We start from the raw sequence: 109449 nt of genomic DNA on the forward strand, positions 1-109449 counted from the left end.
GGCATCCGGAACGGCGTCGCGAAGCCGATGACATAGTGGAGAAAGCCGACGCCGCCTGTATACTCGCCGGTGTTGTAGGCCGAGTACATCATGACCACGAGGATGATCGAGAGGCCTTTGGCCGTGTCCACCCACGGCACGCGCATTGGGCTGCTGTTCATGGCGGCGAATCCAAACCGGCCGGCCCGGCTGGCCAGCCATCATCCCGCGATGTCTAGCACCATCAAGCTTCCCAGATCGTAAACGCGGCTGTCTTGCGGTGAGGCTGGCAGCGTCCGCGGGCCGCCGTGTTGAAGCCGTTGGCAATCATCTGCCGTCCGCGCTGCCCCTCGCCTGCCTGCCGGCATCATCCCCGTAAACGGGGCGAGGGACGCCGTTCTCGCCGATTTCGCCAATCGCCGGCGTTGCAGAAAGAGCGTCGGCCTCGCGGGCAGCCCTCTCGCCCCCGTTTACGGGGAGAGATGTCCGGCAGGACAATGAGGGGCAGCGCCGACCGTGACCTCTATGCACAATGAACGATTACTTTCGGGACTTGGATTTGTTCAAAGCCACCGCCGCGCGTACCAGCGCCTTGAAGGCCTCCTGGTCGACCTCCTCGCCTTTCTGGAAATCGATGGCGCGCCGTGTGTTGCCTTCGAGGCTGGAATTGAACAGGCGCGAGGGATCGGGCAGCGCGGCACCCTTGGCGAAGGTCAGCTTGACGACGGCCTTGTAGGTCTCGCCGGTGCAGATCATGCCGGCATCCTCCCACACCGGCACGCCGCGCCATTTCCACGTCTCGACCACGTCGGGATCGGCTTGATGGATCAGCGCGCGCAGCCGCGCCAGCATCTCGCCGCGCCAGTCGCCCAATTCCTTGATCCTGCCGTCGATCAGCTCGGAGGGAGATTTGCTGTCCTGGGTGGTCGTCATGCCGTTTCTCCTTTGAATGCCAGATAGCGCATTCACATGCGCTCGCCAGGCAAGTGGCTGGCCTGCTTCACCCAGGCGCTGAACTGCGCTTCGTCGAACGCGTCGTCCTCATGAATGTCGAGGTAGCGCGTGTCCTGGCTCCTGGATTCGCCCGGCGGCACCGGATCCAGCGACATGCCGCGAAAGAAGGCCACCTTGATGTATCTGGTGAAGCAATGGAAGCTGAGGAACCAACCTTCGCCCTCGACGCCGTAGAAAGGCGAGTTCCATTTCACCGCCTTGTTCACCCCGGGCACGGCGCGCTCGATGAGCGCGTCGAGCCGCCCGCCCATCTCGCGCTTCCAGCCCGGCATTGCCGCGATATAGGCCTGCACCGGAGCGTCGCCATAATCCTTGGCGATCTGCGGGTTGCCGCCGGAAAGCAGCTTCGGCTCAGCCTTGGCCGGGTCGCCTTGGCCATGCGCTTTCCTCCTATCCATTGGCCCGCTGTGCGCTGCGTCCTTTCGCGACATAGGGCAGCACGAACATATAGAGGCCGCTGAACAGCATAAGGAAGAGCGGCGGCAGTGGCGAATAGACCACCCAGGCCGGCGGCTGTCCAAACGCCATGGTGACGAAATTGGCGACGACGGTCGCCGTGAAGATGATCGACAGCCAGCGATGCGCTTGCCGCATCCATTTGCTCCAGTCCAATTCTGCCTCCTCTTGCGCTATGCGTTGAAACCCGGCGCCCTACCAGCGCGCCAGTTCGGTGATCTGGATGAGATTGCCGCAGCCATCCTCCAACTTGGCGATGGTCGAGCCGGTCACGTCGGTAGGCGCCATGGCAAAGGCACCGCCCTTCGCCTTGATGCGCTCATGGTCGCCCTTGATGTCGTCGGTGAAGAGCATCAGCGCCGGCTGGCCCTGCTTGAAGATCGCCTGCTGGTAGGCCTTTGCCGCCGGGTTGTCGTTCAGCGCCAGCTGCAATTCGGTGCCGTCGGGCTCTTCGGCCGAGACGACCGTCAGCCAACGGAACGGCCCATTGCTGAAATCGGCTTTTTTGGTGAAGCCCAGCACGCCGGTGTAGAAGGCAAGCGCCTTTTCCTGATCGTCGACATAGATGCTGGTCAGTTTGATCTTCATCGCTTTTTCTCCATGATTTTGCCGGCGGGAAACCCGCCCTCTAATATTTCTGTGTGGCTTTCAGTTCGGCCGAGAGGCCTCAGTCCGTCCGCGCCAGAAGCTCTTCCAGCTTTTCCAGGAATTGCGGCCAACCCACCTTGGCGCCGCCATAGGCCCGCTTCTGGTCGGGCCGGAAACCGGCCTGCTCCATGCGCAAATGGGTTCCCGTTGGCGTCGGGGTGAGCGTGAAAGTCACCACGCTCCTGAGATCGAACGCCGGGTCCTGATGCGCGAGGTTCCAGCTGTAGGACAACCTCTTGTGCGGCTCGACGGCAAGCACCTCGCAGTCCAGCACGCCGCCCCAGTCGGCGCTGATGTTGAAGCGATGGCCGACGGCGGGTTTGAAATCGCTCTTCATCAGCCACTCCTCGATCAGATGCGGTTGCGTCAGCGCGCGCCAGAGTTTTTCGGGCGGATGGGAGATCTCCCGCTCGACGACGACAGTGCGGGTTTGCTGTGCACTATCGTTCACTGGTCCATCCTTTTGAGCAAATCCTCGAGGTCGTCGAACCGGCTTTCCCAGAACCCGGCCATATGGCGTGTCCAGTCCATCAGGGGCGCCAGCGCGGCAAGCTGCGCGCTGTAATGCGTCTGGCGGCCTTCGTGGCGGTCGCGCACCAGCCCGGCCTGCTTCAGCACGCCGAGATGCTTCGACACCGCCGGCTGCGAGACGCCGGACTGGCTGGTCAGCGCCCCGACCGTCTGCTCTCCCTGGCGGCACAGCCGCTCGAAGATCGCCCGCCTTGTCGGGTCGGCGAGCGTCCTGAAGAGCATGTCATGAGCGTCTGGCATGGCTGATCGATAACCCATTGGCTATTGGTTAACGTATAACCACAGGGATATATGTTCGTCAAGCGGAGATTGGAGTGTCCTGAATACGGTGGTGCTAGACGGCGACGTGGCCGCGACCGATCTCGCGCGCCACCAGTTCCTGCAGTTGCCACAGATTGCGGTCGCGTATGCCGCAGGCGTCGAGATGGCGGATGGTCTCGAACAGATATTGCGCGCCCGAGCCCCAATGGCCGACGGCGTTCGCCAGCGTCGCCGCGACCGCGGGCTTGTCCAGTTTGCCGGCATAGCGCGGGTTGGCGGGATCCACGACGAAGCCGAGCGCCAGGCACGGCCCGCTTTCGGTGCTGACCCGCAGCCAGCGCGGCACGTTGACGGCGGGCAGGATGGTCATTTCGCGGCGCAGCAGCGCTTCCAGATTGGCGGCTACCGGTTCGGCGATCTCGAACACCATGCCCTGGCACTGGCCGCCACGGTCGAGCGCCATCATCAAGCCGGGCTGCTCGAGCGTGCCGCGAAAGCGCTGCACCGTGAAGCAGAACGACCGGTGCCAGCCCCGCGCCGCCGCCCGCTCACCGCCCCTCACCTCGCCCGCCGGCTTCCACAACAGCGAGCCATAGGCGAACAGCCTCAGCGGCCCGGCCGGTGCCGAGGCCAGGATCTCGTCGCGAAACCGCGCATAGTCGTCATCGGTCATCGGGATCATGCCCGGCACCGGCCCGGCATCCTCGACCACGCGCAAGGTGCGCGCCACCAGCGCCTCGGTCAGCGCCATCGGCGACTTGCGTGGCGGTGATTTGCGCGGTGCGGCGGAAATCGGCTTGCTCATTGTCGTGCCTCGGCCATGGCAGCCATGTTGCTGAAGGCTAGGGGATTCTCAAGAGCCAGAACCGTTCGAAACCTGGAATCCATACCTGAGCCATCCCGTGCAGCAGCTTGATCGGATTCAACAAAATCGGGCGACGTTCGGCGTGCCTATGACACCAGCGGCATCGGCAGCTTGAGCCCGTCGATCAGCGCATCGCGGAACAGCGCGATGGGGCGCCCTAGCCGCCCGGCAGGCGGGCGGTGCAGCAGCCAGGCGCGGACTTGCGGCTTGAAGTCGGGGCAGTCGATCACCTCGACGGCATCGCGCCAGCGACTGTCGGCGAAGGCGCCCGGCGTGACGATGCCGATGCCATGGCCGCGCGCCACCAGCGACATTCTGAGATCGACGCTGAGCGCTTCGACGCCGACCTGGAAAGGCAGCCTCGCGGCCTCGAAGCTCTGACGGATGAAGGCGCGAAAACCGCAGCCGTTTTCGTTCATCACCCAGGCAAAGCGCGATAGATCGGCAAGCTTCGCCTGCTTCGGCACGCCAAGGCCGGGAGACGCGACCAGCAGCACCGATTGTACGCCGAGATCGTCGCAGACCAGTTCGTCCGGTGGCGCCAGGCCTTCGGCGAGGCACACCGCCACCGCGTCGACCTCGCTGCGCGCCACCTGCTCGACCAGCCTTGGCGACCAGCCCGACGTGATGCGCAGCGTCAATTGCGGGAAGGCGGCGCGCAGGCCATCGAGCGGCAGCGCCAGCGCCGCATCCGAGAGATAGGGCATGATGCCCAGGCGGAATTCGCCCCTGACCTCGCCTTGCGGCGACACGCCTGCCTTCAGGTCCTCCAGCGAACGCAGCACGCGCCGGCCATGCTCATAAGCTTCGCGTCCCGAGGCGGTCGGCTTCAGCGGCTTCGACTGGCGGTCGAGCAATGCTGTCGCCAACCCATCCTCGAGGTTCTGGATGCGGCGCGTGACCCCCGGCTGGGTGAGATTGAGCCTGGCCGAGGCGCCGACGATCGAGCCAGTTTCCACCACGGCGACGAAAGCTTCGAGATCGTGGATGTTCATGCATATCTCGCATAATCATTATCGATTAGATTGAATTGTAGCATGATAAAGCTTCGGCATAAAGTCCTTACAGGATATGCCACTTCATTGAGGACTTCATGCTCGATACCAATGACGGCCAACTGGCCGGACGGCTGCCGGCTCGAACCATCACCGGCCCGCAGACGCTGCTTTTTGCAGCCTCTACCGGCATTATCGTCACCAATCTGTTCGCGCCGCAGACACTGGTCGGCCTGATCGGCCCGTCGCTCGGCGCCGGCACAGCGAGCGTCGGTCTGGTCGCCATGGCGACGCTGCTCGGCTATGCCGCCGGCCTGTTCTTCTTGGTGCCGATGGCCGATCTCGGCGAAAACCGCACCCTGATCCTGCGCATGCTGGGCGCGGCGGCTCTTGCGGCCGGCATCGCCGCGCTGGCGCCCACCATCGCCTCGCTGCTGATCGTCCTGTTCGTGCTCGGCGCCGCCTGTTCGGCGATCCAGATACTGGTGCCAATCGCCGCCTCGATGGCGCCGCCCGGCGAGGCCGGCCGCGTCATCGGCGATGTGATGAGCGGACTGATGATCGGCATCCTGCTCGCACGGCCGCTGGCCAGCCTCGTCGCCGATGCCTGGGGCTGGCGCGCCTTCTACGGCCTCAGCGCCGCCGCCCTGACGCTGCTCGCCGTCGTGCTCGCCTTCACCCTGCCGCGACGGCGGCCGGAGGTGAAATCGTCCTATGGCGCGCTGATTGCTTCACTGTTCCATCTGCTGCGCCAAGAGCCGGTGCTGCGGCGCCGCGCCTTGACCGCGGCGTTGGTGATGGCGGCGTTCAGTCTGTTCTGGACGGCGGTGGCCCTGCGCCTGGCGCAGCCGCCTTTCGGCCTCGGGCAACGCGGCATCGCGCTTTTCGCGCTCGTCGGCGCCGGCGGTGCCGTGGTTACGCCGCTGTTCGGTCGCGCCGGCGACCGTGGCTGGACGCGGGCGGCGACGATCTTCTGCCATCTCCTGCTGATCGGCGCGCTGGCGCTCGCGGCCTGGGCCGGCTCCTTTCAGTCCGGCGCGTCATGGACACCGCTCGCGCTGATGGGCGTCAGCGCCGTGCTGCTCGACATCGGCGTCACCGGCGACCAGACGCTCGGCCGCCGCGCCATCAACCTGCTGCGTCCCGAGGCGCGCGGCCGCCTCAATGGCCTGTTCGTCGGCATCTTCTTCATCGGCGGCGCCATCGGCTCCTTGCTGGCCGGCATCGGCTGGACCCTGGGCGGCTGGCCCTGTCTCTGCGCCGTCGGCGCCGCCTTTGGTCTCGCTGCCCTGCTGGTCGACTGGACCGGCGGGCCCGAATGACCGCTGGCCGGAACGACATTGCCTCATAAGCGTTGTCGGCGGGGAGGAAGTCATGAACGATGCGCCGGCAACGCCCGTCGGCAGGCCGCTTTCGCCTGGCGAGCTGGTCACCGTGATGTCCCATTTCCATCGCGCCGAGATCGCCCGCATGGCGGGCTGGCGCGACCGCCTCGACCGCACCAGCAATTGGGCGATCACCGTTGTCGCGGCGATGCTGTCGGTGTCGCTGTCGACGGCCAGCGCCCATCACGGCGTGCTGCTATTCGCCATGCTGCTGGTGCTGCTTTTGTTGTGGATTGAGGCGCGCCGCTACCGCTTCTTCGATGTCTACCGCGCCCGCGTGCGCCAGTTCGAGCGCCATTATTTCGCGCAGATCTTCTCGCCGCAGCCCGACTTTGCCTCCGACTGGCTGCTGATCCTCGGCGAGAGCCTGCGCACGCCAAAATTCCTGGTCTCGCAGCGCGTGGCGCTGGCGCGCCGCTTGCGCCGCAACTACCTGCACATGATGCTGATCCTGCTGCTCGCCTGGATCCTCAAACTGTCGACCCCGAGCCTGATCGACCAAGGCGTGCCGGTCGGCTTTGTCGGCACGATGCGCGAAGCTGTCGGCGCCGCGGCGCTCGGTCCCATTCCGGGCGTAGTCATCGTCGCCGTGGTTGCCCTCCTCTATGCCGTCCTGGTGGCAGCCGCCTTCCTGACACCGGGCGACGACGGCGAACTCTCCTTCGGCGACGTCCACGTCTGAGTTCGATATCTCGCGACGATGGCTGCAACGCAAACCCCGGCCGCGCGTTGTGATGGTCAGTCCGCGGCGGCGTCTTGAAGGGACCCATGATCCACCCACTGGCAACAAGGTCGCACGGCACCGCGGCCGCCCTTTCGCTGGCCGTCGCCCTTTCGCTGGCGATTGTCGCCCTCGCCCCGGCAAGCCAGGCGCTGGCCGCGCAGCCGGCCGGCCACGCCTCGGGCATGGGCGGCTCGGCCGAAGGGCTGTTCGTCGCCGAGATCGTGCTTCTGCTTCTGGTCGGGCGTGGCCTGGGTGAGATCTTCCAGCGCTATGGCCAGCCGGCGATCATGGGCCAGCTGATCGGCGGCATCCTGCTCGGGCCGTCGCTGTTCGGCTGGCTCTGGCCCGGCGCCCAGCATCTGATCTTCTCCACCGATCCGGCGCAGAAAAGCATGATCGATGCCGTCTCGCAGCTCGGCATCCTGCTGCTCCTGCTGCTGACCGGCATGGAGACGGATCTGCGGCTCGTGCGGCGGGTGGGTGCGGCCTGTTTTTCGATCTCGATCACCGGCGTCGTCCTGCCCTTTGCCTGCGGTTTCGCGCTGGCGCAGGTCTTGCCGGATACGCTTCTGCCCGAGCCGAGCGAGCGCATCGTCGCCGGGCTGTTCCTCGGCACGGCGCTGTCGATCTCCTCGGTCAAGATCGTCGCCATGGTGGTGCGCGAAATGAATTTCATGCGCCGCAATCTCGGCCAGGTCATCGTCTCCTCGGCAATCATCGAGGACACGATCGGCTGGCTGATCATCGCCGTCACTTTCGGCATCGCCACCAATGGCAGCCTGCAGGTGCTGCCGCTGGTGCTGACGGTGGCCGAAGTGGCGCTGTTCATGGTGTTCTCCTTCACCATCGGCCGCCGCCTGGTGTTCACCCTGATCCGCTGGAGCAACGATTCCTTCCGCAGCGAATACGCCGTCATCACCGTTATCCTCATCATCATGGGCGTGATGGCGCTGATCACCAACCTGATCGGCGTCCACACCGTGCTCGGCGCCTTCGTCGCCGGCATACTGGTCGGGGAATCGCCGATCCTGTCAGACCACATCGAGGGCCAGTTGCGCGGCGTCATCACGGCGCTGTTCATGCCGGTGTTCTTCGGCATGGCCGGCCTGTCCGCGGACCTCACCGTGCTTGCCGACCCGACGCTGGCGCTGCTGACGCTGGCCCTGGTGGCGATCGCCAGCATCGGCAAGTTCTCGGGCGCCTTCCTCGGCGGCCGGCTGGCCGGCATGTCGCTGAAGGAGTCCACCGCCGTCGGCAGCGCCATGAACGCACGCGGCTCGACAGAGGTCATCGTCGCCTCGATCGGCCTGTCGATGAACATCCTCTCCCACAATCTGTTCACCATGATCGTCACCATGGCCGTCATCACCACGCTGGCCATGCCGCCAATGCTGCGCTGGGCGCTCGGCCGACTGCCGGTCGGCGACACCGAAAAGCAGCGCGTCGACCGCGAATTGCTCGACGAGCGCGGCTTCGTCTCCAAGCTGGAGCGGCTGCTGCTGCTCGTCGACGACAGCCCGGTCGGCAAGTTCACCGCCTACCTCGCCGGTCTCGTCGGCGGCGGCAGCGGCATGCCGACCACGCTGCTCCACCTCGAGGACGGCAAACTGCCCGGCCCTGTCCGCGACAAAGGTCCCGAGCGGGCCTCCAAGCAGGTCAAGAGGGGTGCGGCCAGAAGCGCCAAGGCTGTCAGGAAGGCCGAGGATACGCCCGTCGACAAGGTCCACCTGACGGCCCGCACCGAGCTTGAAGCCACCACCGAGACGATCGCCGCGGAAGCCCGCAAGGGCTACGGCCTGCTGCTGGTCGGGCTGGACAACGCGCTGGCCGAAGGCACCTTCAGCGGCACGCTGAACGCCATCACCAGCGGCTTCGACGGCCCGCTCTGCCTGGTGCTGAATGGCGCCAAGGCCGATGGCAAGATGCCGATGCTGCGCGCCGGCGCGACCATTCTGGTTCCCGTCAACGGCACCGAGGTGGCGCGGCGCGCGGCCGATTTCGCGCTCGCCTTGGCGCGGCCGCACCGGGCGCGCGTGAAAGTCCTTTATGTCTCGCAGGCCCGCAAGGGCAGCCGGCCGAGCTCGGTTTCGCACCGCCGCGAGGAGGCCGTGCTCAAGGATGTCGCCGATCTCGCCGACCGCTATGGCGTCGCCGTCGACACAGCGATCAGGACGCGCGCCACGCCCGACAGGGCGATCGCCAGGGAAGCAGCCAAGGGCGCCGCCATGGTGGTGATGGGCGTCACGCAGCGGCCAGGCGACGAGCTGTTCTTCGGCGACACGGCGAGCGCGGTTCTGGCCGCCGCCGCCTGCCCGGTCGTGCTTCTGGCCAGCGACCGCGTGCGGCGAACCGAAGCCACCGCCGAGGAGACGGCAGCCGAGACTGGGGCTTGATGCCTGCCGGCCTTGCCGGAGGACGCGATTCCCCCGGGGAAGCGCTACGCGCTGTTCCTGGAATTGCGCCTACAGGCCGAGGAATTGCCGCCCGATCATGTAGCCCAGCGCCGCCGCGACGAGCGGAAACAGCGCCGGCGCGACCTTGCCGAACAAGGAGACGCTTGTGTCCTTGGGCGGCACATAGCGTCCATTGCCAAGATTCTTGGTCATTGCGTACCCCACGCCACCGGATAATTAGCAGATGCTTATTGACGCATGGTCGCATTAACGGGTTGCAAAGAAATTCGATCGAAAGCCGGCCATTCGAGTAGATGACTGGCGAATGCGGCTTGGCTTGGCCTGGATCTCGGAAGCGGGTATGCCCGCGGCCTCGCGCAGCCGCCGGGCATCGGTCGTCGCGGCCGAGCGCTAAATCCGGCAGACCGCCATGACGAAGAACTCGCGGTAGCAGAAGTCGGGATCGTCGAGCAGGCGATCCGGCCGCTGCTTCAGCTCCCGCCAATAGGCCTGGTCGGCGTCAGGCAGGGCGTAGCCCGGCGCGACGCTGGCAAAATAGGCCAGCAGGTCGCGAACATAGTCGCGCGTGAAGCGAGGCGCCGGCGCCCAGCGCTCGACCAGCCAGCCCTTGCGGCTGACGACCTCCAGGCCCGCCTGCCGCAGGCGCGCCGGGAGCGTCGAACCGCAATCGGTGCCGAGCACGCCCCGGTCGCGAAACCCCTGCAGCCTGGCGGCCATGAAGCGCGCCAGCAGGGCCCGGTCCATGGGCAGGATCTGCAGGATGGTCGAATCGAAATCCTTGACCGCCAGGATGCCGCCCGGCTTCAGCACGCGCCTGGCCTCGCCGACGGCAAGCTCGAACTCGGCCGGCGTCAGATACTGCATGACATTGCCGGACCAGACGCAATCGAACGATGCGTCGGCGAAGGGCAGCGACAGGATGCTGCCGACACGCGTGGCAATTTCAGGCGGCTCGGGCAGCGTGCCCGCGAGCGCCTCCACCCGGGCGATGTTTTCGGGCGCGAGGTCGAGCGCGGCGATGAAGCCGGAGGAGCCGACGGCGCTCGCGATGAGCGGCAGGAAGCCGCCGCTGCCGCAACCGGCGTCGAGCACGCGCCAGCCCGGTCGGATGCCGGCGTCGAGCAAGGCCGCCTCGTATTCGGGCCGCGACGATTCGAAATGAAGATCGAGCCAGCCGGCCTCGCTCGCTTCGTGGCCGGTGGACGTTTGGTTCCTGCCAGACAAATGATGACCCCCCATGGCGCGGCAGGGATAGAAGCGCACCCAACGGCATCGCGCAATGCCCCGCGCGGCGCGGAACCGACGCCGGTCTACGCCGGCAGGGACGGCTCGGTATTGGGTTCCAGCGCCTCTTCCGCCTCATGGTCCTCCGGAAGCACGTCGCCATGCACCGCCAGCGGCCGGCCGATCCAGATGGGATCGACCAGATGGTCGCGCTTGGGATTGCTCGTGTTCGGGTGGACGAGAATGCTGAGGCCGCCATGGTTCAGCATCAGCCACGGAACCAGCGCGCCGAAGATCCCGGTCGCGAAGGAGACCTGGTACATGGCCTTGTCATGCGGCCCGACTTGCCTGTCGTGCCAATTGCCCAGGCGCACGCGGAATCGTTCCGCGATGCGCAGCCGCAGCCATTCGGCATGCTGCCGCTCGGCCTGCCCGTCGAAATAGACATGCGCGTGATAGCTGGCGATCTCGGAAAGTGGCCGTGGACTGTCTTGGCTCATCTCGATGCCCTCCTCGCGGCATGTCTAGCCATTCAGCCCGAGAGCGCGGTCTTAAGCAAGGTCACCGACTGCCGCTCGACCCGCTGGGACGGTCGGCACCGCTGGACGCCGTTCCCGCCTCCCAGGCATGCCGTCACGCCGCCGGCGCCGCGAGGCTTTCGGCCTCGCGCACATCGTGTAGACTGGTCGTCCCCTTGGAAAATGACAAGATGAACACCGCCGAAACCCTGCCCTATCTTTCATCCCGGCTGCTTGACCGCCTGGGGATTTCGACAGTCGACATGGTCGACGAGATCGAACGCCAGATCGTCGGCCAGCGGCGCGGCGAGGTGTGGTGCGCGCCGAAGGCGGTCGTGCTGCCGGGCGACGACCGCTACATCATGGCGACGCTGGGCGTCGCCTCCACGCCGCCCGTGCTGGCGACGAAATCGCTGGTCGTCAATCCGCGCAACGCCGGGCGCGGACTGCCGACGCTCAATTCGCTGATCACGCTGCTCGACGCCGAGACCGGCCTGCCGCTTGCGCTGGTCGACGGCAATTGGGTGACCGAGAAACGCACGGCCGCCTTGAGCGCCGTCGCCGCCAGGCGCATGGCCAGAAGCGATGCGTCATCCCTGGCCTTCATCGGCTGCGGGGTGCAAGCGCGCGGCCATCTCGAAGCCTTCGCCGCCCTCTTCCCCTTGCGCGAAATCCGCGCCTTCGGCCGCGGCACCGCCAACCGCGACGCGCTATGCCAAATGGCGCAATCGCGGGGTCTGCAAGCAATCCCATGCGACACGGCAAGGGAAGCGGTCGAAGGCGCTGACATGGTGGTGACGACGGTGACCCTGGTGCCCAAACCCGCGCCCTTCCTCGACGCGAACTGGCTGAAGCCGGGCAGCTTCACCGTGATGACCGACCAGGCCCTGCCCTGGCTGCCCGAAACGATGCCCCGCTTCGACCGCATCATCGTCGACGATCTGGAGCAGGAGAGAACCATGGCCAAGCTGATGGTCGACCCGGCGATGGTTGCCGGGGATTTGACGGGGCTGGTCTGCGGGGACTTTGCGGGGCGGGAGAGCGCAGGCGAGACGACGGCGTTTGTTTTTCGAGGGCTGGCCGTGGGGATCTGGCGGTGGCGGGGTTGGTGTATGGGCGGGCGAATGTGGGAGCGTAGGGAGCGCGAAGCGGTTGGGCGGGCATGATGCAGGAAGCGCCGGAGGCGAATTACGCTACAGGCCTAAGGTGATGGCCAAGCCACCTACTCGTCAGTCGCTGTCCTCGCCCCCAACGAACGCTCAATCCATCACACGCGTCCGCCCTTCTTCAGGACTTCAGTGGCATCAAACGCGCCTTGGGCGCCGGCCTCGTCTGCATGGAACATTATCACAGTCACACCGATATCGGCCGTCGGAGCATACATGGGCGTGCTGATGGTTGTTCCGCTATAAGTGCCGTAAGCCGTACTGCCCATGACTGTTGCATTTGCGTTCCCAAACGTATTGCTGGACATACCGACAAACCGAGAGCCGCTCGCAGTTGAGGTTTGGTCAAAACGAAAATGTGTATAGCCACGAGACAATGTTGCCTCAGCTGCCTTCTTCATCGTGATCGCGCCGGCAGATCCGGTGAAAAGAGCGCCGCTGGCGTGAGTATCCAGCCGGACTACATTTGGTGCCAGTGGCATTTCTGATGTGGTTGCGCAGCCAGCAAGCGCCAGCGCGGCGGTCAAAGCGACAGCCCGATACATTGTGCTTCCCCCCAGATTCGGGTGATTTAGAGCACAGATCTTCCAATGCGTCGAATTCCGGTGAACGAAGGCGCTGCCATTTTAAGGCACTGTCAGGGATCGCCAGCTACCACGCTCATATCCACTATGCCGGGCAGAGCGAGCCGCATCGAGCCGAATGGCTGGGCCCGCGCATCGCTGTCGCGCACGGGAGATCCTTGGCACGCACGACGCGTTGGCGGCCTCTGATTGCACGCACCAGAAGTCAGACCACCTATTGAACCTCGACGCGCAGCGATAGGAAGCCTACATGACCATGCGAACGAACAAAGAACAAACTCCTTGCAAAAGCTTCATGGAGCCCGCAGATTGGCCTCGGTTGGCGAGAATCACTGTAGCAAAGGTAGAGCAATGCATCGTCTTTACGCGCAGTGAGTTACAATGCAGCCAGCAGGGCTAGACGGGGGAGCTATACGGGTGATCTGGGCAAACCGACTGCTGTTCTTTTTCAACCTGCTGTTCTTCGTAGGGTTGGCAGCCTTTCTCCATTGGCACGCAAGCGGCCTGATTGTTCCCGGCGTTTGGGAATACAAAGATTTAGTCGCCGTACTTCTGACGACAGTGACCGTGGTCCTTGCGTTCATTGGTGTTATTGTCGCCGGAGCAGCAATTTGGGGATACCAGTCCATCAAATCTATTGCCGAAGAGAAGGCTGAAGCGACCTCCAAGGCCGGTTGCGACGACTATTTGAAATCCCCAGTGTTTCGAGAGCAGGTGGATCAAGCTATCAGGCAACGATTAGCTGCCGAAGCGAAAGAAGCTGTCCAGGATGCTCTGGGACCGGCGGTTCTGAAAGCGGACGACGCGCCAGAATTTCAAGAACCTGTGGATGCGGGTGCTCACGCAGGCAACGCTGAAGGAGACCAAAAGTGGCGCGATTAACACTGGCGGATGTCCCGCATTCGGCAGCAGAAATCATTGCGCGCCACCAAACTGAAGCCCCCGTCAGAGTTGGTGCAATTGCCGCCGATTTGGGGATTACTGTTTTGGTCAGCGATCTGCCGCTTTCCGTCTCAGGAATGTTGTCCAGAATTGAGCCAGGGAAGGACAAATGGTCGATCAAAGTCAATCGGCACGAACATAGAAACCGGCAACGCTTTACTATAGCACATGAGATCGCTCATTTTGTCCTTCATCGCGACGCAATTTCGGATGGCGTAATTGATGATACCTTTTATCGCAGCGGACTCTCAGAGCGTCGAGAATTCGAAGCGAACGCATTGGCTGCCGATATCCTAATGCCTTGGTCGTTGGTGAAGCACTTGATGTCGAAGCATGGTACATCGGTTCCTGCACTTGCAAATGCTTTAGAAGTTTCCGAAGCTGCGATGCATATACGACTCGGACTGCCAACATAATAAAGCAGGAACGCGATTGAACGGCAGTAAGACCTACTTCCCAGCGATTGCAACTCGACAGGCTGAGATGCGGGCGCTTGGCCGTCTGGCCGGTCCGACGAAAGACCTGTTGCTCCCATTGATCAAGCTCCAAGCTTGGCCGCGCATTAAGCAAAGCGACACTGGTTTCGTTTCGCGAAGCCTTAATGAGCTTTTTGAAGCTTTTGGCGCGAGAAGAGTAATTATCGATCTTGCTTCGCCGCGGTATGATCGTGAGAGCGAGGCGGTTTCTTGCGGTCGTGCAGAAATCTCGGCGCTACATGCTCCCATTGAGGGGTTCAGAGCATGGGTCGACCTCATGCGTTTGCATGCGCAGTTTATTCCCGTTGTGCAGTGGACGATCGATCAGGTGATTTTACGCCAGGAAGTTCAAGAGCTGTTGGCACTAGATCGCGGCCTCGTTTTCCGATTGAAGAGAGGTCAGAATTGGAACCTGGACGGTATCGACTTGCTTGGTGGCATCTCTTTTAGGGGGAGTAGAGTGTTGGTTATCGTCGATTGTGAGCAGATTGCGCTTCGAGACGATTTGACGCTCCTCGCAAGCGCTGCGCAACGCACTATCCTCTACGCGAAAAGTAAACTTGCAGCGCCGGACCTACATTTTGTGGTCATCGGCTCCAGTTTCCCAAGCAGTTTTTCAGATATCCATCCGACAACGGCAAAACTCGATATCCGGGAGCGGCAAATCTTCTCTCTGCTTAGAGAGAGTCCTCCTCTTCTCAGGCAGGGGATACAACTCCAGTACGGCGATCACGCTTCGGTCTACGCGGCAGAACGAACCCCGTCGTTCAGAGGCTCGCCAAGGGTAGACTATCCTGCGCCTCATCGTTGGATTTATCATCGTCGACCTGCATCCGAGGGGTTCGGGGTAGCTGCAAAAGCCATTACTGACGAGGACGATTGGGACAAAGCTCTTCTGTGTTGGGGCGCGCAAGAGATTAGGCGTGCAGCAGCCGGGGATGTAGCAGGCTTGAACTCGGCATCGCCGTGGACCGCCGTGCGGATCAATGTGCATCTGCATCAGCAGGCCCATTTCTCCGCTGGTGGGGCTTCTGTTATCGAAGAGGCCTGGACCGACTAGACCTTTGTGAAAGCTTTTATGATCTCGGGCGGGGCTTGGCCGAAGCTTTGCCCGACATACTGGAAAATCTCCCATTCCTGGGCTTCGTTATCATCAAGCGTCGAAGCTTCAATCCTGTGCAGCCGACGCAGACGCAACAAATCTTTGCATTTCACACTCCTTTGAGCACCCGAGGCAAAAGCCTTAGAGGAGACGCGATAGCGATCTCGAAGAAAGGCAATAACCGCTGCGCGCGCATCTTCAATCGACATGGCTTGCGCGTGTTGCATCAGGTCAGCCCGCTTTTTCGGCAGTCCTCGGCCGCCAAGGACGAGCCGGAGACGATCAGCCGGCAGCAGTTGCAGAAGGAATTCGACAGATAAATGAGAAGACGTGGACGCTTGCCGGTGGACAATAATCTCCGGGGCCTTCGGCGCTCCAGCAAGTTCCATTACTCCGACGAAATCGGGCACAAGAGCGCGCACCGCCGAGAGGTGCTTGCTCGCAGCCACTACCGTCGTCTCGTCGAAGCACCTTGTGAAGGTGTCGAGTTGCTTCGGGAGACGCACGAGAGTGTCGGCGTGAGTTTTAATTTCGAAGCAAGATAGGCGGTCGTTGGCGAGTACAATGTCAGCGCGATTGCTCTGTCCTCCGACCACCAGTTCGGACATAACCGTTGAGCGCGACAGCTTCCGAGCCATTTTAAGTGCGCTCAAGAGGGCCGCTTTGGCGGTAGGCTCTGCCTTTTCACTATTCATGTATGTTTTCACTTCAGAAGGTGGTTCTTCTCCGGCGGTGGTGGCAATACACGTCTAAGCTGGATCGGGCACGGATTTTGGATTTCAGTTTCGAAACATCTTAGCAAATTATCACCCAGACGTCCGAGATGAGGCGCAGCAGGGTTCGCCCATATTGGCGAACCCATCAATTGACGATCGAGACCGCAATGATCGTAGCCTTGGCGGCTGAAAAACGGCAGCCTTTGACATTCGAGCGATCTTCATTGATCGCAACAACGAGGCACAACCGCCGTCTCCGGAGTAGTCGCCGACAATGTCGGATTCCAGGACATCGGCAAGGCTGCTCCACTTCAAAGCGCCGTCAACACACCATCTCGCGAATGCTGTCACAGCTTGGAAGCCCCAGCCCCCTCACCCCCCAGCCAATCTCGGCAGCAAAAATATCTCCGCCCCCGGCGGCAGTTCCTTCGACCACGTATCCCGGTAAATCGTCCCGTCGATCGCCACGGCTATGCCTCGGTCGATCCATGGCTCAAACCCGGGATACTGTTCAGCCAGTTTCCTGAACAGCTCCCTGATGTCCTTGGCTTCGACCTCGACCTTGCTCTTGCCTCCGGCAAGCTGGCTGAGCGCCCCCCAGAGCGTGACCTCGACCATCTCGCACCGGGGTCCTAGCCTTCCCGTTCCGCCTCGATCGCCGCGAGAATCCGGGGCGGCGACATCGGGATGTGGGTCATGCGCACGCCGGCCGCGTTCGACACCGCGTTGGCGATCGCCGCCAGCGGCGGCACGATCGAGGTTTCGCCGACACCGCGCACGCCATAGGGGTGGTTGGGGTTGGGGATTTCCAGGATCTGCGTGTCGATCATCGGCAGGTCGGAGCACACCGGGATGCGGTAGTCGAGGAAGCCGGCGTTCTGCAGCCGGCCGTCCTTGCCGTAAATATACTCCTCGTTGAGCGCCCAGCCAATGCCTTGCGCCGCACCGCCCTGGTACTGGCCCTCGACATAGGTCGGGTGCACCGCCTTGCCGGCATCCTGCACCACCGTGTAGCGGATCACCTTGGTCGAACCCGTCTCGGGGTCGACCTCGACGTCGCATATATGGGTGGCGAAGGAGACGCCGGCGCCGTCGGCGACGAGCTCGCTATGGCCGGCGATCGGCCCGCCCGTGGTGCCCGATTTGGCCGCGATCTCCTTCAGCGACAGCTTGCCGAGATTGCCGTGCTTCTCGCCCTTGGCGACCGCGTGGCCCTGTTCCCAGATCACGTCGTCGACCGAGATGTCCCACATCTGCGCGGCGCGCTCGCGCAGGATCTTGATCGCATTGCGGGCGGCCGAGATGGTCGCCATCGAGGACGAGAAGGTGCCGCGGCTGCCGTCGGTCATGTCGTTGTAACCAAGGGACGAGGTGTCGGCGACCACCGCCTTGAGCTGGGAATAGTCGATGCCGAGCTCCTCCGCCGCGACCAGCGACAGCGACGCGCGCGAACCGCCGACATCGACGGTGCCGACGGCCAGCGACACCGAGCCGTCCATGCCGATGTTCAAGTCCACGCAGGTCTGGCCGCCGAAATTGAACCAGAAGCCGCAGGCCATGCCCCTGCCCTGGTTCTCCTTCAGCGGCGCCTTCATGTGCGCATGGCTCTTCACCGCTTCCAGCGTCGGGCCGATGCCGATCGGGCCGTAGACCGGGCCGTAGGAGGAGCGCGTGCCTTCCTGGGCGGCGTTCTTGATGCGGAACTCGACCGGATCCATGCCGAGCTCCTTGGCGAGCTCGTCGACGGCACTTTCCACCGCGAAGGCCGCCATCGGCGCCGACGGCGCGCGATAGGCGGCGGTCTTCGGCCGGTTGACCAGCACTTCGTAGCCCACCGTCTTGACGTTATCGAGACGATAGCAGGCGAACGCCGTCATGGCGCCGATCTCGGCCCAGGAGCCGGCATAGGGGCCGGCGCTGTAGCGCAGCGTCGCTTCCGCCGCCGTGATGGTGCCGTCCTTGCGGGCGCCGATCTTGACGTCGATCGAGGTGGCGCTGGTCGGACCCGAGGCGCGGAACACCTCGTCGCGGGTCATGACGAGCTTCACCGGGCGTCCGGCCTTGCGCGACAGAGCGAGCGCCACCGGCTCGGCCCAGACATGGGTCTTGCCGCCGAAACCGCCGCCGATCTCGGAGGAGGTGACGCGCAGCTTCGAGGCCTCCATGCCCAGCAGCTGGGCGCAATGCTGGCGATAGACGAAATGGCCCTGCGTGCAGACCCACAGGTCCGCCGTGCCGTCGGAGCTGACATTGGCCACGCAGGCATGCGGCTCGATATAGCCCTGGTGGGTCTGCTCGGTCTTGAACGAGCGCTCGACGATGAAGTCGGCCTGCCCGAAACCCTGATGGACGTCGCCATGGCCGAACTGCGAGCGCTTGGTGACGTTGGAGGGCTTGACCGGCTTTTCCTCCAGCCCCTCGGTGAAGATCGTGTCGTTGATCAGCGGCGCGTGGTGCGCCATCGCCTCGTCGACGTCGGTGACATGCGGCAGCACCTCGTAGTCGACCTCGATCAGCTTCAGCGCCTGCCTGGCCGTGCGGGCATCGATCGCGGCGACGGCGGCCACCGCATGGCCGTCATAGAGCGCCTTGGTGCGCGCCATGCAATTGTCGAGGATGTCGTACATGGCGGCATCGCCATCGGTGAGGTCAGGCAGGTCGGCGGCGGTGATCACCGCCTTGACGCCCGCAAGCGCTTCCGCCTTCGAAGTGTCGATCTTGCGGATCTTGGCATGCGCGTGCGGGCTGCGCAGCACGCGGCCGACCAGCTGGCCGGCCATGTTGAAGTCGGCGCCATAGCGGGCGCGGCCGGTCACCTTGTCGACACCGTCGGGGCGGATCGGGCGCGTGCCGACGGATGCGAATTTACGCCCCGAAAAACGCGGATCGAAATTCATCTCAGGCTCCCTTCATAACGATGGCCGCGTCCTGGACGGCGCGCACGATCTTGTCGTAGCCGGTGCAGCGGCAGAGATTGCCGGCCAGGCCGAAGCGGATTTCCTCCTCGGTCGGGTCGGGGTTCTTGGCCAAGAGATCCTTGGCCGCGATCAGGAAACCTGGCGTGCAGATGCCGCATTGCAATGCGGCGTGCTCCAGGAATTTCTGCTGCAGCGGGTGCAGCCTGTCGCCATGCGCCATGCCCTCGACGGTCTCGATGCGGCGGCCTTCCGCTTCCGCGCCAAGCACCAGACACGAACACACGAGCCGGTCGTCGACGATGACGCTGCAGGCGCCGCAATCGCCCGTGCCGCAGCCTTCCTTGGCGCCGGTCAGTCCGAGCCGGTCACGCAGCACGTCGAGCAGCGTCTCGTCGGGCTGGCAGAGATATTCGACATTGTCGCCATTGATCGTGGTTGAAACCGCTACGCCAGCCATCATTTGCCTCCTGCACGTGCATAGGCGGTCATTGCGGCCCGCCTGGCCAGCACGCCCGCAACCTTGCGCCTGAATTCGATTGTGCCTCTTTTGTCGTCGATCGGCCGGCAGGCGCCGGCGCAGACCTTGGCCAGCCGCTCCAGCGCTGCCTCGTCGAGCTTGCGGCCGATCAGGGCCTCGGCCCCTTCTTCCACCAGCAACACGGTCGGCGCCGCGGCGCCGATCGCCACCCGGGCCGCCGTCACGACGCCAGCACCGTCCAGCGTCAGGTTGACGCCGGCGCTGACCACGGCGATGTCCATCTCGGTGCGCGGAATGAACCTGAGATAGGCATCGGCCGAACGCGGCGCGGGCTTGCCGAGCAGGATCGCCTCGATGATCTCGCCCTTGGCGAGCGATGTCCGGCCCGGCGCGGTCGGCACGGTCTCGACGGCAATGGTGCGCTTGCCCGACGGGCCGACGACCACGGCCTTGGCGCCCGCCGCCACCAGCGCCGGAACGCTGTCGGCCGCCGGCGAGGCGTTGCACAGATTGCCGACAATGGTGCAGCGTCCCTGCACCTGCTTCGAACCAATCAGCTTGGCCGCCTCGACCACTCCAGGCCAGGCCTTCTTCAAGCCGGCGTTCTCGCCCAGCACGGCGCAGGGCACGGCGGCGCCGATGCTGAAGCCGTCGGCGGTTTCCCTGATGTCGCGCAGGCCGGCGATCGACTTGATGTCGATGATCAGTTCGGGTTCGACAAAGCCGCCCTTCATCCTCACCAGGAGGTCACTGCCACCGGCAAGGATGGCGGCCGGGCCGGCCGATCCGGCCAATTGGCCGACGGCGTCTTCGATTGAAAGCGGACGTATGTAGCGCATCGTCTCCCCTTGGTATCGCGATTTTCAGCGACCGTTATAAACAATCGTCTCATAATGACCATCCGTTTCCCGAGCCGAGGCGATTGGGCCAGGTGCGGCAAAATGCAGTCCACTCGACCTGGAACATGGCCGCGAAGCGTCAGCCAGCGGGCCGATTGGGGCTTGACCGCCCCCCCCCGTGCGTCAATCCTTCCCGGCCAAGGGAGGAGTTTCCATGCGATGTCTGTTGGCTGTGCTTTGCGCCGTGACGCTGGCCGCGCCGGCTGGCGCCGCGACGCTCTATTACGGCGCCCGGGTTGGAATGGAGCTTACCATCGTCAAAAAGTCGGGCATCGGCTCCACGCACGCCAGTATCCTGGCCAGGCACGACAGGCGGAAGGCCCGCCTCTACTGCCGCGAATATGGCCATGATTTCACCCAGGAGTGCATTGATGCGGAAATGAACGCGCCCCTGCATTTCGAAATCACCGCCAACTGCAAGACCGGCGAATTCACCACCTTCTATGGCGCCGCCATGCTGTTCCAGGGCCGCAACAAGGGCGCGGATGTGACGACGGATTACCGGATCACCGCCGTCGACGAAAAGGTGGTGCTGGATGGCTCCGGCGCCTCGGGCTACGATTATACGCTGGACCAGTTCAAGGCGCTCTGCCCCAACCGCGTGAAGTAGACCGGTCGCGAGGCCTGGCCCGCCAAAGCCCGGGACTTGGACTGTGGCAAGCACGGCCGTTTATCGTTAGCAGAGGACCGCAGTGGAGGCGAAAGACCATGACCCTGACCAATCGCGACATTGTCGAACTGACCGAATGGCGGCGCAAGCTGCACCGGCAGCCGGAAATCTCGAACGAAGAGGAGAAGACGGCGAAAGAGGTCGTCTCTTTCCTCGCCGACACCGGGCCGGACAAGGTGCTGACCGGCCTCGGCGGCAACGGCGTCGCGGCCATCTACGACAGCGGCAAAAACGGACCAACCGTCCTGTTTCGGTCCGAACTCGACGCGCTGCCCATCGAGGAACTGTCCGGCGTGCCGCATGCATCGCAAATTCCTGGCAAGTCGCATATGTGCGGCCATGACGGGCACACCGCTATCCTGGCCGCCCTTGGCCGCCAGTTCGGGCGCGAACGGCCCGCCAGCGGCCGCGTCGTGCTGATGTTCCAGCCGGCCGAGGAAACCGGCAATGGCGCGGCCGGCGTCGTCGCCGATCCGCGCTTTGGCGAGATCGCGCCGGATTTCGCCTTCTCGCTGCACAATCTGCCCGGCGTGCCGTTCGGCGAGGTCAGGCTCAAGCCCGGCGTGGTCAACTGCGCCTCGCGCGGCATGCGCATCGTGCTGGAGGGCAAGACCGCGCATTCCTCCATGCCCGAGACCGGAACCTCGCCCATGCCGGCGATCTCGGAGCTGATGCCGGCCCTGCCAGCGCTCGGCCGCGCGACTTTCGCCGACGATGATTTCTCCATGGTCACCGTCACCCATGCGCGGATGGGCGAAGCCGTATTCGGCATCGCGCCCGCCCACGCCGAGGTCTGGGCGACGCTGCGCACGCGCCGCGACGAGCGCATGGCCGACCTCTGCGCCGCCGCCGAAACCCTGGTCAAGGAGATTGCCGGCCGCCACGGCCTCTCCGCCAGCTGGGATTATCACGAGATCTTCGTCGCCAGCGTCAACGCGCCGGATGCTGTCGAGCACCTGCGGCGCGCCCTCGCTGAAGAGAGCGTCGCGCATGGCGAGGAAGCCTTGCCGATGCGCGCCTCGGAGGATTTCGGCCTGTTCGGCCACAGCGCCAGGTCGGCGATGTTCTTCCTCGGTGCGGGCGAGCGGCACCCTGCCCTGCACAATCCCGACTACGACTTTCCCGACGATTTGATCCCGATCGGCTCGAAGATCTTCATGAGGACCGCGCGCAACCTTCTCGGCTGATCTCAGCGGCACGCCGGCCAGCTCCGCCGCAAAGCTCTGTCGATTGGCCACCTGGATGCCTCGAACTGGATATTCCCAACGGGCCGGATTGTGTGGCATCTGTGAGGGCAACGCGAGGAGTTCGAAAATGTACACGCCGCCCGCCTTCCGCGACGACGACAAGGACAGCCTGATCGCGACGATCCGCGCCGCGCGGCTGGCCAATCTCGTCACCGCCACGGCGGACGGGCCGCTCGCCACCCCCCTGCCGCTTTTTCTCGACGAGACCGAGGGCGAGCACGGCGTCATCCATGGCCATCTGGCCAGGGCCAACCCGCAGTGGCGCGTTCCCGCGATCGGCGACGGGCTCGCCATCTTCATGGGCCCGGACGCCTATGTGACCCCGGCCTGGTACGCCACCAAGCAGGAAACCGGCAAGGTCGTGCCGACCTGGAACTACGCCGCGGTTCATGCCTACGGGCCGGTCGAGTTCTTCGAGGATGCGGACAGGCTGCTGGAAGTTGTCACCCGGCTGACCAACCTGCATGAGGGCGCGCGCGCCGCGCCCTGGGCCGTGTCGGACGCGCCGCCAGACTTCATCCAGTCGCAGCTTCGCGGCATTGTCGGCCTGCGCATGCCGGTCGTCAGGCTCGAAGGCAAGCGCAAGATGAGCCAGAACCGCAACGCCGCCGACCGCGCCGGCGTGGCCTCCGGGCTGGCCGCGAGCGAGCGTCCGTCCGACCGCGAGGTCGCCGCCCTCATCTCGTGAAGGCACGGCGCCTCACCTTGCCAGCACCAGGTCGGCGTCCTCGAGAACGTACCGGACATAACGGTAGTCGCGAATGAAGCTGATCCGGCCGTCGCGCCATTCCAGCCACATGAAATGACTGGGTTTCGCGTCGGCCCGGTCTTCGAACACCGCGATCACCTCGCGGCCCTCGACCCATGCCGGCCTGAGCCACAAGCCGTCGCTCCTGGCGTAGATGGTGAAGAACATGCCGACGTCGGCGATCCCCGCGCGCGGCTTGTGCGTGGACTGATGGAGCCTCACATCGTCGGCCAGCAGCGCGCGCAAGCCGTCCCAGTCGCGTCGGTTGAACAGATTGACGTAGCGCAGGATGGCCGCCGATGCGATGCGCGCATCGGGGAGCGGATTGGCCTCGGCGTTGATCCGCCGAAGCCGGGCGCGGCCGCGCGCCAGATGCGCCTTCACCGCATCGACCGTGATGCCGAGCAGGGCGGCGATGTCGGCCAGCGGCTCGTCGAGCACATCCCTGAGGACGACGACGCTGCGTTGCGTCACCGGAAGCTTGGCGAAGCGCGACACGGCGGTTTGCACGGCTTGCCTGCGCATCAGCACCTCCACCGGGTCGGCTTCGTCGGCGATCTCGAGCGCCGCCTCGATCGGCTCGGCAACGCGGATCGCGCGACTGCGCAACAGGTCAAGCGCGCGGTTGTGGGCGATCCGGAACAGCCAGGGCCTGAGCCGAGGCGCCTCACACAACTCCTCCAGGGCAACGACTGCGCGCGCGAACGTGTCCTGCACGACATCCTCGCCGTCGATGACCGAGCCCATCAGGCGCGAACAATAGCGGTGCAGCTCGGGCCGCAAGCCGGCGGCAAGGGCAAGCAGCCCTTCCTGCCGGTCGCGCTCCACCGCTGGCTTTCCGTCGCTCAAGGACCGGCGCCCTCCATGATCGTCACCCCGGCGTCGCCGCTGAGGCCGAAGACGACGCCCTCGCCATACTGCGGGTCTTCCAGCAGCGAGACCACCCTGTCGCCGAACGCCCGGGGCGGCATCGGCGCGCCGAAGCGGGTGACGAATTGTTCCGGCGTAATGCCCATCGAGCCGGCATAGGCGCTCGCCGCCGCATCGCCGATCCCGGTGGCGAGGATCATCTGCCGCGGCACGATCGCCTGGAAGCGTATGCCGAGGCCTTTCTCCTGCGCCACGCCATTGGCATATTTGGCCATGAACCAGAGCATCCGCTTGGCGCCGCCATAACCGCCCGACATCTGCGAGCCGGTGACGGCCGCACCGCTCGACCCGACCAGCACCCGGCTGCCCGGCCCGAGCGGCAGGTTCAGCGACGCCTGCAGCCAGTAGAGCCCGGCCTTGACATCGGTTTCCCATGCGATGGAGAAGTCCTCCCACTTCAACTGGTCCAGCCGCCCCATCCGGGGCGTGGCGCCGGCGTTGAGCACCAGTATGTCAGGGCGGACCTCGCCAAGAATGCGATAGGCGGCGTCCTCGTCCGTGACATCGGCGGCGATGGTAGCGACCCCAAGCCGGGCACCGACCGCCTGCAGCGCCTCGGTGCCCCGCGCGACCACGGTCACGCCGGCACCTTGCTCGACCAGCGCTTCGACCAATCCGAGGCCAAGCCCACGGCTGCCGCCGGTGACCACGATTTTCTTGTCCCTGAGGCTCATTTGACCCTGCTCCAGTGTTCACTGTAGCTAAGACGTTTGAGTATCCGGAAAAGAGTCAGCGGTGGGGGAGATTTGTCGTCAGCCAGAAGCCGGGTCGACAGTCCGCGCCGCTGCTCGCTATGGATCTTGACGAAAATTGGTGCGCCGGTTTGGACATTGGGGCGCGACATGTGCTCCATGGCAGGTGACGAAGCGGTGGGGAAGAAGTGAAGCGCGTTTTTCGATTGTTTGCGGCGGCCGTCATGGCGTCCGCGCTGAGCGGCTGCACCAGCGTTTCCTACTACGCGCAATCGCTGGAGGGCCATGTCCGGATCATGGCCGCGCGCCAGGACGTTGGAAAACTGATCCAGGCCCCTTCGACGCCGGAGGCATTGCGCGCCAAGCTGACGTCGGCGAGCGCCATAAGGCGGTTCGCGACGGATGAGCTGGCACTGCCCGACAACAGCAGCTACCGCAGCTATGTCGACATCCACCGGGACGCCGTGACCTGGGCCGTTTTTGCCGCCCCGCAATTCTCGCTCACGCCAAAAACGTGGTGCTTTCCTGTTTTCGGCTGCGTTCCATACCGGGGATACTTCGATCGGAAATCCGCGACCGAAAGCGCCGTGGCACTTCATCGACAGGGGCTGGACGTCTATGTCACCGGCATTACCGCCTATTCCACGCTGGGCTGGTCCAGCGATCCGCTGCTAAGCACCATGCTGCGTCAGGACGACACCTATCTGGCGAGCCTTGTCTTCCATGAACTGGCGCATCAGCGCCTCTATGTGAACGGCGATTCCGCATTCAATGAGGCTTTCGCGGTCGCCGTCGAAACCACCGGCACGAGAAAATGGCTCCGCGCCGCCGGCGATCGCGCCGGATTGCGCCGCTACGAGGCCGATCGCAAGCGCAGCGCTGATTTTCTCGCACTGGTGTCGAAAACGCGCGACGAGTTGCGGCAGGTCTATGAAAGCTCCCGCCCCCCCGACGGGATGGCGGCGGCCAAGGCAGCCACGCTCGACAGGTTGCGGACGCGCTACCGGCAAATGCGCGACAGAAGCTGGGCTGGATACCGGGGATACGACGCCTGGTTCAATACGCCGATCAACAACGCAAAGCTCGCCGCGACGTCTGTCTATGGCGAACAGGTTCCGGCGTTTATTCGCTTGTTCGATTTATGCTCCGGCGATTATCCAAGGTTCTACGCATCCGTTCGACGGATCGCTGATCTGCACGAACCGGCCCGTGCCGAAGCGCTCAAGACCGCGACCACGTGCGATTGACTTGCAGAGCACGGTGGCTTTTGGCGTGCTCCGATGACTCTAAGCCTGGTTCGCTAAGACCAACGGTCCTATGCGCGCGTCGAGCACAAAACGCTCGCAGTGCTCGCCGTCGGACTCGTCGATGAAGCTCTCGACATGTTTGAAGCCGAGCTTCGCCAGGATCCGCAGCGACGCTACATTGCGCGCCGCCGCCTCGGCCGTCACCTGTTCGAGCGCCAGGGTCTCGAAGGCGTAGCGAACCACCTCGCGTGCCGCCTCGGAGCCCAGCCCCTGCCCCCAATGCGCACGCCCCAGCACAAATCCCAACGCGGCTGCCTTAGCCTCGTTCGCGCCGAAGGACAGGGTTATCGTCCCGATCGCGTCCGCCACGCCTGTCTGGTCTATCGACCATTTGATCGCCCGGCCGTCGGCCAACCGCTGACGCGCAAGGGCGAGCCATCGCTCGCCCGCGCCGATGTCGTCGGCAACGGGATCGCCGGCAAGGGAGGCGGATTCGACATCGCTCGCCCGCGCGAACCACGCCGGGATATCCCGCTCGCCCGGCGCCCGAAGCACGAGCCTTGGTGTGGTGAGCCTGGGAACTGCGTCCATGGAGGGCATTTTCGCCCTGGGGCGGCACCAATGCAACGGCGCTGAGGGCCACGGCGGCTGACCGCCAGGACAGAACCCCAAGGTACGCCCAACCGCCTTCAGCCCCAGCGCCGGGCGCTTCAATCACTCCGGGGCCACCCGGCTGCCGCCGGTCATGGCGTGAGATTTGGCAGTGGCGCCAGCCCACCGTAGGGCGGGACTATGGCAACGCGCGTTGGGGATTCGCGATGAACGGCCGTTGTGGGGCCGAAAGCGGAACGGCGGCCTTCGAAAGGCGGAAGCGAGTAAGCAGCCGTTGCTGTCACTCTCCTTCAAACACATTCCTCGTGGTCATGCATATCGCCGGCGGTGGTTCGCCTCCACTTCCCGTTTTCGTGTCTGGTGTGCTGAATTTGTCTCATTGGCGCTCGGCCTGCGGCTCCACTCTTGTCCCGCCACATCCGCCTGGTCGGGCTTCTCCCAATCCAGCTTCTTACGATACCAGTGCTCACGGACGCCGGAGGAAAGCATCATCAAACAGGACCCGGAATTGATCAATCGCCTCCTCGAAGCGGTCGAACCCTTCCTGTCGAAGCTTAGCGGCAAATGCGATGCTCGGGTCGGTACCGACGATCGCGGACCAATAGTATTGAACCATTCCGCGGGCGTCGCGCTCATTCAGCCGCATGATAGTGTAGCGGATCCCTTTCCTCAGGCTGTCGGAGGCAATAGGCGATGCCAAAATCGGATCGAAGACGTTTTCATGAAGGAATGCGAGGATTTCTCGCTCCTTGCGCCCGTGTACCCTCGCCATGTCCGATGCCCCCAGCTTGGGGCAGAGAAGATCACGGTATTATTGGCGCGTCCACTTGTATCCTGTGCCTGACCAATGCGGAGAACGCCGCATGGAGGCTCATCGAGGCGGTTGAAGAGGGGGCCGTGTAATAGCGCTTCCCTCAAGCTTAGGGACGAACGACGACTATGTGAGCCACGTGACGTTTATCCGCGCCCTGCAGTTCGTGGACTACGTGATGACCAGCGTGCGGCCGAAGACCGACACGGTGCAGTGATTTGTGCTGGGGATACAAGCCACCGGCCCTTGTAAATGAGCATCCGATCTGATTTGTAGAATGTAGCTTGCGGATAGATTCTGCTGTTGTTGTTTCGGCGATAGTTGATATCAATGCAGGGCTTACTGCCTGACCATTCCTTACGGACTGACCATATTGTCCGCTGCCTTGGCAAAAGAGTATCCGCAAGCCTTTCATGTCAGAGTTAAGCAACCTCCGAGATGTCACAACGCTCCCCCAACTTGCCAGACTATTGGACTTTCCAGCCGAGAATCTCTCATTCGCGCTTTATTGGCATCGGCGCAGGCGACCCTATCATCACTTCACCATTGCGAAAAAAAACGGCGGTCGCCGTGTCATAGCAGCGCCGAATGGCAAGCTGAAGTTTGTCCAGGGCAGGCTTGCCGATCTCCTAGGCCGCATTGAGTCTGAAATGGAGCTAAAGCGCACCACGCGCTCCAGGGTCCTGTCGCATGGCTTCAAGAAAACCTTCTCCATCATTACCAACGCCAATCAGCACCGCAATCGCCGGTGGGTGTTCAACGCCGATATCAAGGACTTCTTTCCATCCATCAATTTCGGCCGCGTCTATGGCTTCTTCCTCAAGGACAATAATTTCGAGCTCCATCCAAAGATTGCGACAATCATCGCGCAAATCGCCTGCTATCAAAACCAACTTCCTCAGGGCAGCCCCTGTTCGCCGGTCATTTCGAACCTCATCACTCACATCCTCGACATCAAGCTGAACAGATTGGCGAACGATCTGCATTGCACCTACACGCGCTACGCTGACGACATAACGTTCTCAACTAATGAAAAAGAGTTCCCCGAGCGTATCGCCAGATTGGTCAGGGGCAGCGACGACAAATGGGTTGCCGGCGACGGCCTGCTCCACCTGCTTTACCGTGCTGGATTTCAGATAAATCACGATAAGACGCGCATGCAGCGCCGGGACTCTAGGCAGGACACCACAGGTCTTATAGTCAACCAGAAGCTGAATGTGCGGCATGAGTATTACAAGCAGGTGCGCGCAATGTGCCATCACCTGTTTAAAGAGGGCTTTGCGTACTCGGAGCCTAGCAGGATTCCAGTGAGCAACCACACCCTCGAAGGAATGCTGAGTTTTATCTACCAGATCCGGAGACTCAGGAGCCTCTCAATTGTTGTCGAAGACGAGATTGAGCGAAATACGTTCTTCAAGAGGGACCAACCGGGTTTTACTGAGCTTTATGGTCGGTTCCTCAACTATCGGTCGTTCTACGGCATGATTAAGCCCACCATCATTTGTGAGGGCAAGACGGACAACATCTACCTTCTGGCTGCGATCAAAAAGCTCGCCCCAAAATTCCTTAAGCTTATCGACCCCATTCAAAAGGTGCCGATGAAAGTACAATTTTTCAACTACTCCCACCAAAGCGCGCTGTTTCAGAGCCTTTCTGGAGGGGGCGATGAGATGTACAAGCTTATGAAGGAATTCAAGGAGCGCATAGAATTCTTCAAACATGGTCTGTCTCACCCCGTGATCATGGTTATCGACAACGACAAAGCGTCAAAAGGTATCTTCAGCTACATCGGCACAGTTCACGGGACTGGGCCAGTCAGCGGCCTTGACCCATTTTATTACGTTTATGAAAATCTCTACGTCGTTCCTGTACCGACAACGGCTGACGTTACCGCAATTATCGAGGATCTGTTCGACCCGTCGGTGAAAAGACCGATCAACGGCAGAACGTTTAGCGATAGCAACAAGAAATTCGATCTTACAAAACACTACGGCAAAAACGAATTTGCAACGACAATCGTTGCGCCCGAGCGTGACACCATCGATTTCACCAAGTTCGAACCGATGCTGCAGGCCATATGCGATGTCATGGATCATTTTGCGGCAATCCTCGCAGCTAAACCTGAGGCCGCAGTTCCGCCTTTGGCAGCTACTGGCACGTAAAAAAGCAGTCTCGAAGGCTACTCAGTGTACAAGTCCCATTTCACGCCCCCGGAAAATTCTAAGGAATTCCAACATCAGTTCGGGATGCAACGGTCTCCCTCTGCGGCCGTCAGCTACGTCTGCTTTGAGGAATCCGTGTGGCGGTTCCCCAACGACCAAGATAAGGCGCATTCCTGACGTAGCCAACCAACGTGCGTCTCGTATCACATCTTGCGGTTTAGCCACCGGTGGCAGCACGGCGGCCCAACCCGCCTGTCCTACACAAAGCTGTCACCAACCCGGCTTATCCGATCCTCGGGAATGAACCATCCACACGACACGCCTTGAAACCGCCCGGCCGGAGGGCGATCGGGACATGTGGAATGTTGTTTTCGGAGACGACCATGCTTGAACGGACGGACAGGGCAGCACCCCATCGGGATCAGCCGAAGAAACACGATCTGTGGTTGAGCGAATTCGAGATTGTGCTGCGCGACCGTGTCATTGCCAATGGCGCGGTCAGGATCGAAGACGGCCGGATCGCGGAGATCCGCGACCGGCCTGTCGAGAATGCCGACTTCGTCGGCGGCGGCCGCCTGCTGCTGCCTGGTTTCATCGACATGCACGGCGACATGGTGGAACGGGAAGTGGAGCCGCGCAGCGGGGTCCACGTGCCGATGGAAATCGGCATCGCCGAGCTCGACAAGCGGCTGGCCTCCTGCGGCGTGACCACCGCCTATGCCGCGCTCTCCTTCATCGGCAACAGCGCCACGGCCGCCTTGCTGCGCTCGGAAGAACACACATCGTCCATCATCGAGACCATCGCCGGGCTGAAAGACCACCTTCTGGTCGATCACCGCATCCATGCCCGCTTCGAGGTGACGTTCAGCGCGGCTGTCGGCGTGCTGGAAAGATTGATGGATGCCGGCAAGCTGCATTTGATTTCGCTGATGGATCACACGCCCGGCCAGGGACAATACCGCGACGTCGAACTGTATATCGCCCGCCTGGCCAAGGAGCGCGGCATGTCCATTGCCGACGTATCCGAGGTCGTCGGCAAGCGCATGGCCGATCGGAACGGGCATGGCGGTGTGCTCGGCACGCTGCAGGGCCTGTCGGCGTTTGCCCGCGCGCGCGGCATCGTGCTCGCCTCGCACGATGACGACACGCCGGAAAAGGTGGAATTCGTCCACGGCCTGGGAACCGTGCTCAGCGAATTCCCGGTGACGCTGGAGGCGGCGCGGGAAGCCCGCCGGCTGGGCATGTATACGGCCATGGGCGCGCCCAATGCGCTGCGCGGAGAATCCTATTCCGGCAATCTTTCCGCTCGCCAGGCCTATGAGGCCGGGTTGCTCGACATGCTGGCCAGCGACTATCACCCGGCCTCGATCCTGCCGGCCGTCCTCGGCCTGGCGAAACTGAGCGACGGTGGCCTGGCGAAGGCGGCGGCGCTGACGAGCGCCAACCCGGCCGCCGCACTCGGGCTCACCGATCGCGGAGCCATCGAAGCTGGGCTCCTGGCCGATCTCGTCGTGGCCGACCGCCAGCCGGTGCCACGTGTGCGAGCCACCTTCCGCGCCGGCCGCATGATCTACGGCGACGGTACGCTTGAACCGGCGCGGAACAGGGTGATCGAGGGAGGCCGCGACCGGCCGCTGCCGGCCGACCGAGGGCAATCCCAGGACTAGACACCTAGGCAACTAGGGCTTAGCGGTTCTCTGGGGAAAAGCGCGTGGCGCTTCCCCAGTAGTTGCTAAAGATCGAGCACCACCATCATCCCGCGCACCTCCGCCATTTCCAGCAGCAGATCCTGCAGGTTTTCGGTGGTCAGCGGCGCACCTGATATCGCCGGCAGTTCGGCGATACTCTCCCTCATCGAAATCACGGGGACCCCGGTTTTTTCAGAAAGCAGCCGCGCGATGGCTGCGCGGACAAGCGCAATCTGGTCAGGCATGATTCCCCTTTCATGCTACGATAACGGCACCATTTTCTTCATACTGTATGCCTTGCCGCAACTTATGCGAGCATTCATTCACGCTTGCAAGTCGTCTCGTTGATGTTCGTATGATCGACAGCCGCCCAACGGGGAGAGCGACGGCGTGCCGCTGTCGTCGCCTTCCATGGCGCGGAGCAGGGCAAGCGGCACTTCGTGCCGGCAGAGCCCGATCAAAATCCTGCCTTGCACCGTCACCGGCAATTCGGTGTATCTGTCGAAAATGGAATAGGTGCCTGTCGGCTCGTTCAAAATCTCGAAACGGTCCAATGCAAACCTCAACCTTCCCCGGAACGCAGCAACGCACGCGTCCATCGGAGGTTGCCTAAAAAAATCGATTTTTGCGGGGAGGCGCGAAAGAGTTCCAATTGGCTCTTGCCGAAGCCGGCGGCCTCGCTCATCCATGGCGTACAGACACTGGGGCCAATGATGACCGATACCAGCCTTCACCTCGTCGAAGCGTCGATCGACCAATTGCGCCAAGCGCTCGACAACGGCGCCATCACCAGCGTCGAACTGGTCGCGGCCTATGTCAGGCGGATCGCGTATTTCGACCGGCACGGCATCGCGCTGAACGCCGTGCCGGTGCTCAACCCTGAAATGTTCGAGGATGCCGCCGCTTCCGACGAGCGGCGCCGGCAAGGAAAGACGCTTGGCCCGCTCGACGGCATCCCCTACACCGCCAAGGACAGCTACAAGGTCAAAGGCCTGACGGTGGCTGCCGGCTCGCCCGCCTTCGAGCATCTCGTCGCCAATGAGGACGCCTTCACCATCGCCCGGCTGCGCGCCGGCGGCGCGGTGCTGATCGGCCTCACCAACATGCCGCCCATGGCCAATGGCGGCATGCAGCGCGGCGTCTATGGCCGCGCTGAAAGCCCCTACAATGGCGACTATCTGACCGCCGCCTTCGCGTCGGGCTCCTCCAACGGCTCGGGCACCGCGACGGCGGCCAGCTTCTGCGCCTTCGGGCTCGGCGAAGAGACGTGGTCGTCCGGCCGTGCGCCGGCCACCAACAACGCGCTGGTCGCCTACACGCCCTCGCGCGGCGTCATTTCGGTGCGCGGCAACTGGCCCTTGGTGCCGACCATGGATGTCGTGGTGCCGCACACGCGCAGCGTGCCCGACATGCTGGAACTGCTTGACGTCATCGTCGCCGACGATCCGGAAACGCGAGGCGATTTCTGGCGCGCCCAGCCTTGGGTGGCGCTGCCGAAAAGCTCCGGGATGCGGCCACGACGTTATACCGACCTGACGCTTGCGGGTTCGCTGAAGGGCAAGCGGCTCGGCGTACCCAGAATGTATATCGGCCGCGACGCAGAAATAGATCGCCCGATCGAAACCCGCGCCTCGGTACTTGATCTCTGGGAACAGGCGGCCGCGGATCTGCGGCGGCTCGGCGCCGAAGTGGTCGAGGTCGACTTTCCCGTCGTCTCCAACTATGAGCGCGACCGCCCAGGCGCGCGGACCATGGTCGAGCGTGGGCTGGTGCCCGGGGACTTCGCCGACCGCGAAATCTGGGATCTCTGCATCTGGGGCTGGGACGATTTCCTGCGCGCCAACGCCGACCCTGCTCTGCCCGATCTCGCCTCGGTCGACGGCCCAAAAATCTTCCCGCAGCCACCGGGCACGCTGCCCGACCGCTATGAAGGCGGCTTCGATCTGGCGCAGTATGTCGAGCGGGCAAAGCTCGGCGTCGCGCCCTTGACCCACATTCCCACGATCGCGGATGGCATCAAGGGACTCGAAGCAACAAGACGCATCGACTTCGAGGACTGGCTGGACGCACAAGGCCTCGATGCCGTGGTCCTGCCGGCCGCCGCCGATGTCGGCCCGGCCGACGCCGACGTCAACGAGGCGTCAGCCGATCTGGCCTGGCGCAACGGCACCTGGGTCGCCAACGGCAATCTGGTCTGGCGCCATTTCGGCATCCCGACCGTCACCGTGCCGATGGGCACAATGGCCGACATCGGCATGCCGGTCGGCCTGACCTTCGCAGGCAAGGCCTATGACGATGAAAGGCTGCTTTGCATGGCCGGCGATTTCGAGCGTTCCACGCAGCGCCGCACCCAGCCGCCGCGCACGCCTGAATTGCCTGATGATGTCTTTTCGGATCATCCCGGCCAAGCCGGCACAGGCAAGACGCCGGCGCCAACCATCAAGCTTGCGGTCGAGACGCGCGCTAACGGTGATCAGGATGAGATTGCCATCACGATCGAAATGGTTGGCGAGATACCTGAAACGGCCAGCATCAAGGTCCATGTCAACGGAGAGGCCGTTGAGATGCAGCGAACCGGCATGCGGTTCACCGGGCAGGCGCTCGTCCCTGCCGCCGAGCATCGGCGCCTGCACAGCGTCTGGCGCGGCTCCTACGGCTCCATCGTGACTGCTGTCTTGCGGCTTCAGGATGGGCGCACCGCCGGTGCATACGCGGTCACCGGCGGAATCGAGTGATGATGCGCCGTACGGGCCGCCTTACCATGCACAACGGGCCAAGCCACGGAACCCAGCCATGATCAAAGTCAAGCAACTCGCCCATGTCTGCATTTTCGCCAACGACCTGGAAGAAACACGGCGCTTCTACGAAAATGTCCTTGGCATGGATATCCAGTTCAATTTCCTGCGCGATGGCGCGGTTTTCGGTTTCTACCTCAATTGCGGCGGCCGCAGCCATGTCGAGGTCTTCCAGAAAGAGGGCGCGCGGTTCAGCGAGACGGATCAGATCAACCATTTCTGCCTGGAAGTCGAAGACATCGACGCCGCGATCGCGCACATCGCGTCCATGGGCGTGGACATCACCGCCAAAAAGCACGCCTGCGACGACACGTACCAGGCCTGGCTGCGCGACCCCAACGGGGTGAAGATCGAACTGTTCGAATACACCGGCAAAAGCGCGCAATTCACCGGCGGCGACCGCGTCGCGGACTGGTAGGCTAGTCGCGCGCGGCCCACAGCAAACCGCGCTCCATGATTAGCGCCATTTCCGGCACCGCGAACTCATCCGCCGTATGGCCAAGGGAACTGTAAAAAACCTTGCCCGCGCCATAGCGGCGCTTCCAGACGACCGGCATGACGACGCCGTCGATGCCGGGAAAATGCGCGTCGGTGAAGGTGGTTGTCGCCAGCACGTCGTTGCCCGGGTCGACATGCATGTAATATTGCTCCGACCGGTAGGCGAAATCGCTGACGCCTTTCGTGACCGGATCGTCCGGCCGGGTGATGACGACATGGTAGTCGATGATGTTGCCGGGATGCGCGACCCACTGGCCGCCGGTCATGAACTGGTAGTCGGGCTCCGCGCGAAAACTGTCGCCCATCGTGCCGTGAAAGCCGCCCAGCCCGCTCCCCAGGCGAACCGCCTGCGTCAGGTTGTTCAGCTCGACCTTTTCGATCGTCGACATGGTGATGACAGGCACGATGAGATCGAATGATGCAAGGTTCGGATCGGCGAACATCGCTGTCCCCTCGCCGAGCGTGACCGCGAAGCCGTTACGCTCCAGCATGTCGCGGATGATGTTGGCGCTGCGCTCTGGCGTGTGGCCTTCCCAGCCTCCCCAGGCAATCAGGGCTTTCCTGGACATGCGGCAACCTCCCTCGATCCATTAGACCGACGACCGCTCCCCGCACCGGTCAGCGCCAGCCTAGCGCCGGCGCGACATGGGTGAGGATCGCCTCGATGACATGGGCGTTGTAGTCGACGCCGAGCTGGTTGGGAACCGTGAGCAAAAGCGTGTCGGCCTCGGCGATCGCCTCGTCCTGCGCCAGCTCCTTGATCAGCACGTCCGGCTCGGCGGCGTAGCTGCGGCCGAAGATCGCCCTGGTATTTTCCTCGATAAAGCCGATCTGGTCGCGGCTCTCATTGCCGCGCCCGAAATAGGCGCGGTCGCGGTCGTCGACCAGCGCGAAGATGCTGCGGCTGACCGAGACGCGCGGTTCGCGTTCATGCCCGGCCGCCTTCCAGGCTTCGCGATAGATGCGGATCTGCTCGGCCTGCTGGACATGGAACGGCTTGCCGCTCTCGTCGAATTTCAGCGTCGAGCTCTGCAAATTCATGCCGAGCTTCGCCGCCCATTCAGAGGTGGCGTTGGTCGCCGCGCCCCACCAGATGCGCTCGCGCAAGCCCTCCGAATGCGGCTCGAGCCTGAGCAAGCCGGGCGGGTTGGGGAACATCGGCCGTGGATTGGGCTGCGCGAAGCCTTCGCCGCGCAGCGTATCGAGGAACACCTCGGCGTGATGCCGCGCCATGTCGGCGTCGCTTTTGCCTTCCTGCGGCACATAGCCGAAATAGCGCCAGCCATCGATCACCTGCTCGGGCGAGCCGCGGCTGATGCCGAGCTGCAGCCGGCCGCCGGCGATGATGTCGGCCGCGCCCGCATCCTCGGCCATGTAGAGCGGATTCTCGTAGCGCATGTCGATGACGGCCGTGCCGATCTCGATGCGGCTGGTCTTGGCGCCGACGGCCGCCAGCAGCGGGAATGGCGAGGCGAGCTGGCGGGCGAAGTGATGCACGCGGAAATAGGCTCCGTCGGCGCCGAGCTGCTCGGCGGCGACGGCGAGATCGATCGATTGCAACAGCGCGTCGGATGCCGAACGCACCTGCGATTGCGAAGAGGGCGACCAGTGCCCGAATGACAGGAAACCAATTTTTTTCATGGTTCTGAAGTATATGCGGGCGGCACATGCTTCAATGGCGAAAGAACAGGGTTACACACCGTCGCCCTCCGCAATAGCTTAAACGCGCAACACCAGAGAGGATGGATGCTCAGGGGAATCCGCATCGTCGAGATCGAGGCGCTGGGACCGGCGCCCTTCGCCGGCATGCTTTTCGCGGACCTCGGCGCCGATGTCATCGTCGTCCACCGCAGGGAGCCGTCCGTGCCGGGCGCGCCCCAGCGCTCGCTGCTCGATCGCGGCAAGCGCTCCATCGCGCTCGACCTGAAGAATTTGGATGACGTGGCCGTGCTGACGCGCCTCATCGCCACCGCCGACGGGCTGATCGAGGGTTTCCGGCCCGGCGTCATGGAGCGTCTCGGGCTTGGCCCGGAGGCCTGCCTCGCGGCCAATCCGCGCCTGGTCTACGGCCGCATGACCGGCTGGGGCCAGCACGGTCCGCTGGCCGCCACCGCCGGCCACGACATGAACTATATCGGCCTGTCCGGCGCGCTCTGGTACGGCTCCTTGCCGGGAGAGCCGCCCATGGCACCGCCGACGCTCGTCGGCGACGTAGGCGGCGGGGCGCTCTATCTGGTGATCGGCATGCTGGCCGCCATGATGAACGTGCGCGCCGGCGGCCAGGGCATCGTCGTCGACGCGGCGATCGTCGACGGCTCGGCCCATATGATGAACCTGCTGATGTCGCTCGCACAGTCCGGCGCGCTTGCCGCCGACCGCGGCCGCAGCCTTCTCGACGGACCGCATTGGTGCCGCGTCTACCGGACATCGGATGGCGGCTTCATCAGCGTCCAGTGCGTCGAACCTAAATTCTATACGCTCTTCCTCGACAGGCTTGGCTTGACCGCCGATCCGCAATTCGCCAACCAGTTCGATCGCGAACTCTGGCCGCAGCTGGGCGACCGGCTGGCGGCGATCTTCGCCACGCGACCTCGCGACGCATGGGTCAAGTTGTTCGCGGGCTCGGACGCCTGTGTCGGCCCAGTCTTCAGCCCCCATGAAGCGGCCCAGCATCCGCACATGGCCGCACGCGGCACATGGCTGACGGTGGACAGCATCCTGCAGGCGGCGGCCGCGCCGCGCTTTTCCGGATGGGAACAAAAGACACCGGCCAAGAGCCCCATGCGCGGCGAACATGACGCAGAAATCCGCGCAGGCTTGCCGAGTTGAGGCGAGGTCCATGACAGTTCGGTCGATCGTAAAATTCCCCAATCCCCTCCTTCGCGCCGTGGCCGAACCCGTGGAGCTGTTCGACGACGATCTGCAGGCCTTGGCCAGCGACCTCATCGACACCATGCGCGCGGCCCCCGGAATCGGTATCACCGCCCCGCACATCGGCATTCTGAAACGGCTGGTCGTCATCCAGCTCCCTTCCGCGGCAAAACCGGCGATCTATGTAAATCCGGCCGTCGTCCAGGCCTCGACCGAAATGATCCGTCATGAGGAAGGCAGCGTTTCGATGCCCGGTGTCACCGAGGACATCGAACGGCACGCCCGCATCCGCGTTCGCTATCAGGATCTGGATGGCGGTGAGCGGTTCGAGGACGCCGAGGGCCTGCTGGCGGTTTGCCATCAGCATGAGATCGATCAGCTCGACGGGCTGTTCTGGACGCACAGGCTGACCCGCCTCAAGCGCGACCGGCTGATCAAGCGCTATGGCAAGCTGATGCGAACCTCGTAGACGCCACGGGGCGGATCGCAATGTTACGCCGGGCGCGTGGCCGCGCCGGCGGACCGTGTCACGTTCGCAACGTGCTAACCTGATCGCGGACGAAACGTCCGCCGGTCATTTTCCGCAGTGGTGATCGTTGATCTTGTTTATCGCAAAACCGTCCGGACCAGTCCGGTGGTAGGAGCAGGCTCCAGCGGCCGTTGTGAACAACTGCTGGTCATAGTAGCGCGGGCCGCCGAAGAGGAAGTCGATGAGATCGTCATTGGCGGGAACGTAGCGCTCCTGTTCGTCCTGGTGATGACGGTGCTTGGCGCCCGCGAATGCCGACGAGGACATGCCGAAGCCCATCGCGAGAGCAAGAGCGCAGATCGCCAACCGTTTCGTCGTCATCGCAAACACCCTTCTGTTCGGGATTCGATCTTATATCGAAAAATCGCCAGATGACGAAAAGTTCCTGAACAAGGGCCTTGCTCCGGCCATGCGCGGCAGGCGGCGACGGGTCCGGACCGCGGGCGCCCTCACCTGAACATCGCCACGCCCTCAGTCCGTCTGGATCCAGACGGATTTGGTCTCCAGATACTCGTGCAGATGCTCGATGCCGCCCTCGCGGCCATGGCCGGACATCTTCATCCCGCCGAAAGGCACGGCCGGATCGATGGCGTGGTACATGTTGACCCAGACCGAGCCGGCCTTGATGCGGCGGGCTAGCTTGTGCGCGGTGCCGAGGTGAGTGGTGAAGACGCCGGCCGCAAGCCCGTAGGGCGTCGCGTTGGCGCGGGCGACGGCCTCGTCCAGCGTGTCGAACGGCATCGCCGAAATAACCGGTCCGAAAATCTCCTCCCGCGCGATGGTCATGGTGTCCGACACCGCGCCGAAAACGGTCGGAGCGATGAAGTTGCCGCCATCATAGAGTTCGCCTGTCAGCCGCGCCCCGCCGGCGACCAGTTGGGCGCCTTCGTCGCTGCCGGCCTTGATGTAGCCTTCCACCTTGCCGGCCTGCCTGGCATTGATGAGCGGGCCGATTTCGGTCTCCGCCTCGATGCCATGGCCGATGCGCAGTTTTCCGGCGAACTCCGCCAGCCGGCGCACGAATTCGTCATGGATCTCGCGCGCCACGAACAGGCGCGAGCCGGCAATGCAGATCTGGCCCGAATGCACGAACACCGCCATCGCCGCGATTGGGACAGCCTTGTCGATGTCGGCGTCGCGGCAGACAATGATCGGTGACTTGCCGCCGAGCTCAAGCGAGACGCGCTTGAGGTTGGTGACAGCAGCCCGCGCGATCGCTTGACCTGTCAGCGTCGAGCCGGTGAAGACGATCTTGTTGACGTCGGGATGTTCGGCGAGCCGCGCGCCCGCTTCGGCCCCGGTACCGGTGACGATGTTGACGACGCCGTCGGGCACGCCGGCTTCCTGCATCAGCCCGGCGATCAGCAGCGGCGTCAGCGATGCCTCCTCGGACGGTTTCAGCACGATGGTGCAGCCCGTGGCGAGCGCCGGCGCGATCTTCCAGATCGAGGCCGCGGTCGGCGCGTTCCAGGGAATGATCGCGCCAACGACGCCAACCGGCTCGCGCCTTGTGAAGGTGACGATCTCGCCGGGGATCGAATTGTCGATCGCCTCGCCATGCAGCGCCGTCGCCATGCCTGCATAGAAGCGCAGCATGCCGATGACACGGCGCCGGTTGGCCAGCGTGCGTGTGATCGGCAGGCCCATGTCGAGCGTGTCGGAAACGCTGAGCTCTTCCCAATGTGTTTCGAACAGGTCGGCGATCCTGAGCAGCACGCATTGCCGCTCATAGGGCGAGAATTTCGACCAGGGTCCTTCGAAAGCCGCGCCCGCCGCCGCGACCGACGCATCGACATCGGCGGCTCCGCCACGCGGCACCGTCGCCAGCACCTCGCCGGTCGCCGGATTCAGCGCCTGCATCACCTCGCCGGACTGCGCGGTGACCCACTTGCCGCCGATGAACATCGGCCGGAATTCGCCGTGGTAGAGCGACGTGGCCTTCGCCCTCGGGTCGAAATTCACCGTCATCCCTTCCTCCTCGCGAATTCCCGGGCGACTATTACTCCCGGCGCGGGCGACCTCAACAAGGAAAGCTGAAGGGCGTTCGGATAATCGGACCGCTGGCGTCCGCGCCCGCGTTCACAGAAAGGCGCAACAGCAGGTCCGTGCGGGTTTAAAGATGCCTAGCCCCCGCCGCCCGGCGTGCGTTCCGACAGGAATCGCGTCAGCGCGCCTGGCTTCCCGTTGCGGATCTCGACGTCGTTCCGGCGCGCGATCGCGGCGCGCACAAGCTTGGCGCCGAGATAGCGGAACGGTTCCGGCGGCATCGTCTTGCGCCGATCGATCCCCACCAGCCCGCTGCCGCTCCAGCGATCCTTCCGTTCCAGAACAAGGCTGGCGAGGACGCGGCCGCCGATTGGTGTCTGGGCAATGCCGGTCCCGTTGTAGCCCATGCCAAAGAAAATGTTGGGATGCCCCTTCAAGTGGTCAAAGACGGGGACGTGCTCCGGCACGCAGTCGATCGGGCCCGCCCAATCATAGTCGATCGGCACTCCTCGCAGTTCGGGGTAGACGCGGCCCAGTTCGCGGATATTGTCCCGTCCGTGTTCGGGGCTGCGGTTGAAGCTTTGGCCGAAATTGCCCGCATAGGCGATGTTGCCGCTGCCACGGCCGAAGACCACCCGGCCTTTCGGAGTGCGCTGGTAGTAGAGGACCTGGCGCTGCGCGTCGCAGATGGAGGCTCCGTCGCGCCAGCCGATCCGGTCGAGCAAGTCAGGGATTTCCGCGGTCGCGACCACCTGGCTCGCGACCACGTAGAGATGCCGTCGCAGTTCGGGCAGCGCCGACAGCCAGGCATTGGCCGCCAGCACCACCTTCTCGGCCCGCGCCTCGCCCTGCGCGGTCCGGACCAGGCAGGTCCTGCCGGGCACGATTTCGGTGACGGGACTGCGCTCATGGACGACGACGCCGCGAGCGATCGCCAGATCGCGCAGGCCGGTGGCCAGCTTGGCTGGATGCACGGTTCCGGCATTCGCCTCGACGACGCCGGCATAGGAGGCGGAAGACCCGGTCCGCTGCTTGATCTCCTCGCCGGTCAGCTGCCGGAAGCGGTTGGCCCCGGCTGCCTCGGTCATCGCGACAGCGCGGTTCCAGGCTCCCTCCTGGGCGGTGGAACTGGCCGTCCACAGCCAGCCGTCGAGACGAAGATCCATATCGATCGTGCCGTCGCGCTGAAGTTTCTTCAGCTCTGCGATGGCATCGACGCTATCGGCGCAAAGCGCCCGCCCCTCCTCCTCGCCGACGACGGCGCTGATCTGATCGAGCTCGGCGAACCAGGAATGCACCTGTCCACCATTGCGCCCCGAAGCGCCGGAGCCGCACTGATCGGCCTCGAGCACCATGACGCGGGTTTCGGGAGCCAGGTCGCGGATCCGCAACGCCGTCCACAGCCCGGTGTAGCCGCCGCCGACGATTACCACGTCGGCCTGCTCGCCGCCGACCAAGGGTTGGGTCGCCGGGGCAGCGGCAATGTCCTGCAGCCAGAACGACCGATCGGCTGTCGCCGCGACCGCCGGCTGTCTCATCCGTAAAGTGGCCATGTCAGACCCTCGTCTCGCGATTGATCACGTCGGCATATTTCAGCGGCAGCCAGTCGGGGATAGGGCGCGGTTCCTGCGGGAAGCCGCCGAGATGCGTGCAGGTCCTGCTGGCATGGAGAGAGGCTTTTCGCATGGCATCGTCGGCGTCGAGACCCGCGAAGCAGAACGCGGTGATGAAGGTGGCGATAAAGCTGTCTCCCGCACCGCACGTGTCCACGACGGCGGTCGGCGACGCCTCGACATGGCGAACGCCTTGGCTGTCGCGGAAATAGGCGCCGCGGCTGCCGCAGGTGAGCACGACCTGGCGCGCCCCGGCCGACCGCAGCGCGGCCATGAGGGGCTCGACTGGCACGCTCGGCTCGTCTGGACCGGACGCGAAGACCAGAGGCACGCCCTCCAGCGGCAAGGCCAGATGCGCGGTCGAGACGTCGAGACTGAACGGCACGCGCTCGCGAACCAGGCGGCGCACGAGGTCCTCGTTGGCATTGGTGCCCAGATGCACCCAGTCGGCTTTCGAAATGACCTGCCAGTTGCGCGGCGCGGGCATGTAATTCTCGCCGACGCCGAAGGATTCGAACAGGAAAGTACGGTCGCCCGACTGATCGCGCAGCAAGGTCACCGCAGTATCGCCGGAGATCATCTCGACATCGTTGCGGGACAGCCCGGCGGTCTCGATCTCGCGGAGCGTTATCTCACCTTCAGGATCATCGCCAACGGCGCCGAAATAGCGTGCGCTCCAGCCATTGCGGCGCCATTGAACGGCAACGTTGAGGGCGTTCCCGCCGACGGTCAGGAGGTCCTTGTTGAGATAGACGTCGAGGCAGTTGTCACCGACGGCGACCAGATTGGGCGATGCTCCTCCGGTCATGCTGCTGTCGGCGCCCGCGTCATGTGGGGCTCGATCGCCTTGAGATTGCGTGTCCACGCCGCGACCGGGTCCAGAGCATAGGAGCCATTTCCGAACGGCTCGAAGGTCAGTTTCCCCCGATAGCCCGACGCGGCGAGGTCGTCGAGATACTGGCCGATCGGAAGCTTGCCGTCGCCCCAGACAAGATGCCCCGCCGGCAGCCCGTCGACGATCTGGACATGCGCGAGGCGCGGCCCGAACAGCCTGACATAGTCGGCCACGGTATCGCCGGCAGTGGCCATGCCGACCGTGTCCAGGACCACATCAACAGTGTCGGCGCCGATCTCATCGAGCATTTCGCGCAGGCCCGCCGCATTGGTGACGACGTTGGTTTCGACGCGTTGCAGCGGCTCGAGCAGGCAGCGCACGCCGACCGAGGACGCATGGGCGGCGATCTCCGCGAGCGACTGGGCCGACCGTGCCCACGCCTCTTGCGGCGGGTCGTGTTCATATCCACGCCCGGACGTCAGGAACAAATATCGGGCGCCCAGTTCGGCGCATATGTCCGCCGCGCGGCAGAACCGCCTGACGCTGTCGCGGCGGTATGCGCCGTCGCCCGACGCGATGTTGATCGGATAGATCACCTGCTCGGGCGTGAAGCACCAGACCGTCAGGCCGTTCTGCGCAAGTATCTCGCGAACCGATCGAACATGCGCGTCTGTCGCATGAAACAGGTCGAGATGCGGCGCGATGCCCCAAAGCTCGATCTCCTTGAAGCCGAAGCCGCGAAGGATCTCGGCAACGCGCTCGAATGCGTAATGCTGGAAGGCGAAGTTGGCCCCAATCAGCTGGTCGACCTTGAATTGCGGCATGGATGTCCTTCCCGGTGATTTATTTGCCGATGCCTTCGGAGAGGCCGCGGATGAAGTACCGCTGTGCGGCGAAGAAAAGCAGGACGATCGGCAGGGCCGAGATCGTCATCGCCGCGAAGACGACGCCGTAATTGGTGCCGTTCTTGGACATCAGCGATGTCAGGCCGACGGGCAGCGTCTGCACCGCCGATCCATTGGTGAAGACCATCGCGAACAAATACTCGTTCCAGGCAAACAGCACGTGCAGGATGATGCAGGAGATGATGATCGGCTGGCACAGCGGCAGGATGATGCGCCAGAAGATCTGCCCCTCGCTGGCGCCGTCGATCCGGGCCGCCTCGTCGAGATCCTTCGGCAGCCCAAGCATGTAGGCGCGGATCAGGAAGGTGCTGAACGGAATCCGGAACGCCGTGTAGAGGATGATCAGCGCCCAGTAGGTGTTGTAGAGGCCGATGGCCTGCAGCATCCGGACCAGCGGAATCAGCGCCACGGTCGGACTGAGCATGAGGCCGCCAAGGACCAGGCCGACGATAAGCGGCTTGCCGGGCATTGGCGTTCGCGTCAGCCCGTAGGCGGTCCAGGCGCTGATCAGCACCGTGCAGATCGCTGAAGCGACGGTCACCAGCAGGCTCGAGACCAGATAGTCGCGGACGCCCCGGTTCCAGGCCTGGACATAATTGCCCCAGGTCCACCGCGACGGCAGCGCGAACGGGTCGCCGAAGATCTGCCCATTATCCTTGAAGCCGTTGAGCGCCATCCAGACCAGCGGATAAAGCACGACGATGCCGAGACAGATCAGGAACGAGTATAGAAAGGCTTTCGCAAGAGCGCTCCCGAAGGTCGGGCGCGCGGTCCGCCCGCTGGCCGCCATCACCGTCACAGCTCGACCCTCCGGCGCCTGGTGTACCAAAGCTGGGCCGCTCCGGTGATCATTGTCACGGCGAAGATCACGGCGGCGATCGCGGCGCCGTAGCCGAAATTGTTCTGGATGAAGCCCTGCTGGTAGAGCCACGTGCCAAGCACCTGGCTGCGGTTGTTGGGGCCGCCGGCGGTCATGACCATGACCTCGTTGAACACCTGGAACGCGCCGGTGATGGTGACGATGATCATCAGGCCGGTCATCTCGCGGGTCAGCGGCAGCGTCACGCTCCACAGCCTGCGCAGCGGTCCGGCTCCGTCCATGACGGCGGCATCATAGAGATCGCGCGGAATCTTCTGGATCGCGATCGCGAACAGGAGCGTCGAATAGCCGAAGCCCTGCCACTGGCTCATCGCGATGATCGCGTAGATCGCCGTGTGCTCGCCGCCGAGCCAGGGCTGGATGAGTTGTTCCAGGCCAATGCGCCTAAGCCCGGCGTTCAAGAGCCCGATATCCGGCTGGTAGATGAAATAAAACAGCAGGCCGGTCACGGTGATCGAGATCGCGGACGGAATGAAATAAATCGCCCGCCAGAAGCGCCTTTGCCGCTCGCTGCCCAGCCCCTCGATCAGCGCCGCCAGCACGAAGGCGCCGCCGACCTGGAAGACGATGGAGATCAACGCGTAGAGCGTGTTGTTCCACAACGCCACCCAGACGACCGGGTCGTGCAGCAGCCGCTCATAATTGGCGAGGCCGATATTCGTGGTCTCGCCGGTAAAAATATCCTCGTCGGTGGTGCTGACGATAAAGTTGTCGACGATCGGGTAATACACGAACCAGCCGACCAGGATCACGGCGACGGCGACCCACCGGAGCGAGCCCCAGTGGCGGAACCGGCGGCCGGCTTTCGCCGCCGGCTCGCCCTTGGCGTTGCTCAAGGCAGCGCCTTCCATTCTGGCCAGACCGGGATTCGCCATTGGCCTATTTCGATGCCGCGGCCGCCTGCTTGACCTGCTCCATGACCTGTTCCGGCGTCATCGAGCCGCCGGTGAGGGCCTGGAGGCTGGACAGCCAGGCGGAGGCCACGCGCGGCGGGTTCACCGTGTCCAGCCACGGCATCAGGTAGGAAGCGGAGGCGATCTCCTTGAGGCCGGCCACGACGGAAGGGTTCATGTTGGCTTCCGACGCCCCGCCGATGGTCGCGCTGGGCTGCCCGTAGGGCGGAGCCGAGAGCGCCTGGCCATTCTGCTTGGACGTGACGAATTTCATGAAGTCGATCGCCAGCGGGATGTTGGTGGAGGCGGAACTGATCATGTAGCCTTCCGGCGCGCCTTCGATCGCTTTCGCGTCGCCCTTCGCGCCGTTCGGCACAGGCAGGGTAAAGAAGCCCAGATCGGATACTTTCAAAGCGGAATCCGCCGACGCGCTCTGATCGAACTCGATGATTTCCTGGTAATACATGGCCGATTTCGTGTTGCTGAAGGTCTGGATGGCCGACGAATAGGAAGTGCCGTTCACCGAGGCGCCGCCATCCGTGCAACTGTCGATGAGCTGCTTGTATTGGGTGAGCGCGGCGACATAGCCCGGGTCGCTATAGTCCGCCGTGCCGGGGTCGAAATCCTTCTCGAGTACCGCCTGCGGAACGTCGTAGGCGAGCAGCTGCCCCACATAGTGGATTGCCGGCCAGGCTTCCTTGTTGCCGAAAGAGATCGGCGTCATGCCCGATTTCCGGATCGTCTCGCACGACGACAGGAGCTCCTCGAAGGTCTTGGGCGCGCTCAGGCCGAGTTTGGAGAACGCCTGCTTGTTGTAGCCCATGAATTTTGCGTCGAGATAGAGCGGAATGCCGTAGTATTTGCCATTGTACATGAAGGCCTGAACGGCCGCCGGGGTCAGTGTCTTGCCCCACTCGGTATCGGGCCCGATGACCGGGGTCAGGTCGACGGCGCGATGGCCGCGCACGAAGTTTCCGCCCCAGCTGCCGGTCCAGGAAAAGTAGATGTCCGGGAGCGAGTTCGACGCGACCAGCGTTTTGGTCTTATCCTTGACGCTGTCGTCGCTTTCCTGGATGAGTTCGACTTTCACGCCGGGATGAAGCTTCTCATAGTCCTGGGCGACGCCGACGAAGTAGGGCGCCAGCTGCTGCGCGCCGAATTTCGTCAGGACCGACAGCGTTCCCTGGTAATCGACCTTAGCGTTCGGATCGGCCTGGACCGCCTCGGCGCCGATACCTTGTCCCATTGTCAGGCCCAGTGCCGATGCCGCGGCAAGCGCGGCGATTGCCGCCTGTGTTGAATATCTCATGATCAGTTCCCTTCTTCGTTTTTATGAGGTGAGGTGATCAGTATTCGACGCGCTTGTAGTAGCGGCGCGTCGTCAGCGGGTGATTGCGCAACACTTCCAGATGCGCGCTTACGCGTTCCAGCAACGTCGCCAGCACGATCGGCGAGATCAGCTTGCGGACAGCAGGCGAGATACCGGGCAGTTCGACCGACGCGGCATCGAGAACGTGCACCTTGTCGGTGTATCGCCTGATGAAATTTTCGACGCGATCACCCAGCGGACGGCTGGCATCTTCCCCCTTGAAGAGGAATACGCTCACACCCGGTTCGACCAGCTCCAGCGTGCCGTGGAAGAAATCGGCGGCATGGACCGGTCTGGTCCTGATCCACTGCATCTCTTCCAGAATGCACATGCCGTAATAGTAGGCTTGCGGCCAGACGGAGCCGGCGCCGGTGAAAATGTGATAGGTTTCGTTCTTGATCGTGTCGGCGAGTTTCGCCGCGCTGTTTTCGTAGGCCGCCTTTGCCCCAACCAGCAGTTCGGGCAATCTCTTGAGTTCGGCCACGGTGGCGTCGAAGTCCTCGTACTCGCCACGCTCGGCCAGCAGTGCCAGCACAATCAGCAGCGACTGCAGATAGAAGGATTCCGAAGAGGTGTCGTCCTCCGCGAAGTTCGTGAAGGTGAAATCGGCTTCCCTGGCAAGTGGCGTGTCGGAATGGCCGGTGAGCGAGAGCGTGCGCACGCCTTTCTCCTTCAGGAAGGAAAGCAGCTGCACGCTTTCCCTGGTCGTGCCCGACAGCGACGGGATGACCACGAGCGACTTCCGGTCCAGCCCGGCGGGCGGATCAAGCACGACCTGCGCCGGATATTCTCCCCGCACCGGGAAGCTCGTACGGCGCTCGGCCAGCTCGATGGCCGGAAGGGTCAGAAGCTGCACGCCACCGGTCCCCATGAAATAGAGCCGCTCGACGCCATCCGCGAGCAGCCGGTGCATGAGCGCCCTCGCCTCTCCGGCGAAGGAGACGGCTCCGCTCTGGATCTTGATGAAGCGGTCTTTGTCAAAGTTGAGCATGCAGGTCTTCCTCGTATTTTCGCTGCGGCAGGGCGTCCGCTCGTTGCAGGCACCGCCGGCGGATCGCCACGGCCACCACCGATCCGAATGATTGTGAGATCGATCTCACATATTTAACGCACGCATTTCAGAGGTTGGCAAGCCCCCTTGCAGGACGAATTCGCGGAAGAGCCTATTTGGATCGGGTGATCAGCGCCCGTGCAGCCGCGAGACCGAGCCGCGAACGATGAGGCGGGTCGGGAAGCGCGTGTGGCGCGGGGCCAGCTTCTTGCCGGCCAGGCGGTCGAGCAGCATTTTGGCGGCAAGCGGCCCTATTTCGGCTGTCGGCTGCGCGATGACGGTGATCTGGGGATCGGTGAAGGTGGCGAGGTTGAAATCGTCGAAGCCGACCAGCGAAACATCATGCGGGATCGACAGTCCCATCGAGCGCAGGCCGAGCAACGCGCCTTGGGTCATCAGGCTGTCCACGGTGAACAAGGCGGTCGGGCGATCGCGGCGGCTGAACAGTCGAATGGTGGCTTCGACAGCATGTTCCACGGTCGAGCGTGACACGCTGACCAGCGATGGGTCGAGGGCAATGCCATGTGCCGCAAGCGAATTCTGGTAACCGGCGAGGCGCTCCTGCGCGGTGAAGATGCGCGATTCGTCCCGCAACAGGCCGATGCGCTCGTGGCCATTGGCAACCAGGTAGTCCACGGCCTCGCGCGCACCGCCTTCATTGTCGACGACGACGCTGTCGCACTGCACGTCCTTGACGACACGGTCGATCAGCACGACCGGCGTGCCCTCACGGGCGAGCTGCACGATATGCTGGCTGTCCGTCGCCGAGGTCGGCGCAAGAATGAAGCCACGGATGCTGAGCGAACGCAGGCTTTGGAGCAGTTCCTTTTCCTGTTCGACATTCTCTTCGCTGCTGGCGATCAGAAGATTGTGGCGGTGCCTGCGCAGTTCCGCCTCGATATCATGGGCAATGCGCGCGAAGAACGGATTCTGGATGTCGCCGGGAATGAAGCCGACGATCGGCAGTTGCCCGCTGCGCAGGGCCTGCGCGACGAGGTTGGCGCGATAGCCCAGTCGCTCGGCGGCTTCCAGCACGCGCAAAGCCGTACCGTCGCCGACGTAACCATAACTGTTGAGCGCCCGCGCCGCCGTGGCGCGCGAAACGTTGGCCGCGGCGGCCACGTCTTTCAGGGTGATCCCTTTCTGCGTCACGATCATTGTGCTCCCGGGACGGTAATATCCCGTTTGGCGAACCCGCGGGCGAACTTGCCCGTACGCTATTGGTAAATAACAACAATGGTGGGCCCGGAGGGACTCGAACCCCCAACCAAGCGGTTATGAGCCGCCGGCTCTAACCATTGAGCTACAGGCCCCACGCGGGCTGGATTAATGTTTTTCGCATCGCGGCACAAGGCTTTCCCGGCGGGCTTTCGCAGATCGCCCAAATCAACCCATAATCGCGCTCTACGCGCCCCCCTGCGACCTGATCGCAGACCAAGGAGATTTTCATGACCAGACATCTTTTGCCCCTCGCGCTCGCCGCTGCAATCGCTTTTCCGGCGATGGCTGGAGCCACCGATCTGCCGACCCCGCCCCGCATCATCGTGTCCGGCGAGGGCGAAGCAACCGTGGCCCCCGATCTGGCGGTGCTGACGCTCAGCGTCATGCGCGAAGCCAAGACGGCGCGTGCCGCACTCGACGCCAACAATGATGCCATGGCCGCGGTGATCGCCGCGATGAAGGCCGCCGGCATCAAGGATCGCGACCTGCAGACCGCGGGCATCCAGATCACCCCCCGCTACAACTATACCAACAAGCCGGACGGCAGCCAGGAGGCCGAACTCGTCGCCTATCAGGTGACCAACACGCTCTCGGTGCGCGTGCGCGACGTCGACAAGACAGGCGAGATCCTCGACAAGGCGGTGTCGCTCGGCGTCAACCAGGGCGGCGGCATCGCCTTCACCAATGACAATCCGGCGGCCACCGTCACAGAGGCCCGAAAGAAAGCTGTCGCCGACGCCATGGCCAAGGCCAGGACGCTGGCCGAGGCGGCCGGGGTCAGCCTGGGCCGGGTGCTCGAGATCACCGATCAGAACATCAGGCCGGCGCCGATGCCGATCAACGCCAAGGCATTCGACGCCGCGGCCGGCGCGGCGCCGGTACAGGCCGGCGAGAACGCCTACAATGTCCAGGTCACCGTTACCTTCGAACTGAAGTAGGCGGCGCTGGACGCCGTGGCTGAGCATTGCTTGGCCACGGACCTGCTCAAGAGAGACCGCCGCGGGCAATAAAAACCCCGCGGAATCGCTCCCGCGGGGTTTCGGGCCACTTCTTTCCCTAGGGAAAGGGGCTCCAGACCTTCACAGAAGGTCCACGCCTGAGATTCTCAGCGGTTGATGACCGGGCAACCGCGCTCGTTGGCGAACACGATGACGACGCGGTCGCCGTACTGACGGCCCATCACCTTGACCACGCGGCGGTTGACATCGACGATGCGGGCACGGTGCAGCCCCATGCGCTCCGCCTTGTCGAGGGCGCGATCCGGCGAGCAGCCACGGCGCCAATCGTCGCGGCGCTCGTCCCGGCGGTGGCGATAGCCGTCGTCGCCGGCATAGACGCCGAAGCGCGGGTCCTGGTTGTTGCCGAAGCCAAGATAGAGGCTGTCGGCATGGGCGGGGATGGCCGCCAGCGTGCCGAGGCCGACCAGAGCCGAAAGCGCTGCCGTCTTGATGGTGGTGTACATGGTTCTCTCTCCTTGTTGCGGGCTTGCGCCCTCCTCGTGAAACCGATGGCGGGAGAATGCACCGGCCTGTCTGAACTATTTACGAACTGCCCGTTCATCCGCGGTTCATGTGGCGCCACACGGCAAAGCGCCGACCTTTCAAATCTCTCGCCGGCCAAATCCCTCGCCGGCACTCAACAATATCGCGCCAGGCGCCTCGCCCTCGCACGGTTCCCGACAGGCAACTCCTGACGATCTACCGCGCGCGTCAGGGCTCGTCGTCGAGCATAAAGTCAAAATAGTCTTCCGGCTCGGCCAGGTCGGTCTCGCTCGCCTTGACCCGGCCGCGCATGGAAATGCCGGCCTCGTGCACGGTCTCGGCACTGCCGGAAACCAACCGATGCCACCAGTAGAGGTCGCGGCCTTCCGCCACCAGCCGGTAGGCGCAGGTGCTGGGCAGCCAGCTGATGGTGCGCACATTCTGCGGCGTCAGGCCGACGCAGTCGGGAACGCGCGCCAGCCGGTTGGCATAGTCCGCACAGCGGCAGCTCTCGGCGTCGAACAGCCGGCAGCCGACGCTGGTCCAGTAGATTTCACCGGTGTCCTCGTCCTCGAGCTTGGACAGGCAGCACTTGCCGCAGCCGTCGCAGAGCGATTCCCACTCGGTGGGGCTCATCTCTTCCAGCGTCTTGGTCTTCCAGAACGGGGTTTCCATTTCCGGCATGTGGCCCCAGCCGCCGCCAAGGTCAAGCGCGGCGACAGCCGGAATGAGGCTGCAAAGGGGGCCGAATGACATGAAGTTGCCTTCAAAAGGTCGGCCAATAGCCCTGTACAGCCCCTAACGATGGGCAACTGGAACCAATTTCGTTAAAAGCGGTTTCGGCAAGGATGGGACCCCACAAGGAGAATTTCGATGAAACGCCAACCACGGATTCTGGCAGGCACAGCCCTTGGCCTGTTGATGGCATCCGCGCCGTTAGGCGCGTCCCCGCTTCAGGGGACAGCCGCGTTCGGCCCCATGCAACGCGGGGGGACACCGCTGATCATCCTGGCGCAGGACACCCCCACCGACCAGGGACAGGGCGACGAGGAACAGCCGCGCAAGAAGAAGCGCGAGCAGCAACAGCAGACCGAGACCGCTCCGGCCGCGCAGCAGCCCGCCCCCGCGGCTGAAGAGCAGCAGCCGCGCAGGAAGAAGCGCGACCAGCAGCAGCAGGCCGAGCAGGCGCCCGCCGGCGAGGCCGCGCCCGCAACCGACGAGCAGCAGCCGCGCAGGAAGAAGCGCGACCAGCAGCAGCAGACCGAACAGGCGCCCGCCGGCGAGGCCGCGCCCGCAACCGACGAGCAGCAGCCGCGCAGGAAGAAGCGCGACCAGCAGCAGACCGAGCAGGCGCCCGCCGGCGAGGCCGCGCCTGCCAACGACAACCAGCCGACCAAGCCTGGCAGGAAACACAAGCTGGACCAGCAGAAAGAGGCGCCGGCCGCCGTGCCGGAGACCGCTCCGACACCGAAGCAGGCTCCTGCCGGCGAAGCGACGCCGAAGGTTGAATCCCCTCCCGCCGGCGAGCAGGTTCCCGCCCAGGGCGAGCAATCCCAGGACAAGACGAAGAAGCACGGCAGGAAACCGGCTGGCGAACAGCCGGCGAATGGCGAGCAGCCCGCGACCGGCGAACAGCCGCCGACCGGTAGGCAGCCCACCACCGGCGAACAGCCGGCGACGGGAGAGCAGCCCGCCACCGGTGGGGCCGCTACCAATGGGAAGGCCGCGCCTGTCCAGGGCGAAAACCCGGTTCAGGGCGAAGCCCCCGCCGACAAGAATGCCGCCCCCATCCTCGACAGCCAGAAGGATGCCAGGCGCAAGGGTCGCGGCGAGAACGGCCAGGGCGGCGGGAACCCAGCCACCCAGCCCGCCAACCAGAATGGCGAACAGCAGAACGGCGGGCAGCAGAATGGTGGGCAGAATGCCCAGCAGGGCGGTGACCAGGGCCGGAAGCCGGTAGTGGCGCCGGTGGATCAGGGTCCGCCTCCAACCGACGACAGGGCCGCCCAGGAGGCGATCAAGACGGAAAAAATCGTCCCGGTGACGCAGGAGAAGGGCAAGCGGCTCGAGCGCGCGCCTGACGAGGACATCCGTGACCGCCGCCGGCCCAAGGGCGTCGACGTGCTCAAGGAAATCGGCGACCGGGTGATCGTCCAGTTCAACGACCAGACGTTCGTCCAAAGCAACGATCGACCGCGCCTGACCCGCGGCGCCAAGGATGTCTACTACGAGGACCTGCCGCAAGGCCGCACGCGCGAGACGGTCGAGCGCGACAATGGCTTCCGGATCGTCACCATACGCAACCGCTACGGCGACATCCTGCAGCGGTCGCGCATCGCGCCCGACGGTCGCGAATACGTTCTGAGCTATGTCGACGAGCGCAGCTACCAGGACGAAGATGACTGGCGCGATCCCGGCGATGACCTGCCGCCGATGCGGCTGACCATCCCGCGCCGGGACTACATCCTCGATTCCGAGGATGTCGAAAGCCCCGACGACTATTACACCTTCCTCGAACAGCCGCCGGTGGAGAAAGTGCAGCGTCTGTATTCGATCAACGAGGTCAAGCGTTCGGCTCGCGTGCGCGACATTGCACGGCGCATCGATCTCGACACGCTGAACTTCGAATTCGGCTCGTCCTCAATCTCCGACACCGAGGTGCAGAAGCTCCAGGGTGTCGCCGACGCCATGGAGAAGCTGTTGAAAAAGAACCCGGCCGAGACCTTCCTGATCGAGGGCCATACCGACGCCGTCGGCACGCCCGAGGCAAACCTTGCTCTGTCGGACCGTCGCGCCGAAGCGGTCGCCGAAGCGCTGACCAACGCCTTCGGCATCCCGCCCGAGAACCTGACGACACAGGGCTATGGCGAGGAGTATCTGAAGGTCGACACCTCGGCGCCCAACCGCGAGAACCGGCGCGTCGCCATCCGCCGCATCACCTCGCTCGTGGCGCCGGTGGCGAGCAACAACTGACCTGCTTTTCCAGCCACTTGCAGTGGTTTCTGGAACGAGGTCGGCAACAAGATCCCATCCCGGTCAACCGGGATGGGATAGACCGCGGACGGCACGGCCCGGGTCAACAAGAATTGTACAAGCCTTGGAGCCGGCTCATTGAATCACTGGGCTTCGCACCCCAGATTCCTGACTGGGCGTTCCCTGCCCCGTCCCGACTCCAGCGGGACGCATTGAGCCCCGCCGGCCCTCTCCGGCGGGGTTTTGTGCTTTTAGGTCCACCTAGCAAACGGTGGCCTGCCGGGCGCTCAACGAAGGATTAGGCGAATTGATGCCTACGAAAAAACCGGCGATCAGAGGCTGAGCGGCTTCGTCGGGCAATCGACGAGGGCGACCAGTCAGGTGAACCGGAGCCGTTCGATGTCGAGTCCTTTTTTGAAAGCAAGCGGCGGCGGCAGGACCCCCTTCAGTAGATGTTCCTGATCTTGCTGTCCGTCCTGGCAAACACCTCATCCGGCACAAAAAAGTCTCCGGCCAGCGGTCCGGTTGCGTCAGGCGCATAGACCGAGAAATCGCTGACGCCCTCGGCGCGCAGCACCTCTTCGTCGATATAGAAATTGCCTGATGCCTCGCGCGACGGCCGCATGAAGATCGCGTGCGCGGCATCGGCCATGATGTCGGGCGACCGGCTCATCGCCGCGACCGTCGCTCCGCCCAGAAGGTTGCGCACCGCGGCCGTGTCGATGGTCGAGATCGGCCACAGCGAATTGACCGCGATGCCATCCCTGGCGAATTCCGCGCTCATGCCCAGCGTGCACATCGACATGCCGAACTTGGCCATGGTGTAGGCGACATGGTTCTTGAACCATTTGGCCTTCATGTCGAGCGGCGGCGCCAGATTCAGGATGTGAGGGTTCTTCGCCAACTTCAGGTGTGGAATGCACATTTTGGACACGAGGAAGGTGCCGCGCGTGTTGATCTGATGCATCAGATCGTAGCGCTTCATGTCGGTTTCCAGCGTGCCGGTAAGCTGGATGGCGCTGGCATTGTTGACGCAGATATCGATGCCGCCGAATTTCTCGACGGTTCTGCCGACCGCCTCGGCCACCTGCGCTTCCTCGCGGATGTCGCATAGCACCGGCAGTGCCTTGCCGCCGGCCTGCTCGATCTCTTCAGCGGCGCTGTAGATCGTTCCCGGCAGCTTCGGATGCGGCTCCGTCGTCTTGGCGGCGATCGTCACATTGGCGCCGTCGCGCGCGGCGCGCAGCGCGATCGCCAGCCCGATGCCACGTGACCCGCCGGAGATGAACAGCGTCTTTCCCTTGAGCGACATTTTTCCTCCGCCTGGATTGTCTTGTGTCGCGATCCTTGCGCGCGCCAGAGCGGGATACAAGAGCTTGTGGTGCGACGCGATGGTGACGTAGCGGAGGGTACCGTGCCTTGTCGGCTGCAAACGACGTGGCGCCGAAACCGATTTGGCGTATGATTCCATACCGGATGGCAGATCACCAAATGGCTTTGTTCATCAAGAATGTCGAAGTGGAGCGGTTGGCCCGAGAACTTGCCAAGAGCCGTGGTGTGCCGGTGACCGAAGCGATCCGGCAGAGCCTCGAAAACGAAACTGCTCGCGAACACCTGACTTCTCAGCAAAACGAGTCTGACCTGATCGCGAGGCTGATGGAAATTTCAGAGCAAGCAGGCCGGATACCTCATCGGGACCGCCCAATGACCGAAGACGAAGTACTCGGTTACGATGAACTCGAAATACCGAGCAGCTGACGGATACTTCGTCCGCACCGTCGCGCCGCCCCTCATTGCCCTGCCGGGCATTTCTCCCCGTATAGTGACGGGGAGAAAGACGCTCTCATCGCGGACTTCGCCAATCATCACCTTTGCAAAAGGAGCGCCGAGGTCGCGGCAACTCCCTTCTCCCTGTCATTATACGGGGAGAAGGTGCCGGTAGGCGGATGAGCGGCAGCGCCGACCTCTGAAGATAATCGTCAGACTTGCCCGACATCCACTCCTAAACCAGAACCAGCCCCTGCCGCATCGCGATCGCGATGGCGTCCGTACGATTGGCGGCACCGAGCTTGATCAGGATCGCGGCGACATGGAACTTCGCTGTGTGGACGGAGATGTTGAGCCGCCGCGCGATCACCTTGTTGGGCGCCCCTTCGGCCAGCAGCGCCAGCACTTCCGCCTCGCGCGGCGACAGCGCTGGCCGGGTGGCGGCGCCATCGTCGACGGTTTCCTCGCCGAACAACCCGCTATGGCTTCCATCCCCATTGGCCGCATCATCGCGGTCGAAATCCTCATGCCTATCCGGCATCGAACGCCCTTCGCCGGACACCCGGTAGCCGGCGGCGGCCAGCCTGACGGCAGCGGCGATCAAAGCTGCGTCCGCGGCCAACGGCAGCACCGCAAACACCTGGCCTTGCGGCCGGCCCGCGCGGTCCGAAAGCAGTACCTTTGGCGTCGTGATGCTGCCGACGCCGGCTCGATCGACCGAGGCCGCGCTGTTGGCGACGGCGTCATCGACGATGGCGACATCGGCGACCCCGCCGCCGGCCACGACCGGCAGCAGATCGTCGGCCATGGCAAGCGAAGCCGACAAGCGCTCGGCACGCACGGCATCGCGCAGTGCGATCAGCACCACGAGCTGGCGTTCGCCGCGCGCCACGTCAGGCCTTGTCAGCGTGTCGCTTTCCATCCGTCCTCTCAGCTCAGCGGCTTTTCGCCGATCGTCAGCACGACGTCGCGCTGTTCGCCGCCGCGCACGACACCCAGCTTCACCGAAGCACCGGCGCTGTCGGGCCCGAGCCGGCGGATCAGGTCTCGCGGACCATGCACGGCCTCGCCGTTCCACGCCACGATGATATCGCCGAGCGAGAGGCCAGCTGCCTTGGCCGGGCCATTGTCGTCGAGGCTCATCACCATTGCGCCGTGCGCGTCGCGGTCGCGCACCGGATGCAGGCCGGCGCCGAGGTAACCACGTGCGACATGGCCCTTTTCGCGAAGCGTCGCCACCGCGCGTTCGATCGTCTCATAGGGCATGACCAGCGCGCGGCCACGCGGGCCGAACAGAAGCATGCCGATCAGCGCGCCCTTGGCGTCCAGCACCGGGCCACCCTCGAATCGGCCGTCGGCACCGACAGCCAGGTTGATGCGCCGGTCGATGGTGCCGCCGCGCATCGAGCGCCAGGCCGGGCCGACTTCGCCGACCGAGCCCGACACGGCCAGCACCGAGCCCTGGCTGCTGCCGATGGCTATGGCGATATTGCCTGGCCGAACGGGGCTGGCTCTATCGAGGACAGGCGCGGTGGCCGCATCCGCGGGCTTCAGCAGGGCGACGCCCGTCGAAGGATCGCGGCCGACCAGTTCGGCCTTCGCCGTCTCGCCGGAGGCGAGCGTCAGTTCGATCTCCTCGCCGGCCTCGACGGCTTCCTCGGCGGTGACGAAATAGCCGTCGCCCCAGTGGAAGGCGCTCGCCGTGCGGTGATGATGCGTGGCGAAGCTTGCCGTTCCCGGCGTCGCCTTGGCGGCGATATCGGCGATGGCATCGGAAAATGCATTCAGATTGAAGTCGCTCATGATGATCTCCTGGGTTTTCTCATGCCCCAGATATCGCTCGGCAGTACGCCAGGAGGTACTCGCCTGACGGCTAGTTGCAGGTTCGACTGGCCATCTGGTCAGGTCGCGGCGGTTCCGGCCGCTCCGCACATATAGTCACGATCAAGCCTGAAAACACGGAGCCTCCCATGGCCCTCGCCGCGCCAAAATTCCAACCGGACGAGACATTGCTCGACGCCTATTCGACGACGGTTGCCGAAGCGGTCGACCGCATCGGCCCGGCTGTCTGCCGCATCGAGCGCATCGGGGGGCCGGGCGGCCATGGCTCGGGCTTCGTCATCGCGCCCGACGGGCTGGTCGTCACCAATTTCCATGTCGTGGGTGACGCCAGGACGGTACGCGTCTCGATGCCGGACGGCGCCTCCAGCGAAGGCCGCGTGCTCGGCCGCGACCCCGACACCGACATCGCCCTGGTGCGCGCTGACGGCAGCTTCGCCGACGTGGCGCCGCTGGGCGATTCCAAGCGGCTGCGGCGCGGCCAGATCGCGATTGCCATCGGCAATCCGCTGGGCTTCGAATGGACCGTCACCTCGGGCGTCGTCTCGGCGCTCGGCCGCTCGATGCGGGCTTCGACCGGCAGGCTGATCGACGACGTCATCCAGACCGACGCCGCGCTCAACCCCGGCAATTCCGGTGGTCCGCTGGTCTCGTCGGCCGGCGAGGTTATCGGCGTCAACACCGCCATGATCCATGGCGCGCAAGGCATCGCCTTCGCCGTCGCCTCCAACACCGCGAACTTCGTCATTTCCGAGATCATCCGCTTCGGCCGCGTGCGCCGCGCCTTCATTGGCGTCTCCGCCGACACGGTAAACCTGCCGCGGCGCGCGGCTCTCTTGTCGCAGGTCTCGACAAGCACGGCGGTACGGCTGCGCAGCGTCGAGAAGGACGGCCCGGCGGCCAGGGCGGGTCTCAGGGAAGGCGACATCATCGCCGCAATCGACGGCCGCCCGGTGACCGGCGTCGACGACCTCGTGCGCATGCTCGACGCCGAGCGCATCGGCCGCGAGACGCTGTGCACCGTGGTGCGCCGCACCGGCGTCAGCCAGGTGATGGTGACGCCGGTGGCACGGGCGAGCTGAGGCTGCCGTTCAAGCCCCCGGGGCGCCTTCCGCATACCGCGCCAGGAACTCCTCGCTGGGCGGGATCGGCTTGATGACGTCGATCAGCACGCCGTTGGGATCCCTAGTGATGAAATGGCGCTGGCCGAAAGGCTCGTCACGCAGCGTTCGCAGGATAGGCAGGCCGGCAGCAAGGATCCGGTCATGGATCGCATCGGGATCGCGGACCTCGAAATTGATCAGCAGCCCGGAAGTCCGCCCCCGCCCCTCCTCGGGGATCGTCTCGTGGTCGCCCTGAACGATGCCGAGATTGACGCGCTTGTTGTCCACCGATTGCAGATGCACGTACCAGTCGCTCTCAAACAACGGCCGGAAACCGAAATGCCTGACATAGAAGGCCGCGGTGCCGGCGACATCGCCGGTCATCAGCACCGGGTAGTAGCTCGTCGTCTTCATCTTTCCTTCTCCCGTCAACTGACATACAGTCTGCATGTAAATTGAATTAACATACAGGCTGAATGTATGCAACAGAAATCCGCGCGTCGTTCCAATCGCGATCGCACCGAGACAACGCGCGCCGACCTGATCGCGGCGGCGCGCAAACTGTTCACGGAAAAATCCTATGCCGGGACCGGCACACCGGAGATCGTTGCCGCCGCTGGCGTGACGCGCGGCGCGCTCTACCACCATTTCGCCGACAAGCAGGCGCTTTTCGCCGCCGTGGTCGAACAGGAAGCCGCGGCGGTGGCGCGAGAGATTGACCGCGCCTCCCCGCCTTCGCTCAGCGCCCGCGATGCGCTGATTGCCGGTTCCGATGCCTATCTCACGGCCATGCGCGCGCCCGGCCGCACGCGGCTCTTGCTGCTCGACGGCCCCGCCGTGCTCGGCCGCGCCGCCATGGACGCCATCGACAACCGCCACGGCAACCGCTCGCTGCGCGAGGGCCTTGTCGCGGCGATGCGGACGCAGTCGATGAAAAGATTGCCGCCCGAAGCGCTGACCGCGCTGCTTGCCGCCGCCTTCGACCGCGCGGCGCTCGCCATCGAGGCCGGTGCGTCGGGCGAGGATTACCGCGCCGTGCTGACGGCGCTGATAGACGGACTGTCGCGCGCCTGAAGTGCCCCCGCGAATGTATCGTGCAGTCATCGCCCGGGTGCGGGGCGACGATGTCGCCATGCGTAAACTTGTCGCCGGCTGCCGCTGCCCGACCAGGACATCACGATTGCCGCAAGCCGCGGCTAGTCCGTCCAGCGCCGGAACAATGCGCTGGCGTTCACGCCGCCAAAGCCGAAGCCATTGGAAATCGCGTAATCCATCTCCATCGGCCGGGCGTGGTTTGGGACGAAGTCGATCCCGTCGCTTGCCGGATCGGGGGCGCTCAGATTGAGGGTTGGCGGTGCGACCTGGTCCCTGAGCGCCAGGACCGTGAAGATCGCCCCAAGCCCGCCGGCGGCGCCAAGCAGGTGGCCGGTCGCCGACTTCGTTGCGCTGACGGCTATGCCGAAATCTTCTCCGAAGACCCTTTTGATCGCGGCGATTTCCCCCAAGTCGCCGACTGGCGTGGAGGTCGCGTGCGCGTTGAGGTGGCGGACCTCCCGTGCCGAAATACCGGCTTGGGCAATCGCGATCTCCATGGCCCGGCGCGCACCGTCGCCATCCTCGGGGCCGGAGGTGATGTGATAAGCGTCCGCCGTCGTGCCGTAGCCGACCAGTTCGGCGAGCGGTTTGGCGCCGCGCGCAAGCGCGTGGCTCAATGCCTCGATGACCAGGATGCCGGCGCCTTCGCCCATGACGAAGCCGTCGCGCGACATGTCGAACGGGCGGGAGGCCTCCTCAGGACGATGATTGAAGGACGTGGAAAGAGAGCGTGCCGCGGCAAAGCCGCCGAGGCTGACCGTATTGATGCAGGCTTCCGTTCCGCCGCAGACCGCGATGTCGGCCTCGTTGGCGCGGATAAGACGCGCCGCATCGCCGATCGCCTGGATGCCGGCCGCGCAGGCCGTCACCGGCGCGCCGAGCGGACCCTTGAACCCATATCGGATCGAAATCTGTCCCGCCGCCATGTTCACCAGGAACGACGGCACCGTGAACGGTGAGAGACGCCGAACACCGCGCAGGTCGACGGTTCGCACCGCTTCGGTTATCGCGGGAAATCCTCCGACACCCGACGCGATGATCGTCGCGGTGCGGGTCCTGTCATCGTCCGAGACCGGGTTCCACCTGGCCTGGGCAACCGCCTCTTCCGCAGCCGCCAGCGCAAAGACAATGAAGCGGTCGGCCTTGCGCTGGTCCTTCGGCGCCAGGACGATGTCTGGATCGAAGCCAACTTCGGGGTCTTCCAGCAAGGAAGGAACCATTCCACCGACCTTCGCCGGCAGGTCTCGCACCATGTCGTCCGGAAGCTTTCGAAGCCCCGAACGGCCGGCCAGCAGGCGCGACCATGACGCTTCGACATTGGCCGCGAGCGGCGTGACCGCTCCCATGCCCGTAACAACGATCCGTCGCATCTATTTTCCTATCACTTGGCCAGCGCGTGCGGCTTTCAAGCCGCGACGGCTTCGCGAACCTGAGCGGTGGCGGCACTCAGAAAAGCCTTCGCGAGGTCGGGATCATTGACGGCGCGCGAGAGGACGACCGCGCCGACCATTGTCGAGAGAACGACCATGGCTTTACCGCCGGGCGCATCGCCGTCCGCCTCGCCAACCCATGAGCCCAGCATCTCGAGGTATTCTCGGATGCCGGCCTCAAATGATGCCTTCACCTCGGCGCCTTGCCTGGCAGCATCCGAGCCAAGCGCAACCACCGGGCAGCCGTCCATCCTTTCCTCGCGATGCCCCGTGCTGAGATAGAAGTCGATCACGGCGCCAAGCGGATCCTCAGGGCTCGCCGCGGCCGCCGTCGACCATCGGTTCGCAGCGCTTTCCAATGCCCGTCTGGACGCCTGCGCGACCAAGTCGTCCTTGGACGCGAACTGCTTGTAGAACCCGCCTTGGGTCAGCCCGGCGCCCTCCATCAAATCCTTGACGCCGATGCCATCGAATCCGCGCTCCCGAAAAAGCCGGCTCGCTACATCGATCACGGTTTGCCGGTTCTGCTCAGCTTGGCTGCGAGTCACACGCATCATTCGTCTCCTTTTTTGATTGCGTTCATAATCTATACCAGTTATAGAGTACGAATGCAATCTATTTTCACAGAAGGCGATGGGCATGAAAAAGAAACTCATTATTGGGCTGGGGAGCGTTCTCGTCGCGGGGTTTGGGGTGGCTGCATTCGTCACGCTTCCCATTCGCACACAGGCAGCCGCCGTCGTGGCTGACCCGAGGCAGGAAGCACCGATCGTCAGACTCGTGACGGCAGTGGCGGTGACAGGATCCGAACGCGGCTTCACGGGTACAATTGCCGCGAGGGTGCAGAGCAATCTTGGGTTTCGCGTACCCGGCAAGATCATCGAGCGCCTTGTAAATGTCGGCGAACAGGTCAAGGCGGGCCAACCGCTGCTGCGGATCGATGATACCGATCTTGCCCTTGCCCTCACCGCCAAGCGCAACGCTGTCGCGGCTGCGCGCGCTGTCCTGGTTCAGACCAGTGCGGACGAGAAGCGCTATGCGGTTCTGGTCAAGAAGGAGTTGGCCGCAACCCCGCAGCGTTACGAGCAGGCGAAGGCAGCACTCGATACCGCGACTGCACAGCTTGCCGCCACCGAAGCGGAAGCGAAGGTCGCGGAAAACGAGGCGGCCTATTCCGTCCTGGACGCGAACGCCGACGGAACCGTCGTCGAAACGCTTGGCGAGCCAGGACAGGTTGTCGCCGCGGGACAGACCGTGGTTCGGATCGCGAACGCCGGCCCCCGTGAGGCGGTGGTCACGCTTCCCGAAACGATCCGGCCGGCGATCGGCTCGGTAGCCGAGGCGGGCTTGTATGGGGGCGATGGGCGGCATTTTACGGCGCATCTCCGGCAGTTGTCGGACGCTGCCGATCCCCAGACTCGTACCTATGAGGCCCGTTATGTGCTCGATGGTGAGGCCGCGGCAGCACCGCTTGGCGCGACGGTAACCATCCGGCTTGCAAGCCAGGCAAGTCAAACGGAAGTCCAGGTGCCGCTCGGAGCCGTGCTGGACGATGGTCAGAAGACCGGCGTTTGGAGTTTGGACGGCGCAACCTCGACCGTACACTTTCGGCCCGTCAAGCTTGTTCGTGTAACCAGCGAAACCGCCGTGATCTCCGGGCTGAGCTCGGGCGATTCGATCGTTTCGCTCGGTGCTCATCTCCTGCAGGAAGGCGCTCGCGTCAGGACTGCCTCTGAAAACAGGAGCAACTGATGAGCCTCAATTTTTCCGCGATCGCCGTTCGCGAGCGAGCCGTTACCCTTTTCTTCATCATTCTGCTCGTCGCCGCCGGCGCCTACGCTTTCCTCATGCTTGGACGTGCGGAGGATCCCAACTTCACCATCAAGACCCTGACGGTCACGACCGTATGGCCGGGCGCGACGGCGCGCGAGATGCAGGACCTCGTCGCCGAACCGTTGGAGAAGCGACTTCAGGAGTTGACCTGGTACGACCGTGTGGAGACGACGACACGGCCAGGCTATGCCTATTTGACGGTCACGCTGAAGGACAGCACACCGCCATCCAGCGTGCAGGAGGAATTTTACCAGGCCCGCAAGAAGCTCGGGGATGAAGCCCGCAACCTGCCGCCCGGCGTGCTCGGCCCCTTCGTCAACGACGAATATTCCGATGTGAGTTTCGCTCTTTACGCCCTTAAGGCGAAGGGCTTGCCCATGGGGGAACTCGCCAGGCAGGCCGAGACCATTCGCCAGGACCTTCTGCATGTGCCCGGCGTCAAGAAGATCAACATCCTCGGCGAACGTCCCGAACAGATATTCGTCGAGTTTTCCTATGCCAAGCTGGCAACCCTCGGCGTGTCGGCGCAGGATATCGTCGCTGCCCTGCAGCGGCAGAACACCGTCACACCGGCGGGCTCGATCGACACAGAGGGGCCGCAGGTCTTTATCCGGGTCAACGGCGCCTATGACAGTGTCCAGACGATCGCCGACACGCCGATCGTCGCCGCGGGACGGACGTTGAAGCTCTCCGACATCGCCGTGGTCCGGCGCGGCTACGAGGATCCTGCCACCTATGTCATCCGTCACCAGGGTGAGCCGACCATCATGCTCGCGGCGGTGATGCAGGAGGGCTGGAATGGTCTTGAACTCGGCAAGGCACTGGAGGAGAGGTCAGCAGCGATCGCACAGACGCTGCCTCTCGGAATGACGCTGGCCAAAGTGAGCGATCAGGCCGTCAACATCGGCTCGTCGGTCAACGAGTTCATGATCAAATTCGCGATGGCGCTTGGCGTGGTGCTGCTGGTGAGCCTGCTCAGCCTCGGCTGGCGCGTCGGCATCGTCGTGGCGGCCGCCGTCCCGCTGACGCTCGCCGTCGTCTTTCTCATCATGCTGGAAACCGGCCGGTTCTTCGACCGCATCACGCTTGGTGCCCTCATCCTGGCGCTGGGCCTCCTCGTCGACGACGCCATCATCGCCATCGAGGTGATGGTGGTGAAAATGGAAGAGGGCATGGATCGCATCAAGGCGGCGGCCTATGCATGGAGCCACACCGCGGCGCCGATGCTGTCGGGCACGCTGGTGACGATCGCCGGGTTCCTGCCGGTGGGCTTCGCGCGCTCGACGGCCGGCGAATACGCCGGCAACATCTTCTGGGTCGTGGGGTTCGCCCTCATCGTCTCCTGGGTCGTCGCGGTTTTCTTCACCCCTTATATGGGCGTCAAGATGCTGCCCGCGATCAAACCGGTCGAAGGCGGCGTTCACGCCATATACGACACACCGAACTATCGGCGCCTCCGCCGGCTCATCACCTTTGCCGTGCGCCACAAGTTCGTGACCTGCGCTGCCGTCGGCATCGTCTTCGCGCTTTCGGTTGTCGGCATGAGCGGTCTCAAGCAGCAGTTCTTCCCGACATCCGACCGTCCCGAAGTGCTGGTCGAGGTTCGCCTGCCGGAGGGCACCAGCATCGAGACGACGACCGCCACGGTCGAGAAACTGGAACACTGGCTTGGCGGCCAGCCCGAGGCCAAGATCGTCACGAGCTATGTCGGTCAGGGCGCTCCCCGCTTCTTCTTCGCCATGGCGCCCGAATTGCCTGATCCCGCCTTCGCCAAGATCGTCGTCCTGACCCCGGACGCGGACGCGCGCGAGGCCTTGAAGCACAGGCTCCGTGAAGCGGTTGCGACAGGGCTTGCCCCCGAAGCGAACATCCGCGTTACGCAACTCGTGTTCGGACCTTACACGCCGTTCCCGGTCGAGTTCCGGGTCATGGGGCCAGACCCGCGGCAATTGTACACCATCTCCGAAAAAGCGCTCGACATCATGCGCGGCGTACCGGACGTGCGGCAGGCCAATCGCGACTGGGGCAATCGCACGCCGGTACTGCGCTTCATCCCGGATCAGGACCGATTGAACCTTATCGGCCTGTCGCCGGCGGAAGTGGCCCAGCAGCTCCAGTTCCTCCTCACCGGCATCCCGGTCACGCAGGTCCGCGAGGACATCCGCAACGTCCCCATCGTGGCCCGCAGCGCCGGCGGCGAGCGACTGGATCCATCGCGTCTGGCGGATTTCTCGCTGATGAGCCGGGAGGGCCGCCAGATTCCACTCGACCAGATCGGTCACTCCGAAGTTCGTCTGGAAGAACCGATCCTGAAACGCCGCGATCGCACACCCGTCATCACGATCCGCTCGGACATCAATGAGGCGACCCAGCCTCCAGAGGTTTCCAAGCAGATCATGACGGCCCTTCAGCCGCTGATTCAATCCCTGCCTGCCGGCTATCGCATCGAAATGGGTGGATCGATCGAGGAGGCAACCAAGGCCAACACAGCGCTGGGCAAGGTCTTTCCGGCCATGCTCGCCGCCATGCTGATCGTCATCATACTGCAGGTGCGATCCTTCTCGACGATGGCGATGGTCATGCTGACGGCACCTCTCGGTCTCGTTGGCGTCGTACCGATGTTGCTGGCCTTCAACCAGCCTTTCGGATTCAACGCCATCCTGGGCCTGATAGGCCTGGCAGGTATCCTGATGCGCAATACGCTGATCCTGACCGAACAGATCAAGGAGAACCGTGCCGCCGGTCTTGACGACTATCAGGCGGTCATCGAGGCCACGGTGCAACGCACAAGGCCGGTGATCCTGACCGCACTTGCCGCCGTTCTGGCTTTCATCCCCCTCACGCACTCCGTCTTCTGGGGATCGATGGCGTTCACGCTGATCGGCGGCACGGCTGCCGGCACGGTGCTGATCCTGCTGTTCCTCCCTGCACTCTACGTCGCGTGGTTCCGGATCAAGCCGGCCACGGATGAGGTCCAGGAGAATTCAACGGAGGAACCGGAAGTGCCGGCAGCAATGGCGGCCGAGTAGGGCTCCGTTGTCGCAGGAGACGGTTCGAATTCTTGCCCGTTGGCTCTGCCTGGACACAGGCCAACGGCACGAACTTGCCGCTTACAGACGATCGTCCACGCGAGTCCGGCCGGTTCGCTTCATCAATTCTGGAGACATGCATGAACCGTCCAGTTCGAACACGAACTGATCCCGACGAGATGCGCGCGCGCATCCTGGCTGTGGCGGACGAGCAGTTTCGCCGCCTCGGCACCCATAAGACATCGGTGGCTGATATCGCCTCCGAACTCGGCATGAGCACGGCAAACGTCTATCGTTTCTTCCCCTCCAAGGGTGCGATCATCGAGTCCGTCTGCGGGCGGGTCGTCAACGAGGTCGCCGGGATCGCCTCTGCGATCGCATGCACGAGCGCGCCGGCCCCGGAGAAACTCGACCAACTCCTGACCGCGATGCACCATCACAGCAAGACCACACTGGTCGAGGAAAGGCGCATGCACGAGATGGTTGTCGCCGCCATGCAAAACAACTGCGCGATCATCAAGGCGCATACCGAGCGGGTGGTAACGATCCTCGAAGCGATTATCCGCGAGGGCATCCAAACACGGGAATTCAAGGTCGAAGATCCAGTGGAAGCAGCGCGCGCGGTCAAGACCGCCTTCACGCCGTTTTTCCACCCGATTCTGATCGAGCACCGCCTTCGACACGGCGAAGATGACGAAGCTGGCCTGCGCGAGCAGATTCGCTTTATCCTGAAAGGTCTGGGAAAGTCCGACTGAGGCGCGTGCCGTTGGTCCGGCAGGGCTTAGCGATGGGAGGCGACCAGAAGATGGAGGTCGACACATTGGTTTCGCGACGACCAGCAAAGTGGAAGGACATTATCGCGACCGGCTGTGAAGCGTGGAGTTCCCCAACAGTCTCCGAAAGGCAGGTGATCGTGTCCTTGTACGCAGCGGAGAATGCAATGGCGAGGCAACCGAAACCGTCCAATCCCGTTATGGCTGGCTCACCCACCTTGCGGGCTCACATTCGGGATGGACACATGAAAAGGACCTATGAAAAACCGACACTGCGCAAATGCGGAAAATTGACCGCCCGTACGGCGCAGCTCGTGGTTTCCGGGGTGACGCAGATCGAATGATTTTCGGCTGAGTTCCAGGATTCAGCCGCCGGCGTTCGCATCACCGTCGGTGTCCGGCTCCTCTTCGGGCACCTCGCCCGGCTCGAACTCGTTGAAGCAGCCGAGCCCGCGCTTGAACCGGTCGATCAGCCAGGCCGCCGCCGGCTTTGGACTGCGATCGTTGCGGTGCATGGCAAACAGGGGCGAACTCACTTCCTTGTAGGGTTCGAGGTCGAGTTCCACCAGGCGGCCGCTGGCCAGGTCGTCGGCGATCAGCCAGCGCGGCAGCCCGCCCCAGCCGAGCCCCTCGCGCATCAGTATGTGCTTGGTGCGCATGTCGGTCAGTCGCCACGTGCGGTAGGCGAAGACGCCGTAATCGCGTCCCTTGGTGCGCTCGGACTGGTCGATCACGACAAGCTGCGTATGCTCGCGCACATCCTCGAGCGCCACCGGCTTCGGCAGCAGGGCCAGCGGATGATTGGGCGCTGCCGCCGGCACCAGCGACATGAAGCTGATGCGCACGAGATGCACGTCGACATCGCCTAGCAGGCCGCCAATGCCGAGATCGGCCTGTCCGCTGACGACAAGATCGGGGATGAGACCGAGCGTGCCGATATACAGGCGCAGCATCACGGTCGGAAACCGCGCCTCGAATGCCTTGAGCACCCGCACCAGCACGGGGGAAGGCAGTGATACGTCCACCGCCAGCGCCACCTCGGCCTCCAGCCCGTGATGGTGCCCGTCGACGCGCGAGCGCATGCGCTGCAGCACGCCAATCATGCGCCGCGCGTCTTCCAGCATCGCCCGGCCGATCTCGGTCAGTTGCGGCTCGCGCGTGCCCTCGCGCTCGAAAAGCTTCAGCCCGAGCTGCGCCTCGAGATTGGCGATACCGTAGCTGATAACGGATTGCGCGCGGTTGAGCTTGCGGCCGGCTGCCGAGAAACTGCCGGTATCGGCAACGGCGACAAGGATTTGGAGCTGGTCGAGGGTCGGGTTGGGCTGCATCGTTGTATCTACTTTATGGATGGATCGTATCGAAAATATACCAGTTTATCTGATTGGTCGATGCCCCATATATGGCGGGACAATTCATCCCACTGGAGAGACCCGCTATGTCCATTCTTCTCGTCACCTCGAGCCCGCGCGGCGCTGCCTCGCACTCGACCCGCATCGCCACCGAGTTCGCCCAGAAGCTTCTCGCCGCTGACCCGTCGAACACGCTGGTCGTGCGCGACCTCGTCGCCAACCCGCTGCCGCATATCGATGCCGACTATGCGACCGGCATCTACACGCCGGCCGATGCCCGCACCCCGCGCCAGGCCGAAGTGGTCGGCGTTTCCGATGTCGTGCTTGACGAGTTGTTCGCCGCCGACACGGTGATCCTGGCCACCGGCTTCATCAACTTCAACATCTCCTCGACGTTGAAGTCCTGGGTCGATCACGTCGCCCGCTCCGGCAAGAGCTTTGCCTATGGCGAGAACGGCCCCAAGGGTCTCGTCACCGGCAAGAAGGTCTACATCGTGCTGGCCTCCGGCGGCATCTATTCCGAAGGTGCGGCCGTGCAGTTCGATCACGCCGTTCCCTACCTGCGCAGCGTGCTCGGTTTTATCGGCATGACCGATGTCGACGTCATCCGCATCGAGGGCGTCTCCAAGGGACCTGACGCGGTGGATGCCGCGCTCGCCAAGGCTACGGCCACGGTCGATGCATTGGTTGCCGCCAGCCGTGATGTCGCGGCTGCAGCGTAAGACTCTCGGTCCATGGTTTGTCAAAGGCAGGCGTTCGCGCCTGCTTTTTTCGTTCTAGCCGATCAGATGCCTCAACAGGCTGGCCGAAGCGACCCCGATCAGCACGGTTGGCAGCATGGAAAGCCGTGTCGCGGCGACCAAGGTGATGGCCAATGCCGCGAGATCGGCGGGATTGCGCGACACGAAGGCCGGCGCGATGACAGAGATCAGCACGCAGCCGGGTGCTGCCTCCATCACCGCCGTGGCACGGGGACTGAGCACGCGGTTGCGCAGCACGACATAGCCGCCGATCCGCGTCAGATAGGTGACGCCGGCCATCAGCACGATGGTGAGAAGGGTCGCTGCGTCGATCATGCATCACCCGCCATCAGCCAAGCCGCGGCCAGCCCCGACACCGCGCCCGCCGCGACATACCAGGCGCCGGCAACGAAGAGATAGACCAGCGCCGCGACGGCCAGGCTGACAAGCCAGGGCCGCGCCGCCGCCACGCCCCTCCACATGCCGCGCATCAGCACCAGGAAGACGGCCGGAAACGCCATGTCGAAACCGTAGGTCTCGACATTGCCCAGCATCGGGCCGAGCAAGGCGCCCAGCGTGGTGAAGGCCACCCAGGTCAGATACATCGCCAGCGCGGCACCCATGTAATAGCGCGGGCTGAAGGCCGGTGCGACACCGGCGGCGGCGCGCTGTTTGGCGTCGGCCAGGCCCAGCGCCCAGCTTTCGTCGCATAGAAAGAACAGCGCCGGAAACACCTTGCGCCGCGGCAGATCGCGCAGGAACGGCGCGAGCGCCGCTCCCATCAGCAGATGGCGGCTGTTGACCAGGAAGGTGATGGCGACGATGAGCAGGATGTGCGGCGGCGACGTCCACAGCTGGATCGCCGCGAATTCCGAGCCGCCGGCGAAGTTCAGCCCCGTCATCATGGACAGCTCGACCGCGCTCAGCCCTTTCTGCACGGCCTGGGCGCCAAGCACCAGCGCATAGGGGATGGTGCCGAGCAGCACCGGCGCGCAGGACGCCACGCCACGGCGAAACTCCGATCCCGAACCATTGCCCACCGTCTCGACTGCCTGTGAAATGCTCATGTCCTGCCCCAGGGCGGCCTCACAGCCGCCCTGCCCCGCGTTTGAAATCTCGTGATGTCAGGGGCAAAACATAGCTACACCTCTCCGCAATTTGGTCGCGAAGATTGTTGTCTTTCGTCAGATTTTGGCATTCACTGTTACGAAGCCGCAGGAAAATGGAATTCAACGCCATGAAGCTCGACGACATCGACAAACGCATCCTGCGGGCGTTGCAGCGAGACGGCCGCATGGCCAACAATGATCTGGCCAATGAGGTCGGCCTGTCGCCCTCGCCTTGCCTGCGGCGCGTCAAGCTCCTGGAGGAAGCCGGTATCATCGACCGCTATGTCGCCGTGATCAATCCGGCCAGCATCGGCAAGGGCCTCACCTTCTTCACCCGCATCTGGCTGAAGGCACAGGACGAGGACACGATCGAACATTTCGCCACCGAGGTCGCCAAGCTGCCGCAAGTGATGGAGTGCTATCTCATGCTCGGTGACTGCGACGCCATGGTGCGTGTCGTGGCCGCCGGCATCGATGACTACCGGCGTTTCCAGTCGGAGCATCTCAGCCGCATCAGGGGCGTGCAGAACGTCAAGACCGACGTGCCCAGCCAGACGATCAAATATACATCGGAACTGCCGATCTAGGGCAAGCCAGCGCAATCCAAGGGTCTGTATCCGTCAAAGCGCTAACGTCCAGACTGGATAAAAAATGCAACCGGATTGTAGGATGGGCGCTGGTGCCGGCGTCCTTCGGACGCAAGGGCACGGCGAAGCTGGACCGTGCCACCACAAGACCGCGTTCCGGCATGGGAGAAAACCATGAACCATTCCTACCGTTGGGTCATCGTCGCGGCTGGCGCGCTGATGTCCTGTGTCGCCATCGGCACGATGTTTTCGCTGGCGATCTTTCTCGAACCCATGGCGCTCGATACCAACTGGTCGCGCGCGGGCATTTCGAGCGCCATGACACTCAATTTCCTGGTGATGGGCCTTGGCGGTTTCGCCTGGGGTGCCCTGTCCGACCGGTTCGGCGCCCGTATCGTCGTCACAATCGGCGCCGTGCTGCTCGGGCTGGCGTTGGTGCTGGCAAGCCGCGCCGGTTCGCTTCTCACCTTCCAGATCACCTATGGCGTGCTCGTCGGGCTCGCGGCCAGCGCCTTCTTCGCGCCGATGATCGCGCTGACGTCAGGCTGGTTCGACACCAATCGCGGACTGGCCGTATCGCTGGTCTCGGCCGGCATGGGCGTGGCGCCGATGACGATCTCGCCGCTCGCCCGCTGGCTGATCTCCGCCTACGAATGGCGTAGCGCCATGTTCGACATCGGCATCCTGGCCTGGGTGCTTCTGCTGCCCGCCGTGCTTCTGGTGCGCCAGCCGCCGAAGCCTGTCGCCTCGGGTGCCGCCGCATCACGAGCCGCCGAAGGCGCCGGCCTCACGGTCGGCCAGGCGCTGCGCTCGCCGCAATTCATCGTGCTGGGGCTGACCTTCTTCGCCTGCTGCGCGGCCCATTCCGGCCCGATCTTCCACATGGTCAGCTACGCCATGCTGTGCGGCGTCGCCCCAATGGCCGCTGTCTCGATCTACAGTGTCGAGGGTCTGGCAGGCCTCGGCGGCAGGCTGCTCTACGGCGTGCTGGCCGACCGGCTCGGGGTCAAGCCGGTGCTGATCGCCGGGCTGGCGATCCAGGCGATCGTCATTGCCGCCTATCTCTCGATCAGCCAGCTCGACCAGTTCTATATGCTGGCCGTCATCTTTGGCGCCACCTATGGCGGCGTCATGCCGCTCTACGCGGTGCTGGCGCGCGAATATTTCGGCCAGCGCATCCTCGGCACCGTATTCGGCGCCGCCACCATGCTCTCCAGCCTCGGCATGGCGCTGGGGCCGCTTGCCGGCGGCATGATCTTCGACGCCTATGCCAGCTACCATTGGCTCTTCATCGGCTCGGCGCTTATCGGCCTGGGTGCCGCGGGCATAGCGATCGCCTTCCCGCCGCTGCCACGCAGGGCGTTGCAGACGGCATAGGCTTCGCCGCGCTGCAATCGTAGCCAGAGGGCAGACGGGCTTGACGGGCGATGGCCGGTCAAGCCACGCCTATCTCGCGGTCACGCCGACTTGAGAACCGTGAACGGCCGCTTTTGAATGGCCCGCTTGGTCTGGAAATTCGCGGCCGGAGCGGGACGGCCGACGTGAAAGCCCTGGACCTTGTCTATGCCGAATTGGCGCATGAGGACCATCTGCTCTTCGGTCTCCACCCCTTCGACCAGAATCTTGTGGCCGCGATTTCTGACCAGCGCGATGATGTCCTGCAGCATTGCCATGCCCTTAGGGGTGCCGCAGTCGTGAAGAAACGAGCGGTCGATCTTGACCGTATCGAAGTCGATGAGACGAAGCCATGAAAGGCCGGCGAAGCCCGTCCCGAAATCATCGAGCCAGATCCTGATCCCGAGCAGCTTCAGGTCGCTGATGCAGCGCAGGATGTCGGAATGCATCTCCATCTCCAGCCCCTCGGTGATCTCGAAGGCCAGCCTGTTTCCGGTCACGCCGGTCTCGCCCAGAATGGTCGCGACCGACGTCGCGAAGCCGGGCGTCTTGAGCTGGATCGGCGAGACGTTGACGCTGACGACGCGCACGTGATCCTGCGCCAGGAGTTCGGCGCACACCGTCCTTATTGCCCAGCGCCCGAGCTCGAGGATGGCGCCGGTTCGTTCCGCGACGGGAATGAACAGGCTCGGCGGAACCAGGGTGCCGTCGAGCATCTTGAGGCGCATCAGCGCCTCCACGGCCTCGAACCCGCCCGACGCGACGTCCTGGATGGGTTGGTAGACGAGCGAAACGAGGTCCTGGCCAATGGCGATCTTCAGCAAGGCCGCCAGGTTCTCGCTCTCGTCGCTGCTCTGGGGATCGGTCGGATCGAACAGCCGGGCACAGTTTCGGCCGCTGGCTTTTGCAAGATAGAGCGCTCGATCGGCCTCGTGGATGATCTTCTCCAGCTTGGCGGCGGTCTGCTTCCTGGTGAACGCCGCGCCCACGCTCGCCGTCACGATCGAGATGCCATCCCGGCGCAACTCATGCGCGATCGCCAGGTTCTCGATCGTGCGGCAAATGGCTTCCGCCAGATCCGCGACCTCGCCCTTCTTGTCCATGCGGGCCAGGACGATGAATTCCTCGCCGCCATAACGGCCGATGGAGCCATCATGTTGCTTGATCAGGTCGCTGAGCGCATCGGCGACCTGGATCAGGCAACGGTCGCCTTCCTGATGGCCATAGCAATCGTTGAACTTCTTGAAGAAGTCGACATCGATGAGGATCGCCGCGAAACCGTGGCCAAGCTTTTGCCAGTCGTTCCAATAGTCGCGCAGTTTTTCGTCGATCGCGCGCCGGTTCTCCAGCCCTGTCAACGGATCCGTCCGCGACAGCCTGAGCAGGGCCTTGCCGCGCTCGGTCGCCTCCTTGTGCTGGATCTTGGCTTCCAGCGCGTTCAGGAAGACGTTGTAGCGTTCTTCGTTCAGCTTCCAGTTCACATAGGACGTGAATGTGAAGCACGAAACGTAGAAGGTGCCGAAGACCATCTTGTATATCAGCGTAGCGGGTAAAAAGTAGTTCACCACATACAAGATGCACAAAATTATCGTCGACGTTATGATCGAGACCTTGAAGCGGAATGTGAAGAAGAGATTGGCACTCATCATGAAAATGGTGCCAAAGACCATATAATAGGCGACGCTTTCCTTGTTCGCGCCCATGGACGCGGGGCAAAGCCAGCCGATATAGCCAAAGATGATGGCCGCGGCGCAGGTTACGTCAAGCCAGTCGGTGGCGGCTCCCCTGCGAAGCTGTGCTTCCAGGACCAACAGTGCAGTCAGTCCGACAGCGAAGCGGGCCGTGATTGTAAGGGCGGCCACGTCGGGTATCAGCAGCAGATCCGATACCGAAAACAAGACGTAGATGACGACGGCGATCCAGAGGCCTGGCCTGGCTTCCTTCCTTCGCTTCGCCTGGGCTTCCGTGCGGTAAAGGGTTCGAAGTTCGGCCGCCCCCAGCTCCTGGCGCGGCGGTTCCGCATCCACCGCATCGGCCACTGCGGATGACGCGCGTTCGTTCACGACAAATCCCGACTGAAGGACATTTCGCGTTCCGAACTCTTTTCCAGCTTCTGCCCCCAACGCAGACCGACTCCTTGGCGCGACACAACTTGCCGCGCGATCAAATGCAATGACGCAGGACAAGTTTCCGTTAACTCGAACCCGGAATCCCGCCCTCAAAAACCCCAAAGAATTGATATGGTTAGCGGGAAATTAATCATATCGATAGAATGCAACGGAGCCGCCGTTGGCAAATCGAGTATTCTACGCAATAAGTTAACTGACTGTTAACTATGGAGCCTTGGTGTGCAAACTGTCTTTGACGGCCAGAGTCTGATTACTGCTGAAGCAATCGCCGGTGGTCTCCGTCGAGGAAAGCCCGAGCATCATGGCGAAGCGTTCGAAACCGCTCGCGCGGAGCTGGCGCTCATCCTCCACGCCACACAGCAACAGGTCGAGCAGCAAAAATTTCCCGCCGAGATCGTCCGCCGCCTGCTGTCGCTTCTCAACGCGCTGCGCGCCAAGGTCCATCCCGACGTTTGGCAGGCCTTGATACCGGTGGCGCAGAACCACCCGATCCAGAGGTACTTTCTGGAGGATCCGCTGACACATTGGTCCTTCACCAAGCCCAGGGGTTATTCCGGCGACGCGCAGTTGCTCGACTACATCTATTGCGACCCGCATGTTGCCGAGAGCGTCGCAAGCGCCTCGGAGGTCGGCAAGGCGCTTTACAGCCACACCCAGAACGTTCCGTCATGCGTCGCCGCACGCGAGCGCCGCGATCTGCTGACCCGCTATGTCGATGAAACCGCGGCCAGGAACGGGCCCGAAACGGAAGTCCTGGCGATCGCTGCCGGCCATCTGCGCGAGGCGAACCGTTCGGCCGCATTGGCCGAGGGCGGCCTCAAGCGCTGGGTCGCGCTCGACCAGGATCCCCAGAGCGTCGGACTGATCGCGCGCGACTTCCAGGGCACCGCGGTCGAGGCCATCGACGGCTCGGTGCGCACTGTGCTCACCAGAAGCCACAAGCTCGGCAAGTTCGACCTCATCTATGCCTCCGGCCTTTACGACTACCTCCAGCACAATGTCGCCGTGAAACTCACCAAGACCTGCCTGCAGATGCTGAAGCCGAACGGGACCTTCCTGTTCGCCAACTACGCCGAGGGCACTCCTGACGCCGGCTACCGGGAAACGTTCATGGACTGGGTGCTGCTGCTGCGGTCGGAGGTCGACATGTGGAACATCATCAACGCCAGCGTCGACCGCAACGCAGTCGACGCGCAGGTCTACTTCGGCGAGAACCGCAACGTGCTTTACGGCGTCATCCACAAGCGTGGATAATACCCGTCTGGATGCAAACCGGCTGACGTAGGACCTCGAGCGCTTCGACCGCGGTGCTCGAGGGTTCGGTCCTCTTACGCGCACCCCAGGCTCGCTTCGGGAACGGCATGCCCTAGCCGAAAATCCGCTCGCCCTGTTCGTCGACGAGCTGGATGCCTTTCTTGATCGAGATGTCGACGGCGTCGTCCAGCCCGGCGAAACGGTCGGCGCGGATGAATTTGTGCTCCTTCACCACGCCGTCGACTTCCTTGGAGACGACGCCGCAGGTCTGGTACTGGCCATCAGCCTTGTAGGGCGTGGCGCTGATCGTGAAGCCCTTGTGCTCGACCTGCTTGGCCGGTGCGGCACTGCCGGGCTCGGCCGCTTCGCCGCCACCGCCGAAAAGACGCTTCAGAAAAGACATCGCTCAGATCTCCCTGTCGCCGGCGATCGCGGTTCGCGTGCGATTCACGACGTTGTTCCTCCAGCATGCGCGAATGTGCCGCCGCGTTCCAGTCCCCTGATGAAGACGGAGACCAGGAGCTCGATCTGCTGGCCGATCTCATCGGTCTGGCGGCGGTCGGACCTGGCGGCATAGCCGCTGGTGACGATGCCATGTACGCTTGACCAGAGGGTTCGCGCGGCGATCCGGCGCGTGTCCTCGTCGAGATCGAAGCCGCCATCGGCAAGCACGCTGGCGATGATCTCGAACAGCTGGTCGAGCCGCGCCTCGTAGACATCGGGCTCGGTCAGCACCGGACGCCTCCTGTTGAAGGCAAGCAGCGCCGGCCAGCTGCCGGGATGCGCCTCGACGAAGCGAACATAGGCGCCGGCCAGTGCCAAAAGCCGCTGGCGCACGTCGGTGATGCCGCGCCTCGCAAGCTCGGCCATCGCCGCGGCGCCCGCGCCCCCCAGCCGGTCGAGCAGGCGCATGTTGACGGCGCGGTGCACCCCGTCCAGATCGGAAAACAGGTTGTAGACCGAGCCGACCGAGATGCCCGCCTGTTCGGCAATGGTCCTGGCCTTCAGATTGTCCATGCCGCCTTCGTTGAGCAGCGCTTCGGCAATGGCCAGCACCCGCTCGCCCGTCTCTTCCTTGTCGAGTGCCATGCTTTTCCTTCTGAATGAGGCGCCTTGCAAATGACCTGCTGTTTTCGACCCGACGCCGCTTCGTTTACCACATCCAGGGTATCGTGAACAGTGTTCAAAAAGGTCTTGAACGAGGTTCATTCCTGCTGTCGGCTACTGGGCCATGGGCATCCTGCTGCTCACCGGCAGCCTCGTGAACCTGGTCAAGTACCGCACCGACGAGCGCATCTCCGCCGAGACCACCGCCAAGATCGAGAAGGCGCGCAACGAGAAGCTGATCAATGAATATGTCGGCAAGGAATGATGCCGACCTGCCCTGACGAGAAAAGCCCGGATCTCCCCGGGCTTTTATATTGAGCTTTCGCGCTTCAGAAGACGCGCCGCAACATGGGTTCAGCGATGTGTCAGCGCTTCCAGCGCTTCGGCGGCGGCTTCCAGAATGGCGATCGCCTCGGCCTGCTTTTCGGCCGGGGCATCGACGATCTCGCCGAGTGCCGCGCGCAGCCGGTGGCGGATGGCGCGGAATTCGTCGCGCGTTTCGGAGCGCTCGCCACGTCCACCCCGGCCGCCGCGACGATCCTCGCCGTCGTCGTTCCAGCCGAACCAGTCGCGCGCCTTGGCCATCTTGCGGCCGAACCGCTCGAGATGATCGAGCACGCCGTCGATCATCTCGCGATTGTCGGCCAGATGCGCCTGCCCGGCCTCGGTGATCGAGAACACCTTCTTGTTGCCTTCGCTCGACGACACGGCATAGCCGGCCTCTTCCAGGAAGGTCAGCGTCGGGTAGACCACGCCCGGGCTCGGGCTGTAGATGCCGCTGGTGCGCTCTTCCAGCGCCTTGATGATGTCGTAGCCGTGACGCGGCGCCTCGGCCAGCAGCGACAGCGTGATCAGCTTGAGGTCGCCGTCGGCCAGCATGCGCCCGGCGCGAAAGAAGTCCCCCGGGCCGCCGCGACCGCCGCCGCCCCTGCCCCCGAACGGGCCGAAGCCGCCGCCCCCCCTGCCACCGAACTTGCCGGCCATATGCATGAACATGCGCTCGCCGAAATGATGACGGTCGGAATGATTGTGCCCAAAATTGTGCTTGTGCATTGATTGCTCCTTGAGTTCTATCTCACGATATATCTTAATTAGGCACACCCTATCGATGAGTCAAGATATATCTTATGATGTATCTTAGCCAACGGTGGCGTCCACGCGTCAGCGGCAGGAATGGATGGTGTGTGAGTGGGCTACCAGCGGCCCTTGCGCCGATTCCAGCCGTAGAGCAGATCGGCGAAGCGATCGTAGGCAATGCGGGTCGGCGGCAGCATGAGCCGATTGCCGAACAGGCGCGCCAGCCATCCCTCGCCAGGCGTTGTCAGCCAGACCGCGATCGCCACGTCTGCACCGACCAGCAGCCTGCCCTGGGCGTCGGTCGCATGCAACCGGCGGCGGATGTCCTCCAGCGCGATGCCACGCGACGACAGCGCATCTGGCTCCAGGTTGATGTCGCGGAATTCGATCCGACCGGCCTTGACCGCCTCGACCAGCCGCCGCTTCTGCCGACCGATGCCGGCATCGCAGACGGGGCAGCGCGTGTTGTACCAGACGGTCAGCACGGGCCTGGACATGTGTCAGCCGTGATCGTGCCGGTGGTGCAGATCGGGATAATGCGGATGCTTGTGGCGCAGCGGCGCATGCCGGTGCAAGTGCGAATGCGGCTCCGTCACCGGCCCGTCATGATGATGCTTGTGGTGCTCGTCATGCACATGGCTGTGCTCATGCTCCAGCGCCTCGTGCTCATGCTCGTGATCGTGGCGTTCCGATAGATGCAACCAGAGCCCGACGCCCATCAGCAACCCGGCAAGCGCCAGCTTCAGCGTCACGGCATCGCCGAGCATGACGATGGCCAGCAAGGCACCGATGAACGGCGCCAGCGAATAATAGGCTCCGGTGCGCGCCGTTCCGAGATGGCGCAACGCAAGGATGAACATCACCAGGCTGACGCCGATGCCGAAGAAACCGACAGCCGCCGCCGAGGCGACAATCGGCGCGGCGGGAAGCGAGGCGCCGCCGATCAATGCCAGGCCGACATTGACGGTACCGGCCACGAGCCCCTTCAGCATGGCGATCACCACCGGGTCTGTGGCCGATATCCGGCGCGTGAAATTGTTGTCGAGTCCCCATGCCAGGCACGCCCCCGCGACCAGCAACGCGCCAAGGTTGAAAGTGACGCCATTACCTTGCCACGAAAGCAAAACAGCGCCAGTGAGAATGGCAAAGGCACCGAAAAGCAGGTGCCGGTCGACATTTTCGCGATAGACGAGCCAGGCGATCGCCATCGTTGCCAGCCCTTCGAGGTTGAGCAGCAATGCAGAACTGGATGCCGTGTTGAGGATGAGGCCGAACATCAGCAGGACCGGTCCAACAATGCCGCCCATGCCGATGGCCAGTGCAAGCCATGGAATATCCTCGGCGGCCAGTCGCGCCTCGCCGGCATTGGCTTGCCGGTCGCGCAACAGGCGATAGAGGGCAAGGCCAAGGCCCGCGCCGAGATATAGCAGGCCCGCAAGCATGAACGGATTGACGCTGTCGAGCAGCAGCTTGGACAGGGGCGGCGTCGCGCCGAACAAGACGGCAGAGCCGAGGGCAAGCGGTACGCCGGGCCAAAGATGCGAATGGGAATGGGTCATGGCTCACCCTATCATGGTGGCGCGCCATGTCATCGACCACACCGCCAGGCACGGCTTGCGAGATCGCCCAACGGAAGTCTGCGCCTCAATTCCGATGCATGATGGCCCGACGCATCTGTTGTCGCGAAACAGCGCCCACTCTTCACAGAGGCGCCCGTTGGGCAGGTGGCAAAACCCGTTGCCGGCCTTGTCCTCCTTGATTGTCAGGCGTCCGTCAATCGCCGCGCAATGGACCGATGCGGGATTGGCCGTGCCGACCTGTTTGCGCAAGGCGGATACTATCATCCAAGCGACGAGATGATCTCGCGGTAAGCGAGCTCCGGGAAAGCCTTCATCGTCTGCGACCTGATATTGCCGCCCGCGGCCAGCATCAGCGCGAAACGCGCCAGCACCGCATCGTCGGGCGCCTCGACCACCGCCACCATATCGAATTCGCCCATGGTCAGGTAGAACGACTTGAACGATCCTCCCATCTCGCCCAGTTGCTTCCTGGCGGCGTCGAGGCGCTTGGGCGAGTCGCGCACGTTCTTAGCGCCGTGCTCGGTCCAGTTCATCAGCATGATGTAGGTCGTCATGGTAGGCCTCTCTCCGGGGCCACGGAGCACGGCACTCAGGCCATGGGCTTGTCGACACGGCCTCGGCCGGGGCTGGCTTCCGGGGGTTGTCGCCCGAAAATGCATCCGACGCCGGAGTATCCTCCCGCTGCCGACGTCCTGCAAGCGCTACCGCGCGGGAACCCAATGCCGAGTGAGCGCGACCTCCCGCCAGCCGACACAACAAAGGCGCTGGCAGGCATCAACCGCAAATCAGCCGGCGGCGTTCAGGTAAAGCCGGTTTAAAAACCCGCCGGATTGCGGCAATCTCCGTCGTGGTCCCCAGGCCGGCAATACCCCATCCGGGGCCAATCCAGCCGCAGGAGAGCTTCATGCGCGAGACATCAGAGCTGCCGCCGGAACAGATCGAAATTCCCGCCGCCTGGATCGGCGAGGACATGGCGAATCCTGAAAAATGGCTGGTCGACCTGGAGCCAGAGGACGTCGCGGAGTTGGAAGCTGCCGCAACCGGCTTTCTCGCCGGCTCGCACGATATCGGCAGTCTGACCAAGGCTGATTTCCCCTTGCCCCGGCTTGCCGGCCACCTTGCCGCGCTTCGCGAAAAACTGATTGCCGGAATTGGCTTCGAGGTGCTGCGCGGTCTCCCGGTCGAGAGATATTCCACCGAAATGGCGGCAACGATCTTCCGCGGGGTTGGCGCCCATCTGGGAAGCGCTCGGTCCCAGAATGCCCAGGGCCACATACTCGGCCATGTCCGCGACATCGGCGCCGACGCCAAGGACCCCAGGACACGCATCTACCAGACGTCGGAACGCCAGACATTTCACACCGATTCCGCCGATGTCGTCGGCCTGCTCTGCCTGCGCGATGCCATGCAGGGCGGCGAGTCCCTGCTGGTGAGCACGGTGACGATCTACAACGAGATGCGCAAGAGACGGCCCGATCTGGTCCGCCTGCTGTTCGATCCGATTGCCACCGACCGGCGTGGCGAGATCCCGGAAGGCGAAAAGCCCTACTTCGAAATCCCGGTGCTCAACTGGCATGCCGGACTGCTGACCGGCATCTATCAGCGTCAGTACATCGACAGCGCGCAGCGCTTCCCCGATGCCATGCGCCTCACTCCAGCCCATGTCGAGGCGCTGGATCTTTTCGACAGCCTTGCCAATGATGTCAGGCTGAACCTGTCGATGCGGCTCCGGCCTGGCGACATGCAGTTCGTCTACAATCATTCGCTGCTTCACGACCGCATGGGCTTTCGCGATTGGCCGGATCCCGACAAGCGGCGCCATATGCTGCGCCTGTGGCTGTCGGTCCCCGGCGACCGTCCGCTGCCGGACTGCTTCCGGCAGCGCTATGGCTCGATAGAGATCGGCAACCGGGGCGGCATCACCGTCAAGGGCGCGCGGCTGAACGTGCCGTTGCTTTGACGCCCGAAACGAAAAAGGGCGCCGATCGGCGCCCTTAACTGTTCGCGACAAAAATGAACTCAGCTATCGAGGAAGCTGCGCAGCTTGCGCGAGCGGCTCGGGTGCTTGAGCTTGCGCAGCGCCTTGGCTTCGATCTGGCGGATACGCTCGCGGGTGACCGAGAACTGCTGGCCGACCTCTTCCAGCGTGTGGTCGGTGTTCATGCCGATGCCGAAGCGCATGCGCAACACGCGCTCCTCGCGCGGGGTGAGCGAAGCCAGAACGCGCGTGGTGGTCTCGCGCAGATTGGCCTGGATCGCCGCGTCGATCGGCAGGATCGCCATCTTGTCCTCGATGAAATCGCCCAGATGCGAATCCTCCTCGTCGCCCACAGGCGTTTCGAGCGAGATCGGCTCCTTGGCGATCTTCAAGACCTTGCGCACTTTTTCGAGCGGCATGGCGAGCTTCTCGGCCAGTTCCTCCGGCGTCGGCTCGCGGCCGATCTCGTGCAACATCTGGCGCGAGGTGCGCACGATCTTGTTGATCGTCTCGATCATGTGCACCGGAATGCGGATGGTGCGCGCCTGGTCGGCGATCGAACGCGTGATCGCCTGCCTGATCCACCATGTCGCGTAGGTCGAGAACTTGTAGCCGCGGCGGTACTCGAATTTGTCGACGGCCTTCATCAGGCCGATATTGCCTTCCTGGATCAGGTCGAGGAACTGCAGGCCACGATTGGTGTATTTCTTGGCGATGGAGATGACGAGGCGCAGATTGGCCTCGACCATTTCCTTCTTGGCGATCGCGGCTTCGCGCTCGCCCTTCTGCACCTGGTTGACGATCTTTCGGAATTCCAGGATCGAGATCGCCGTTTCCGTGGCCAGATTCTGGATCTCGGCGCGCAAATCCTTGATCGCGTCCTTCTCGTTCTTGGTGAATTCCTTCCAGCCGCGCGAGGTCAGGTTGGCGATCGAACGCGTCCAGTTGGGGTCGAGTTCCGAGCCCTGATATTCCTTCAGGAATTCCTCGCGGCGCACGCCATAGCTTTCGGCCAGGCGCAACAGCTTGCCCTCGTTCTGCACCAGCCGCTTGTTGATGTCGTAGAGCTGCTCGACCAGCGCCTCGATGCGCGCCGTGTTGAGCGACAGCGACTTCACCGCCTTGATCAGCTGGTCCTTCAGCTCCTTCAGCCGGCGGTCCTGGCTGGGCGACAGCGTGCCGGCGGCGGCCAGACGGTTCTCGACCTGCTGGTCCTGCAGCTTCCTGAGCTTCTTGTAGGTGTCGGCGATGACGTCGAGCGTCTCCATCACCTGCGGGCGGAGTTCCGCTTCCATCGCCGCCAGCGACAGGCTCGCCTCGTCCTCGTCTTCCTCGTCGTCATCGCCGATGCCGCGCGTGTCGGCGCCGACATTGGTGATGTCGTCTTCGTCGTCGCGTCCGCGACGCGACTTTTCCTCGACCTTGGGTGCTTCCTCGACGCGTTCGACCACCGGCGCCTGCTTGGCTTCGGGGCCGGCATAGGTGGCTTCGAGGTCGATGATCTCGCGCAGCAGGATCTTGGATTCGTTGAGCTCGTCGCGCCAGATGATGATGGCCTGGAAGGTCAGCGGGCTTTCGCACAGGCCCGCAATCATCGTCTCGCGCCCGGCCTCGATGCGCTTGGCGATGGCGATTTCGCCTTCGCGCGACAGAAGCTCGACCGAGCCCATCTCGCGCAAATACATGCGCACCGGATCGTCGGTGCGGTCGGTCGGCTCTTTCTTGGTGGTGGTGGCGGCGACCGCGGTGCCGGTCTGCTCGGCCAGCTCGTTGGCGTCTTCCTCGGCATCGGCGGCGGTGTCGCCGGCCTCGGCCTCTTCGCCCTGTTCGTCATCCTCGACGACGTTGATGCCCATGTCGGACAGCATCGCCATCGTGTCCTCGATCTGCTCGGAGGTCACTTCCTCGGAAGGCAGCACCGAATTCAGCTCGTCCATGGTGACATAGCCGCGCTTCTTGGCGGCCTTGATCATCTTCTTGACAGCATCATCGGAAAGGTCGAGCAGAGGCCCATCGGTGGCGCCTTCGCGTTCGGTCTCGACCTCTTCCTTTTCCTTTGTCGCCATAGTCTTTATCTTCTCCTAGCGGCCGGCCATCGGGGCCGCGTAAGCTGTCGGACCAGTCAAATCGGATACGCCCGTTTTTCTAAACGCGCCTTACCCGGCCCACAAACTGCATCCACTCTTTTGTTTGGTGCATGCCGTTGCCCCAAAACCGGGTTTCACTCTTGGGCGGCATACATTAAGTCCAGATTAACCCTGATATCTGTGGCAGGCGGGCCGCCTGTCCAGTGACCAAGTACCTTGCATCGCTTGTTTCCCGTCGACGCGGGTGCGGGTTAACGTTTCGAATCGTCCTGATTCCGTCATTCTGTCCGAAGGTCAAGCGCCTCTGGCATGATTCGCATGAAAAAAGCGAATCAATTACCCGACTTAGCGCACCGCGCCCCCAAGGGGAGCGCGGCCGCGCCTTCATTCCTGCACTCAGCTGCACTTAGGCTCGCCCAGCCCTGCCCGACGAAACGCCAAATCCTTCGATCAGCGCTTCCGTCGCTTGTACATCCTGAAACTGCGCCTGAATTTCGATCAGATGGCGGAAATTTTCGTCCGAAGGGTCCGCCTCCAGCGCCGCTTCCGCCTGTTTCAGTTCCTTATGTAAGGTGCGCGCGCTGCGCTGCAAGTGCAACGCCTGGTTCAGGGCGTCGCGGGCATCCTCGAGCGCCGCCGTCTCCAGCGCCGGCCATTGCCGCGCCCGCTTGATCAGGCCGACGGCGCGCTCCCAGATCTCGGCGCAGCCGGCGCGCTCGATCGTCGCCACCACGGCGTGGCGGTCGTTGGCCATGTCATGCGCCATCGCGTCGAGGATGGCGGCATGCAGCCGGGTCAGATCGGAATTGGCGAGATCGAGGAACTCGACATGAGCGAAGTTCTCGTCGATCAGCGCCGGATGGTTGATCAAGGCGACGATGATCGTCGCCTCGCGCACCGACATCCCTTCGCTGCCGCGCTTGACCAGCGCCGACTGGCCGAGGCTTTCGGTGATCGCCATGCGGCCGCCGCCAGGCTTGGCGAATTGGCCACCGGGTGCGGCTGCCTTGCCCTGCCCCGGTTTCCAGTCCTGGCGGCCTTGGCGCGCATTGCGCTGGGAGCCGAAGAAGCTCTGCACCCGTTCGCGCATTTCCTGCTGGTAGTGGTAGCGCGTGCTTTCGTCGCGGATGCGGCTGCTGAGTTCCCGCAGCGTCTGTCCCAATTCCGCCCGCCGCTCCGGCGTGTCGAAGACGCCGCCCGCCGTCTCCCGCATCCAAAGGAGGTCGACCAGCGGCCGCGCATCGGCCAGCACGGCGCGGAAGGCATCCGGCCCCTCGGCCTTGACCAGGTCGTCGGGATCCTTGCCTTCCGGCAGCAGCGCGAAGCGCGCCGAGCGTCCGGCCTGTACCGACGGAAGCGCCATGTCGGCGGCCCGCCACGCCGCCTTCAGCCCGGCCTTGTCGCCGTCGAAGCACAGCATCGGCTCCGGCGCCATGCGCCACAACAATTCGAGCTGGTTTTCGGTAAGCGCGGTACCGAGCGGCGCCACGACATTCTCGAAGCCGGCCTGCGCCAGCGCGATCACGTCCATGTAGCCCTCGACGGCGATGACCGTACCGCCTTTCGCCAATGCCTTGCGGGCGCGGGCGAAATTGTAGAGCACATTGCCCTTGTGGAAGAGCTCGGTGTCGGGCGAGTTCATGTATTTGGCGAGCGCATCGGGCGCCAGCGCGCGACCGCCGAAGGCGATGATCTTGCCGCGCGAATCCGGGATCGGGAACATGATGCGGTCGCGGAACCAGTCATACGAGACCGGAATATCGTCGCCATGGCGCACCAGCCCGCAGGCTTCGATATCGGCCTTTGGCACGCCCTTGGCCGCCAGATGTTCCTTCAGCGCATTGCGGCTGTCGGGCGCGAAGCCGAGCCGGAACGACTGCTGCGTCGCCGGCGTCAGCCCACGGTCGCGCAGATAGGCGCGGGCTTTGGCGCCTTCAGGCCCTTGCAGGCGTTCCTGGAAGAAGACGGTCGCCATTTCCATAACGTCGGTCAGGCTGGCGCGTTCCTTCTCGCGCCGCTCTTCCTGCGCATCGCGAACCGGCATCGGCACGCCGGCCATGTCGGCGATCTTCTCGACGGCCTCGGGAAAGCTCAATCCCTCGAGTTCGGTGAGGAACTTGAAATGGTCGCCCGAGACCGAGCAGCCGAAACAGTGGTAACGCCCCTTCCTGTCCTCGCAGTGGAAAGACGGGCTCTTTTCGCCATGAAACGGGCAGCACGCCCAATAATCGCCACGCGAGGCATTGGTCTTCTTGCGATCCCACGCGACGCGCTGGCCGATAACCGATGAAATCGGCACGCGGTCGCGGATCTCGTCGAGAAAGGCGGGCGGAAAGCGCATTGAGGGAACTCGTTTCCCCACCATATAATCATGCCCGCGATTTCAGACGACCCCTAATGCGGACGATGCCCGGTTTCCACAGGCCAGAAAGAAAGGCGGCCATTGCGGACCGCCTTTCTTTTTCAGTCCGGCACCAGTCGGAACTTACTGCGCGGCAAGCGCGCCGAAGATGACGCCGGAGAGGATGCCGACCAGCACATAGTCGTTGCCGACGCGGATCCACTCCTGGCCGCGGCCGGGACGGTGCAGGCCATAGCGGCCATAGTCGCGGATCGGCCGGTGCTGCCTCCAGCCGGAATATTTCTGGCCATTGCGCCAGTTGTTCCGCTTCACCACGACCTTCTTCTTGAAGACACGCTTTTTCATATCCCGGTGGTCGCCGGGCCTCTGCCAGTCGACCTTCGTGTAGTTCGACTGCGGCGCGACCGGAGCATTCATCGGCGCTGCCTGGCCGGTGAGTGAGGTGGCGGCCAGCATCGAGAAAGCCAGAGCGGAAAGCACAATGCGTTTCATGGGAAGTCTCCTTGGTTGTCGATGCCAGAGGAATAGCGGCCAAGGGATGAACCGAAACTGAACGCCAGCATTACAATTGTGTAATGAATCTCGCTGTTTAGTCCGAATATTTGAACATAAGCGCAAGGAGCGGCGCCAACACCCTCGCAGGTCCGGCCGACCCACGGCTCAAGCCCGTGCAACCATTTGGGGGCCCGTCCATTTTCCGACACCGGCCGTCGCCTCGCGGCGAGCCCTTGAAATCGACAAATTTTTATTATCCGGCTAAAATATTCCGACTATATTCCAAGGCTGCCATGACCATGATTCGTACCCTCGCTTTAACCACCGGTCGCCATGCTGCCCGCCGCGCGCGCCATGCCGCCGTGCAGGCGCCGCGATGAGCGGCTCGGTCGTCCTTCTGCACCTGGCCGGCGCGGTGGCGCTGATGCTGTTTGCCACCCGCATGGTCAAGACCGGCGTCGAACGGGCCTATGGCGACGTGCTGCGTCATCGCCTGCGCGCCACCATGCGCAATCCGATCATGGCGGTGCTGGCCGGCACCGGCCTTGCGATCGCGCTGCAAAGCTCCACCGCCGTCACCTTGCTGGTCGGCTCCTTCGCCGGTTCAGGCATCGTCTCGGGCGCCGCCGGTCAGTTGGCCGTGCGTGGCGCCGAGATCGGCTCGGCTCTGGTGGTCAAGCTTCTGACCTTCGACCTCACGCTGTTGGTGCCGCTCTGCCTGATTGCCGGCACGGTGATGTTCATGGCCACGGAGCGGCGCGACTGGCGCCAGACCGGCCGCATCCTGGTCGGCATCGGCCTCCTGATCCTGTCCCTCGAAATGATCGGCCAGGCGTCCGAGCCGCTGCGCAACAGCCAGCTGCTGCCGGTCATCCTCAATTACTTCTCCACCGATTCCATCACCGCCTACCTGCTGGCGGCAATGATCACCTGGCTGTTCCAGTCGAGCATCGCGGCGGTGCTGTTGATGGCGACGCTGGCCGGCCGTGGGCTGATCAGCCCTGAACTCGGCCTTGTCCTCATCCTCGGCGTCAATCTCGGTTCGTCGCTGATCGCGCCGATGCTGACACGCTCGGCCAGTCCCGAAGTGCGCGTCGTGCCGGTCGGCAACCTTTTGATGCGCGGCCTGGGTTCGCTGGTCATGCTGATCCTGTTCATGATCTTCCGGCCGCATGTTGCCTTCCTCGGCCCGACGGCGGCCGATCAGATCGTCAACGCCCATATCCTGTTCAACGTGGTCATCCTGCTCGCCGGCCTGCCGCTGGCCGGTCTGGTCTACCGAGCCTCCGAAAGGATCGTGGCGCTCGGCGCCAAACCGGCGCCGGCCGCTGCGCTCGACGTCGTCGAACTGTCGGCGCTCAACGAAAGCGCGATCGATGTGCCGAGCCAGGCCCTGGCCAACGCCACACGCGAGGTGGTGCGTGTCTGCGAGACGGTCGAGATCATGCTCAAGCGCATCATCGAACTCTACGAGGACGCCGACTCGGACAAGATCAAGGCGCTGGCGGCCCTCGACGACCGTGTCGACCGCAGGCACGCGGCCATAAAGCTCTACCTCGCCAAGGTCACCAGGAATCCGATGACCGAAGACGAGGCGCTGCGCTGCCAGGAGCTGATCGGCGCCTGCGTCAAGCTCGAGCAGGTCGGCGACATCATCGTGCGCAACATGCTGGTGCATGTGAAGAAGAAATTCGACCGCGGGCTGGAATTCACCGACGAAGGCTGGAGCGAATTGTGCGCCTTCCATGGCTCGGTGTTGGCCAATGCCCGGCTCGCCTTCAACGTCCTGGTCTCGCGCGATCCCGAAACCGCGCGCCAGCTCGTGCTGGAAAAGGACCGGCTGCGCGACCGCGAGAAGGAAACCAGCGCCAGCCATTTTATGCGCCTGCGCGAAGGCACCGCCAAAAGCGTCGAAACCAGCTCGATCCACCTCGACACCATCCGCGACCTGAAGCAGATCAACTCGCTGCTGGCCTCGATGGCCTACCCGGTTCTGGAAGAGCGCGGCCTGCTCACGGGATCGCGGCTGAAGGCGAGCTGACTGGCGGAAGCTTCCTGCAATCGCACCGATTTGGAACACGCTTCCATCATTCGGGAAAGAGCGCCAAATTTAGCCTTTGCTTATCCAGCCATCCGTCGGCTAAGCATCCGTTTCCACCGGAAGGAAATCGATGGATACCCATTCGCGCAGTTTCGCCAAGGCGCTTTCCTGGCGCGTGACCGGCACCATCGATACGATGATCATCTCGCTGGTGGTGACCGGAAGCATCAAGCTTGCGGCCGCCATCGGGATGACGGAGGTCTTCACCAAGTCGCTGCTCTATTATTTTCATGAGCGGGCATGGCTGAAGATTCCTTACGGACGCAAATCCGTGACTTGAAGGGCTTGCGATCGATCGGTCCCGTCAAGAAAACCTAAACCGGCGACAAAAATTTCTGGATTGCCTGCCAAGGCCATCCATGGTTTGAGCCCTGCATTCGGGGGTTCCTTTTCATGTCGCTGCCGCTCATCGCCCTGTTCATCGCCGCCTTCGCTTTCGGCACCACCGAATTCGTCATCGCCGGCGTGCTGCCGCAGGTGGCGCAGGGGCTAGGCGTTTCGGTTCCTTCCGCCGGCTACCTCGTCTCCGGCTATGCCTGCGGCATCGCCATCGGCGGGCCGCTGCTGGCGCTTGCCACCAAGAGCCTATCGCGCAAGACCTTGCTGCTTGGCCTCGCCGTCGTCTTCACCCTCGGTCAGGCGGCCTGCGCGCTGGCACCCGACTTCACCTCGATGCTGTTGCTGCGCATTGCCGTGGCTGTCGCGCATGGCGCCTATTTCGGCGTCGCCATGGTGGTCGCCGTCGGCCTTGTGCGCGAGGATCAGCGCGGCATGGCGGTCGCCGTCATCCTGTCGGGTCTCACCGTCTCCAACGTCATCGGCGTGCCGGCCGGCACCGCCATCGGCAACATCTGGGGATGGCGCGCGACCTTCTGGGTGATGTGCGCGCTGGGCGTGGCGGCAACGCTCGCCATGGCCGCCTTGCTGCCGCGTACCACCGGATATCAGGCCAGGTCGGCGAGCCTTGCCAGCGAGGTCCGCGTCCTGGCGCGCCAGCAGGTCTGGACTTCGCTGATCCTGATGCTGATGCTGATGCTCGGCCAGTTCTGCCTGTTCACCTACATCACCCCGACGCTGCTGGAGGTCACCGGGCTCGATGAAAACCTGGTGCCCTGGGTGCTGCTGCTCAACGGCGTCGGCGCCACGCTTGGCGTCTTCCTGGGCGGCAAACTGTCCGACTGGAAACTGATGCCGTCGCTGATAGCCATGCTTGCCCTGCAGGCGGTGACGCTGGCCATCATCTATGCCGTCAGCCCCTATCCCGTGCCGATGGTCGTCGCGATCATCGTCTGGGGCGGCCTCAACTTCGCCATTGGCACGCCGATCCAGACCCGCATCCTGGCCTGGACGGCCGACGCCTCCAACCTCGCCGCCTCGCTCATCCCGTCCGGCTTCAATATCGGCATCGCGCTGGCCGCATCGCTGGGTGCCGCCATGCTCAATGCCGGCTACGGCTATCGCAGCCTGTCGCTTGTTGGCGCCTTTGCGATGCTCGTCGCCGTCATTGTGGCTGTCATCTCCCATCTCTGGGAACGGCGCAGCGATATCGGCCCGCCAGTACCGGCGGCCGCCGAATAACATGGCAAGGACCGTCGCCGATTTCGGCCTGACCTGCGGCACCTTGCCGGCGGGCAGGCAAAACGCAATCACCGATGTGCCTGGCGTGCGCGTCGGTCACCGCACGCTGCGCGACGGCGACATCAACACCGGCGTGACCGCGATCCTGCCGCATGGCGGAAACCTGTTCCGCAGCAAGGTGACGGCGGCAAGCCATGTCATCAATGGCTTCGGCAAGACCGTCGGGCTGATGCAGGTCAAGGAACTCGGCGCCATCGAGACGCCTATTCTCTTGACCAACACGCTTTCGGTCGGCACCTGCGCCACGGCGCTGATCCGTGACGCCATCCGCCAGAACCCCGATATCGGCCGCACCACCGGAACGGTCAATCCGGTGGTCGGTGAATGCAATGACGGTCCCTTGAACGACATCCAGGCCATGGCGATATCAGAGCAGCATGCCCTTGCCGCGCTGGCGGATGCCCGAGAAGGCGCGTTCGAACAGGGCAATGTCGGCGCCGGAACGGGAATGAGCTGCTTCGGCTTCAAGGGCGGCGTCGGCTCGGCCTCCAGGAAAATCGCGCTCGCCGGCGGACATCATCTTGGCGTTCTCGTCCTGTCGAATTTCGGCAGGGCCGGCGACCTCGTCCTGCCCGATGGGCGCCGGCCCGACCCCAGGCGGCAGGCCGAGGCCGAACGCGGCTCGATCATGATCGTTCTGGCGACCGATGTGCCGCTCGAACACCGCCAGCTCGAGCGCCTGGCGCGCCGTGCGGGCGCCGGCATCGCCAGGCTCGGCTCCTTCTGGGGCAATGGCAGCGGGGACATCGCCATCGCCTTCAGCACCGGCAACCCGGTCGACCACGATGAAAACCGAGATCTGGTGCCGCTGCTCGCGCTCAACGAAGCACGCATCGACATTCTCTTCCGGGCGGCGGCGGAGGCGACGCAAGAGGCGGTGCTGAACTCCATGCTGTCCGCCGAGGCATTCACCGGCAGGGCCGGCACGCATCGCGCATCGCTCGCCGACTGGCTGCGCGACCTGCCCGAAAGGCGATAGATAGGCGCAGAAAACGCCATCAGATGGCCTCCGGCGTGGAGTTTCCAAACGGTCTCTTACAAATCGATCCGAAACCGCAGGCTCTGCACCCCGCCATAGGCGGCATCCTCGAAGAAGCGCTCGACGAGTTTGCCGCCATTGGCCAGAATCACCTTGTGCGAGGCCGGATTGCCCGGCTTGGCGGTGATCTCGATATGGGGAAGGCCTACCGCCCTCGCCTCGTCCAGCATCAGCCGCAACGCTTCGGTGGCGTAGCCGCGCTGCCGCTTCCAGGGCACGACGGCGTAGCCGATATGACCAAGCACGTGCGAAGGCAGTTCCGCCGTGCCCTTCTGCCAGCGAAAGCCGATCGAGCCCGCCGCCTCGCCGTCCCAGATCCAGCGGCGGAAGCCCGGCAGGCGTGGCACCCGTGTCCCGTCGGGCAAGGCGATGGGCGGCCCCTTGGCTTCGGGATCGTCGAGGCTGGCCAGGAACGCCACCGGGTCTTCCTCTATTGCCGCAAGCTGCTCGCGCGTCGCTTCCAGGAGCCGCACATTGTCCGGCGACCAGCCGCGTTCGAGCGCCGCCTTGTAGCTCGGCAGATGTTCAAGCGCCGGTTTGACGATCTCGACCATGATCGATGCCTCCTGAAAAACGCTGCAGGCATAGCCTTGGACAGCAGGGGGCTCAAGCCGCCTGGAAGTGTATCTCTCCCTTGTTCAGGAAGCAGGTCTTGCTGAACAGCGACAGGTCGAGCGGATTGGGCAGCCTGATATCGTCGATATCGGGGACTGGTTTTTTCGACAGTTCGTACGAACGGTCGACCTGCGCGATGAAGACCAGGATAAGTCCCCTGTCGCGCGCGAATGATCGCAGCCTGCGTATCTGGATCGTCAGATCCGGATTTTCCCGCTTCTGGTCGAGCAATTGCAGGTAGTCGATCACCACCAGCGTGCCGGCCCCGGCCGAGGCCAGCCGCGCCACCATGTAGTCGGCCGAGATGGCATCGGAACTGTCGAATTCGAACCGACCCTCGAATTGCCGTGGCTCGACCCCGATCGCGCGGAAGCGGTCGAGAATGTCCGCCTGCGTATATTCCAACGTGAAGAACACGCTGCGCCGGCCGCGCCTCATGGCTTCGACCGCCAGTTCCAGGCTCATCAGCGTCTTGCCCTGGCCCGGCCGCGCGCCGACCAGCAAGAGGTCGCCGGGCGCCAGTTGTGCAAACAATCTGCCTGCGGGCCCAGTTTCCGCGGCCTTCGCCGCAAGCAGGCTCCAGCTCGCGAAACCTTCTTGTGCCGCAATACGGTCGAGCGCCTGGTGGAGCGGTATTTTCACCTCGCGGGACAACAGCCTGGCTTACGCTTCAGATGATAGACGGGCCAAAACAGCCTCATCGCAAAACCTCCTGGTGCGAGCAGTTTTTGCAACCCCTCCTTATGCCTGGTGCTCGAACAGTCGGTCCGGTGATTGGATGGCCCCGCATGAACGATGCTTTCCCGGCGGAGGGAGGAGGCGTGGGCCACGCCAGAATCAGATCATAGCCCAATCGCGCCGGCTCGAAAATCGGGCGTTCGTAGATATGGAGGCTCCCGCCGCAAGCCTTGACCCAGCATGTCCGTTTATGGATGGTTGCGCGTCGGCCTGGTCTTTTCGCGCCTACTTGCCGGTGCGCTAAACAAGATGTGTTTCGCCTGGCGGCGCGCCGCGTTTTATGATCGCCTCGGGTGATTCCGCGGGGATCACAAACGGCTTCGACAGGAGAATGGGTCCGGTGCGGTTGAGATCTGTCCCGTTGGGTGTCGTTACGTTCCTCGGTCTCCTCGTCGTCGTCATGGCCTTGATGGCATCGGCCCGGTCCTTTGCCGCGCCATCGGCCATTCCGGCCTGGCTGCAGGCCCATGTCGGAGATGGCGATGGCCAGATTTCACAAGTGGTGCTGGAGCGGGCGCGCGCGCTTTACCTGAAAAAAGTCGCCCAGGGCGTCGTCCGGAACCCCTGCTACTTCGCCATGGACGCCACCCGTCCCGGCGATTTGGGCAATGGCGTGCTCGGGCGCCGCTACTATGTCGTATGCGAGGCCAGCCAGTCGTTTCGCGCGATTTCGTCGGGTCACGGCGGCGGCCGCAACCTGAAAGGCACGGTGGATTTCTCCAATGGCAGGCGCTGCGCCAGGAATTTCGGCAATGCCATGGATTCGGAACTGACCGCCGGCGGTCCCTACATGACCCGCGAGGCGAAAACCTCGTTCAAGGGCTATTATCGCATCGGCGCCAAACAGGACGTGGCCTTCCAGCGCACTTTCATCCAGTTCGACGGCGAAGGCGAAGCCGCCAACGCAAGGCAGCGCGTGATCGGCGGCCACGCGGCGCAGGTGCTGCGCGGCATGTGCCTGCGCAAGAGCCCGAGCAGTTCCTATGCCGACCATGACGGCTTCGTGCCGTTCGGCAGGCTGGTGGACTATGCCGGCGGCCGCAGCAATGGCTGCACCAGCTGGTTGCCGGCCGATGCCAGGCAGCTCATCTCGATGGTGAAGGACAACCCCACCACGCTCTATATCTATCCGGAATCGCGCGACATCGCCGCCGTGGCAAACGGCCATTCCGCTTCCGGCACCTACTGGAACGCATCCTGCCTGAAGGAGATCGGTACGCCGAAATTCTGGCCGCGAAAAACCCTTGAGCCGGTCATTGCCCAGTACAAGAAGGACCATCCGGCGGCGCCGCCGCAGCCACTGCCGATGTGCAAGGAGCCGTGAGATGGACCCACGGCACCCTGCTCCGGCTCAGTGCAGGAAATCGAGCACGGCCTGCATGAACTCGGTGGGGTATTCCACGTTCGACAGGTGAACCGCGGGCAGCACGACAAGCTTGGCCCCGGGCACGGCTGCCGCGATCAGTTCGCTGTGGCTGGCCGCCGTCACCGTGTCATGCTGGCCGGCGATTACCAATGTCGGCCGGTTGATCAGGGCCACCGTGCGGCGAAGGTCGGCGTCGCGAACCGCGGCGAACAGACCCGCCAGGCCCAGACGGTCGATCTCAAGCAACATGGCGCGGAATTTCTCGATGACGGGCTCGTTGGCCGCCACCATGCCGGCCGGGAACCAGTTGTTGAGGAACACTTCGGCGGTTTCCGACATGTCCGGCGCCTGTCGCACGACGGCGATCCGCTCGTCGAAATAACTTGCCGGCGAGAGGTGAGATGAAGTGTTGCTCAGGATCAGCCGGTCGATCCGCTCGGGCGCGTGGATGCCGAGCCACTGCCCAACGAAACCGCCCAGCGACAGGCCGAGGAAATGCACCCGGCCAAGGCCGAGCGCATCGATGAGTTCGATCACGTCGCGGCCAAGCCGGTCGAGCGAATAGGCGCCGATCGGCACGCTCGATCCGCCATGGCCGCGAAAATCGTAGCGCAGAACGCGGAAATGCCTGGACAGTTCGCCGATCTGGCCATCCCACATGTGCAGCGTCGTGGCGATGGAGTTGGACAGCACCAGCACCGGTTGCCCAGCGTCACCGTCGAGCTGGTAGGCAATGCGCGTGCCGTCACCGACAGTCACGAAATTCAGCTCACTCATGATTAAAATCCTTTTGGAACGTTGAATGAGGCAAAGCGTAGCTGTGGCTGGGATTTGGTGATATTACAAAGATAGGACAATCTCTGTAATCAAAGCTGACATGGCCGAATTCACCTTGCACGACCTCCAGTGCTTCGACGCGGTGGTCCGCTGCGGCGGCTTTCAGCCGGCCGCGGCCCTGCTCCATCGCTCGCACCCGGCGGTGTTCGCCGCCGTCGCCAGGCTCGAACGACAGCTCGACCTCGTCCTCCTGGATCGCGGCGGCTATCGCGTGCGGGCGACGGAAGCGGGGCTGTCGTTCCATCGACGGGCGCAATCGCTGCTGCGCGAACTGGAAGGCCTGAGCGTCCACGCCGCCCAGCTCTCGATGGGCGAGGAAAGCGATATCAACGTCGTGATCGGCGACCTCTGCCCGCGCCCGCACGTACTGGGCATGCTCGGACGGTTCTTCGCCCAGTGCCCCGGCACGCGGCTGCATCTCCATTTCGAAGCCGTCGGCGGCCCGTGGGAACGCCTTTTTGACGACAAAGCCGATCTCATCCTGCACTGGATCGACAAGGGCGACGTACGGGTGGAATGGATCGATCTCAGCAAGGTGTCGTTCATTCCCGTCGTGGCGCCAGGCTTTCTGCCGGAGCACGTCAACCAACCGGTCTCACTGGAGAAGATGCAGGCATTCACCCAGTGCGTGATGCGCGACACCGCCCTGCATTCGCCACGACAGGACTATTTCGTGGCCGAGGGCGCGCCACGATGCCTGGTCCCCGACCAGGCCATGAAGAAGGAACTCATCCTGCAAGGGCTCGGCTGGGGCCACCTGCCTCACTTCCTGATCGCGGAAGAGCTGCGCGACGGCCAGCTATTATCCATAGCCGGCAGTCATCTGCCGGGCCGCACCGACGAATTGGTGGTGGCGCGCCGCCGCGACCGGCCGCACGGCCCGATCGCCAATCGCTTGTGGGACCATATCCAGCGGGAAGCACCGGCATTGCGCCGCGCATTGGAGCCTCGGGTCTAACAGCGCAGCTTGGCGTCGAGTGGCCGTGTTGGAAGACGACGATGCGAGGGTAAAAAGCGCTACTGCAGCAGCCCCTTGACGATGCCGCTCGCCTTGCCGAAATCCATCTGGCCGGCATATTTCTGCTTCAGCACCGCGATCACCTTGCCCATGTCCTTCTGGCTGGCCGCACCGGTCGCCGCTATCGCCTCGCGCGCCGCCGCCGTGACCGCCGCATCGTCAAGCTGCGTCGGCAGGAAGCCGCGGATGATCTCCATCTCGCCGCGTTCCTGCGCGGCCAGTTCCGGGCGCTTGCCGTCCTCGAATGCCTTGGCCGATTCGTCGCGCTGCTTCACCATCTTGGCCAGGATCTGCAAGATTTCCTCGTCGCTGGCGGGTTCCTTGCCGGCACCGCGATTGGCGATGTCGCGGTCGTGGATGGCGGCCTGGATCAGCCGCAATGTCGGCAGCCGGTGCTTGTCCTGCGCCTTCATCGCGGTCTTCAGGGATTCGGCGATTTTCGCGCGCATTGCTCTCTCTCCTTCGGTCGGCGCGGAAAATAGCGCCGGGGGCAGGCCAACGCAAACTCTGATATGCCCGGGCAAGCCTATGATATTCCTCAATGAAATAAATTGCGGCCCTCTTTCGCATGATCATTGACCGCCCTGTCCCCTTCCCCTATGTACTGGGCCTTGCATGAACTGAAGCTTGGGTGCGTGGAGGCCGCGAATTCGCCGCTTCGCGCCGTTTGCCGCGCCAACGCCCGCCGGGCTATGGAAGCGCGCGGCTTGATAGGAGTGCCGCCATGGCCGAGATGACGCCCGCCTGGGCCACTGAAAAGCCGACCGCCCTTCTGGTGCTGGCCGACGGCACCGTCATCGAGGGTCGCGGCCTCGGCGCCACCGGCTCGGCGGTCGCCGAGGTCTGCTTCAACACGGCACTTACCGGCTACCAGGAAATCCTCACCGACCCGTCCTATGCCGGCCAGATCGTCACCTTCACCTTCCCGCATATCGGCAATATCGGCACCAATGGCGAGGACATCGAAGACCTCAATCCAGCCGCTCGTGCCGGCGCCGTCGGTGCCGTGTTCAAGGCCGATGTCACCAACCCGTCCAATTACCGCGCCGCCGGCCATCTCGACCAGTGGCTGAAGAAGCGCGGCATCGTCGCGCTCTCGGGCATCGACACCCGCGCGCTCACCGCGCTGATCCGCGAAAAGGGCATGCCCAATGCCGTCATCGCGCACGCGCCCGACGGCGTCTTCGACCTCGACGACCTGAAGCGGCGTGCCGCCGCTTGGTCGGGCCTGATCGGGCTTGATCTCGCCAAGGAGGTCACGTCGGGCCAGTCTTCTGTCTGGCGCGAGACGCCTTGGGCGTGGAACGAAGGCTTTGGCGAACAGGCCGACCCTTCGCTGCACGTCGTCGCCATCGACTACGGCGTCAAGCGCAACATATTGCGGCTGCTCGCCGGTCTGGGCGCCAAGGTGACGGTGGTTCCGGCCAGCACCGGTTCGGAAGAAATCCTCGCCATGCGGCCCGACGGCATTTTCCTCTCCAACGGCCCCGGCGACCCGGAAGCCACCGGCGACTATGCCGTGCCGGTCATCCAGGACCTGCTCAAGACCGACATTCCGGTGTTCGGCATTTGCCTCGGCCACCAGATGCTGGCGTTGGCGCTGGGCGGCAAGACCGCCAAGATGCACCAGGGCCATCACGGCGCCAACCATCCGGTCAAGGATCACACCACCGGCAAGGTCGAAATCGTTTCGATGAACCACGGCTTTGCCGTCGATGCCGACTCGCTGCCCGCGGGTGTCGAGGAAACCCATGTCTCGCTGTTCGACGGCTCGAATTGCGGCATCGCGTTGACCGGCCGCCCGGTATTCTCGGTCCAGCACCACCCCGAGGCCTCCCCCGGCCCGCAGGACTCGCACTACCTGTTCCGCCGCTTCGTCAACCTCATCCGCGAAAAGCGCGGCGAGGAATTGCTGGCGGAAAGGGCCTGAGACGCGTCGCGCCACCCCTCACTTGCCTCCCGCTCATAGCTGGGCTCCATCTTCCACGACATCGTTCGTGACAGTCATGACCGTCGCCGGCCTAGTCACCTTGGTGACGAAGACGATGACCGCCAGCACCAGGAAGCATGCACCGACCAGATAGGGCGCGCCGCCGAAGGTGACGGGCGCGCTGGGGCCGGTGAACCAGGAAAAGATCGCGGTATAGAGCAGCGGCGTGACGATCGAGGTGATCGAGAAGATCGAGGTCATCGCGCCTTGCAATTCGCCTTGTGCCGAAGGGGGAACCTTGGCGGCGGCGAGGCTCCTCAGCGGCGGATCGGCCAACGCTTCCAGGCAGCCGACGACGATCACCGCGTAGACCATCCAGCCTTGCGAGGCGAAGGCATAGCCGAAGGCGCTGGCCGCGGTGAACGTCAGGCCGATGACCGCCGTCCTCCACTCGCCGAGCCTGGGGATGACGCGCGGCAGCACCGTGGCCATGATGATGGCGCCGCACAGGCCGAAAGCGCCGAGCGAGAAGCCGATCTGCTGCTCGCTCCAGCCGTAGCGGTAGTTGGAGACGAACGACCACACCGCCGGATACATCATGTGGCCGAGCGTCATCAGGAAGAAGACCAGCCCAATCCAGCCGATGCCCTGATATTGGCGCATCTGCAGAAGCGTGCCGACCGGGTTGGCACGTTTCCACTCGAAGCGGCGGCGGTGCTTTTCATCGAGCGTTTCGGGCAGGAAGAACATTGCGATGAGGAAGTTCACGAAGGCGAGCCCGGCGGCGAAAAAGAACGGCACGCGCGGCCCGAATGTACCGAGCAAACCGCCAAGCACCGGCCCGATGACGAAGCCGACGCCGAAGGCAATGCCGAGCAGGCCGAAATTCTTCGCCCGGTTCTCGTCGTTCGAAATATCGGCGATGAAGGCCGACGTCGTCGAATAGCTGGCGCCCGAAATGCCGGCCAGGACGCGACCGATGAAAAGCATCGGATAGGACCAGGCGATGGCGCAGATCAAATTGTCGATGGAGAAGGTCAACACCGAGGCGAGCAGGATCGGCCGCCGCCCGAATCGGTCGCTCAGGCCGCCCATGATGGGCGCGAAGAAGAACTGCATGGCCGCATAGACGAAGAACAGCCAGCCGCCCTCGATCGCCGCTTCGCTGATGCCGACGCCGGTCAATTCCCTGAGAAAGGCCGGCAGCACCGGCATGATCATGCCGAAGCCGATGATATCGAGCAGCAGCGTGGTGAAAACCAGCGCAAGGCCCCGCTTGGCGGTTTTGGGATCGATCATGATGGGTCAAGCTCCTCTGGCCGCCTGGGGGCGCGGGCGGACGCACCTTATAGGCGAGCCCGCGGAAAGGAACAGTGCGGGAACAGGCAGGAAGCTTTGATCCTGACACTCCCTGACGGCGCGTTGGCCGCCAGGTCCATGTCCGAAAACGGCTGCTTAGAGCGGGCCGCTCATCGTGTTGCAGTCCGAAAGCTTGCCGCTCTTGTATCCGCGTGTCAGCCAGGTCTGCCGCTGCTGCGAGGTGCCGTGGTTGAAGCTTTCCGGCACGACATAGCCCTGCATCTTCTTCTGCAGCGTATCGTCGCCAATCTGCTTGGCCGCGTTCAGCGCGCTTTCGAAGTCGCCCTGCTCCAATATGCCCTTCTGCCCGGTGTAATGCGCCCACACGCCGGCGAAGCAGTCGGCCTGCAACTCGATGCGCACCGACAGCTGGTTGGCATCGGCTTCGCTCATGCCTTGCCGCATCTGGTTGAACTTCCCCATGATGCCGGTGAGGTTCTGCACGTGGTGGCCGACCTCATGCGCGATGACATAGGCGCGGGCGAACTCGCCGGAAGCGCCGAACTGCTGGTCGAGCTGCTGGAAGAAGGTCATGTCGAGATAGACCTTGTGGTCGCCCGGACAATAGAACGGTCCCGCCGCCGCCGAGGCAAAGCCGCAGGCGGAGCGGACCTGGCCGGAAAACAGCACCAGCTTCGGGTCCTCATAGGTCAGGCCTTGCGACTTGAAGATGCCGGTCCAGGTGTCTTCCGTCTCGGCGAGCACGGTCGCCACGAACTGCTTCATCTCGTCATTGGCTGGCGTTGCGGCGCTGTCCTGGCCGCCGCTGTTGTCCGATATCTGGCCACCGCCGCCTGGCAGCAGGCCACCGTCGCCACCGCCCAGGATCGTTGAGGGATCAAAGCCGAAATACCATCCTGCCAGCACCACCAGGATGACGAGGAATATGCTACCGCCGCCACCGGCGCGGCCACCGATCGGAATGCGGAACTGGCCGCCACCACCACCGATCCCGCCGCCGCCGCCATCGCTGCGGTCGTCCTCGATATTGTCACTCTGACGACGGCCTCTCCAGAGCATGGCAACTCCTCGTGCTGCAAACTTCCCCATTGCTCCGGCAGGGCCGGCTCAATCCAACAAACAAGTATCGCAATGGTTGCTCCAAGTCACAGCATTTTTGTGGCCAGGCAGCGCCGCATGGCCGCTCCACCACACTGGCCGGGAGCGCCGCAAGGCCTGTCGCATCGCCGGCATTGGAAGGGGGTTCCAGGCTTGAGGACGATCAGGTGTTTCCTGTCGATGCCGGTGGCGTTGCCGTGCCTCGGGCTTGCGAATGCCGGCGCGGTGACGCTCGATCCCAGCGTCGCCGTCACCGATCCGGCCACGTTGCAGGCGCTGGAGCGCGGCGGCCTGTCGATCAGCCATTTGCTCGGTCCCACGCTCGGCCTCACCCGCGACGCCGACAATAGCAGCCAGTTTTCGGTGCCGGCGCTGGCCAGCGTGCGCGACACGGTCAAGCGCGAGATATCAGACGAGCCGAAGACCAGCGAAGGAAATTGGGCCGGTCCGGCGGTTCTATCAAACGCTGAACCGCCCTAGCCGCCTTCCAGGCTCCGCCAGAACTGGAGGACCGTTGCGGCGATCGCCTCCGGCGCGTCTTCCTGGACGAGATGCTTGGCGCCGGCGACTGTCTGAAACGTCGCACCGGGAATGCGCCGCGCCAGCTCCCGGCCGTCCTTTATCGGGATCCAATCGTCATTTTCGCCCCACAGGATGGTGACCGGACAGCGAATCTCGCCATATCGCCACTCCGCTTCCTCCGTGTACTTGTCGTCCACCTGCGCGACTTGCCTCCAGAACGCCTTCTGGCCCTCGTCGCCAAGCCATGGACGCAGATAGGCCTGCATCTCGTCTGTGCGCAACGAATTGTCCGTCGCGCCATCGATGTAGGCCCGCAAGATCGCTTCGTGGACATATGCGGGCAGCCCGGCAAAAACCTTCTCGTTCTGCCTGGCTGCCTGGACCAGCGGCGAACCTTGCGGGCTGATCGCCACTGGATCGATCAGCACCATCGAGCGGAACTCCAACCGTTGAGCAGATGACCGCGCAGAGCGGTCGATCCGCCGAAATCATGCGCGACCACGTCGGGCCGTTCCAGCTTCCAGTGGGCATAGAGCGCCGCGAACAGCTCTTTCTGCATGCCACGCGACACATCGCCGTCCGGCTTGTCCGACCAGCCATAGCCAAGCATGTCGAAATAGTGGACGCGTCGCTGCTTCGCCAGCCATGGCGCGATGCGGCGCCACTCGACCGAGGAGAATGGCGTGCCGTGGAGAACGACGGCGGGCGGTCCTTCCCCCATGACGCCCCAGGCAATCGAATGTCCCTGAAAGACAAAGCGTTCAGGCGGGCGCCACTCGATGGTCATCCGCATCGGTCCAGAACTGCTGCCGCTTACTCTTTCTGCTTGGCGCCGGCGCTCTTGCCGTCGGAGCTTTTCGAGCGTTCCTCGAAACGATCGGCGCCTTTCTTCAGCGGATGTCCCGTTTCGGCCTCGGTCTTGCGCTCGTCCCTGGCGGCCGCCTGTTCCAATCCTGTGGCTGCCTGCTTGCCTTTTGCGGTCGGTGCCTGCTCGATGCCCATTGCTTCCTCCCTGGCGCGCGATAGGCGCGCAATGAGAGGGGAACGCGCATAAGCGCCGGCAGTTCCAGCGGCTAACATGGTCGAAAACGCGGCAATGAAGCGCTTCAGCGCGCCGTCATCGCCTTGCGGAACGCTTCCAGCGTCTCGGCGCTGACATGGTGTTCGATGCCCTCGGCATCGATGCGCGCCGTCTCGGCGCTGACGCCGAGCGAGCGCAGAAAGGCCTCGACCGTCTGGTGGCGGATGCGGCTTTCCTCTGCGACCTTGCGGCCGGCAGCGGTCAGGAACACGCCGCGATAGGGCTTTCGCGACACCAGCCCGTCGGCGCATAGCCGCGTCAGCATCTTGGCCACCGTCGGCTGGGCGACGCCAAGACGCGCGGCGATGTCGACCTGGCGCGCCTCGTTGCCGTCCTCGATCAGGTCGGCGATCAGTTCGACATAATCCTCGACCAGCGCGCTGCGGCGCGCTTCGCGCGTCTGCCGGAACCCTTCCGAATGGACATCGGCATCGAGCAACGGCTCACGCGGGACCGGTCTGTTCTTCAGCGCCAATGCGCGCTCCTCCTCGGGAGTTTGCCGTCCCTGCTTTTATAGCACGGGCTCTGATTCTTCAGGCCGTTTATTTGCATTCCGAGAGAGGCGCAACCGGCGTCTCCGGGGGCGTCATCCTCGCACGCACAGCGCGACATGCTAAAAAGCACCGACAATGAAATATAGCCTATTGCATAATGTTGAGCCATGGCATACCTTGAGGGCATCCTCCGGAAGTCGCGGAAAGCCTTTTCATGTCAGAAGCAGACGTCACAACCTCCCGGTCCGCATGGCGGTTCGCCAGACGGGATGAAGACGATCAGCCCAGCCTGCGCGAGGTCAACTCCTCCATCGCGGTGCCGACATCAGGCGTCTGGTTCCGCCGCTTGTTCGCCTTCATGGGTCCCGGCTACATGGTCTCGGTCGGCTACATGGACCCGGGCAACTGGGCGACCGACCTCGCCGGCGGCGCGCAGTTCGGCTACACGCTTTTGTTCATCATCATGCTGTCCAACCTGATGGCGATCCTGCTGCAGGCGCTGGCCGCGCGCCTTGGCATCGCCACCGGCCGCGACCTCGCCCAGGCCTGCCGCGCCTACTATCCGCGCCCCGTCAATCTCGTGCTGTGGATCGCCTGCGAACTCGCCATCATCGCCTGCGACCTCGCCGAGGTGATCGGCACCGCGATCGCGCTGCAGCTTTTGTTCGGCATCCCGCTGATCGGCGGCGCCATGCTCACCGCGCTCGACGCTTTCCTGGTTCTGCTCCTGATGAACAAGGGGTTCCGCTATCTCGAAGCCTTCGTCGTCGCGCTTTTGGTCATCATCTTCAGCTGCTTTGCCATCCAGATCTTCGTTGCCGCCCCGCCGGCCGGCACGATCCTGCATTCAATGTTCGTGCCGTCCTCCGAAATCGTCACCAATCCGGCGATGCTCTACATCGCCATCGGCATCATCGGCGCAACGGTGATGCCGCACAATCTCTACCTGCATTCCTCGATCGTGCAGACCCGCGCCTATGAGCGCACGGAGGCCGGAAAACGCGATGCCATCAAATGGGCGACGACGGACTCCACCATCGCTTTGATGCTGGCGCTGTTCGTCAACGCCGCCATCCTGATCGTCGCGGCCGTCGCCTTCCACGAAACCGGCCACCAGGATGTCGCCGAGATCGACCAGGCTTTCAAGCTGCTGTCGCCGCTGCTTGGCCTCGGCATCGCCTCGATCCTGTTTGCCGTGGCACTGCTGGCGTCGGGCCTGAATTCGACGGTGACGGCGACGCTCGCCGGCCAGATCATCATGGAAGGTTTTCTGCGCCTGCGCATCCCCAACTGGGCGCGGCGCCTGCTGACGCGCGGCCTCGCCATCATCCCGGTGGTGGTCGTCACCGCTCTCTATGGCGAGAAGGGCACCGGCCAGCTGCTGGTCTTCAGCCAGGTGGTGTTGTCCATGCAGCTGCCTTTCGCGGTCGTCCCGCTGGTGCAGTTCGTGTCCGACAAGAAGAAGATGGGCAATCTCGCCATCCCGCGCGGCGTCGCCGCACTGGCCTGGGTGGTCGCGGCAATCATCCTGGTGCTCAATTTCAAGCTGCTCTACGACACCATGTTCGGGGTTGGCTGAAGTTCCGTTTAATCACGGGACAAACCGCCGGATCGCGCTATCTTCCCGATGCCATGAGCGACCTCGAAGACATCAGGACATTCTACGCGCGGCTGATGGCGGTCAACGCCGCCTCATCGGACCCGCGCCTGGAAGAGGTGTTCGCCAGCGTACCGCGCGAGGCCTTCCTCGGCCCCGGCCCATGGACGGTCATCACCGGCAACGGCACGGTCACCACGCCAAGCGCCGATCCGGCCCACATCTGCCAGAACGTTCTGGTGGCGCTCGATACCGACAAGGGCATCAACAATGGCGAGCCCTTCCTGCACGCCATGTGGATCGGAAAACTCGCGCCAAAGCCTGGTGAGGCCATCACGCATATCGGCGCCGGCAGCGGTTACTACACAGCTTTGCTGGCCAAACTGGTTTCGCCAAGCGGCACCGTCACCGCCTTTGAGATCGACGAAAACCTGGCCGGGCTGGCGCGCAAGAATCTCGAAACCTACGGCAATGCGACCATTGTCCATGGCGATGCCGTGACGTCGCCGCTGCCGCCGTCCGACATCATCTATGTCAATGCCGGTGTCGTCGCCCCTCCCGCCGGATGGCTGAAAGCGTTGCGCCCCGGCGGCCGCATGATCTTCCCCTGGCGTCCCGCCGAGCGCGTCCCGCTGGCGATGCTGGTGACCCGCACCGAAAAGGGCTTTGCCTGCGATCCGTTCATGCGTGCCTGGTTCATCCCATGCTTCGGCGCCTCGCTCGCGGATTTTGCGGCGAAGATCCCGACACGCGAGCAGGCCACGCGCAGCCGCTCGATCTGGCTGGTCGAGGACAGGCAGCCGGACCGCACCGCCACGGCGATCTTCGAGCATGTCTGGTTCTCGTCGAAAGCCGTGAGCGTCCGGGGCTGACCTATCGAGGGCGGACCAAATCTCGCGGCCTTTGTCGGGATGGGCGCGGTTGCTCCGTCCTTGGGTTGAAGTCCGGCCGCGATGGCGTGGCCGCAAGCAAGGGAGAGCACAATGAGAAAGATCATCGCCGCGACCTTCGTCAGCCTCGATGGCGTCATGCAGGCGCCGGGCGGGCCGGAAGAGGATCCGGTCGGCGGCTTCGAATTCGGCGGCTGGACATTCCACTACTTTGATGAGGTGGGAGGCGCGGCAATGGAGGAATTGTTCTCCAAACCCTTCGCCCTGCTGCTCGGCCGCAGAACCTACGACATCTTCGCCGCGTACTGGCCCTACCAGAAAGATCCGATCGCGGATGCCTTCAACCCCGCGACCAAGTATGTGGCGACGCATCGGCCGGATACTTTGACCTGGCAGAACACGCACGCGCTTGGGCCCAATATCATCACGGCTTTGCGTCGCCTCAAGCAGGAAGATGGACCTGACCTGCTCATCCAGGGATCTGGGAACCTCATTCAGACCTTGCTCGCCAACGGGCTGATCCACGAGATCCGGCTGATGATCTTCCCGCTGTTGCTGGGCAAGGGCAAGCGGCTGTTCGGCGATGCAGCGATGCCGGCCGCTTTCAAGCTTGTCAAATCGCAGACTTCGACCACCGGCGTCATCATCGCGACCTATGAGCGCGCGGGCGAAATCAAGGTCGGCTCCTTTGTCACGGGCGAGCCATCCCCGGCCGAACTCGAGCGGCGCAAGAACTGGAAGTAAATTCGGGCATCAAGCAGCCTGCGATCGCCGCGCCAGCCCATCGCGTATATGGCGTGCGAATTCCTGCGCCGCCGTGCTGACGCCATGCCTCGGCAGGTGCAGGTTGATGGCAAAATTCGGCAGCGGCGGCAGGCCGGTGTCGAACGGCAATATGTCGAGATCGGCTGGCACGGTGGCAGCGAGCCATGTGGTGACGGCGAGGTCGGAACGCACCGTCGCGGTCGTCGCGTCGATGTTGCCGTTCTCGAACACGCTGCGCCATTCCAGCCCATGCTCGTTGAGTGCCGCCAGCACCACCGGCCGGAAGGCGCAGGTGTCGGCAACGATCGAGACGGGCAATGGCCGCTTGGCGCGAGCCACCCCACCCCTTGCGCCGACCCAGACCAGCCGGTCGATTGCCAGGCATTCGCCCGAGGTCGGGCCTACCGGCTCCTCGATTACCGCAAGGTCGATGGTTCCGGCCGCGAGCGCCGCCGCCAGTTCCGGCGAGGACGCGCAGACCAGCGATATCTCGACCTGCGGATAGGCCTCGGCATAGGCCTTCAGGATGGGGGCCAGCAAAGTGCCGACAAGGTCGTAGGGAACGCCGAGACGCACCTGTCCGGCGACAGCGCTCCCCACCATCTCGGTCCAGATCTCGTCATTGAGGCTGAGCAGGCGCCTTGCCTTGTCGAACAGTCGCTCGCCGGAATGGGTCAGCCGCAGACCGCGCCGGTCGCGCTCGAACAGCCCGCAGCCGAGCGTTTCTTCCAGCCGCTTGACCTGCTGGCTGACCGCGCCCTGCGTCATATGCAGTGCGTTGGCCGCCGCCGTCATGCTGGCCTTGTCGGCGACGGTGACGAAGGTGCGCATGAGACTGGTATCGAGATTGCGGATCATGACCGGTATTATAAGTGCTAATGATGATCATCGCAAACATTGCATTTACTGATGTCAATCTCAGTCTACCATGAAGCCTCCGACAAAGGACGCTCCATGCTCCAGCCGATCCTGCCGCTCATCCTGTTTGCCTTCGTGGCTACCGCCACGCCGGGCATCGCCACGACATTGTCGACCGCTTCGGGTGCGCAGTTCGGCTTTCGCCGCTCGGTTCCCTTGATGGTCGGCAGTGCCGCCGGTCTCGCGACCGTGACAGGGGCGGCCGCCGCCGGGCTCGCCGGGCTGCTGCTTGCCATGCCGTCGCTGCAGCTTGCCATGAAGATCGCGGGCTCGCTCTACCTCGTCTGGCTGGCAATCAAGATCGGCCGCGCCGGCCCGCCCAATCTCGATGTCGCCATGGCCAAACCCAACAGTTTCCTGGGCGGCGCCGGCATCCAGTGGATGAATCCCAAGGGCTGGGCGATGGGGCTGGGCGCGGCGGCTTCGTTCGCCGCCCTCGCCGACGGACCCGGACAACTCGCACTGCTGCTCGGCTCGACCTTTGGCCTCACCGCTGCCATCTCGCTGTCCGTCTGGTGCATCGCCGGCATGGTGCTGGCCAGGCTGCTCAAAACCGAGTGGCAATGGCGCGCGCTCAACATCGTGCTGGCGCTGGTGCTCGCCGCCTCGATCATCCCGATGTGGCGGACGGCCTGACGGCCGGCCGCCACGTCAGCCTAAGCCGCGTAGCGCGGGGCCGGCTTGTCGGCGTGCAGGCTGCCATAGAAGGCCTGGCGGGCGCCTAGGAATGTGTCCAGCTTTCCCGTGTCGGCAAGCGCCGGCACGGTGACGGCCTCGCCCCTGGCCAGGCCGACAAGGGCAGCGTCGACCATATCGTCGGCGGTCATGACGATCTCCTTCGGCAGCTGGTCGATATCACCGCCGGAAAGCTCCCAGAAATCGGTCCGGGTCGCGCCCGGCAGCACCACCTGCACCGTCACTCCGGTGCCCGCGACCTCGCGATGCAGGGCTTCGGTGAAGTTGACGACATAGGCCTTGGTGCCGCTGTAGATGCCGCCGAACGAGGTGTCGAAGGCCAGGACCGAGGCGATGTTGACGATCCCGCCCCGGTTGCGCGCCAGGAGCCCAGGCAGCACGGCACGCGTCAGCCGGGTCAGAGCCACGACATTGACCTTGATCATGCGCTCGGCCGCGTCGGCATCGGCGGTTGCCACCACTGCCTGACCGCCAAGGCCGGCATTGTTGACCAGCAGCGTCACGGTTTCGTCGGCTGATATCGACTGCTCGACACGGCGCACATCGCCGTCGTCGGACAGATCGGCGCTGATCACGCTCACGTTGCGGCCGTGGTCATGGCGCAACTTCCCGGCCAGCGCCTGCAGCCGGTCGGCACGGCGCGCCACCAGCACCAGGTCGTAGCCCTGCCCCGCCAGTCGATCCGCATAGACGGCGCCGATCCCCGATGAAGCGCCGGTGACGACCGCCGTGCCCTTGTTGTCATTCTTGCTCATTGTCACGTTCCTTGTGTTCGCTGGCTCGGCCCCGGTGGATAAATATCGGCCGGCAAGGCTGCTATCCGAATTAGTGGTATATGCCACTTTCCGCGAAATAGGTATATGCCACCATCTTGTCAACGGCGGCGGCGAAAACTATTTCTGCGGCAGGCTGGCGCACCTGCCAGACAATTCCAGCAAGTGCCCAGCGGTTTTGCGTCCGGAATTGCGTGACAAGAGAGAGCATTGGAGGCGATGCGTTTCGCCGGAGATGCTCCACAAGGAGCGACCATGAGTGAAGCTGACGGATTTAGCCGTTGCAACAATGCCACCTTGCGGCGCACCGCACGCAGGCTCGGCCGGTTCTACGACGACGCGCTGGCGCCTTCCGGCCTGAAGGGCACGCAGTTCGGCCTGCTGTTCCAGATCAGTGTCGGCAGCGAGCCGGCGATGGGAGCCATTGCCGAGGCGCTGATCATGGATCTGTCGGCGCTCGGCCACACGCTGAAGCCCCTGGTCCGCGACGGCTATGTCGAAACCTTCCCCGACAAGGACGATCGCCGCGTCAAGCGCGTACGGCTGACGTCATCAGGACAGGCCAAGCTCGACGAGGCGATCAAGCTATGGAGCGTCGCCCAGCGGCAGTTCGAGGCCATGATCGGCGCGGAGCAGGCCGCGAAACTGCGGGCCACACTCGATGAAGTGGCTGCGTTGAAGCTGAAATTGCCCGCGGCCACTCCTTCCAGCTGAAGAAGCGGCCGCGAAAAAACAAGGATGCAAGCCTCGGAGCCGGCCTTATTCCGCCGGCATGGTGACGGCCCGGGCAAACACCCGCCCCGCCAGCACAATGCCGAGCCCGACGATCGGAAACACCGCCGCGACCAGACCGAGATCGGCGGGCGCGCCGTAGCGCAGCACGCCACCACCGACCACCGCGCCCACCGCCACGCCGAGATAGAGCGCCGAACCATTGAGCGACAGCACGATCGGGGCGGCGTCCGGCGCCAACTTGATGATGCGGCTGGCCTGCGCCGGCGGGAACGCCCAGCCGACGATGCCCCACGGCACCATCATCGCCATCAGCGCCGGTCCGGCAATGTGCTGCGGTAGGAAGGTCGGGATGACCGACAGCATGATCAGCATGGCGGCACTCAACGCCAGCGACCAGCCGACGGTGCGCGTGGCGCCGAAACGGTCGGCCGCTTGGCCGCCGGCAATGTTGCCGATGACGGCGCCGACGCCGAAGGCGAGCAGCATGCCGGGCAGCGCGATCTCGCTCAGCCCGCCGCCCTCGATGGCAAGCGGCGCGACATAGGCAAAGACGGTGAAGGCACCGACCAGCGCCAGCAATGTCGTCACCAGGATCGGCATCACGCCGGGACGCATGGCGGCCGCCAGCCGGCGCTTCAGCGGCAGCCTGGTCCCGATGATGCCGCGCGGCAGGCGGTACCACAGGATGGCGCCGGACAGCGCGCCAAGGCCGGCAATGGCATAGAAGGTGCCACGCCAGCCGGCGATGGCCGCGACGAGCGCGCCAAGCGGTGCACCGACAGCGACGGCCACCGTGGTGCCGCCGACGACGACGGCGATGGCACGGGCGCGGTGATGGTCATCCACCAGCGCCACCGCCGTGCCTTGCGCGGTCGCCGCGAACAGGCCCGACGACAGCGCCATGATGATGCGTGCGACGAGCAGCACTTCGAAGGATGAGCTCAAGGCGGCGACGACATTGCCGACGACGAAGAACACCAGCGTCCACAGGATCACGCGGCGCCGGTCCCATTCGCCGGTCAGCGTCGCCAGGATCGGCGTGCCCACGGCATAGGCGAGCGCGAAAGCGGTGATCAGCGAGCCGGCGAGCGGCACCGAGATGTCGGCATCCCTGGCGATATCGGGCAGGAGGCTGGAGATGACGAAGCCTTCGGTCGAGATCGCAAACGATCCGAGCGCAAGCCAGAAAATTCTCTTGTCCATGGGAAAGCGTCCTTAGTTCAAAAGTTATTGAACAATTGGACATAAAAGAGCATCATGTCAATGAAGCCAGGCAAAAATAGCATAACCATGCTGACAGCCCTGTGTCAGGACGGCCATGAAGTGGAGAAACAGTGTGTATGGACCGGGCAGGATCGACGCGTTGAAATCGGCCCGAACTGTGCTTAGGTTCCAGCCATGACCTTGCCACACCCCAATACGGACCAGATCAGCCTGCCCATTGTGCTCGGCGTGCTCGGCGACCCGACGCGGCTTGCGATCGTGCGCTATCTCGCCAGCAAGGAAGGCGTGCCGCTGAACTGCAGCCGCTTCCTCGATCTCGGCTCCAAGACCAATCTGAGCTACCACCTCGCCAAGCTGCGTGAGGCCGGTGTCACCCGCGCCGAAGTGGTCGGCACCAACCGCATGATCACGCTGCGCCGCGCCGATCTCGACGCCCGCTTCCCCGGCCTGCTCGACAGCGTCATCGCCGCGGCCGCGGGCGACGCCGCCCTGCCGGCCGTCGGCGGCCACGACATCGAAGTGTCGGCCTGACGCATTTCCTTTCCCTCGCGAAGCGGGAGGAACTCATGTCCCTGTCAGGGTCGCCCTTTCGACCAGTCCTTCGCCAGCCTGTGGAGCCCCCTCGAAAATGCGCTTAGCCCGCGACGGCATCATCACCTTGGGCGGCGCCGGCCAGCCGGATCGCTTCGAGACGATCGCCGTCGAGTACACCACGAGGCGGCGGGCCGGTCCGCCGTCATGATTACCTCAATTTCCGGCTTACATGGCGGCGCGTCGTCCCTTATAAAACCGGCCGGACATGCGGCAAGATGGCCGCGGCATGGAATTTCGAGTATCGGCGCACGGCCAGATGATGAGGCGCACAGTTACGCTCCGAACAGGTTTGCATGCGCTGGTTGCGGTTCCGCTGCTGATGGTGGCGTGGCTGGCTGTT

At 63.8% G+C, this 109449-nt stretch carries 116 protein-coding genes, 1 tRNA gene and 2 pseudogenes (2 of these 119 only partly in view); 47 read left to right on the plus strand and 72 right to left on the minus strand.

What is annotated here, in order from left to right; all coding sequences use genetic code 11:
* The 9 genes from LB557_RS08850 to LB557_RS08890 form a co-directional block, all read right to left on the minus strand.
* Positions 1-161, minus strand: partial view of an acyltransferase family protein gene (locus LB557_RS08850; RefSeq protein ID WP_224644179.1) — the 5' portion only. It extends 934 nt beyond the left edge of the window; only the first 161 of its 1095 coding nucleotides appear in the window; the start codon lies at positions 159-161; the stop codon falls past the left edge of the window.
* A 358-nt stretch (positions 162-519) separates the two neighbouring features.
* Positions 520-912 carry a DUF1801 domain-containing protein gene (locus LB557_RS08855; RefSeq protein ID WP_224644180.1) on the minus strand — a complete coding sequence of 131 codons (393 nt, stop codon included), beginning with the start codon at positions 910-912 and terminating at the stop codon, positions 520-522.
* Between the two features lie 32 nt (positions 913-944).
* A complete protein-coding gene (locus LB557_RS08860; protein WP_224644182.1) occupies positions 945-1391 on the minus strand; it encodes a DUF1801 domain-containing protein in 447 nt (148 codons plus the stop codon).
* Positions 1384-1605 carry a hypothetical protein gene (locus LB557_RS08865; RefSeq protein WP_015316761.1) on the minus strand — a complete coding sequence of 74 codons (222 nt, stop codon included), beginning with the start codon at positions 1603-1605 and terminating at the stop codon, positions 1384-1386. The genes LB557_RS08860 and LB557_RS08865 overlap by 8 nt, the downstream gene beginning before the upstream one ends.
* A 39-nt stretch (positions 1606-1644) precedes the next feature.
* Positions 1645-2037, minus strand: coding sequence for a VOC family protein (locus tag LB557_RS08870; protein WP_140663587.1), 393 nt, complete (start codon positions 2035-2037; stop codon positions 1645-1647).
* 79 nt (positions 2038-2116) lie between these two features.
* Entirely contained in the window at positions 2117-2548 is a 432-nt protein-coding gene (locus LB557_RS08875; protein WP_140716562.1) for an SRPBCC family protein, read from the minus strand.
* A complete protein-coding gene (locus LB557_RS08880) occupies positions 2545-2868 on the minus strand; it encodes an ArsR/SmtB family transcription factor (RefSeq protein ID WP_140716564.1) in 324 nt (107 codons plus the stop codon). Before LB557_RS08880 ends, LB557_RS08875 begins: the two co-directional genes overlap by 4 nt.
* Positions 2869-2962: 94 nt before the next feature.
* A complete protein-coding gene (locus LB557_RS08885) occupies positions 2963-3694 on the minus strand; it encodes a gamma-glutamylcyclotransferase (RefSeq protein WP_224644183.1) in 732 nt (243 codons plus the stop codon).
* Between the two features lie 146 nt (positions 3695-3840).
* A complete protein-coding gene (locus tag LB557_RS08890; protein ID WP_141906920.1) occupies positions 3841-4749 on the minus strand; it encodes a LysR family transcriptional regulator in 909 nt (302 codons plus the stop codon).
* A gap of 98 nt (positions 4750-4847) precedes the next feature.
* Between LB557_RS08890 and LB557_RS08895 the strand changes: the two genes are divergently transcribed.
* The 3 genes from LB557_RS08895 to LB557_RS08905 all read left to right on the plus strand — a co-directional run bounded on the left by LB557_RS08895 (position 4848) and on the right by LB557_RS08905 (position 9251).
* Complete coding sequence (locus LB557_RS08895) at positions 4848-6071, plus strand: MFS transporter (RefSeq protein ID WP_224644184.1); 1224 nt, start codon at positions 4848-4850, stop codon at positions 6069-6071.
* Positions 6072-6123: 52 nt separating this feature from the next.
* A complete protein-coding gene (locus tag LB557_RS08900; RefSeq protein ID WP_224644185.1) occupies positions 6124-6816 on the plus strand; it encodes a DUF2270 domain-containing protein in 693 nt (230 codons plus the stop codon).
* A gap of 224 nt (positions 6817-7040) precedes the next feature.
* A complete protein-coding gene (locus tag LB557_RS08905; RefSeq protein WP_411970541.1) occupies positions 7041-9251 on the plus strand; it encodes a cation:proton antiporter in 2211 nt (736 codons plus the stop codon).
* 69 nt (positions 9252-9320) lie between these two features.
* Here LB557_RS08905 and LB557_RS08910 read toward each other — a convergent pair whose 3' ends face one another.
* From LB557_RS08910 to LB557_RS08920, 3 genes are all read right to left on the minus strand, one after another.
* Positions 9321-9464 (minus strand): hypothetical protein, encoded by a 144-nt coding sequence (locus LB557_RS08910; RefSeq protein WP_181171316.1) that lies wholly within the window; start codon positions 9462-9464, stop codon positions 9321-9323.
* A gap of 198 nt (positions 9465-9662) precedes the next feature.
* The gene (locus LB557_RS08915; RefSeq protein ID WP_224713049.1) at positions 9663-10397 is read right to left on the minus strand and encodes a methyltransferase domain-containing protein; all 735 of its coding nucleotides are present in this window, start codon (positions 10395-10397) and stop codon (positions 9663-9665) included.
* A gap of 185 nt (positions 10398-10582) precedes the next feature.
* The gene (locus LB557_RS08920; protein WP_224644343.1) at positions 10583-10996 is read right to left on the minus strand and encodes a DOPA 4,5-dioxygenase family protein; all 414 of its coding nucleotides are present in this window, start codon (positions 10994-10996) and stop codon (positions 10583-10585) included.
* Between the two features lie 209 nt (positions 10997-11205).
* Here LB557_RS08920 and LB557_RS08925 point away from each other — a divergent pair, with 209 nt between their 5' ends.
* Positions 11206-12180, plus strand: a complete 975-nt coding sequence (locus tag LB557_RS08925; RefSeq protein ID WP_224713050.1) for an ornithine cyclodeaminase family protein — start codon at positions 11206-11208, stop codon at positions 12178-12180.
* 101 nt (positions 12181-12281) lie between these two features.
* On the opposite strand, the gene LB557_RS08930 is transcribed toward LB557_RS08925, so the two are convergent.
* A complete protein-coding gene (locus tag LB557_RS08930) occupies positions 12282-12725 on the minus strand; it encodes a hypothetical protein (RefSeq protein ID WP_224644340.1) in 444 nt (147 codons plus the stop codon).
* A 456-nt stretch (positions 12726-13181) separates the two neighbouring features.
* Between LB557_RS08930 and LB557_RS08935 the strand changes: the two genes are divergently transcribed.
* The 3 genes from LB557_RS08935 to LB557_RS08945 are packed head-to-tail and all read left to right on the plus strand — an operon-like array spanning position 13182 to position 15242.
* Positions 13182-13646: a hypothetical protein gene (locus LB557_RS08935; protein ID WP_140617846.1), complete on the plus strand. Its 465-nt coding sequence runs from the start codon at positions 13182-13184 to the stop codon at positions 13644-13646.
* Positions 13634-14122: an ImmA/IrrE family metallo-endopeptidase gene (locus LB557_RS08940; protein WP_140617845.1), complete on the plus strand. Its 489-nt coding sequence runs from the start codon at positions 13634-13636 to the stop codon at positions 14120-14122. Before LB557_RS08935 ends, LB557_RS08940 begins: the two co-directional genes overlap by 13 nt.
* A gap of 16 nt (positions 14123-14138) precedes the next feature.
* Positions 14139-15242 carry a beta family protein gene (locus LB557_RS08945; RefSeq protein ID WP_224644339.1) on the plus strand — a complete coding sequence of 368 codons (1104 nt, stop codon included), beginning with the start codon at positions 14139-14141 and terminating at the stop codon, positions 15240-15242.
* Here LB557_RS08945 and LB557_RS08950 read toward each other — a convergent pair.
* The 5 genes from LB557_RS08950 to LB557_RS08970 form a co-directional block, all read right to left on the minus strand.
* Positions 15239-15979, minus strand: a complete 741-nt coding sequence (locus tag LB557_RS08950) for a sce7726 family protein (RefSeq protein WP_224644338.1) — start codon at positions 15977-15979, stop codon at positions 15239-15241. The two genes, LB557_RS08945 and LB557_RS08950, sit on opposite strands and share 4 nt — an antisense overlap.
* A gap of 393 nt (positions 15980-16372) precedes the next feature.
* Entirely contained in the window at positions 16373-16618 is a 246-nt protein-coding gene (locus tag LB557_RS08955) for a MoaD/ThiS family protein (protein ID WP_224713051.1), read from the minus strand.
* 14 nt (positions 16619-16632) lie between these two features.
* Entirely contained in the window at positions 16633-18897 is a 2265-nt protein-coding gene (locus LB557_RS08960) for a xanthine dehydrogenase family protein molybdopterin-binding subunit (RefSeq protein ID WP_224643662.1), read from the minus strand.
* Position 18898: 1 nt separating this feature from the next.
* Complete coding sequence (locus tag LB557_RS08965; protein WP_015316741.1) at positions 18899-19375, minus strand: (2Fe-2S)-binding protein; 477 nt, start codon at positions 19373-19375, stop codon at positions 18899-18901.
* The gene (locus tag LB557_RS08970) at positions 19375-20235 is read right to left on the minus strand and encodes an FAD binding domain-containing protein (protein ID WP_224643661.1); all 861 of its coding nucleotides are present in this window, start codon (positions 20233-20235) and stop codon (positions 19375-19377) included. The genes LB557_RS08965 and LB557_RS08970 overlap by 1 nt, the downstream gene beginning before the upstream one ends.
* 214 nt (positions 20236-20449) lie before the next feature.
* Between LB557_RS08970 and LB557_RS08975 the strand changes: the two genes are divergently transcribed.
* The 3 genes from LB557_RS08975 to LB557_RS08985 all read left to right on the plus strand — a co-directional run bounded on the left by LB557_RS08975 (position 20450) and on the right by LB557_RS08985 (position 22900).
* Complete coding sequence (locus tag LB557_RS08975) at positions 20450-20905, plus strand: hypothetical protein (RefSeq protein WP_224643660.1); 456 nt, start codon at positions 20450-20452, stop codon at positions 20903-20905.
* A gap of 98 nt (positions 20906-21003) precedes the next feature.
* The gene (locus LB557_RS08980) at positions 21004-22152 is read left to right on the plus strand and encodes an amidohydrolase (RefSeq protein WP_224643659.1); all 1149 of its coding nucleotides are present in this window, start codon (positions 21004-21006) and stop codon (positions 22150-22152) included.
* Between the two features lie 127 nt (positions 22153-22279).
* Entirely contained in the window at positions 22280-22900 is a 621-nt protein-coding gene (locus tag LB557_RS08985; RefSeq protein ID WP_224643658.1) for an FMN-binding negative transcriptional regulator, read from the plus strand.
* Between the two features lie 12 nt (positions 22901-22912).
* On the opposite strand, the gene LB557_RS08990 is transcribed toward LB557_RS08985, so the two are convergent.
* A complete protein-coding gene (locus LB557_RS08990; RefSeq protein WP_224643657.1) occupies positions 22913-23809 on the minus strand; it encodes a sigma-70 family RNA polymerase sigma factor in 897 nt (298 codons plus the stop codon).
* Positions 23806-24564 carry an SDR family NAD(P)-dependent oxidoreductase gene (locus tag LB557_RS08995; protein ID WP_224643656.1) on the minus strand — a complete coding sequence of 253 codons (759 nt, stop codon included), beginning with the start codon at positions 24562-24564 and terminating at the stop codon, positions 23806-23808. Before LB557_RS08995 ends, LB557_RS08990 begins: the two co-directional genes overlap by 4 nt.
* A gap of 242 nt (positions 24565-24806) precedes the next feature.
* Here LB557_RS08995 and LB557_RS09000 point away from each other — a divergent pair, with 242 nt between their 5' ends.
* The gene (locus tag LB557_RS09000; RefSeq protein WP_224643666.1) at positions 24807-25829 is read left to right on the plus strand and encodes an aminopeptidase; all 1023 of its coding nucleotides are present in this window, start codon (positions 24807-24809) and stop codon (positions 25827-25829) included.
* Positions 25830-25868: 39 nt separating this feature from the next.
* Here the strand turns inward: LB557_RS09000 and LB557_RS09005 are convergent, their stop codons facing one another.
* Complete coding sequence (locus LB557_RS09005; protein ID WP_224643655.1) at positions 25869-26420, minus strand: GNAT family N-acetyltransferase; 552 nt, start codon at positions 26418-26420, stop codon at positions 25869-25871.
* A 487-nt stretch (positions 26421-26907) separates the two neighbouring features.
* Positions 26908-27213 carry a hypothetical protein gene (locus tag LB557_RS09010; RefSeq protein WP_224643654.1) on the minus strand — a complete coding sequence of 102 codons (306 nt, stop codon included), beginning with the start codon at positions 27211-27213 and terminating at the stop codon, positions 26908-26910.
* A gap of 452 nt (positions 27214-27665) precedes the next feature.
* Between LB557_RS09010 and LB557_RS09015 the strand changes: the two genes are divergently transcribed.
* Both LB557_RS09015 and LB557_RS09020 read left to right on the plus strand, forming a co-directional pair.
* Entirely contained in the window at positions 27666-29414 is a 1749-nt protein-coding gene (locus LB557_RS09015; protein WP_224643653.1) for a retron Ec67 family RNA-directed DNA polymerase/endonuclease, read from the plus strand.
* A 440-nt stretch (positions 29415-29854) separates the two neighbouring features.
* A complete protein-coding gene (locus tag LB557_RS09020; RefSeq protein ID WP_224643665.1) occupies positions 29855-31081 on the plus strand; it encodes an alpha-D-ribose 1-methylphosphonate 5-triphosphate diphosphatase in 1227 nt (408 codons plus the stop codon).
* A 65-nt stretch (positions 31082-31146) separates the two neighbouring features.
* On the opposite strand, the gene LB557_RS09025 is transcribed toward LB557_RS09020, so the two are convergent.
* The gene (locus tag LB557_RS09025; protein WP_224643652.1) at positions 31147-31347 is read right to left on the minus strand and encodes a hypothetical protein; all 201 of its coding nucleotides are present in this window, start codon (positions 31345-31347) and stop codon (positions 31147-31149) included.
* Between the two features lie 78 nt (positions 31348-31425).
* A complete protein-coding gene (locus LB557_RS09030) occupies positions 31426-31656 on the minus strand; it encodes a hypothetical protein (RefSeq protein WP_140665957.1) in 231 nt (76 codons plus the stop codon).
* A 159-nt stretch (positions 31657-31815) separates the two neighbouring features.
* Between LB557_RS09030 and LB557_RS09035 the strand changes: the two genes are divergently transcribed.
* On the plus strand, positions 31816-33837 hold the full coding sequence (locus LB557_RS09035) for an amidase (RefSeq protein ID WP_224643651.1): 2022 nt from the start codon (positions 31816-31818) through the stop codon (positions 33835-33837).
* Between the two features lie 58 nt (positions 33838-33895).
* Complete coding sequence (locus tag LB557_RS09040) at positions 33896-34315, plus strand: VOC family protein (protein ID WP_224643650.1); 420 nt, start codon at positions 33896-33898, stop codon at positions 34313-34315.
* 1 nt (position 34316) lies between these two features.
* On the opposite strand, the gene LB557_RS09045 is transcribed toward LB557_RS09040, so the two are convergent.
* Both LB557_RS09045 and LB557_RS09050 read right to left on the minus strand, forming a co-directional pair.
* Positions 34317-34964, minus strand: a complete 648-nt coding sequence (locus tag LB557_RS09045) for a ThuA domain-containing protein (protein WP_140713851.1) — start codon at positions 34962-34964, stop codon at positions 34317-34319.
* Positions 34965-35013: 49 nt separating this feature from the next.
* Positions 35014-36036 carry an LLM class flavin-dependent oxidoreductase gene (locus tag LB557_RS09050; protein WP_140713849.1) on the minus strand — a complete coding sequence of 341 codons (1023 nt, stop codon included), beginning with the start codon at positions 36034-36036 and terminating at the stop codon, positions 35014-35016.
* Positions 36037-36141: 105 nt separating this feature from the next.
* On the opposite strand from LB557_RS09050, the gene LB557_RS09055 reads away from it, so the two are divergent.
* Both LB557_RS09055 and LB557_RS09060 read left to right on the plus strand, forming a co-directional pair.
* Positions 36142-37224, plus strand: a complete 1083-nt coding sequence (locus tag LB557_RS09055) for a CaiB/BaiF CoA transferase family protein (protein ID WP_224643649.1) — start codon at positions 36142-36144, stop codon at positions 37222-37224.
* 10 nt (positions 37225-37234) lie between these two features.
* The gene (locus LB557_RS09060) at positions 37235-37735 is read left to right on the plus strand and encodes a peptide deformylase (protein WP_140665939.1); all 501 of its coding nucleotides are present in this window, start codon (positions 37235-37237) and stop codon (positions 37733-37735) included.
* Positions 37736-37840: 105 nt separating this feature from the next.
* Here the strand turns inward: LB557_RS09060 and LB557_RS09065 are convergent, their stop codons facing one another.
* The 11 genes from LB557_RS09065 to LB557_RS09115 all read right to left on the minus strand — a co-directional run bounded on the left by LB557_RS09065 (position 37841) and on the right by LB557_RS09115 (position 48640).
* A complete protein-coding gene (locus LB557_RS09065; RefSeq protein WP_224643648.1) occupies positions 37841-38116 on the minus strand; it encodes a hypothetical protein in 276 nt (91 codons plus the stop codon).
* A 150-nt stretch (positions 38117-38266) separates the two neighbouring features.
* Complete coding sequence (locus LB557_RS09070; protein ID WP_224643647.1) at positions 38267-39763, minus strand: aldehyde dehydrogenase family protein; 1497 nt, start codon at positions 39761-39763, stop codon at positions 38267-38269.
* Between the two features lie 155 nt (positions 39764-39918).
* Positions 39919-41334, minus strand: coding sequence for an NAD(P)/FAD-dependent oxidoreductase (locus LB557_RS09075; protein ID WP_224643646.1), 1416 nt, complete (start codon positions 41332-41334; stop codon positions 39919-39921).
* Position 41335: 1 nt separating this feature from the next.
* Positions 41336-42202 carry a PfkB family carbohydrate kinase gene (locus LB557_RS09080; RefSeq protein ID WP_140789653.1) on the minus strand — a complete coding sequence of 289 codons (867 nt, stop codon included), beginning with the start codon at positions 42200-42202 and terminating at the stop codon, positions 41336-41338.
* Complete coding sequence (locus LB557_RS09085) at positions 42199-43053, minus strand: sugar phosphate isomerase/epimerase family protein (RefSeq protein WP_224643645.1); 855 nt, start codon at positions 43051-43053, stop codon at positions 42199-42201. The genes LB557_RS09080 and LB557_RS09085 overlap by 4 nt, the downstream gene beginning before the upstream one ends.
* 19 nt (positions 43054-43072) lie before the next feature.
* On the minus strand, positions 43073-43924 hold the full coding sequence (locus LB557_RS09090) for a carbohydrate ABC transporter permease (RefSeq protein ID WP_224643664.1): 852 nt from the start codon (positions 43922-43924) through the stop codon (positions 43073-43075).
* A gap of 5 nt (positions 43925-43929) precedes the next feature.
* Positions 43930-44889, minus strand: coding sequence for a carbohydrate ABC transporter permease (locus LB557_RS09095; RefSeq protein ID WP_224527425.1), 960 nt, complete (start codon positions 44887-44889; stop codon positions 43930-43932).
* A gap of 4 nt (positions 44890-44893) precedes the next feature.
* The gene (locus tag LB557_RS09100) at positions 44894-46216 is read right to left on the minus strand and encodes an ABC transporter substrate-binding protein (protein WP_224643644.1); all 1323 of its coding nucleotides are present in this window, start codon (positions 46214-46216) and stop codon (positions 44894-44896) included.
* Between the two features lie 37 nt (positions 46217-46253).
* Complete coding sequence (locus tag LB557_RS09105) at positions 46254-47267, minus strand: SIS domain-containing protein (RefSeq protein ID WP_224643643.1); 1014 nt, start codon at positions 47265-47267, stop codon at positions 46254-46256.
* Between the two features lie 189 nt (positions 47268-47456).
* The gene (locus LB557_RS09110) at positions 47457-48485 is read right to left on the minus strand and encodes a LacI family DNA-binding transcriptional regulator (RefSeq protein WP_224643642.1); all 1029 of its coding nucleotides are present in this window, start codon (positions 48483-48485) and stop codon (positions 47457-47459) included.
* Between the two features lie 79 nt (positions 48486-48564).
* Positions 48565-48640: transfer RNA gene (locus tag LB557_RS09115), tRNA-Ile, on the minus strand.
* 135 nt (positions 48641-48775) lie between these two features.
* Between LB557_RS09115 and LB557_RS09120 the strand changes: the two genes are divergently transcribed.
* Positions 48776-49486 carry an SIMPL domain-containing protein gene (locus LB557_RS09120; RefSeq protein ID WP_015316249.1) on the plus strand — a complete coding sequence of 237 codons (711 nt, stop codon included), beginning with the start codon at positions 48776-48778 and terminating at the stop codon, positions 49484-49486.
* Between the two features lie 167 nt (positions 49487-49653).
* On the opposite strand, the gene LB557_RS09125 is transcribed toward LB557_RS09120, so the two are convergent.
* Together LB557_RS09125 and LB557_RS09130 are read right to left on the minus strand one after the other, a co-directional pair.
* A complete protein-coding gene (locus LB557_RS09125; RefSeq protein WP_015316248.1) occupies positions 49654-50010 on the minus strand; it encodes a hypothetical protein in 357 nt (118 codons plus the stop codon).
* A 247-nt stretch (positions 50011-50257) separates the two neighbouring features.
* On the minus strand, positions 50258-50704 hold the full coding sequence (locus LB557_RS09130) for a YcgN family cysteine cluster protein (protein ID WP_041163697.1): 447 nt from the start codon (positions 50702-50704) through the stop codon (positions 50258-50260).
* A gap of 198 nt (positions 50705-50902) precedes the next feature.
* Between LB557_RS09130 and LB557_RS09135 the strand changes: the two genes are divergently transcribed.
* Positions 50903-53002, plus strand: coding sequence for an OmpA family protein (locus LB557_RS09135; RefSeq protein WP_224713052.1), 2100 nt, complete (start codon positions 50903-50905; stop codon positions 53000-53002).
* Between the two features lie 332 nt (positions 53003-53334).
* Positions 53335-53454: pseudogene (locus LB557_RS09140) on the plus strand (type II toxin-antitoxin system ParD family antitoxin); the annotation flags it as partial.
* On the opposite strand, the gene LB557_RS09145 reads toward LB557_RS09140, so the two are convergent.
* Complete coding sequence (locus LB557_RS09145) at positions 53448-54314, minus strand: SDR family oxidoreductase (RefSeq protein WP_140713831.1); 867 nt, start codon at positions 54312-54314, stop codon at positions 53448-53450. The pseudogene LB557_RS09140 and the gene LB557_RS09145 sit on opposite strands and share 7 nt — an antisense overlap.
* Positions 54315-54493: 179 nt before the next feature.
* Between LB557_RS09145 and LB557_RS09150 the strand changes: the two genes are divergently transcribed.
* The gene (locus LB557_RS09150) at positions 54494-54760 is read left to right on the plus strand and encodes a type II toxin-antitoxin system VapB family antitoxin (protein ID WP_224643878.1); all 267 of its coding nucleotides are present in this window, start codon (positions 54494-54496) and stop codon (positions 54758-54760) included.
* A 244-nt stretch (positions 54761-55004) separates the two neighbouring features.
* Here LB557_RS09150 and LB557_RS09155 read toward each other — a convergent pair whose 3' ends face one another.
* Both LB557_RS09155 and LB557_RS09160 read right to left on the minus strand, forming a co-directional pair.
* Complete coding sequence (locus tag LB557_RS09155) at positions 55005-55691, minus strand: response regulator transcription factor (protein ID WP_224643879.1); 687 nt, start codon at positions 55689-55691, stop codon at positions 55005-55007.
* Positions 55692-55699: 8 nt separating this feature from the next.
* Positions 55700-56572, minus strand: coding sequence for a S1C family serine protease (locus LB557_RS09160; RefSeq protein ID WP_224643880.1), 873 nt, complete (start codon positions 56570-56572; stop codon positions 55700-55702).
* Positions 56573-56739: 167 nt separating this feature from the next.
* Here LB557_RS09160 and LB557_RS09165 point away from each other — a divergent pair, with 167 nt between their 5' ends.
* A complete protein-coding gene (locus LB557_RS09165; protein ID WP_224643881.1) occupies positions 56740-57690 on the plus strand; it encodes a S1C family serine protease in 951 nt (316 codons plus the stop codon).
* Positions 57691-57699: 9 nt separating this feature from the next.
* Here the strand turns inward: LB557_RS09165 and LB557_RS09170 are convergent, their stop codons facing one another.
* Entirely contained in the window at positions 57700-58125 is a 426-nt protein-coding gene (locus LB557_RS09170; RefSeq protein WP_224643882.1) for a VOC family protein, read from the minus strand.
* Between the two features lie 66 nt (positions 58126-58191).
* Between LB557_RS09170 and LB557_RS09175 the strand changes: the two genes are divergently transcribed.
* A complete protein-coding gene (locus LB557_RS09175; protein WP_224643883.1) occupies positions 58192-58785 on the plus strand; it encodes a TetR/AcrR family transcriptional regulator in 594 nt (197 codons plus the stop codon).
* A 122-nt stretch (positions 58786-58907) separates the two neighbouring features.
* On the opposite strand, the gene fabF is transcribed toward LB557_RS09175, so the two are convergent.
* Positions 58908-60176: a beta-ketoacyl-ACP synthase II gene (gene fabF / locus LB557_RS09180; RefSeq protein ID WP_224643884.1), complete on the minus strand. Its 1269-nt coding sequence runs from the start codon at positions 60174-60176 to the stop codon at positions 58908-58910.
* Positions 60177-60211: 35 nt separating this feature from the next.
* Positions 60212-60790, minus strand: a complete 579-nt coding sequence (locus LB557_RS09185; protein ID WP_140666011.1) for a TetR/AcrR family transcriptional regulator — start codon at positions 60788-60790, stop codon at positions 60212-60214.
* An 85-nt stretch (positions 60791-60875) separates the two neighbouring features.
* Here LB557_RS09185 and LB557_RS09190 point away from each other — a divergent pair, with 85 nt between their 5' ends.
* The 3 genes from LB557_RS09190 (at position 60876) to LB557_RS09200 (ending at position 65853) form a co-directional block, all read left to right on the plus strand.
* A complete protein-coding gene (locus LB557_RS09190) occupies positions 60876-61988 on the plus strand; it encodes an efflux RND transporter periplasmic adaptor subunit (RefSeq protein ID WP_140617807.1) in 1113 nt (370 codons plus the stop codon).
* On the plus strand, positions 61988-65098 hold the full coding sequence (locus LB557_RS09195; protein ID WP_224643885.1) for an efflux RND transporter permease subunit: 3111 nt from the start codon (positions 61988-61990) through the stop codon (positions 65096-65098). Before LB557_RS09190 ends, LB557_RS09195 begins: the two co-directional genes overlap by 1 nt.
* 140 nt (positions 65099-65238) lie before the next feature.
* Complete coding sequence (locus tag LB557_RS09200) at positions 65239-65853, plus strand: TetR/AcrR family transcriptional regulator (protein WP_224588130.1); 615 nt, start codon at positions 65239-65241, stop codon at positions 65851-65853.
* Positions 65854-66236: 383 nt separating this feature from the next.
* On the opposite strand, the gene LB557_RS09205 is transcribed toward LB557_RS09200, so the two are convergent.
* On the minus strand, positions 66237-67199 hold the full coding sequence (locus LB557_RS09205; RefSeq protein WP_224643886.1) for a LysR family transcriptional regulator: 963 nt from the start codon (positions 67197-67199) through the stop codon (positions 66237-66239).
* Between the two features lie 107 nt (positions 67200-67306).
* Between LB557_RS09205 and LB557_RS09210 the strand changes: the two genes are divergently transcribed.
* Positions 67307-67942, plus strand: coding sequence for an FMN-dependent NADH-azoreductase (locus LB557_RS09210; RefSeq protein ID WP_015316231.1), 636 nt, complete (start codon positions 67307-67309; stop codon positions 67940-67942).
* Between the two features lie 54 nt (positions 67943-67996).
* On the opposite strand, the gene LB557_RS09215 is transcribed toward LB557_RS09210, so the two are convergent.
* Both LB557_RS09215 and LB557_RS09220 read right to left on the minus strand, forming a co-directional pair.
* On the minus strand, positions 67997-68296 hold the full coding sequence (locus tag LB557_RS09215; protein WP_015316230.1) for an AzlD family protein: 300 nt from the start codon (positions 68294-68296) through the stop codon (positions 67997-67999).
* Positions 68293-69027, minus strand: coding sequence for an AzlC family ABC transporter permease (locus LB557_RS09220; RefSeq protein ID WP_224643887.1), 735 nt, complete (start codon positions 69025-69027; stop codon positions 68293-68295). The genes LB557_RS09215 and LB557_RS09220 overlap by 4 nt, the downstream gene beginning before the upstream one ends.
* 170 nt (positions 69028-69197) lie before the next feature.
* On the opposite strand from LB557_RS09220, the gene LB557_RS09225 reads away from it, so the two are divergent.
* Positions 69198-69656: an Lrp/AsnC family transcriptional regulator gene (locus LB557_RS09225; protein WP_224643889.1), complete on the plus strand. Its 459-nt coding sequence runs from the start codon at positions 69198-69200 to the stop codon at positions 69654-69656.
* A 174-nt stretch (positions 69657-69830) separates the two neighbouring features.
* On the plus strand, positions 69831-71033 hold the full coding sequence (locus tag LB557_RS09230) for an MFS transporter (RefSeq protein WP_015316227.1): 1203 nt from the start codon (positions 69831-69833) through the stop codon (positions 71031-71033).
* A gap of 80 nt (positions 71034-71113) precedes the next feature.
* Here LB557_RS09230 and LB557_RS09235 read toward each other — a convergent pair whose 3' ends face one another.
* Positions 71114-73114 (minus strand): putative bifunctional diguanylate cyclase/phosphodiesterase, encoded by a 2001-nt coding sequence (locus LB557_RS09235; RefSeq protein ID WP_051041256.1) that lies wholly within the window; start codon positions 73112-73114, stop codon positions 71114-71116.
* Between the two features lie 285 nt (positions 73115-73399).
* Between LB557_RS09235 and LB557_RS09240 the strand changes: the two genes are divergently transcribed.
* The gene (locus LB557_RS09240) at positions 73400-74434 is read left to right on the plus strand and encodes a class I SAM-dependent methyltransferase (protein WP_140617801.1); all 1035 of its coding nucleotides are present in this window, start codon (positions 73400-73402) and stop codon (positions 74432-74434) included.
* 112 nt (positions 74435-74546) lie between these two features.
* Here the strand turns inward: LB557_RS09240 and LB557_RS09245 are convergent, their stop codons facing one another.
* Together LB557_RS09245 and LB557_RS09250 are read right to left on the minus strand one after the other, a co-directional pair.
* Positions 74547-74837 (minus strand): HlyU family transcriptional regulator, encoded by a 291-nt coding sequence (locus tag LB557_RS09245; RefSeq protein ID WP_140617800.1) that lies wholly within the window; start codon positions 74835-74837, stop codon positions 74547-74549.
* Positions 74838-74881: 44 nt separating this feature from the next.
* Entirely contained in the window at positions 74882-75523 is a 642-nt protein-coding gene (locus LB557_RS09250; RefSeq protein WP_140617799.1) for a TetR/AcrR family transcriptional regulator, read from the minus strand.
* Between the two features lie 142 nt (positions 75524-75665).
* On the opposite strand from LB557_RS09250, the gene LB557_RS09255 reads away from it, so the two are divergent.
* Positions 75666-75806 carry a hypothetical protein gene (locus tag LB557_RS09255; protein WP_224588124.1) on the plus strand — a complete coding sequence of 47 codons (141 nt, stop codon included), beginning with the start codon at positions 75666-75668 and terminating at the stop codon, positions 75804-75806.
* 89 nt (positions 75807-75895) lie between these two features.
* Here LB557_RS09255 and LB557_RS09260 read toward each other — a convergent pair whose 3' ends face one another.
* From LB557_RS09260 to LB557_RS09280, 5 genes are all read right to left on the minus strand, one after another.
* Positions 75896-76594: a PadR family transcriptional regulator gene (locus tag LB557_RS09260; protein ID WP_224713053.1), complete on the minus strand. Its 699-nt coding sequence runs from the start codon at positions 76592-76594 to the stop codon at positions 75896-75898.
* A 140-nt stretch (positions 76595-76734) separates the two neighbouring features.
* A complete protein-coding gene (locus tag LB557_RS09265; protein ID WP_015316221.1) occupies positions 76735-77115 on the minus strand; it encodes a thiol-disulfide oxidoreductase DCC family protein in 381 nt (126 codons plus the stop codon).
* Between the two features lie 3 nt (positions 77116-77118).
* Positions 77119-78177 (minus strand): DMT family transporter, encoded by a 1059-nt coding sequence (locus tag LB557_RS09270; protein ID WP_224643847.1) that lies wholly within the window; start codon positions 78175-78177, stop codon positions 77119-77121.
* Positions 78178-78180: 3 nt separating this feature from the next.
* Positions 78181-78462 carry a DUF333 domain-containing protein gene (locus LB557_RS09275; protein ID WP_224643846.1) on the minus strand — a complete coding sequence of 94 codons (282 nt, stop codon included), beginning with the start codon at positions 78460-78462 and terminating at the stop codon, positions 78181-78183.
* Positions 78459-78752: a GYD domain-containing protein gene (locus tag LB557_RS09280; RefSeq protein ID WP_015316219.1), complete on the minus strand. Its 294-nt coding sequence runs from the start codon at positions 78750-78752 to the stop codon at positions 78459-78461. Before LB557_RS09280 ends, LB557_RS09275 begins: the two co-directional genes overlap by 4 nt.
* 350 nt (positions 78753-79102) lie before the next feature.
* Between LB557_RS09280 and LB557_RS09285 the strand changes: the two genes are divergently transcribed.
* Positions 79103-80158: a TauD/TfdA family dioxygenase gene (locus LB557_RS09285; RefSeq protein ID WP_224643845.1), complete on the plus strand. Its 1056-nt coding sequence runs from the start codon at positions 79103-79105 to the stop codon at positions 80156-80158.
* Positions 80159-80217: 59 nt separating this feature from the next.
* Here LB557_RS09285 and rpoD read toward each other — a convergent pair whose 3' ends face one another.
* From rpoD to LB557_RS09300, 3 genes are all read right to left on the minus strand, one after another.
* Positions 80218-82242 carry an RNA polymerase sigma factor RpoD gene (gene rpoD, locus LB557_RS09290; RefSeq protein ID WP_140713786.1) on the minus strand — a complete coding sequence of 675 codons (2025 nt, stop codon included), beginning with the start codon at positions 82240-82242 and terminating at the stop codon, positions 80218-80220.
* A 427-nt stretch (positions 82243-82669) separates the two neighbouring features.
* On the minus strand, positions 82670-84604 hold the full coding sequence (gene dnaG, locus LB557_RS09295; protein WP_224643844.1) for a DNA primase: 1935 nt from the start codon (positions 84602-84604) through the stop codon (positions 82670-82672).
* A gap of 144 nt (positions 84605-84748) precedes the next feature.
* Positions 84749-85117 carry an RcnB family protein gene (locus tag LB557_RS09300; RefSeq protein ID WP_015316215.1) on the minus strand — a complete coding sequence of 123 codons (369 nt, stop codon included), beginning with the start codon at positions 85115-85117 and terminating at the stop codon, positions 84749-84751.
* A gap of 379 nt (positions 85118-85496) precedes the next feature.
* On the opposite strand from LB557_RS09300, the gene LB557_RS09305 reads away from it, so the two are divergent.
* The 4 genes from LB557_RS09305 to LB557_RS09320 all read left to right on the plus strand — a co-directional run bounded on the left by LB557_RS09305 (position 85497) and on the right by LB557_RS09320 (position 89838).
* The gene (locus LB557_RS09305; protein ID WP_140665049.1) at positions 85497-87161 is read left to right on the plus strand and encodes a Na/Pi cotransporter family protein; all 1665 of its coding nucleotides are present in this window, start codon (positions 85497-85499) and stop codon (positions 87159-87161) included.
* Between the two features lie 130 nt (positions 87162-87291).
* Positions 87292-87501, plus strand: coding sequence for a DUF2061 domain-containing protein (locus tag LB557_RS09310; RefSeq protein ID WP_224643843.1), 210 nt, complete (start codon positions 87292-87294; stop codon positions 87499-87501).
* 113 nt (positions 87502-87614) lie between these two features.
* A complete protein-coding gene (locus LB557_RS09315; protein WP_224643842.1) occupies positions 87615-88799 on the plus strand; it encodes an MFS transporter in 1185 nt (394 codons plus the stop codon).
* Position 88800: 1 nt separating this feature from the next.
* Positions 88801-89838: a P1 family peptidase gene (locus LB557_RS09320; RefSeq protein WP_224713054.1), complete on the plus strand. Its 1038-nt coding sequence runs from the start codon at positions 88801-88803 to the stop codon at positions 89836-89838.
* A gap of 56 nt (positions 89839-89894) precedes the next feature.
* Here the strand turns inward: LB557_RS09320 and LB557_RS09325 are convergent, their stop codons facing one another.
* The gene (locus tag LB557_RS09325) at positions 89895-90452 is read right to left on the minus strand and encodes a GNAT family N-acetyltransferase (protein WP_140665040.1); all 558 of its coding nucleotides are present in this window, start codon (positions 90450-90452) and stop codon (positions 89895-89897) included.
* Positions 90453-90504: 52 nt separating this feature from the next.
* A pseudogene (locus LB557_RS09330) lies at positions 90505-91214 on the minus strand (DNA helicase).
* 377 nt (positions 91215-91591) lie between these two features.
* On the opposite strand from LB557_RS09330, the gene LB557_RS09335 reads away from it, so the two are divergent.
* Complete coding sequence (locus tag LB557_RS09335) at positions 91592-92575, plus strand: hypothetical protein (RefSeq protein WP_140823269.1); 984 nt, start codon at positions 91592-91594, stop codon at positions 92573-92575.
* Between the two features lie 27 nt (positions 92576-92602).
* Here LB557_RS09335 and LB557_RS09340 read toward each other — a convergent pair whose 3' ends face one another.
* Positions 92603-93394 carry an alpha/beta fold hydrolase gene (locus LB557_RS09340; RefSeq protein WP_140713770.1) on the minus strand — a complete coding sequence of 264 codons (792 nt, stop codon included), beginning with the start codon at positions 93392-93394 and terminating at the stop codon, positions 92603-92605.
* A gap of 100 nt (positions 93395-93494) precedes the next feature.
* Here LB557_RS09340 and LB557_RS09345 point away from each other — a divergent pair, with 100 nt between their 5' ends.
* Complete coding sequence (locus LB557_RS09345) at positions 93495-94412, plus strand: LysR family transcriptional regulator (RefSeq protein WP_224643840.1); 918 nt, start codon at positions 93495-93497, stop codon at positions 94410-94412.
* Positions 94413-94471: 59 nt separating this feature from the next.
* Here LB557_RS09345 and LB557_RS09350 read toward each other — a convergent pair whose 3' ends face one another.
* Positions 94472-94921 carry a GatB/YqeY domain-containing protein gene (locus LB557_RS09350; RefSeq protein ID WP_224643839.1) on the minus strand — a complete coding sequence of 150 codons (450 nt, stop codon included), beginning with the start codon at positions 94919-94921 and terminating at the stop codon, positions 94472-94474.
* Positions 94922-95196: 275 nt separating this feature from the next.
* On the opposite strand from LB557_RS09350, the gene carA reads away from it, so the two are divergent.
* Positions 95197-96402 (plus strand): glutamine-hydrolyzing carbamoyl-phosphate synthase small subunit, encoded by a 1206-nt coding sequence (gene carA, locus LB557_RS09355; protein WP_224643838.1) that lies wholly within the window; start codon positions 95197-95199, stop codon positions 96400-96402.
* Between the two features lie 33 nt (positions 96403-96435).
* On the opposite strand, the gene LB557_RS09360 is transcribed toward carA, so the two are convergent.
* Together LB557_RS09360 and LB557_RS09365 are read right to left on the minus strand one after the other, a co-directional pair.
* Positions 96436-97701: a TCR/Tet family MFS transporter gene (locus LB557_RS09360; protein WP_224643837.1), complete on the minus strand. Its 1266-nt coding sequence runs from the start codon at positions 97699-97701 to the stop codon at positions 96436-96438.
* 156 nt (positions 97702-97857) lie between these two features.
* Positions 97858-98781, minus strand: a complete 924-nt coding sequence (locus tag LB557_RS09365; protein WP_140721869.1) for a neutral zinc metallopeptidase — start codon at positions 98779-98781, stop codon at positions 97858-97860.
* A 117-nt stretch (positions 98782-98898) separates the two neighbouring features.
* Between LB557_RS09365 and LB557_RS09370 the strand changes: the two genes are divergently transcribed.
* Positions 98899-99300 (plus strand): hypothetical protein, encoded by a 402-nt coding sequence (locus LB557_RS09370; RefSeq protein WP_224592661.1) that lies wholly within the window; start codon positions 98899-98901, stop codon positions 99298-99300.
* Here LB557_RS09370 and LB557_RS31585 read toward each other — a convergent pair.
* The 4 genes from LB557_RS31585 to mntR form a co-directional block, all read right to left on the minus strand.
* Positions 99297-99773, minus strand: coding sequence for an alpha/beta fold hydrolase (locus LB557_RS31585; RefSeq protein ID WP_263496722.1), 477 nt, complete (start codon positions 99771-99773; stop codon positions 99297-99299). The two genes, LB557_RS09370 and LB557_RS31585, sit on opposite strands and share 4 nt — an antisense overlap.
* The gene (locus tag LB557_RS31590; RefSeq protein WP_263489240.1) at positions 99764-100129 is read right to left on the minus strand and encodes an alpha/beta fold hydrolase; all 366 of its coding nucleotides are present in this window, start codon (positions 100127-100129) and stop codon (positions 99764-99766) included. The genes LB557_RS31585 and LB557_RS31590 overlap by 10 nt, the downstream gene beginning before the upstream one ends.
* Before the next feature lie 26 nt (positions 100130-100155).
* Positions 100156-100344, minus strand: coding sequence for a hypothetical protein (locus LB557_RS09380; RefSeq protein ID WP_015316201.1), 189 nt, complete (start codon positions 100342-100344; stop codon positions 100156-100158).
* 104 nt (positions 100345-100448) lie between these two features.
* A complete protein-coding gene (mntR, locus tag LB557_RS09385; RefSeq protein ID WP_224643836.1) occupies positions 100449-100898 on the minus strand; it encodes a manganese-binding transcriptional regulator MntR in 450 nt (149 codons plus the stop codon).
* 233 nt (positions 100899-101131) lie between these two features.
* On the opposite strand from mntR, the gene LB557_RS09390 reads away from it, so the two are divergent.
* The 3 genes from LB557_RS09390 (at position 101132) to LB557_RS09400 (ending at position 104148) form a co-directional block, all read left to right on the plus strand.
* Positions 101132-102496, plus strand: coding sequence for an Nramp family divalent metal transporter (locus LB557_RS09390; protein WP_015316199.1), 1365 nt, complete (start codon positions 101132-101134; stop codon positions 102494-102496).
* A gap of 53 nt (positions 102497-102549) precedes the next feature.
* Positions 102550-103386 (plus strand): protein-L-isoaspartate O-methyltransferase family protein, encoded by an 837-nt coding sequence (locus LB557_RS09395; protein ID WP_224643835.1) that lies wholly within the window; start codon positions 102550-102552, stop codon positions 103384-103386.
* Between the two features lie 111 nt (positions 103387-103497).
* The gene (locus LB557_RS09400) at positions 103498-104148 is read left to right on the plus strand and encodes a dihydrofolate reductase family protein (protein ID WP_224713055.1); all 651 of its coding nucleotides are present in this window, start codon (positions 103498-103500) and stop codon (positions 104146-104148) included.
* Between the two features lie 9 nt (positions 104149-104157).
* Here LB557_RS09400 and LB557_RS09405 read toward each other — a convergent pair whose 3' ends face one another.
* Positions 104158-105027, minus strand: a complete 870-nt coding sequence (locus LB557_RS09405; RefSeq protein ID WP_224643933.1) for a LysR substrate-binding domain-containing protein — start codon at positions 105025-105027, stop codon at positions 104158-104160.
* Between the two features lie 96 nt (positions 105028-105123).
* Here LB557_RS09405 and LB557_RS09410 point away from each other — a divergent pair, with 96 nt between their 5' ends.
* On the plus strand, positions 105124-105723 hold the full coding sequence (locus LB557_RS09410) for a LysE family translocator (protein ID WP_224643932.1): 600 nt from the start codon (positions 105124-105126) through the stop codon (positions 105721-105723).
* A gap of 20 nt (positions 105724-105743) precedes the next feature.
* Here LB557_RS09410 and LB557_RS09415 read toward each other — a convergent pair whose 3' ends face one another.
* A complete protein-coding gene (locus LB557_RS09415; protein WP_140665010.1) occupies positions 105744-106538 on the minus strand; it encodes an SDR family NAD(P)-dependent oxidoreductase in 795 nt (264 codons plus the stop codon).
* A gap of 273 nt (positions 106539-106811) precedes the next feature.
* Here LB557_RS09415 and LB557_RS09420 point away from each other — a divergent pair, with 273 nt between their 5' ends.
* Positions 106812-107270, plus strand: a complete 459-nt coding sequence (locus tag LB557_RS09420; protein ID WP_224643931.1) for a MarR family winged helix-turn-helix transcriptional regulator — start codon at positions 106812-106814, stop codon at positions 107268-107270.
* Positions 107271-107315: 45 nt separating this feature from the next.
* Here the strand turns inward: LB557_RS09420 and LB557_RS09425 are convergent, their stop codons facing one another.
* Positions 107316-108494, minus strand: coding sequence for an MFS transporter (locus LB557_RS09425; RefSeq protein WP_224643930.1), 1179 nt, complete (start codon positions 108492-108494; stop codon positions 107316-107318).
* A gap of 195 nt (positions 108495-108689) precedes the next feature.
* Here LB557_RS09425 and LB557_RS09430 point away from each other — a divergent pair, with 195 nt between their 5' ends.
* Both LB557_RS09430 and LB557_RS09435 read left to right on the plus strand, forming a co-directional pair.
* Positions 108690-109046: an ArsR/SmtB family transcription factor gene (locus LB557_RS09430; RefSeq protein WP_015316191.1), complete on the plus strand. Its 357-nt coding sequence runs from the start codon at positions 108690-108692 to the stop codon at positions 109044-109046.
* Between the two features lie 289 nt (positions 109047-109335).
* Positions 109336-109449: the 5' end (the start) of an SH3 domain-containing protein gene (locus LB557_RS09435; protein ID WP_224643929.1), read on the plus strand. The gene runs 753 nt beyond the window's last position; 114 of the gene's 867 nt are visible here — the first part of the coding sequence; its start codon is at positions 109336-109338; its stop codon lies off the right edge, out of view.

This window comes from Mesorhizobium sp. BR115XR7A (assembly GCF_020165315.1).
Classification (GTDB): Bacteria; Pseudomonadota; Alphaproteobacteria; order Rhizobiales; family Rhizobiaceae; genus Mesorhizobium; species Mesorhizobium australicum.

What these genes read in the sequence shown, in the direction of transcription:
- LB557_RS08855 (WP_224644180.1), bottom strand. Translation starts at nt 912, where the DNA reads ATGACGACCACCCAGGACAGCAAATCTCCCTCCGAGCTGATCGACGGC.
- LB557_RS08860 (WP_224644182.1), bottom strand. Translation starts at nt 1,391, where the DNA reads ATGGATAGGAGGAAAGCGCATGGCCAAGGCGACCCGGCCAAGGCTGAG.
- LB557_RS08870 (WP_140663587.1), bottom strand. Translation starts at nt 2,037, where the DNA reads ATGAAGATCAAACTGACCAGCATCTATGTCGACGATCAGGAAAAGGCG.
- LB557_RS08880 (WP_140716564.1), bottom strand. Translation starts at nt 2,868, where the DNA reads ATGCCAGACGCTCATGACATGCTCTTCAGGACGCTCGCCGACCCGACA.
- LB557_RS08885 (WP_224644183.1), bottom strand. Translation starts at nt 3,694, where the DNA reads ATGAGCAAGCCGATTTCCGCCGCACCGCGCAAATCACCGCCACGCAAG.
- LB557_RS08890 (WP_141906920.1), bottom strand. Translation starts at nt 4,749, where the DNA reads ATGAACATCCACGATCTCGAAGCTTTCGTCGCCGTGGTGGAAACTGGC.
- LB557_RS08895 (WP_224644184.1), top strand. Translation starts at nt 4,848, where the DNA reads ATGCTCGATACCAATGACGGCCAACTGGCCGGACGGCTGCCGGCTCGA.
- LB557_RS08900 (WP_224644185.1), top strand. Translation starts at nt 6,124, where the DNA reads ATGAACGATGCGCCGGCAACGCCCGTCGGCAGGCCGCTTTCGCCTGGC.
- LB557_RS08905 (WP_411970541.1), top strand. Translation starts at nt 7,041, where the DNA reads ATGGGCGGCTCGGCCGAAGGGCTGTTCGTCGCCGAGATCGTGCTTCTG.
- LB557_RS08910 (WP_181171316.1), bottom strand. Translation starts at nt 9,464, where the DNA reads ATGACCAAGAATCTTGGCAATGGACGCTATGTGCCGCCCAAGGACACA.
- LB557_RS08920 (WP_224644343.1), bottom strand. Translation starts at nt 10,996, where the DNA reads ATGAGCCAAGACAGTCCACGGCCACTTTCCGAGATCGCCAGCTATCAC.
- LB557_RS08925 (WP_224713050.1), top strand. Translation starts at nt 11,206, where the DNA reads ATGAACACCGCCGAAACCCTGCCCTATCTTTCATCCCGGCTGCTTGAC.
- LB557_RS08930 (WP_224644340.1), bottom strand. Translation starts at nt 12,725, where the DNA reads ATGTATCGGGCTGTCGCTTTGACCGCCGCGCTGGCGCTTGCTGGCTGC.
- LB557_RS08950 (WP_224644338.1), bottom strand. Translation starts at nt 15,979, where the DNA reads ATGAATAGTGAAAAGGCAGAGCCTACCGCCAAAGCGGCCCTCTTGAGC.
- LB557_RS08955 (WP_224713051.1), bottom strand. Translation starts at nt 16,618, where the DNA reads ATGGTCGAGGTCACGCTCTGGGGGGCGCTCAGCCAGCTTGCCGGAGGC.
- LB557_RS08960 (WP_224643662.1), bottom strand. Translation starts at nt 18,897, where the DNA reads ATGAATTTCGATCCGCGTTTTTCGGGGCGTAAATTCGCATCCGTCGGC.
- LB557_RS08965 (WP_015316741.1), bottom strand. Translation starts at nt 19,375, where the DNA reads ATGGCTGGCGTAGCGGTTTCAACCACGATCAATGGCGACAATGTCGAA.
- LB557_RS08970 (WP_224643661.1), bottom strand. Translation starts at nt 20,235, where the DNA reads ATGCGCTACATACGTCCGCTTTCAATCGAAGACGCCGTCGGCCAATTG.
- LB557_RS08975 (WP_224643660.1), top strand. Translation starts at nt 20,450, where the DNA reads ATGCGATGTCTGTTGGCTGTGCTTTGCGCCGTGACGCTGGCCGCGCCG.
- LB557_RS08980 (WP_224643659.1), top strand. Translation starts at nt 21,004, where the DNA reads ATGACCCTGACCAATCGCGACATTGTCGAACTGACCGAATGGCGGCGC.
- LB557_RS08985 (WP_224643658.1), top strand. Translation starts at nt 22,280, where the DNA reads ATGTACACGCCGCCCGCCTTCCGCGACGACGACAAGGACAGCCTGATC.
- LB557_RS08995 (WP_224643656.1), bottom strand. Translation starts at nt 24,564, where the DNA reads ATGAGCCTCAGGGACAAGAAAATCGTGGTCACCGGCGGCAGCCGTGGG.
- LB557_RS09000 (WP_224643666.1), top strand. Translation starts at nt 24,807, where the DNA reads ATGGCGTCCGCGCTGAGCGGCTGCACCAGCGTTTCCTACTACGCGCAA.
- LB557_RS09005 (WP_224643655.1), bottom strand. Translation starts at nt 26,420, where the DNA reads ATGGACGCAGTTCCCAGGCTCACCACACCAAGGCTCGTGCTTCGGGCG.
- LB557_RS09010 (WP_224643654.1), bottom strand. Translation starts at nt 27,213, where the DNA reads ATGGCGAGGGTACACGGGCGCAAGGAGCGAGAAATCCTCGCATTCCTT.
- LB557_RS09015 (WP_224643653.1), top strand. Translation starts at nt 27,666, where the DNA reads ATGTCAGAGTTAAGCAACCTCCGAGATGTCACAACGCTCCCCCAACTT.
- LB557_RS09025 (WP_224643652.1), bottom strand. Translation starts at nt 31,347, where the DNA reads ATGCCTGACCAGATTGCGCTTGTCCGCGCAGCCATCGCGCGGCTGCTT.
- LB557_RS09035 (WP_224643651.1), top strand. Translation starts at nt 31,816, where the DNA reads ATGACCGATACCAGCCTTCACCTCGTCGAAGCGTCGATCGACCAATTG.
- LB557_RS09040 (WP_224643650.1), top strand. Translation starts at nt 33,896, where the DNA reads ATGATCAAAGTCAAGCAACTCGCCCATGTCTGCATTTTCGCCAACGAC.
- LB557_RS09045 (WP_140713851.1), bottom strand. Translation starts at nt 34,964, where the DNA reads ATGTCCAGGAAAGCCCTGATTGCCTGGGGAGGCTGGGAAGGCCACACG.
- LB557_RS09050 (WP_140713849.1), bottom strand. Translation starts at nt 36,036, where the DNA reads ATGAAAAAAATTGGTTTCCTGTCATTCGGGCACTGGTCGCCCTCTTCG.
- LB557_RS09055 (WP_224643649.1), top strand. Translation starts at nt 36,142, where the DNA reads ATGCTCAGGGGAATCCGCATCGTCGAGATCGAGGCGCTGGGACCGGCG.
- LB557_RS09060 (WP_140665939.1), top strand. Translation starts at nt 37,235, where the DNA reads ATGACAGTTCGGTCGATCGTAAAATTCCCCAATCCCCTCCTTCGCGCC.
- LB557_RS09065 (WP_224643648.1), bottom strand. Translation starts at nt 38,116, where the DNA reads ATGACGACGAAACGGTTGGCGATCTGCGCTCTTGCTCTCGCGATGGGC.
- LB557_RS09070 (WP_224643647.1), bottom strand. Translation starts at nt 39,763, where the DNA reads ATGACGGTGAATTTCGACCCGAGGGCGAAGGCCACGTCGCTCTACCAC.
- LB557_RS09075 (WP_224643646.1), bottom strand. Translation starts at nt 41,334, where the DNA reads ATGGCCACTTTACGGATGAGACAGCCGGCGGTCGCGGCGACAGCCGAT.
- LB557_RS09080 (WP_140789653.1), bottom strand. Translation starts at nt 42,202, where the DNA reads ATGACCGGAGGAGCATCGCCCAATCTGGTCGCCGTCGGTGACAACTGC.
- LB557_RS09085 (WP_224643645.1), bottom strand. Translation starts at nt 43,053, where the DNA reads ATGCCGCAATTCAAGGTCGACCAGCTGATTGGGGCCAACTTCGCCTTC.
- LB557_RS09090 (WP_224643664.1), bottom strand. Translation starts at nt 43,924, where the DNA reads ATGGCGGCCAGCGGGCGGACCGCGCGCCCGACCTTCGGGAGCGCTCTT.
- LB557_RS09095 (WP_224527425.1), bottom strand. Translation starts at nt 44,889, where the DNA reads ATGGCGAATCCCGGTCTGGCCAGAATGGAAGGCGCTGCCTTGAGCAAC.
- LB557_RS09100 (WP_224643644.1), bottom strand. Translation starts at nt 46,216, where the DNA reads ATGAGATATTCAACACAGGCGGCAATCGCCGCGCTTGCCGCGGCATCG.
- LB557_RS09105 (WP_224643643.1), bottom strand. Translation starts at nt 47,267, where the DNA reads ATGCTCAACTTTGACAAAGACCGCTTCATCAAGATCCAGAGCGGAGCC.
- LB557_RS09110 (WP_224643642.1), bottom strand. Translation starts at nt 48,485, where the DNA reads ATGATCGTGACGCAGAAAGGGATCACCCTGAAAGACGTGGCCGCCGCG.
- LB557_RS09120 (WP_015316249.1), top strand. Translation starts at nt 48,776, where the DNA reads ATGACCAGACATCTTTTGCCCCTCGCGCTCGCCGCTGCAATCGCTTTT.
- LB557_RS09125 (WP_015316248.1), bottom strand. Translation starts at nt 50,010, where the DNA reads ATGTACACCACCATCAAGACGGCAGCGCTTTCGGCTCTGGTCGGCCTC.
- LB557_RS09130 (WP_041163697.1), bottom strand. Translation starts at nt 50,704, where the DNA reads ATGGAAACCCCGTTCTGGAAGACCAAGACGCTGGAAGAGATGAGCCCC.
- LB557_RS09135 (WP_224713052.1), top strand. Translation starts at nt 50,903, where the DNA reads ATGAAACGCCAACCACGGATTCTGGCAGGCACAGCCCTTGGCCTGTTG.
- LB557_RS09145 (WP_140713831.1), bottom strand. Translation starts at nt 54,314, where the DNA reads ATGTCGCTCAAGGGAAAGACGCTGTTCATCTCCGGCGGGTCACGTGGC.
- LB557_RS09150 (WP_224643878.1), top strand. Translation starts at nt 54,494, where the DNA reads ATGGCTTTGTTCATCAAGAATGTCGAAGTGGAGCGGTTGGCCCGAGAA.
- LB557_RS09155 (WP_224643879.1), bottom strand. Translation starts at nt 55,691, where the DNA reads ATGGAAAGCGACACGCTGACAAGGCCTGACGTGGCGCGCGGCGAACGC.
- LB557_RS09160 (WP_224643880.1), bottom strand. Translation starts at nt 56,572, where the DNA reads ATGAGCGACTTCAATCTGAATGCATTTTCCGATGCCATCGCCGATATC.
- LB557_RS09165 (WP_224643881.1), top strand. Translation starts at nt 56,740, where the DNA reads ATGGCCCTCGCCGCGCCAAAATTCCAACCGGACGAGACATTGCTCGAC.
- LB557_RS09170 (WP_224643882.1), bottom strand. Translation starts at nt 58,125, where the DNA reads ATGAAGACGACGAGCTACTACCCGGTGCTGATGACCGGCGATGTCGCC.
- LB557_RS09175 (WP_224643883.1), top strand. Translation starts at nt 58,192, where the DNA reads ATGCAACAGAAATCCGCGCGTCGTTCCAATCGCGATCGCACCGAGACA.
- fabF (WP_224643884.1), bottom strand. Translation starts at nt 60,176, where the DNA reads ATGCGACGGATCGTTGTTACGGGCATGGGAGCGGTCACGCCGCTCGCG.
- LB557_RS09185 (WP_140666011.1), bottom strand. Translation starts at nt 60,790, where the DNA reads ATGCGTGTGACTCGCAGCCAAGCTGAGCAGAACCGGCAAACCGTGATC.
- LB557_RS09190 (WP_140617807.1), top strand. Translation starts at nt 60,876, where the DNA reads ATGAAAAAGAAACTCATTATTGGGCTGGGGAGCGTTCTCGTCGCGGGG.
- LB557_RS09195 (WP_224643885.1), top strand. Translation starts at nt 61,988, where the DNA reads ATGAGCCTCAATTTTTCCGCGATCGCCGTTCGCGAGCGAGCCGTTACC.
- LB557_RS09200 (WP_224588130.1), top strand. Translation starts at nt 65,239, where the DNA reads ATGAACCGTCCAGTTCGAACACGAACTGATCCCGACGAGATGCGCGCG.
- LB557_RS09205 (WP_224643886.1), bottom strand. Translation starts at nt 67,199, where the DNA reads ATGCAGCCCAACCCGACCCTCGACCAGCTCCAAATCCTTGTCGCCGTT.
- LB557_RS09210 (WP_015316231.1), top strand. Translation starts at nt 67,307, where the DNA reads ATGTCCATTCTTCTCGTCACCTCGAGCCCGCGCGGCGCTGCCTCGCAC.
- LB557_RS09215 (WP_015316230.1), bottom strand. Translation starts at nt 68,296, where the DNA reads ATGATCGACGCAGCGACCCTTCTCACCATCGTGCTGATGGCCGGCGTC.
- LB557_RS09220 (WP_224643887.1), bottom strand. Translation starts at nt 69,027, where the DNA reads ATGAGCATTTCACAGGCAGTCGAGACGGTGGGCAATGGTTCGGGATCG.
- LB557_RS09225 (WP_224643889.1), top strand. Translation starts at nt 69,198, where the DNA reads ATGAAGCTCGACGACATCGACAAACGCATCCTGCGGGCGTTGCAGCGA.
- LB557_RS09230 (WP_015316227.1), top strand. Translation starts at nt 69,831, where the DNA reads ATGAACCATTCCTACCGTTGGGTCATCGTCGCGGCTGGCGCGCTGATG.
- LB557_RS09245 (WP_140617800.1), bottom strand. Translation starts at nt 74,837, where the DNA reads ATGTCTTTTCTGAAGCGTCTTTTCGGCGGTGGCGGCGAAGCGGCCGAG.
- LB557_RS09250 (WP_140617799.1), bottom strand. Translation starts at nt 75,523, where the DNA reads ATGGCACTCGACAAGGAAGAGACGGGCGAGCGGGTGCTGGCCATTGCC.
- LB557_RS09255 (WP_224588124.1), top strand. Translation starts at nt 75,666, where the DNA reads ATGGGCATCCTGCTGCTCACCGGCAGCCTCGTGAACCTGGTCAAGTAC.
- LB557_RS09260 (WP_224713053.1), bottom strand. Translation starts at nt 76,594, where the DNA reads ATGCACAAGCACAATTTTGGGCACAATCATTCCGACCGTCATCATTTC.
- LB557_RS09265 (WP_015316221.1), bottom strand. Translation starts at nt 77,115, where the DNA reads ATGTCCAGGCCCGTGCTGACCGTCTGGTACAACACGCGCTGCCCCGTC.
- LB557_RS09270 (WP_224643847.1), bottom strand. Translation starts at nt 78,177, where the DNA reads ATGACCCATTCCCATTCGCATCTTTGGCCCGGCGTACCGCTTGCCCTC.
- LB557_RS09275 (WP_224643846.1), bottom strand. Translation starts at nt 78,462, where the DNA reads ATGATAGTATCCGCCTTGCGCAAACAGGTCGGCACGGCCAATCCCGCA.
- LB557_RS09280 (WP_015316219.1), bottom strand. Translation starts at nt 78,752, where the DNA reads ATGACGACCTACATCATGCTGATGAACTGGACCGAGCACGGCGCTAAG.
- LB557_RS09285 (WP_224643845.1), top strand. Translation starts at nt 79,103, where the DNA reads ATGCGCGAGACATCAGAGCTGCCGCCGGAACAGATCGAAATTCCCGCC.
- rpoD (WP_140713786.1), bottom strand. Translation starts at nt 82,242, where the DNA reads ATGGCGACAAAGGAAAAGGAAGAGGTCGAGACCGAACGCGAAGGCGCC.
- dnaG (WP_224643844.1), bottom strand. Translation starts at nt 84,604, where the DNA reads ATGCGCTTTCCGCCCGCCTTTCTCGACGAGATCCGCGACCGCGTGCCG.
- LB557_RS09300 (WP_015316215.1), bottom strand. Translation starts at nt 85,117, where the DNA reads ATGAAACGCATTGTGCTTTCCGCTCTGGCTTTCTCGATGCTGGCCGCC.
- LB557_RS09305 (WP_140665049.1), top strand. Translation starts at nt 85,497, where the DNA reads ATGAGCGGCTCGGTCGTCCTTCTGCACCTGGCCGGCGCGGTGGCGCTG.
- LB557_RS09310 (WP_224643843.1), top strand. Translation starts at nt 87,292, where the DNA reads ATGGATACCCATTCGCGCAGTTTCGCCAAGGCGCTTTCCTGGCGCGTG.
- LB557_RS09315 (WP_224643842.1), top strand. Translation starts at nt 87,615, where the DNA reads ATGTCGCTGCCGCTCATCGCCCTGTTCATCGCCGCCTTCGCTTTCGGC.
- LB557_RS09320 (WP_224713054.1), top strand. Translation starts at nt 88,801, where the DNA reads ATGGCAAGGACCGTCGCCGATTTCGGCCTGACCTGCGGCACCTTGCCG.
- LB557_RS09325 (WP_140665040.1), bottom strand. Translation starts at nt 90,452, where the DNA reads ATGGTCGAGATCGTCAAACCGGCGCTTGAACATCTGCCGAGCTACAAG.
- LB557_RS09340 (WP_140713770.1), bottom strand. Translation starts at nt 93,394, where the DNA reads ATGAGTGAGCTGAATTTCGTGACTGTCGGTGACGGCACGCGCATTGCC.
- LB557_RS09345 (WP_224643840.1), top strand. Translation starts at nt 93,495, where the DNA reads ATGGCCGAATTCACCTTGCACGACCTCCAGTGCTTCGACGCGGTGGTC.
- LB557_RS09350 (WP_224643839.1), bottom strand. Translation starts at nt 94,921, where the DNA reads ATGCGCGCGAAAATCGCCGAATCCCTGAAGACCGCGATGAAGGCGCAG.
- carA (WP_224643838.1), top strand. Translation starts at nt 95,197, where the DNA reads ATGGCCGAGATGACGCCCGCCTGGGCCACTGAAAAGCCGACCGCCCTT.
- LB557_RS09360 (WP_224643837.1), bottom strand. Translation starts at nt 97,701, where the DNA reads ATGATCGATCCCAAAACCGCCAAGCGGGGCCTTGCGCTGGTTTTCACC.
- LB557_RS09365 (WP_140721869.1), bottom strand. Translation starts at nt 98,781, where the DNA reads ATGCTCTGGAGAGGCCGTCGTCAGAGTGACAATATCGAGGACGACCGC.
- LB557_RS09370 (WP_224592661.1), top strand. Translation starts at nt 98,899, where the DNA reads ATGGCCGCTCCACCACACTGGCCGGGAGCGCCGCAAGGCCTGTCGCAT.
- LB557_RS31585 (WP_263496722.1), bottom strand. Translation starts at nt 99,773, where the DNA reads ATGGTGCTGATCGATCCAGTGGCGATCAGCCCGCAAGGTTCGCCGCTG.
- LB557_RS31590 (WP_263489240.1), bottom strand. Translation starts at nt 100,129, where the DNA reads ATGACCATCGAGTGGCGCCCGCCTGAACGCTTTGTCTTTCAGGGACAT.
- LB557_RS09380 (WP_015316201.1), bottom strand. Translation starts at nt 100,344, where the DNA reads ATGGGCATCGAGCAGGCACCGACCGCAAAAGGCAAGCAGGCAGCCACA.
- LB557_RS09390 (WP_015316199.1), top strand. Translation starts at nt 101,132, where the DNA reads ATGTCAGAAGCAGACGTCACAACCTCCCGGTCCGCATGGCGGTTCGCC.
- LB557_RS09395 (WP_224643835.1), top strand. Translation starts at nt 102,550, where the DNA reads ATGAGCGACCTCGAAGACATCAGGACATTCTACGCGCGGCTGATGGCG.
- LB557_RS09400 (WP_224713055.1), top strand. Translation starts at nt 103,498, where the DNA reads ATGAGAAAGATCATCGCCGCGACCTTCGTCAGCCTCGATGGCGTCATG.
- LB557_RS09405 (WP_224643933.1), bottom strand. Translation starts at nt 105,027, where the DNA reads ATGATCCGCAATCTCGATACCAGTCTCATGCGCACCTTCGTCACCGTC.
- LB557_RS09410 (WP_224643932.1), top strand. Translation starts at nt 105,124, where the DNA reads ATGCTCCAGCCGATCCTGCCGCTCATCCTGTTTGCCTTCGTGGCTACC.
- LB557_RS09415 (WP_140665010.1), bottom strand. Translation starts at nt 106,538, where the DNA reads ATGAGCAAGAATGACAACAAGGGCACGGCGGTCGTCACCGGCGCTTCA.
- LB557_RS09420 (WP_224643931.1), top strand. Translation starts at nt 106,812, where the DNA reads ATGAGTGAAGCTGACGGATTTAGCCGTTGCAACAATGCCACCTTGCGG.
- LB557_RS09425 (WP_224643930.1), bottom strand. Translation starts at nt 108,494, where the DNA reads ATGGACAAGAGAATTTTCTGGCTTGCGCTCGGATCGTTTGCGATCTCG.
- LB557_RS09430 (WP_015316191.1), top strand. Translation starts at nt 108,690, where the DNA reads ATGACCTTGCCACACCCCAATACGGACCAGATCAGCCTGCCCATTGTG.